The 110,396-nt window shown below is 68.7% G+C and carries 115 protein-coding genes, 1 tRNA gene and 2 other annotated features (2 of these 118 running past the window's edge); of the genes, 44 read left to right on the top strand and 72 right to left on the bottom strand.

All coding sequences use genetic code 11. The features are described 5' to 3' along the window. On the top strand, positions 1-983 hold the 3' portion of the coding sequence (locus KW076_RS03210) for an ISL3 family transposase (RefSeq protein WP_224356213.1). The gene continues 367 nt to the left of window position 1, outside the view; the window shows 983 of its 1,350 coding nt (coding positions 368-1,350); its start codon lies beyond the left edge, outside the window; its stop codon occupies positions 981-983. A 475-nt stretch (positions 984-1,458) separates the two neighbouring features. Here KW076_RS03210 and KW076_RS03215 read toward each other — a convergent pair whose 3' ends face one another. Further along, positions 1,459-2,343, bottom strand: coding sequence for a phosphotransferase family protein (locus tag KW076_RS03215; protein ID WP_224356216.1), 885 nt, complete (start codon positions 2,341-2,343; stop codon positions 1,459-1,461). 131 nt (positions 2,344-2,474) lie between these two features. Here KW076_RS03215 and KW076_RS12705 point away from each other — a divergent pair, with 131 nt between their 5' ends. After that, positions 2,475-2,855, top strand: a complete 381-nt coding sequence (locus KW076_RS12705) for an IS5 family transposase (RefSeq protein WP_434084368.1) — start codon at positions 2,475-2,477, stop codon at positions 2,853-2,855. 28 nt (positions 2,856-2,883) lie between these two features. Continuing rightward, positions 2,884-3,333 carry an IS5 family transposase gene (locus KW076_RS12710; protein WP_434084355.1) on the top strand — a complete coding sequence of 150 codons (450 nt, stop codon included), beginning with the start codon at positions 2,884-2,886 and terminating at the stop codon, positions 3,331-3,333. Positions 3,334-3,342: 9 nt separating this feature from the next. Here the strand turns inward: KW076_RS12710 and KW076_RS03225 are convergent, their stop codons facing one another. The 3 genes from KW076_RS03225 to KW076_RS03235 form a co-directional block, all read right to left on the bottom strand. After that, the gene (locus tag KW076_RS03225) at positions 3,343-4,329 is read right to left on the bottom strand and encodes an IS481 family transposase (protein ID WP_224356217.1); all 987 of its coding nucleotides are present in this window, start codon (positions 4,327-4,329) and stop codon (positions 3,343-3,345) included. A gap of 70 nt (positions 4,330-4,399) precedes the next feature. Then, positions 4,400-6,691, bottom strand: a complete 2,292-nt coding sequence (locus KW076_RS03230; RefSeq protein ID WP_224356218.1) for an ATP-binding cassette domain-containing protein — start codon at positions 6,689-6,691, stop codon at positions 4,400-4,402. A gap of 4 nt (positions 6,692-6,695) precedes the next feature. Next, a complete protein-coding gene (locus KW076_RS03235) occupies positions 6,696-8,153 on the bottom strand; it encodes an MFS transporter (protein WP_224356219.1) in 1,458 nt (485 codons plus the stop codon). 61 nt (positions 8,154-8,214) lie between these two features. Between KW076_RS03235 and KW076_RS03240 the strand changes: the two genes are divergently transcribed. Next, positions 8,215-9,234: a helix-turn-helix transcriptional regulator gene (locus KW076_RS03240; protein WP_224356220.1), complete on the top strand. Its 1,020-nt coding sequence runs from the start codon at positions 8,215-8,217 to the stop codon at positions 9,232-9,234. Positions 9,235-9,450: 216 nt separating this feature from the next. After that, on the top strand, positions 9,451-10,449 hold the full coding sequence (locus KW076_RS03245) for an IS481 family transposase (protein WP_224355908.1): 999 nt from the start codon (positions 9,451-9,453) through the stop codon (positions 10,447-10,449). Here the strand turns inward: KW076_RS03245 and KW076_RS03250 are convergent. Beyond that, positions 10,446-11,340, bottom strand: a protein-coding gene (locus KW076_RS03250; RefSeq protein ID WP_224356221.1) for an IS5 family transposase whose coding sequence is annotated in 2 segments (ribosomal slippage) — positions 10,446-10,985 and positions 10,987-11,340 — 894 coding nt in all. Because the reading frame shifts where the segments join, the coding sequence is not laid out codon by codon here. The two genes, KW076_RS03245 and KW076_RS03250, sit on opposite strands and share 4 nt — an antisense overlap. A gap of 454 nt (positions 11,341-11,794) precedes the next feature. On the opposite strand from KW076_RS03250, the gene KW076_RS03255 reads away from it, so the two are divergent. Beyond that, positions 11,795-13,059 (top strand): IS3 family transposase gene (locus KW076_RS03255; RefSeq protein ID WP_224355381.1). Its coding sequence is split into 2 segments (ribosomal slippage): positions 11,795-12,098 and positions 12,098-13,059, totalling 1,266 coding nucleotides; the frame shifts between segments, so codons are not numbered across the junction. Then, positions 12,094-12,228 (top strand) — a sequence feature (AL1L pseudoknot). (Overlaps the previous gene by 135 nt.) Before the next feature lie 333 nt (positions 13,060-13,392). On the opposite strand, the gene KW076_RS03260 is transcribed toward KW076_RS03255, so the two are convergent. Next, entirely contained in the window at positions 13,393-14,205 is an 813-nt protein-coding gene (locus KW076_RS03260; RefSeq protein ID WP_350354991.1) for an SDR family NAD(P)-dependent oxidoreductase, read from the bottom strand. Position 14,206: 1 nt separating this feature from the next. On the opposite strand from KW076_RS03260, the gene KW076_RS03265 reads away from it, so the two are divergent. Both KW076_RS03265 and KW076_RS03270 read left to right on the top strand, forming a co-directional pair. Further along, entirely contained in the window at positions 14,207-14,803 is a 597-nt protein-coding gene (locus KW076_RS03265) for a TetR/AcrR family transcriptional regulator (RefSeq protein WP_224356223.1), read from the top strand. A gap of 103 nt (positions 14,804-14,906) precedes the next feature. Next, positions 14,907-15,497: a cysteine hydrolase family protein gene (locus tag KW076_RS03270; protein ID WP_224356224.1), complete on the top strand. Its 591-nt coding sequence runs from the start codon at positions 14,907-14,909 to the stop codon at positions 15,495-15,497. Between the two features lie 298 nt (positions 15,498-15,795). On the opposite strand, the gene KW076_RS03275 is transcribed toward KW076_RS03270, so the two are convergent. The 3 genes from KW076_RS03275 to KW076_RS03285 all read right to left on the bottom strand — a co-directional run bounded on the left by KW076_RS03275 (position 15,796) and on the right by KW076_RS03285 (position 18,277). Beyond that, a complete protein-coding gene (locus KW076_RS03275; protein WP_224356225.1) occupies positions 15,796-16,782 on the bottom strand; it encodes an IS481 family transposase in 987 nt (328 codons plus the stop codon). A 62-nt stretch (positions 16,783-16,844) separates the two neighbouring features. Continuing rightward, positions 16,845-17,252 carry a nuclear transport factor 2 family protein gene (locus tag KW076_RS03280; RefSeq protein ID WP_224356226.1) on the bottom strand — a complete coding sequence of 136 codons (408 nt, stop codon included), beginning with the start codon at positions 17,250-17,252 and terminating at the stop codon, positions 16,845-16,847. Further along, positions 17,249-18,277 carry an NADP-dependent oxidoreductase gene (locus tag KW076_RS03285; protein ID WP_350354984.1) on the bottom strand — a complete coding sequence of 343 codons (1,029 nt, stop codon included), beginning with the start codon at positions 18,275-18,277 and terminating at the stop codon, positions 17,249-17,251. The genes KW076_RS03280 and KW076_RS03285 overlap by 4 nt, the downstream gene beginning before the upstream one ends. Positions 18,278-18,294: 17 nt before the next feature. On the opposite strand from KW076_RS03285, the gene KW076_RS03290 reads away from it, so the two are divergent. Further along, entirely contained in the window at positions 18,295-19,296 is a 1,002-nt protein-coding gene (locus KW076_RS03290) for a GlxA family transcriptional regulator (RefSeq protein ID WP_224356227.1), read from the top strand. Positions 19,297-19,346: 50 nt separating this feature from the next. On the opposite strand, the gene KW076_RS03295 is transcribed toward KW076_RS03290, so the two are convergent. The 7 genes from KW076_RS03295 to KW076_RS03325 form a co-directional block, all read right to left on the bottom strand. Continuing rightward, positions 19,347-20,541 (bottom strand): IS3 family transposase gene (locus KW076_RS03295; protein WP_434084369.1). Its coding sequence is split into 2 segments (ribosomal slippage): positions 19,347-20,241 and positions 20,240-20,541, totalling 1,197 coding nucleotides; the frame shifts between segments, so codons are not numbered across the junction. A gap of 79 nt (positions 20,542-20,620) precedes the next feature. Continuing rightward, positions 20,621-20,980: a DoxX family protein gene (locus KW076_RS03300; protein WP_224356229.1), complete on the bottom strand. Its 360-nt coding sequence runs from the start codon at positions 20,978-20,980 to the stop codon at positions 20,621-20,623. Positions 20,981-20,984: 4 nt separating this feature from the next. After that, positions 20,985-21,572: a TetR/AcrR family transcriptional regulator gene (locus KW076_RS03305; protein ID WP_224356230.1), complete on the bottom strand. Its 588-nt coding sequence runs from the start codon at positions 21,570-21,572 to the stop codon at positions 20,985-20,987. Positions 21,573-22,308: 736 nt separating this feature from the next. Then, positions 22,309-22,896, bottom strand: a complete 588-nt coding sequence (locus tag KW076_RS03310; RefSeq protein ID WP_224356231.1) for a GNAT family N-acetyltransferase — start codon at positions 22,894-22,896, stop codon at positions 22,309-22,311. A 180-nt stretch (positions 22,897-23,076) separates the two neighbouring features. Then, positions 23,077-23,928: an RCC1 domain-containing protein gene (locus tag KW076_RS03315; protein WP_224356232.1), complete on the bottom strand. Its 852-nt coding sequence runs from the start codon at positions 23,926-23,928 to the stop codon at positions 23,077-23,079. Then, a complete protein-coding gene (locus KW076_RS03320; RefSeq protein WP_224356233.1) occupies positions 23,925-24,647 on the bottom strand; it encodes a formylglycine-generating enzyme family protein in 723 nt (240 codons plus the stop codon). The genes KW076_RS03315 and KW076_RS03320 overlap by 4 nt, the downstream gene beginning before the upstream one ends. A gap of 25 nt (positions 24,648-24,672) precedes the next feature. Beyond that, the gene (locus KW076_RS03325; protein WP_224356234.1) at positions 24,673-25,926 is read right to left on the bottom strand and encodes an MFS transporter; all 1,254 of its coding nucleotides are present in this window, start codon (positions 25,924-25,926) and stop codon (positions 24,673-24,675) included. Between the two features lie 69 nt (positions 25,927-25,995). Here KW076_RS03325 and KW076_RS12625 point away from each other — a divergent pair, with 69 nt between their 5' ends. Beyond that, the gene (locus KW076_RS12625) at positions 25,996-26,541 is read left to right on the top strand and encodes a CGNR zinc finger domain-containing protein (protein ID WP_224356235.1); all 546 of its coding nucleotides are present in this window, start codon (positions 25,996-25,998) and stop codon (positions 26,539-26,541) included. Here the strand turns inward: KW076_RS12625 and KW076_RS12630 are convergent. From KW076_RS12630 to KW076_RS03360, 6 genes are all read right to left on the bottom strand, one after another. After that, positions 26,448-26,759 carry an IS3 family transposase gene (locus tag KW076_RS12630; RefSeq protein WP_350354985.1) on the bottom strand — a complete coding sequence of 104 codons (312 nt, stop codon included), beginning with the start codon at positions 26,757-26,759 and terminating at the stop codon, positions 26,448-26,450. The two genes, KW076_RS12625 and KW076_RS12630, sit on opposite strands and share 94 nt — an antisense overlap. A gap of 16 nt (positions 26,760-26,775) precedes the next feature. Then, positions 26,776-26,872, bottom strand: a sequence feature (AL1L pseudoknot). After that, positions 26,830-27,150, bottom strand: a complete 321-nt coding sequence (locus KW076_RS03340) for a hypothetical protein (RefSeq protein WP_224356237.1) — start codon at positions 27,148-27,150, stop codon at positions 26,830-26,832. It overlaps the preceding feature by 43 nt. Before the next feature lie 61 nt (positions 27,151-27,211). Then, positions 27,212-27,832 (bottom strand): class I SAM-dependent methyltransferase, encoded by a 621-nt coding sequence (locus KW076_RS03345; RefSeq protein WP_224356768.1) that lies wholly within the window; start codon positions 27,830-27,832, stop codon positions 27,212-27,214. 94 nt (positions 27,833-27,926) lie between these two features. After that, positions 27,927-28,496: a GNAT family N-acetyltransferase gene (locus tag KW076_RS03350; RefSeq protein ID WP_224356238.1), complete on the bottom strand. Its 570-nt coding sequence runs from the start codon at positions 28,494-28,496 to the stop codon at positions 27,927-27,929. A gap of 518 nt (positions 28,497-29,014) precedes the next feature. Continuing rightward, entirely contained in the window at positions 29,015-29,281 is a 267-nt protein-coding gene (locus KW076_RS03355; protein WP_003038478.1) for a hypothetical protein, read from the bottom strand. Positions 29,282-29,382: 101 nt separating this feature from the next. Then, positions 29,383-29,562 (bottom strand): hypothetical protein, encoded by a 180-nt coding sequence (locus KW076_RS03360; RefSeq protein WP_164971935.1) that lies wholly within the window; start codon positions 29,560-29,562, stop codon positions 29,383-29,385. A gap of 238 nt (positions 29,563-29,800) precedes the next feature. Between KW076_RS03360 and KW076_RS03365 the strand changes: the two genes are divergently transcribed. The 3 genes from KW076_RS03365 (at position 29,801) to KW076_RS03375 (ending at position 32,199) form a co-directional block, all read left to right on the top strand. Continuing rightward, positions 29,801-30,157, top strand: a complete 357-nt coding sequence (locus KW076_RS03365; RefSeq protein WP_104318905.1) for a histone-like nucleoid-structuring protein Lsr2 — start codon at positions 29,801-29,803, stop codon at positions 30,155-30,157. Positions 30,158-30,266: 109 nt separating this feature from the next. Then, the gene (locus KW076_RS03370) at positions 30,267-31,502 is read left to right on the top strand and encodes an Nramp family divalent metal transporter (protein WP_104318904.1); all 1,236 of its coding nucleotides are present in this window, start codon (positions 30,267-30,269) and stop codon (positions 31,500-31,502) included. A gap of 25 nt (positions 31,503-31,527) precedes the next feature. Beyond that, positions 31,528-32,199, top strand: a complete 672-nt coding sequence (locus tag KW076_RS03375; RefSeq protein WP_049147408.1) for a metal-dependent transcriptional regulator — start codon at positions 31,528-31,530, stop codon at positions 32,197-32,199. A 155-nt stretch (positions 32,200-32,354) separates the two neighbouring features. Here KW076_RS03375 and KW076_RS03380 read toward each other — a convergent pair whose 3' ends face one another. From KW076_RS03380 to KW076_RS03420, 9 genes are all read right to left on the bottom strand, one after another. Beyond that, the gene (locus KW076_RS03380) at positions 32,355-33,410 is read right to left on the bottom strand and encodes a DUF8453 domain-containing protein (RefSeq protein ID WP_002857206.1); all 1,056 of its coding nucleotides are present in this window, start codon (positions 33,408-33,410) and stop codon (positions 32,355-32,357) included. A gap of 136 nt (positions 33,411-33,546) precedes the next feature. Next, complete coding sequence (locus KW076_RS03385; RefSeq protein WP_020628217.1) at positions 33,547-33,876, bottom strand: DMT family transporter; 330 nt, start codon at positions 33,874-33,876, stop codon at positions 33,547-33,549. Beyond that, positions 33,876-34,220, bottom strand: a complete 345-nt coding sequence (locus KW076_RS03390) for a DMT family transporter (protein WP_031943843.1) — start codon at positions 34,218-34,220, stop codon at positions 33,876-33,878. Before KW076_RS03390 ends, KW076_RS03385 begins: the two co-directional genes overlap by 1 nt. Then, positions 34,217-34,747, bottom strand: a complete 531-nt coding sequence (locus tag KW076_RS03395) for a TetR/AcrR family transcriptional regulator (protein WP_002857203.1) — start codon at positions 34,745-34,747, stop codon at positions 34,217-34,219. The genes KW076_RS03390 and KW076_RS03395 overlap by 4 nt, the downstream gene beginning before the upstream one ends. A gap of 191 nt (positions 34,748-34,938) precedes the next feature. Next, a complete protein-coding gene (locus tag KW076_RS03400; protein WP_002857202.1) occupies positions 34,939-35,751 on the bottom strand; it encodes an AAA family ATPase in 813 nt (270 codons plus the stop codon). Continuing rightward, positions 35,748-37,142, bottom strand: coding sequence for a TnsB C-terminal domain-containing protein (locus tag KW076_RS03405; RefSeq protein WP_002857201.1), 1,395 nt, complete (start codon positions 37,140-37,142; stop codon positions 35,748-35,750). Before KW076_RS03405 ends, KW076_RS03400 begins: the two co-directional genes overlap by 4 nt. A gap of 6 nt (positions 37,143-37,148) precedes the next feature. Then, positions 37,149-37,751, bottom strand: a complete 603-nt coding sequence (locus KW076_RS03410) for a recombinase family protein (protein ID WP_002857200.1) — start codon at positions 37,749-37,751, stop codon at positions 37,149-37,151. 140 nt (positions 37,752-37,891) lie between these two features. Further along, positions 37,892-38,476: a uracil-DNA glycosylase family protein gene (locus tag KW076_RS03415; protein ID WP_002854173.1), complete on the bottom strand. Its 585-nt coding sequence runs from the start codon at positions 38,474-38,476 to the stop codon at positions 37,892-37,894. After that, a complete protein-coding gene (locus KW076_RS03420; protein ID WP_002854171.1) occupies positions 38,473-39,630 on the bottom strand; it encodes a TDT family transporter in 1,158 nt (385 codons plus the stop codon). Before KW076_RS03420 ends, KW076_RS03415 begins: the two co-directional genes overlap by 4 nt. A gap of 70 nt (positions 39,631-39,700) precedes the next feature. Here KW076_RS03420 and KW076_RS03425 point away from each other — a divergent pair, with 70 nt between their 5' ends. Further along, positions 39,701-40,627, top strand: coding sequence for a LysR family transcriptional regulator (locus tag KW076_RS03425; protein WP_002854169.1), 927 nt, complete (start codon positions 39,701-39,703; stop codon positions 40,625-40,627). On the opposite strand, the gene eno is transcribed toward KW076_RS03425, so the two are convergent. The 6 genes from eno to KW076_RS03455 all read right to left on the bottom strand — a co-directional run bounded on the left by eno (position 40,612) and on the right by KW076_RS03455 (position 44,739). After that, positions 40,612-41,946, bottom strand: a complete 1,335-nt coding sequence (gene eno / locus KW076_RS03430) for a phosphopyruvate hydratase (RefSeq protein WP_002854168.1) — start codon at positions 41,944-41,946, stop codon at positions 40,612-40,614. The genes KW076_RS03425 and eno overlap by 16 nt on opposite strands. Before the next feature lie 142 nt (positions 41,947-42,088). After that, positions 42,089-42,574 carry an inorganic diphosphatase gene (locus tag KW076_RS03435; RefSeq protein WP_002854167.1) on the bottom strand — a complete coding sequence of 162 codons (486 nt, stop codon included), beginning with the start codon at positions 42,572-42,574 and terminating at the stop codon, positions 42,089-42,091. Positions 42,575-42,621: 47 nt separating this feature from the next. After that, the gene (locus tag KW076_RS03440) at positions 42,622-42,993 is read right to left on the bottom strand and encodes a fluoride efflux transporter FluC (protein WP_002854166.1); all 372 of its coding nucleotides are present in this window, start codon (positions 42,991-42,993) and stop codon (positions 42,622-42,624) included. After that, positions 42,990-43,469, bottom strand: a complete 480-nt coding sequence (locus KW076_RS03445; protein WP_020625841.1) for a fluoride efflux transporter FluC — start codon at positions 43,467-43,469, stop codon at positions 42,990-42,992. The genes KW076_RS03440 and KW076_RS03445 overlap by 4 nt, the downstream gene beginning before the upstream one ends. Positions 43,470-43,489: 20 nt before the next feature. Further along, positions 43,490-44,227 (bottom strand): 2,3-bisphosphoglycerate-dependent phosphoglycerate mutase, encoded by a 738-nt coding sequence (locus tag KW076_RS03450; protein ID WP_063718739.1) that lies wholly within the window; start codon positions 44,225-44,227, stop codon positions 43,490-43,492. A gap of 5 nt (positions 44,228-44,232) precedes the next feature. Further along, entirely contained in the window at positions 44,233-44,739 is a 507-nt protein-coding gene (locus KW076_RS03455; RefSeq protein ID WP_002854163.1) for a universal stress protein, read from the bottom strand. Positions 44,740-45,039: 300 nt separating this feature from the next. On the opposite strand from KW076_RS03455, the gene KW076_RS03460 reads away from it, so the two are divergent. After that, positions 45,040-45,609 (top strand): recombinase family protein, encoded by a 570-nt coding sequence (locus KW076_RS03460; protein WP_031943841.1) that lies wholly within the window; start codon positions 45,040-45,042, stop codon positions 45,607-45,609. A 126-nt stretch (positions 45,610-45,735) separates the two neighbouring features. Here the strand turns inward: KW076_RS03460 and KW076_RS03465 are convergent, their stop codons facing one another. Further along, on the bottom strand, positions 45,736-46,518 hold the full coding sequence (locus tag KW076_RS03465; RefSeq protein WP_158497154.1) for a hypothetical protein: 783 nt from the start codon (positions 46,516-46,518) through the stop codon (positions 45,736-45,738). 439 nt (positions 46,519-46,957) lie between these two features. Between KW076_RS03465 and KW076_RS03470 the strand changes: the two genes are divergently transcribed. The 4 genes from KW076_RS03470 to KW076_RS03485 all read left to right on the top strand — a co-directional run bounded on the left by KW076_RS03470 (position 46,958) and on the right by KW076_RS03485 (position 48,871). Continuing rightward, the gene (locus tag KW076_RS03470) at positions 46,958-47,434 is read left to right on the top strand and encodes a TIR domain-containing protein (RefSeq protein ID WP_031943838.1); all 477 of its coding nucleotides are present in this window, start codon (positions 46,958-46,960) and stop codon (positions 47,432-47,434) included. Beyond that, complete coding sequence (locus KW076_RS03475) at positions 47,431-47,871, top strand: HIT family protein (RefSeq protein ID WP_187356490.1); 441 nt, start codon at positions 47,431-47,433, stop codon at positions 47,869-47,871. Before KW076_RS03470 ends, KW076_RS03475 begins: the two co-directional genes overlap by 4 nt. Further along, positions 47,868-48,401, top strand: a complete 534-nt coding sequence (locus tag KW076_RS03480; RefSeq protein ID WP_152744230.1) for a hypothetical protein — start codon at positions 47,868-47,870, stop codon at positions 48,399-48,401. The genes KW076_RS03475 and KW076_RS03480 overlap by 4 nt, the downstream gene beginning before the upstream one ends. Before the next feature lie 236 nt (positions 48,402-48,637). Next, positions 48,638-48,871, top strand: a complete 234-nt coding sequence (locus tag KW076_RS03485) for a recombinase family protein (RefSeq protein ID WP_224356239.1) — start codon at positions 48,638-48,640, stop codon at positions 48,869-48,871. A gap of 86 nt (positions 48,872-48,957) precedes the next feature. Here KW076_RS03485 and KW076_RS03490 read toward each other — a convergent pair whose 3' ends face one another. After that, positions 48,958-51,543: a DEAD/DEAH box helicase gene (locus KW076_RS03490; RefSeq protein WP_224356240.1), complete on the bottom strand. Its 2,586-nt coding sequence runs from the start codon at positions 51,541-51,543 to the stop codon at positions 48,958-48,960. Between the two features lie 5 nt (positions 51,544-51,548). Further along, positions 51,549-53,690, bottom strand: coding sequence for a site-specific DNA-methyltransferase (locus KW076_RS03495; protein WP_224356241.1), 2,142 nt, complete (start codon positions 53,688-53,690; stop codon positions 51,549-51,551). A 163-nt stretch (positions 53,691-53,853) separates the two neighbouring features. Here KW076_RS03495 and KW076_RS03500 point away from each other — a divergent pair, with 163 nt between their 5' ends. The 3 genes from KW076_RS03500 to KW076_RS03510 all read left to right on the top strand — a co-directional run bounded on the left by KW076_RS03500 (position 53,854) and on the right by KW076_RS03510 (position 56,250). Further along, positions 53,854-54,519: an HNH endonuclease family protein gene (locus tag KW076_RS03500; RefSeq protein WP_003038675.1), complete on the top strand. Its 666-nt coding sequence runs from the start codon at positions 53,854-53,856 to the stop codon at positions 54,517-54,519. Between the two features lie 161 nt (positions 54,520-54,680). Further along, the gene (locus KW076_RS03505; protein WP_157768697.1) at positions 54,681-55,550 is read left to right on the top strand and encodes an abortive infection family protein; all 870 of its coding nucleotides are present in this window, start codon (positions 54,681-54,683) and stop codon (positions 55,548-55,550) included. A 343-nt stretch (positions 55,551-55,893) separates the two neighbouring features. Next, positions 55,894-56,250 carry a serine/threonine protein phosphatase gene (locus tag KW076_RS03510; RefSeq protein ID WP_224356242.1) on the top strand — a complete coding sequence of 119 codons (357 nt, stop codon included), beginning with the start codon at positions 55,894-55,896 and terminating at the stop codon, positions 56,248-56,250. Positions 56,251-56,268: 18 nt separating this feature from the next. On the opposite strand, the gene KW076_RS03515 is transcribed toward KW076_RS03510, so the two are convergent. The 3 genes from KW076_RS03515 to KW076_RS03525 form a co-directional block, all read right to left on the bottom strand. Then, positions 56,269-56,997 (bottom strand): formylglycine-generating enzyme family protein, encoded by a 729-nt coding sequence (locus KW076_RS03515; protein WP_224356243.1) that lies wholly within the window; start codon positions 56,995-56,997, stop codon positions 56,269-56,271. Between the two features lie 449 nt (positions 56,998-57,446). Next, entirely contained in the window at positions 57,447-58,016 is a 570-nt protein-coding gene (locus KW076_RS03520) for a GNAT family N-acetyltransferase (RefSeq protein WP_224356244.1), read from the bottom strand. A 162-nt stretch (positions 58,017-58,178) separates the two neighbouring features. Continuing rightward, entirely contained in the window at positions 58,179-58,706 is a 528-nt protein-coding gene (locus tag KW076_RS03525; RefSeq protein ID WP_031943894.1) for a hypothetical protein, read from the bottom strand. Positions 58,707-58,818: 112 nt separating this feature from the next. Between KW076_RS03525 and KW076_RS03530 the strand changes: the two genes are divergently transcribed. Beyond that, complete coding sequence (locus tag KW076_RS03530) at positions 58,819-59,067, top strand: hypothetical protein (RefSeq protein WP_224356245.1); 249 nt, start codon at positions 58,819-58,821, stop codon at positions 59,065-59,067. 585 nt (positions 59,068-59,652) lie between these two features. Here KW076_RS03530 and KW076_RS03535 read toward each other — a convergent pair. The 19 genes from KW076_RS03535 to KW076_RS03625 form a co-directional block, all read right to left on the bottom strand. Beyond that, a complete protein-coding gene (locus KW076_RS03535) occupies positions 59,653-60,594 on the bottom strand; it encodes a cation diffusion facilitator family transporter (protein WP_088477524.1) in 942 nt (313 codons plus the stop codon). Between the two features lie 2 nt (positions 60,595-60,596). Then, positions 60,597-60,947, bottom strand: a complete 351-nt coding sequence (locus KW076_RS03540; RefSeq protein WP_224356246.1) for an ArsR/SmtB family transcription factor — start codon at positions 60,945-60,947, stop codon at positions 60,597-60,599. A gap of 175 nt (positions 60,948-61,122) precedes the next feature. Further along, positions 61,123-61,752 (bottom strand): LysR substrate-binding domain-containing protein, encoded by a 630-nt coding sequence (locus KW076_RS03545; protein ID WP_088477526.1) that lies wholly within the window; start codon positions 61,750-61,752, stop codon positions 61,123-61,125. After that, positions 61,701-62,183 carry a hypothetical protein gene (locus KW076_RS03550; protein WP_180971856.1) on the bottom strand — a complete coding sequence of 161 codons (483 nt, stop codon included), beginning with the start codon at positions 62,181-62,183 and terminating at the stop codon, positions 61,701-61,703. The genes KW076_RS03545 and KW076_RS03550 overlap by 52 nt, the downstream gene beginning before the upstream one ends. Positions 62,184-62,227: 44 nt before the next feature. Then, a tRNA-Cys gene (locus KW076_RS03555) sits at positions 62,228-62,301 on the bottom strand. Between the two features lie 15 nt (positions 62,302-62,316). Further along, a complete protein-coding gene (locus tag KW076_RS03560) occupies positions 62,317-62,835 on the bottom strand; it encodes a carboxymuconolactone decarboxylase family protein (protein WP_088477527.1) in 519 nt (172 codons plus the stop codon). Between the two features lie 13 nt (positions 62,836-62,848). Next, positions 62,849-63,214 carry an ArsR/SmtB family transcription factor gene (locus tag KW076_RS03565; RefSeq protein ID WP_088477528.1) on the bottom strand — a complete coding sequence of 122 codons (366 nt, stop codon included), beginning with the start codon at positions 63,212-63,214 and terminating at the stop codon, positions 62,849-62,851. 41 nt (positions 63,215-63,255) lie between these two features. Continuing rightward, on the bottom strand, positions 63,256-63,909 hold the full coding sequence (locus KW076_RS03570) for a DUF8185 domain-containing protein (RefSeq protein ID WP_224356247.1): 654 nt from the start codon (positions 63,907-63,909) through the stop codon (positions 63,256-63,258). A 64-nt stretch (positions 63,910-63,973) separates the two neighbouring features. After that, on the bottom strand, positions 63,974-64,279 hold the full coding sequence (locus tag KW076_RS03575; RefSeq protein WP_088477530.1) for a metal-sensitive transcriptional regulator: 306 nt from the start codon (positions 64,277-64,279) through the stop codon (positions 63,974-63,976). Positions 64,280-64,289: 10 nt separating this feature from the next. Then, positions 64,290-66,527: a heavy metal translocating P-type ATPase gene (locus KW076_RS03580; RefSeq protein ID WP_180971855.1), complete on the bottom strand. Its 2,238-nt coding sequence runs from the start codon at positions 66,525-66,527 to the stop codon at positions 64,290-64,292. Between the two features lie 70 nt (positions 66,528-66,597). Then, a complete protein-coding gene (locus KW076_RS03585) occupies positions 66,598-67,197 on the bottom strand; it encodes a YdhK family protein (RefSeq protein WP_088477531.1) in 600 nt (199 codons plus the stop codon). Between the two features lie 97 nt (positions 67,198-67,294). Next, complete coding sequence (gene fdxA / locus KW076_RS03590; protein WP_088477532.1) at positions 67,295-67,624, bottom strand: ferredoxin; 330 nt, start codon at positions 67,622-67,624, stop codon at positions 67,295-67,297. Next, complete coding sequence (locus KW076_RS03595; RefSeq protein WP_135101183.1) at positions 67,621-68,856, bottom strand: MFS transporter; 1,236 nt, start codon at positions 68,854-68,856, stop codon at positions 67,621-67,623. The genes fdxA and KW076_RS03595 overlap by 4 nt, the downstream gene beginning before the upstream one ends. A gap of 45 nt (positions 68,857-68,901) precedes the next feature. Next, positions 68,902-70,047, bottom strand: a complete 1,146-nt coding sequence (locus tag KW076_RS03600; RefSeq protein WP_088477534.1) for an FAD-dependent oxidoreductase — start codon at positions 70,045-70,047, stop codon at positions 68,902-68,904. A 46-nt stretch (positions 70,048-70,093) separates the two neighbouring features. Next, on the bottom strand, positions 70,094-70,447 hold the full coding sequence (locus KW076_RS03605; protein ID WP_006214162.1) for a metal-sensitive transcriptional regulator: 354 nt from the start codon (positions 70,445-70,447) through the stop codon (positions 70,094-70,096). 66 nt (positions 70,448-70,513) lie between these two features. Then, positions 70,514-70,678, bottom strand: a complete 165-nt coding sequence (locus KW076_RS03610) for a hypothetical protein (RefSeq protein WP_306462451.1) — start codon at positions 70,676-70,678, stop codon at positions 70,514-70,516. A gap of 140 nt (positions 70,679-70,818) precedes the next feature. Next, on the bottom strand, positions 70,819-73,089 hold the full coding sequence (locus tag KW076_RS03615; RefSeq protein WP_061873202.1) for a heavy metal translocating P-type ATPase: 2,271 nt from the start codon (positions 73,087-73,089) through the stop codon (positions 70,819-70,821). Between the two features lie 46 nt (positions 73,090-73,135). Beyond that, positions 73,136-74,077, bottom strand: coding sequence for a DUF8832 domain-containing protein (locus KW076_RS03620; protein ID WP_061873203.1), 942 nt, complete (start codon positions 74,075-74,077; stop codon positions 73,136-73,138). Next, on the bottom strand, positions 74,077-74,286 hold the full coding sequence (locus KW076_RS03625) for a heavy-metal-associated domain-containing protein (protein WP_006213359.1): 210 nt from the start codon (positions 74,284-74,286) through the stop codon (positions 74,077-74,079). The genes KW076_RS03620 and KW076_RS03625 overlap by 1 nt, the downstream gene beginning before the upstream one ends. Before the next feature lie 625 nt (positions 74,287-74,911). On the opposite strand from KW076_RS03625, the gene KW076_RS03630 reads away from it, so the two are divergent. Beyond that, on the top strand, positions 74,912-75,268 hold the full coding sequence (locus KW076_RS03630) for a serine/threonine protein phosphatase (RefSeq protein ID WP_224356248.1): 357 nt from the start codon (positions 74,912-74,914) through the stop codon (positions 75,266-75,268). Between the two features lie 18 nt (positions 75,269-75,286). Here KW076_RS03630 and KW076_RS03635 read toward each other — a convergent pair whose 3' ends face one another. Continuing rightward, complete coding sequence (locus tag KW076_RS03635) at positions 75,287-76,015, bottom strand: formylglycine-generating enzyme family protein (RefSeq protein ID WP_224356249.1); 729 nt, start codon at positions 76,013-76,015, stop codon at positions 75,287-75,289. A gap of 239 nt (positions 76,016-76,254) precedes the next feature. Between KW076_RS03635 and KW076_RS03640 the strand changes: the two genes are divergently transcribed. From KW076_RS03640 to KW076_RS03650, 3 genes are read left to right on the top strand one after another with little or no spacing between them, the layout of a single operon-like run. Beyond that, positions 76,255-76,887, top strand: coding sequence for a biotin transporter BioY (locus KW076_RS03640; RefSeq protein ID WP_224356250.1), 633 nt, complete (start codon positions 76,255-76,257; stop codon positions 76,885-76,887). Continuing rightward, complete coding sequence (locus KW076_RS03645) at positions 76,884-78,131, top strand: AMP-binding protein (protein ID WP_224356251.1); 1,248 nt, start codon at positions 76,884-76,886, stop codon at positions 78,129-78,131. The genes KW076_RS03640 and KW076_RS03645 overlap by 4 nt, the downstream gene beginning before the upstream one ends. Next, positions 78,128-79,321: a thiolase family protein gene (locus tag KW076_RS03650; protein WP_224356252.1), complete on the top strand. Its 1,194-nt coding sequence runs from the start codon at positions 78,128-78,130 to the stop codon at positions 79,319-79,321. The genes KW076_RS03645 and KW076_RS03650 overlap by 4 nt, the downstream gene beginning before the upstream one ends. A 44-nt stretch (positions 79,322-79,365) precedes the next feature. Here the strand turns inward: KW076_RS03650 and KW076_RS03655 are convergent, their stop codons facing one another. Then, positions 79,366-79,815 (bottom strand): acyl-CoA thioesterase, encoded by a 450-nt coding sequence (locus tag KW076_RS03655; RefSeq protein WP_224356253.1) that lies wholly within the window; start codon positions 79,813-79,815, stop codon positions 79,366-79,368. Positions 79,816-79,865: 50 nt separating this feature from the next. On the opposite strand from KW076_RS03655, the gene KW076_RS03660 reads away from it, so the two are divergent. Both KW076_RS03660 and KW076_RS03665 read left to right on the top strand, forming a co-directional pair. After that, positions 79,866-80,645 (top strand): energy-coupling factor ABC transporter ATP-binding protein, encoded by a 780-nt coding sequence (locus tag KW076_RS03660; RefSeq protein ID WP_224356254.1) that lies wholly within the window; start codon positions 79,866-79,868, stop codon positions 80,643-80,645. Beyond that, positions 80,645-81,280, top strand: a complete 636-nt coding sequence (locus KW076_RS03665) for an energy-coupling factor transporter transmembrane component T family protein (RefSeq protein ID WP_224356255.1) — start codon at positions 80,645-80,647, stop codon at positions 81,278-81,280. The genes KW076_RS03660 and KW076_RS03665 overlap by 1 nt, the downstream gene beginning before the upstream one ends. 15 nt (positions 81,281-81,295) lie before the next feature. On the opposite strand, the gene KW076_RS03670 is transcribed toward KW076_RS03665, so the two are convergent. Beyond that, positions 81,296-81,919 carry a TetR/AcrR family transcriptional regulator gene (locus KW076_RS03670; protein WP_224356256.1) on the bottom strand — a complete coding sequence of 208 codons (624 nt, stop codon included), beginning with the start codon at positions 81,917-81,919 and terminating at the stop codon, positions 81,296-81,298. Between the two features lie 110 nt (positions 81,920-82,029). Here KW076_RS03670 and KW076_RS03675 point away from each other — a divergent pair, with 110 nt between their 5' ends. From KW076_RS03675 to KW076_RS03720, 10 genes are all read left to right on the top strand, one after another. Beyond that, on the top strand, positions 82,030-83,727 hold the full coding sequence (locus KW076_RS03675) for a long-chain-fatty-acid--CoA ligase (protein ID WP_224356257.1): 1,698 nt from the start codon (positions 82,030-82,032) through the stop codon (positions 83,725-83,727). A 72-nt stretch (positions 83,728-83,799) separates the two neighbouring features. Beyond that, a complete protein-coding gene (locus KW076_RS03680; protein WP_224356258.1) occupies positions 83,800-85,014 on the top strand; it encodes an acetyl-CoA C-acetyltransferase in 1,215 nt (404 codons plus the stop codon). A 49-nt stretch (positions 85,015-85,063) separates the two neighbouring features. Continuing rightward, positions 85,064-87,292: a 3-hydroxyacyl-CoA dehydrogenase NAD-binding domain-containing protein gene (locus tag KW076_RS03685; protein ID WP_224356259.1), complete on the top strand. Its 2,229-nt coding sequence runs from the start codon at positions 85,064-85,066 to the stop codon at positions 87,290-87,292. Further along, positions 87,289-88,185, top strand: coding sequence for a CoA transferase (locus KW076_RS03690; protein ID WP_224356260.1), 897 nt, complete (start codon positions 87,289-87,291; stop codon positions 88,183-88,185). Before KW076_RS03685 ends, KW076_RS03690 begins: the two co-directional genes overlap by 4 nt. A 46-nt stretch (positions 88,186-88,231) precedes the next feature. Further along, positions 88,232-89,413, top strand: a complete 1,182-nt coding sequence (locus KW076_RS03695; protein WP_224356261.1) for an acyl-CoA dehydrogenase family protein — start codon at positions 88,232-88,234, stop codon at positions 89,411-89,413. A 39-nt stretch (positions 89,414-89,452) separates the two neighbouring features. After that, entirely contained in the window at positions 89,453-91,030 is a 1,578-nt protein-coding gene (locus KW076_RS03700) for a long-chain-fatty-acid--CoA ligase (RefSeq protein ID WP_224356262.1), read from the top strand. Between the two features lie 156 nt (positions 91,031-91,186). Continuing rightward, on the top strand, positions 91,187-91,579 hold the full coding sequence (locus KW076_RS03705) for a hypothetical protein (RefSeq protein WP_224356263.1): 393 nt from the start codon (positions 91,187-91,189) through the stop codon (positions 91,577-91,579). Further along, complete coding sequence (locus KW076_RS03710) at positions 91,563-92,234, top strand: AraC family transcriptional regulator (RefSeq protein WP_224356264.1); 672 nt, start codon at positions 91,563-91,565, stop codon at positions 92,232-92,234. Before KW076_RS03705 ends, KW076_RS03710 begins: the two co-directional genes overlap by 17 nt. 452 nt (positions 92,235-92,686) lie before the next feature. Beyond that, entirely contained in the window at positions 92,687-93,364 is a 678-nt protein-coding gene (locus KW076_RS03715; protein WP_224356265.1) for a hypothetical protein, read from the top strand. Then, positions 93,361-94,152: a phosphatase PAP2 family protein gene (locus KW076_RS03720; protein ID WP_224356266.1), complete on the top strand. Its 792-nt coding sequence runs from the start codon at positions 93,361-93,363 to the stop codon at positions 94,150-94,152. Before KW076_RS03715 ends, KW076_RS03720 begins: the two co-directional genes overlap by 4 nt. Positions 94,153-94,157: 5 nt before the next feature. Here the strand turns inward: KW076_RS03720 and KW076_RS03725 are convergent, their stop codons facing one another. Continuing rightward, positions 94,158-94,712: a DinB family protein gene (locus KW076_RS03725; protein WP_224356267.1), complete on the bottom strand. Its 555-nt coding sequence runs from the start codon at positions 94,710-94,712 to the stop codon at positions 94,158-94,160. Between the two features lie 84 nt (positions 94,713-94,796). On the opposite strand from KW076_RS03725, the gene KW076_RS03730 reads away from it, so the two are divergent. The 5 genes from KW076_RS03730 to KW076_RS03750 all read left to right on the top strand — a co-directional run bounded on the left by KW076_RS03730 (position 94,797) and on the right by KW076_RS03750 (position 101,470). Continuing rightward, positions 94,797-96,338, top strand: coding sequence for an AMP-binding protein (locus tag KW076_RS03730; protein ID WP_224356268.1), 1,542 nt, complete (start codon positions 94,797-94,799; stop codon positions 96,336-96,338). Between the two features lie 92 nt (positions 96,339-96,430). Then, positions 96,431-97,372, top strand: coding sequence for an HNH endonuclease (locus tag KW076_RS03735; protein WP_224356269.1), 942 nt, complete (start codon positions 96,431-96,433; stop codon positions 97,370-97,372). A gap of 60 nt (positions 97,373-97,432) precedes the next feature. Then, the gene (locus tag KW076_RS03740; RefSeq protein ID WP_224356769.1) at positions 97,433-98,200 is read left to right on the top strand and encodes a CoA transferase; all 768 of its coding nucleotides are present in this window, start codon (positions 97,433-97,435) and stop codon (positions 98,198-98,200) included. Positions 98,201-98,775: 575 nt separating this feature from the next. Further along, positions 98,776-100,251: an aldehyde dehydrogenase family protein gene (locus KW076_RS03745; protein ID WP_224356270.1), complete on the top strand. Its 1,476-nt coding sequence runs from the start codon at positions 98,776-98,778 to the stop codon at positions 100,249-100,251. A 232-nt stretch (positions 100,252-100,483) separates the two neighbouring features. Then, positions 100,484-101,470, top strand: a complete 987-nt coding sequence (locus tag KW076_RS03750; protein ID WP_224356271.1) for a hypothetical protein — start codon at positions 100,484-100,486, stop codon at positions 101,468-101,470. Positions 101,471-101,573: 103 nt separating this feature from the next. On the opposite strand, the gene KW076_RS03755 is transcribed toward KW076_RS03750, so the two are convergent. The 6 genes from KW076_RS03755 to KW076_RS03780 all read right to left on the bottom strand — a co-directional run. Beyond that, on the bottom strand, positions 101,574-103,100 hold the full coding sequence (locus tag KW076_RS03755; protein ID WP_224356272.1) for a DUF1846 domain-containing protein: 1,527 nt from the start codon (positions 103,098-103,100) through the stop codon (positions 101,574-101,576). A gap of 65 nt (positions 103,101-103,165) precedes the next feature. Continuing rightward, positions 103,166-104,179: a trimeric intracellular cation channel family protein gene (locus tag KW076_RS03760; protein ID WP_224356273.1), complete on the bottom strand. Its 1,014-nt coding sequence runs from the start codon at positions 104,177-104,179 to the stop codon at positions 103,166-103,168. 71 nt (positions 104,180-104,250) lie between these two features. Further along, positions 104,251-105,147 (bottom strand): trimeric intracellular cation channel family protein, encoded by an 897-nt coding sequence (locus tag KW076_RS03765; protein ID WP_224356274.1) that lies wholly within the window; start codon positions 105,145-105,147, stop codon positions 104,251-104,253. A 32-nt stretch (positions 105,148-105,179) separates the two neighbouring features. Next, a complete protein-coding gene (purB, locus tag KW076_RS03770; RefSeq protein WP_224356275.1) occupies positions 105,180-106,625 on the bottom strand; it encodes an adenylosuccinate lyase in 1,446 nt (481 codons plus the stop codon). Between the two features lie 93 nt (positions 106,626-106,718). After that, positions 106,719-110,306 (bottom strand): TM0106 family RecB-like putative nuclease, encoded by a 3,588-nt coding sequence (locus KW076_RS03775; RefSeq protein WP_224356276.1) that lies wholly within the window; start codon positions 110,304-110,306, stop codon positions 106,719-106,721. A gap of 9 nt (positions 110,307-110,315) precedes the next feature. Further along, positions 110,316-110,396, bottom strand: the 3' portion of a protein-coding gene (locus KW076_RS03780) for an IS481 family transposase (protein ID WP_224355033.1). The gene runs 915 nt beyond the window's last position; the window shows 81 of its 996 coding nt (coding positions 916-996); its start codon lies off the right edge, out of view; the stop codon is at positions 110,316-110,318.

The following is a 110,396-nucleotide window of genomic DNA, read 5'->3' on the forward strand; positions in this document are numbered from 1 at the left end:
CGATCGAGCAGATCCGCCGAGAGCACGCCTCCGTCAACGGGATCCGCCGTCAGCTCGGGACAGGATGGCGCACGGTGTGGGACTCGATCCAACCCCTGCTGCAGGCCGCTGACGAGGACCCATCCCGCTTCGAGGGCGTCGCGATCCTCGGGGTTGACGAGCATGTCTGGCATCACGTCTCGACCAAACCCATCCATCACGGCGGGCGCGGCCCCAAAGAGCTGACCGGGATGGTCGACCTGACCCGGGACGAGGGCGGGCGCACGAGGGCGCGGTTGCTCGATCTGGTGCCGGGCCGTTCCGGCAGGGTGTACAAGGACTGGCTCGACCAGCGCGGCGACGCCTTCCGAGCCCGGATCGAGGTGGCGACCCTGGACCCGTTCCATGGGTACAAGAACGCCATCGATGACCAGCTCGAGGACGCCCGCTCGGTCCTGGACGCCTTCCATGTGGTCAAGCTGGCCACCACTGTCGTCGATGATGTCCGCCGGCGGGTTCAGCAGCAGATCCACGGCCACCGCGGCCGCAAGAGCGATCCGCTGTACCGGGTCCGCAACGTCCTGCGCGCCGGCGCGGAGAATCTCACCGATCGGCAACGCGATCGGCTCGAGACGGCCTGGGCCGCTCACGAGCAACACATCGAGGTCGAAATCGCGTGGTTGTGCGCCCAGAAGGTTCGCTCCGCCTACCGTCAGGGCACTCATGCCGCCGGGCGAGCAGTCGCCGAGAAGATCCTCGCCACCTTCACCTCGTGTCCGATCCCCGAGGTCGCACGGCTGGGCAAGACCCTGAACAGATGGCGCCGCGAGTTCCTCGGCTACTTCGACACCAACGGCGCCAGCAACGGCGGCACTGAAGCCATCAATGGACTCATCGAACTCCACCGACGCATCGCCCGAGGCTTCCGCAACCGGGACAACTACCGCCTCCGGATGCTCCTCATCGGCGGCGGGTTAGACATGACACACCACACTCAACGGTGAAGAGCCAGATTACCGAGCACCTCCCTGACGTGAGTGAGTGGCTCACCTATGGGCCTCACCGAGACTCCGTTGACCTTCGGAACCTGGTCACTCACCTTCCGTACGCGACACACCCACTTCTCACGGGCGACGACACCTGGATCGAGATGTACCCGGATAGGGAAAGCGAAGACCGGGCGATCACGGTCTTTGGTCGGAAAGCCTTTTAGCGATTGTGGCCTGAGGTGGTGAACGAGGCGGTGTAGCTAGGTTCTGCCTGCCGTCGCTACAGGTGCGTCAAGGTCGAGGGCGTATCTCTAAAGGCGCTCCAAACGAGGGGTGTCAGTCGATCACGGTGGCTGCCGCTTCGACTTCCACGAGCTGGCGGTCGTACCCAAGTGCGGCAACTCCGATCAGCGTTCCCAGGGGCGTGAGCACCCGACCGTGCCGATGGGCGCGCGTTCGCAGACAGGTGGACTTCTACCCGTTCAGCTCATCACTCGGGGTACAGACGCCCGAGGTGGGCATGTCCGAGTGCTTCGAAGTCCTCGTCGCGCACTTTGAATGCCCAGGCGGCCGTTCCGACCGCCTCCGCGACATTCGTGCGTCGCCACATGTCGGGATCTCGCGGATCACGTCCGTAACCGGCAACGACGGCCGCCTCGAGTTCGGGATTGCGCAGGAAGTCCTGGCGACCGAGCCGTACGAAGTCCTCCTCGGGCGTCCTCAGATCGGCGCGGCCCAGGTCGATGACCCGCAGGACACCGTGATCGTCGAGCCAGTTGCGCGGCTGCCAGTCCCCATGAGTGGGGACGACCGTTGCACCCCCAACTGGCCAGCCAGCGACCTCCTGACGCACCTGCTCTGCAATCCGGGGATGGATGCGGTGCGGCATGGAGAGGAAACGCAAGGTTCGGTCGCGCAGGCGAGCATTCCACGTGGGGTCAGCCGTGGCGTACTGGTCGTGGAAAACGGCGCTCAACCGACCAGCCTGTTCGTAGATGCCGGGGTCGTCCTGGGCGGGCGTTCCCTCGACGAGTTGCCCTTCCAGATAGGTGGTGATGAGTACGCGGGCTCGTTCGTCAGCGGCGATCATGCGGGCTGCGCTTCCTGTCGCACGCCATGGGGCGGCCCATTCCCGGTGGCCGCGAATCTCGCGAGCGATGTGGCCATTCGACGGGCCGCCTGCCTTCACGATCACGCGGCACGGCCCAGCCACCACTTCCAAGACCACGGTATCAGTTTGTCCCCAGGAGTGATCGGCGACCACACGGCCGCCCTTCACGTGCGCCTCGACAAATTGCCGCTGATCAGCATCCAGCGCGTCCAGCCCTACAGCCATGTGCCCCTCCCATTCACCAGGTTGAGTCTGCCCGAACATGCCGGGGTCGCATCTCCCCGACTCACCCTCATGCCGCCTTTCTGGCGACCCATGGGAAGCCAGTGGCGCCTAGGCCGTGTTGCTAAAGGGTGCTCGTGGGCACGCGGGTGATCCTTGTGTTCGTGGCGCGTGTGGAGATCTCTGATGATGCTTGGGCTGTGATCGGCCCATTGTTTCCGGCCGTGGGCACGACTGGCCGTCCGCCGGTCGACCGTCGCGCGGTGGCCGAGGCGACGGCGTGGCGGTTCCGGACGGGATCGCCGTGGCGGGAGGTGCCCGAGCGGTTCGGGAACTGGAACACGATCTACAAGAACTTCAACCGGTGGGCCGAGCAGGGCGTCTGGACTCGGGTGCTGGAGGCGGTGCAGTCCTTCACGCATCAGCGTGGAGAGTTGGACTGGGTGACTTCGATCGACTCCACGATCGTGCGCGTGCATCAGCACGGCGCGACCCTTCCCCGAACCACAGGGGGATCCGCCGAACTACAAGAAGTACGGCGAGGAACCGCCTGATCACTCGATCGGTCGCTCTCGAGGCGGGTTGACGACCAAGATCCACCTCGTCTGCGACGGAAAGGGGAGAACCCTGGCGTTCGTCCTCACGGGAGGACAGGTCGCCGACACGAGCATGTTCCCCGACACGATCGACGAGATCCGTGTCGTCGGCGTGAAAGGACGCCCCAGGACCCGTCCGGAACGGGTTATCGCCGACAAGGGCTACCCGTCGAAGAAGAACCGAGCCTGGCTACGCCAGCGAGGAATCGCCACGACCATTCCTGAACGCGACGACCAGATCGCGCACCGTCGCAAGAAGCCCGGCCGGCCGATCGACTTCGGGCGCGATCAGAAACGACGCTACAAAGGCCGTAACGCCGTCGAGCGCTGCTTCAACAAGCTCAAGCAGTGGCGCGGAATCGCGGCCCGATCAGACAAGACCCCCCGGAACTTCCACGCCGGGCTCAGCCTCGCAGCCACCCTCCAATGGGTTTAGCAACACGGCCTAGGTGTACTGCTCGGGGACGTTGATCAATCGTGAGAACGGCGGCTGGTTGCTGCAGGCCGTGTGGGGGCGATGCTGGTTGTACTGGTGGAGCCAGCCGGAGAGGGCGCCTCGGCGTTCGGCCTCGCTGGTGTAGCAGCGGGCGTAGGCCCACCCGTCGGCCATTGTCCGGTGGAACCGCTCGACCTTCCCGTTGGTCTGCGGCCGGTACGGGCGAGTCCGCTTCGGGGTGATCGACAGGGCCTCGCAGGTGTCCCGCCACAGGTGTGAGCGGTAGGCGCCGCCGTTGTCCGACAACACACGCTCGATCGTGACACCGAGGTCGGCGAACCACTCCACAGCGCGGTGCAGGACGGCGACAGCCGTGATGGCGGTCTCGTCATCGTGGACCTCCGTGTATGCCACGCGGGAGTGGTCGTCGATGACGGTGTGGACGAACGCGTACCCGAGCTTCGGCCCGCCGTACTGATTGCGTGGCTTGTCGGGGGTGGCGGCGCGGTTGCGTCCGCCTTGGAGTCGTCCGACGTACCGCCACCCGCCACCGTCGGGGATGTTCCCGAGCTTCTTCACGTCCACGTGCACCAGCGACCCAGGGTGTGGATGTTCGTACCGTCGGATCGGTTCGCCCGTGGCCCGGTCGACGTACGACAGCCGGTTCATGCGCGCCGTCGTGAGGATGCGGTGAACCGTCGACGGGGCGATGCCGAGCCGGGCGGCGAGCTGCACTGGCCCTTCCCGCAGCCGCATTCGCAGGCTCACGCACCGCTTCGCCACCACTCGCGGGGTTCTGTTGGGGGACGACTTCGGGCGCGAAGAGCGGTCGGACATGGGCTCGCCGGATAGATAACGGTCGACCCAGCGCTTCACCGTGGGCCAGGAGACCTGGAAGCGGGCGGCGGCCTCGCTGATCGGCCACCCGTCGTCGACGACGAGGCGGGCGACCTTGAGGCGATGGCGGGGTGTCAGTGCCGCATCCGCGTGTGACATTGGATTCCTTGCTGGGGTAGGCATCGTTCGGGTGAGGGCGTCAAGCGTGAGGAGCAGTCCCCTCGGCGGGTCACAGGGCGAGTCGCGCGGCGAGGGCTCGGCCGGTGTGGGTGTCGGTCGTGGCCAAGTCGGCGGCTGGTCCTTGGTAGGTGATGTGGCCGCCACCGGGTCCTGCGTCGGGGCCGAGGTCGATGACGTGGTCGGCGGTGGCGATCAGGTTCAGGTGGTGGTCGGCGACGACGACGGTCGCGCCGGTATCGACAAGGCGGTGAAGCAGCCGGGTCAGGGTGTCGACATCGCTCATGTGCAGCCCTGTGGTGGGCTCGTCCAGGGCGTAGACGGTGGCGGACTGCGCGATGCGGGTGGCAAGACGTAGGCGTTGGCGTTCTCCTCCGGAGAGGGTGGATAGGGGTTGTCCGAGGGTGAGGTAGCCCAGGCCGACATCGACCAGTCCGGCCAGCGGCGGGCCTGCGGGAGTGTTGGTGTAGCGGGTGGCGGCGTCGGCGACCGGCAGGCCGAGGACGTCGGCGATCGTCAGGCCGTCCAGGGTGTGGGTGAGCACGTCTGCGGTGTAGCGGGCGCCGTTGCAGGTGGTGCAGGTGACGGGGACGGGGCCGCTTCCGGGGGCGTCGAGGTAGGTGACGCCCAGGCCGGTGCAGTCGGGGCATGCGCCGGCGCTGTTGGCGCTGAACATGGCGGGCTTGAGCTTGTGTCCGGGGGTGCTGCCTGCTTTGGCGAAGGCGTCTCGCAGCCAGTCCATGACGCCGGTGTATGTGGCGGGGGTCGAGCGTCGTGATCCGCGGATGGGGCGTTGGTCGATGACTGCGAGGTCGTCGCGTCGGGGCAGGTTCGTTAGCAGAGATGTCTTCCCGGCGCCGGCGACGCCGGTGATGCAGGTCAGGACGCCCAGGGGGATGTCGACGTCGAGGTGGTGCAGGTTGTGGGTGGTGGCGTCGCGGATGCGCAGGGTGCCGGTGGGGGTGCGGGGCGTGAGGTTGAGGGTGGGTCGGGCTGCGAGGGCTGCGGCGGTGGGCGTGTGCGTGTGGGTGAGTTGTGCGGGGGTGCCCTGGAAGGTGATGGTGCCACCGTCGGTGCCTGCACCCGGGCCCAGGTCGATGACGTGGTCGGCGGCGGTGATGACGTCGGGGTGGTGCTCAACGACCAGGACGGTGTTGCCCTTGTCGCGCAGTGCGTGCAGAAGCGTGACGACCTGGGCGGTGTCGTGGGCGTGGAGCCCGGCGGCGGGTTCGTCGAAGACGTAGGTCAGGTCGGTGAGGGCGGAGTCGAGATGAAGGACGGTGCGGATGCGTTGTCCCTCGCCGCCGGACAGGGTGGAGGTGGGGCGGTCCAGGGCGAGGTAGCCCAGGCCGACGCGGGTGAGGTTGGCCAGCAGGGACTGCAGCTGGGCGATGAGCGGTGCTGCGGCTGGTAGGTCGAGGTCCGCGAGCCAGCGGTGCAGGTCCGTGGCGGGCATGGTGTGGCAGGTGGTGATGGGGGTGTTGTCGATGGTGCAGGCGCGGGCGGCTGAGTTCAGGCGGGTGCCGGCACAGCCGGGGCAGGGCCCGGTGGTGGCGGCGAGCTCGAGGGCCTCGCGCAGGCGTGGTTTGAGCGCGGCGGGGTCCTTGGACAGGTACAGGCGGGTGATCTTGGTCAGCACTCCTTCGTAGGCCATGGGGTAGGTGCCGGTGTCGACGTTGGGTCCGGTGCCGGTCAGGAGGTGCTCGAGCTCGGCCGGGGTGTACGACTGCACCGGCTTGTCGTTGTCGAACGCCCCGCTGCGGGCGTACACCTTCCAGAACAGGGACCCGACGGTGAAGTTGGGGAAGGTGATCGCGCCGTCGTTCAACGACAGGGATCGGTCCAGGACGAGATCGACGTCGAGGGTGGCGGTGCGCCCGGTGCCTTCGCAGGCCGGGCACATCCCGGTGGCAGCGTTGAAGGAAAGCGCGTGGGGACCGGGCACCGGCGGGGTGCCGTGCCCGGCGTAGAGCTGGCGCAGCAGGGACCAGGCATCGGTCGCGGTCCCGACGGTGGAGCGGGGGTTGGCGCCCAGGGGGGCCTGGTCAACGACGATCGACGCGCTGAGACCTTCGAGGGTGTCGACGTCGGGGCGGGGCAGGTGGGGCATGAGGTTCTGGACGAAGGCCGGGTAGGTCGCGGCGAGGAGCCGCTGGGACTCAGCTGCGATGGTGTCGAAGGCCAGGGAGGACTTGCCTGACCCCGAGACCCCGGTCACCACGGTGAGCTGCTTCTTCGGGATGTCGACGTCGACGTCGCGCAGATTGTTCGTGCGGGCGCCGCGCACCCTGATGACGTCGCGGTTCGACACGGGCTGCTCCTGGTGGTGGGTCGTGGAGGTCATCGGTTCAGTCCTGGTGGGGCGCTGCGGTCTTGGGCAGGGCGAGCATCGCGACAGCCGCAAGCAGGTAGGTGGCGACCTGCCAGGGCATCACCTGGGCCAATGCGTCGCCGAACAGCTCGGCCGGCGCGGTCGCGGGGCCGGCGCTCGAGGCGGCGTTGAAGAAGACGGTGCCCAGGACGGCGACGCCGACTGCACCGCCGATCTGGTTGACGGTGGACAGCACGCCGCCGGCGGCGCCGGCGCGGCGGCCGGGAACCCCGGCCAGGACGACGTTGACCAGGATCGGGGCGCCAAGTCCTAGGCCGAGGCCGCCGAGGAACATAGCGCCGGCCAGGGGCCAGTAGTCGGGGGTGGTGGAACCGTCGCGGACGAGCCACCACAGCAGCGCCTGCGACGCGGCCAGGGTCAGGGACCCGGTCAAGAGCAGGGCCCGCCCGGCCCTCGCGGCCAGGGCGACACCCGCACCGGAGGTGAGCATCGACCCGATGGCGTACGGCAGGATCACCAGGCCCGTGTCCCAGGCCGAGCGACCGGTGCCGGCCTGCAGGTAGATCGACACGACGAGGAAGAACGAGGCCAGGCCACCGAAGAACAGCACCGACGCGGCCAGGCCCGCGACGAACGGGCGGACCCTGAGCAGGTCGGGGTCGAGCACCGGCTCCCCGCCGCGGCGCGCGAGGGCGTTCTCGTAGCGCAGGAACCCGGCCAGCACGAGCACCCCGGCGGCGAGCAGAGCCCATCCCCACGTGGGCCAGCCCCAGTCGCGGCCCTGGACGAGGGGCAGCAGCACCAGCAACACCCCGACGGCGGCAAGGAGCGCACCGACTCCGTCCAGGCGAGAGCGAGCGGCAGCGCGGGAGTCGGGTAGGACCCGCCAACCCAGGACCAGAGCGACCAAGGCGATGGGGATGTTGATCCAGAAGATCGTGCGCCAGCCCAGGCCCCACAGGTCGGCGTCAGCCAGCGCTCCGCCGATCAGGGGTCCGGCGACCGAGGCCAGCCCCTGGACGGCGCCGTAGGCCCCGAAGGCCTTGGCCATGGCCGCCGGCTCAAAGGAGGAGCGGATGATCCCGAAGACCTGCGGGACCATGAATCCGCCCGCGAGTCCCTGGACCGCCCGAACGGCGATGAGCGCGCCTGCGGTCGGGGCCAGGGCGCACGCTGCGGACGCGATGGCGAAGGCCGCCAAGGCGGCCAGGAACACCCGGCGTCGTCCGTAGTCGTCGCCGATGCGGCCACCGGTGATCAGGCCCGAGCCCAGCGCCAGGGTGTACGCGGCGAGCATCCACTGCAGCTGCGCTGGCGAGGCGTTCAGGTCTGCCGCGATGTGCGGGGCCGCGACCGTGACGATGGTGACGTCGAGCAGGTCCATGAACGAGGCGAACAGCACGACCAGCAGCGCGAGCGATGCCGCCCGGCCGCCGACCCGAGCATCCGCTGAGGTGTCTTGAGGAGAAGTCATGGCCTCACCGTGCCGTCGGTTCAGGACACCGAATGTCCGCAACCCGCGCCATGCTGGTGTAATGGCCGATACCTCCGCCCGCATCCTGCGGCTGCTGTCCCTGCTCGAGGCGCGCGTCGAGTGGCCCGGTGGCGACCTCGCCGAGCGGCTCGGGGTGTCGGCGAGGACGGTGCGCCGGGACATCGACACACTGCGCGAGCTCGGCTACCCCGTCGAGGCCGTGCCCGGTCCCGGTGGTGGCTACCGGCTCGGCGCCGCCGGGAAGCTCCCGCCCCTGGTGCTGGACGACGACCAGGCCATCGCCATCGCGCTGGCCCTGCAGACCGCACCAGCGACCGTGACCGGAATCGACGACGCCGTCGCCCGAGCGCTGACGACCCTGCGCCAGGTCATGCCCGCACGCCTTCGCGCCGCCAGCGAAGCCTTCGAGGTCACCGCACTGCGCAACTACTGGGAATTCTCGGCGCCACCCATCGACGTCGCGACGCTGCAGGTCGTTGGGTCCGCGATCCGCACGAGCTCGTGCCTGAGGTTCGACTACGCAGACCCCGACGGGCGCGTCCCCGGGCCGGGCGACGCCGACTTCCGCCCGCCACACGACGTCGAGCCCCACCACCTCGTCGTGTGGGCTGGCCGCTGGTACCTCGTCGCCCGCGACCGCAACCACGGCACCTGGGGCACCTACCGGGTCGATCGCATCCGCCCCAAGACCCCCGCCGGCCGCCCCTTCACCCCCACCCCCCTCGACCCCGACGACCTGAACCGGCTCGTCGTGCAGAACCCCGACCGAGGCGACACCCCCGGCCAGTGGCAGTGCGTCGGCACCGCAACCCTCCCGCTGCCCGCAGACGTCGTCGCCCGCTGGGCCCCCGGCGGATCCGCCGTCGCCCCCATCGACCGGCAGTCCTGCCGCCTGACGATCGGGGGGTGGTCCTGGGCTGGAGTCGCCGGCCTCTTTATCACCTTCGACACGGACCTCACGAATGTCGAACCGTCCGGCCTACGCGACGCCCTCGCCACCATCCGGCGACGCCTAGAACCCGCCCCGCTGGGGGGTCTACGCCCAACACTCCAACAGTAATGACCGGCACATGCTCGGCCCGCAGGGGCAGGATTCTCCACCTCCTCCCGCACGATGACCTTGCTGGCTGGCGCACAGCCGGTCGATCAACGTGTCCGGTCAGTACACCTAGGTGTGATGTCCAGGGACGTTGTTGTGTGAACAGCTGACAGGCGAAGGCCTCCTGTTGCGAGAGTGGAGTTGTCAAGAAACCGCTCACGCGAACAGAAGGCCTTCATGTCCCACGCTAACGCCGCCCTGACCCCTCGCGCCCGCCTACGCCTGGCCAAGCTCATCGTCGAGGAGCACTGGCCGGTCGCCACCGCGGCCAAGATGTTCATGGTCTCCCCACCCACCGCCCGCAAATGGGCCACACGCTTCCGGGCCGAGGGACCTGCAGGCATGGTCGACCGGTCCAGCCGGCCGTCCACGATGCCGACCAGAACACCGCCGGCGGTGGTGAAACAGATCGTGGCCGCCCGATGGCGCCGACGCCTGGGGCCGGCACAGATCGCCTCAGAACTCGGGATACCGGCCTCCACCGTCCATGCCGTGCTCGTGCGCTGCCGGATCAACCGCCTCGCCCGTCTGGACCGGGTCACCGCCGAGCCGATCCGCCGCTATGAGCACCCCCACCCCGGCTCGCTGATCCACGTCGACGTCACCAAGTTCGGACGCATCCCCGACGGGGGCGGACACCGATTCGTCGGGCGCCAGCAGGGCATGAAGCACCGCGCGGCGACCTCGGACCGCGAAGGAACCCGTGATGCCCGATACCAGCCCCGGCTCGGGGTGGGCTTTCTGCACACCGTGATCGATGATCACTCCCGCTTCGCCTATGTCGAGATGCACTCCGATGAACGCAGCCAGACCGCCATCGCGGTGTTGCGCCGCGCGGTCGCCCACTTCGCGCGCCTGGGCGTGGAGGTGGAGCGGGTGCTCTCGGACAACGGCTCGGCCTACCGCTCGCATGCCTGGCGTGATGCCTGCACCGAGCTCGGGATCAAGCCCAAGCGGACTCGGCCCTACCGGCCGCAGACGAACGGGAAGATTGAGCGCTTCCACCGCACGCTCGCCGACGGCTGGGCATACGCCCGCTTCTACGGATCCGAATCCGAACGCCGATCCGCGTTACCCGGCTGGCTCCACTTCTACAATCATCACAGGCACCACTCCGCGATCGGAGCCCCACCCATCAGCAGAATCGACAACAACCTGCCTGGACATCACACCTAGGGCGTGTCTCCTAATGCCTTGAGCCAGATGGTGATGGCGCGTAAGACCACGCCGCCGTGGTAGGTCAGGGCGAGCTTGTCGTAACGGGTAGCCAGGGCTCGCCACTGCTTGAAGACGTTGAAGGAGCGCTCCGCGACGTTGCGCCGCTTGTAGGCCTCGGGGTCGTAAGAGACCGGGCGCCCGCCCTGGGCCCCTCGGCGGGCCCGGTTCGTGATCTGGTCGGCTCTCTCCGGGATCACCGCCTGGACGCCCTTGCGTCGCAGCAGCTCCCGGATGGCCCTGGAGGAGTAGGTCTTGTCGGCCAGGGCCCGCACCGGGGTGGTCCGAGGCCGGCCCCTGCCGGTGCGCGGCACGCGCAGCGCGTTCATCACCGGGCCAAACATCGGGGCGTCCCCGCCCTGGCCCGGCCCGAGCAACATCACCAGCGGACGCATGTTCCCGTCGCACAGGTGGTGGATCTTCGTGGACAGCCCGCCGCGGGAGCGGCCGATTGCGTGATCAGCAGGCTCCTGGCGCTGTTTCATGTAGTTCGCCGAGTCCCCCTGTGGTGCGGGGCAGATTCGTGGCGTGCTGATGGGCGCGGTTGATCGTGGAGTCGATCGAGACCTCCCAGTCGATCAGCCCCTGATGGTCGGCCCGGCCCAGCAACGCCGTGAGGATGGCATCCCAGGTCCCGTCGCCGCTGAACCGGCGATGGCGTTTCCACACCGTCTGCCACGGCCCGAAGCACGATGGCAGGTCCCGCCAGGCAATCCCGGTCCGGTAGCGGTAGATGATGCCCTCGACCACCATCCGGTGGTCACGGAACGGCCGGCCCGCTTCGTCCGGCCGGGGCATCAACGACTCCACCAGCGCCCACTGCTCGTCGGTCAGCGATTCGGTCCGTGTCACCATCCCAGCGTTTCAGCCAGGGGCCGCACCCATTAGGAGACACGCCCTAAGGCCCCAGCGCCAACACCAGCTCACCGGGGCTGGCGCGAGCGGACCACGACCTCCGACTCCGGGTACGGACGATAGACAGCACCAGCAGGTGAAAGACGCTGCCGCGGATCCCTCCTACGTCGGGATCCTTGCCCTCGAAAACAAGGTCACGTTGACAGCCGTACCCCGACATCTCTGGGAGCGAAGGCAGCGAGGGCTCCGCTACCATCTCGCACCGGGATCGTGGTCCAGAACCACAGAGCACAGGAAATCATCGACGCCAGGAACATCCCCATCAGCAGGGAGACCGTCACCACCAGGTGCTGACCGTAACCACCTACCCAAAGGAACCACGACTCTCGAAGGCAAGTGAAGCGCCCTGGGTTTGTTGGAGACTCCTGACCTTGGAAACGAGGATGGAGTTATGCCGAAAGAGCAGACAGCGGGGAAGCCGACGACGCGTCGGTATTCGCCGGAGGAGAAGGCCGCGGCGGTCCGGATGGTGCGGACGCTGCGTGTCGAGCTGGGGACCGAGCATGGGACTGTGCAGCGGGTCGCGACGCAGCTCGGATACGGGGTCGAGTCCGTGCGGATGTGGGTCAAGCAAGCCGACATCGACGACGGCGTCACCTCTGGCGTGAGCAGCGCTGAGGCGCGGCGGGTGCGTGAACTGGAGCAGGAGGTCCGGGAGTTGCGGCGGGCCAACGAGGTCCTCAAGCGTGCTGCGTCTTTCTTCGGGGCGGAGCTCGACCGCCACTACCGGAAGTAGTCGCGTTCATCGACGCGAACAAGGATGACCTGGTCGACGGTCGCCGGCTCGGAGTCGAGCTCATCTGCAGGCTGCTGCAGGTGGCTCCGAGCAGCTACTACGCCGCCAAGACCCGCGCCCCCTCGGCTCGCGCGGTGCGGGACGAGGAGCTGATCCCGCAGCTGGTCGAGCTCTGGGAGACGAACTACCGCGTCTATGGAATCCGCAAGCTCTGGAAAGCCGCCGGCCGGGCGGGGATCATGATCGGCCGAGACCAGACCGCCCGGCTGATGCGCGCTGCAGGCATCGAGGGTGCGCGGCGGTCGAAGAGGGTCAAGACCACCCGGCCGGACCCGGCGTCGGCGCGGCACCCGGACCTCGTGAAGCGGGAGTTCACCGCGCCTGCCCCGAACCGGCTCTGGGTCACCGACCTGACGTTCGTGCCGACGTGGGCCGGCGTCGCGTACGTCTGCTTCATCGTCGACGCGTTCAGCAGGATGATCGTAGGGTGGCGGTGCGCGTCACACATGCGCACCGAGATGGTCCTCGACGCGATCGAGATGGCCCGCTGGTCCCGCGGCGCTCGCCACGAGGACCTGCGCTGTCACAGCGACGCGGGGTCTCAATTCACCTCCATTCGCTACGGCGAACGCCTCGCCGAGATCGGAGCGACACCGTCGATCGGGACCGTCGGGGACAGCTATGACAACGCCCTGGCCGAGACCGTGAACGGCTATTACAAGGCCGAGCTCGTCCGCGGACCCGCACGGCCAGGTCCCTGGCGAACGGTCGAGGACCTCGAGCTCGCGACCCTCGGGTGGGTGTCCTGGCACAACACGCAACGCCTCCACGGCTACCTCGGCGACGTCCCACCCGCCGAGTTCGAGGACACGTTCTATGCTGTCGAAGCCGGCCGCGAACAGCTGGTCGGAATCAAATAGCGCGAGTCTCCATCAGACCCAGGGCGCTTCAAAGGACGCTTGCGTCCGCGGCAGCACATCAAGGCCTAACCTCAGCTGACACCTGATCGCATATCAGTCCCGATCTTAATGTGAGCGTGAGGTGGTGGGTGATCATTCGGATAGACGCACAGAGTCACGCCACCGGGTAACGCCACCCCCGCCGCGGTCAGGCTGACGATGAACGGCCCGGCTCCACGAAACTGTCGGCTACCGCACCCAGCGAGCGTCGAAGCGGCCTACACTCTCCTGACGACGACCGCGCCCGCGGCCGTCTAACCACGGAATGAAACCCAGGGCGCTTCAGGGATGGCCTTAGAGTTGGGTCCCTCCCGTGGCGTCGAGGCTCTGTCCGGTCATCCATCGGCTGGAGTGACTGGCCAGGAAGGCAACGATATCGGCGACGTCGTCAGGCTGACCGACCCTTCGCAGGGCCGCGGCGGCAGCGACTGCGTCACGGGCGCCGGGCTCGTTGATCCAGTCCGCATTGATGTCGGTGTCAATGACGCCCGGACGCACGGTGTTGACCGTAATGTCGCGCTCAGCGAGTTCGGCGGCGATGGCCCGAAACGCGGCTTCTAGACCGGCCTTGGATGCGGTGTATGCCACATGAGTGGGGGCGGCGATTCGGGCGAATCCGGAGGAGATCCCGATGACCCGACCATGGTCGTTGATGTGGTCGGATAAGTGATGGACAAGCATGAGAGGCGCTACGAGGTTCACGTTGACTACACGCGCGACTGTGCCCTCGTCCAACTCGCTTAGGGATTGCGCTCCGTTGATCCCGGCGTTGCTGACAAGCACATCCGTTCCACGTGCGTCGTGCCGTCGAACCTCGTCCCGCCAACGCGTCGCCAGGTGAGCAGCGCCGGCGGCACCTTCGGCGAGGTCCGCGCGAATGAGGACGCCGGACGCGCCGGCTTCATTGACTCGCTCGACCACTGCCTCCGCGGCAGTGCTGTCGCGGGCGTAGTGGATCCCCACCAGCGTGGCGCCTCCCTGTGCCAGTGCAACGGCGACGGCGGCACCTATACCGCGCGATCCTCCCGTGATCAATGCTGTTCGATGGTGCACGTCTACCTCCGTAGCGATCGTTACGTTACATGTATGCGGTATCGTAGCATTCACTATGGAACAGCCGATCAGCAAGCCGGGACGACCACGGTCATTCGACCCCGATCACGCGCTCCATGAAGCCCTGATGACCTTCTGGAGGTACGGGTACGAGGGCGCGAGCCTGTCACGACTGCAGGCGGCTATGGGGCTGACTGCGCCCGCCTTGTATCGGGCCTTCGGCTCGAAGGACGAGTTGTTCAAACAGGCTGTCGCGCAGTACCAGCGGCAGTATGGCTTCGGCATCCAGGAGGGGGTGCCGATCCGCGATGCGATCGGTGCATATCTCCGAACTGCGGCTCAAGAGTTTGCAGCAGAGCCGGGCTTGGGCTGCCTCGTATCAACGGGTGTACTAGCCAGCGGGCCGGATGCCCAGGTGTCGGCAGCCGTGGTAAGAGCGGAGCGCGAGAAGGCCCTGGAGGATATCCGCGCTCGATTCCAAACGGGCGTACGCAGCGGCGAACTGCCCGGGCTGACAGATGTGGACGGTCTATCCCGAGCGATCGCCGCTGTGATCCAAGGCATGTCCGTACAGGCGCGCGATGGCGCGACAGAGAGAGACCTGAACCGACTAGGGGACGCCGCGCTTCGGATGCTTCCCGACTGCCGCTGACCATGAAACACCAACCGACATCCCCGGCCGGTACATCTAAGGCCGCAGACCTAATTCTTCTTTGTCGGCCCCTACTCGCAGTAGAACAAAAGGAAACTAGTAAATGAACACGCTCCAGAACCCAGCCCTGATCGTCGTCGACGTGCAGCGCGGCTTCGATGACGTCGAGTACTGGGGTTCACGAGACAACCCTGACTGCGAAACCAATATATCCAGCCTTCTCACGCATTGGCGGGATCGGTCCTGGCCGATCGTGTTCGTTCGTCACGACTCGACTAACCCAGAGTCGACCCTTGCAGTAGGCACTCCGGGAAACGAATTCAAGGAGGTCATCACCGGCGATCCTGATCTGCTGGTGAGCAAGACCGTGAACTCGAGCTTCCATGGCACCCCAGACCTTGACGACTGGCTCCGCGCAGAGGGGATCGAGCAAGTCGTCATCTGTGGGATCACCACGAACCACTGCTGCGAAACCACCGCGCGGATCGCGGGGAACCTTGGCTACGACACGTACTTCGCTATCGACGCGACCCACACGTTCGACCGTCCCGCGCTGGACGGCACCGTCCTGCCCGCGGCAACCGTCTCAGCAATGACTGCCGCGAACCTGCATGGCGAGTTCGCCACCGTGGTCTCGACGCGCACGCTCATTGACGGAAACTCGTATGCACCGCGCTATGAGCAGGAAAAGTAGCATCCTCGCCCTCAGTGGGTCGTGCCTGTCGACGAGCAACCCTCAGACCTCGTCGCTTCAAGTTCCTCACGGGGTGACCAGGGTTGGTGAGCAGACCAGGGGCCGCGCATCCAGCAACTGCCTAGACTGACGCTGTGGAGTCCCCATCCTTCTCTGGAGCTGCCGATTCTGGCTCGCCTGCGCGTTCGCCCGGGGGCGTGTCGACGCTCGGTTGGATGTCTCTGCTCGGTTCTCTGCTGGCGGGCGTCGCTCTTGACGCGACCGGTTTCCAGACCGTCCACGAGATCCTCAGCCGCTTCTAGGTGTACTGACCGGGGACGTTGGTCAATCGTGAGAAGGGCGGCTGGTCCCCGCAGGCCGTGTGGGGTCGGTGGTGGTTGTAGTAGTGCAGCCAGCCCTCCAGCTCGCCCGGGCGTTCGTCCTCGGAGGTGTAGCAGCGGGCGTAGGCCCAACCGTCGGCCAGAGTGCGGTGGAAGCGCTCGATCTTCCCGTTGGTCTGCGGCCGATACGGACGGGTGCGCTTGTGCTTGATCCCGAGCTCAACGCAGGTGTCTCGCCACAGGTGCGACTTGTAGGCGCCGCCATTGTCTGAGAGGACCCGCTCGACGGTGACGCCGCGGGCGTTGAACCACTCGACAGCCCTCACCAGGACCGCGGTGGCGGTGATCGCGGTTTCGTCGTCGTGGATCTCGGCGTAGGCAACGCGGGAGTGGTCGTCGATGACGGTGTGGACGTAGGCCTTGCCCATCAACGGGTCCCGGTACTTGTTCCTGGGCTTGCCCGGCGTGGCTGCCCGGTTCTTCTCTCCTTGCCGGCGGCCGACGTAGCGCCAGCCGCCGCCGTCGGGGATGTTGCCGAGCTTCTTCACGTCGACATGGAGCATCGCGCCGGGATGGTCGTGCTCATAGCGTCGGACGGGCTCACCGGTGGCGCGGTCGACGTGGGAAAGCCGGTTCAGGTGGGCGTCGGTCAAGATCCGGTGGACCGTCGACGGGGCGATCCCCAGCCTGCACGCGAGCTGCACGGGTCCTTCCCGCAGTCGGAGACGGAGCTGGATGCAGCGTCTGGTGGTCTTCGCGCTGGTCTTGTTGGGCGAGTGGTGTGGTCGTGAGGAGCGGTCCTGCATCGGCTGGCCGGTCCGGTAGCGGTCGGCCCAACGCTTCACGGTCGGCCAGGAGACCTGGAAGCGGGCGGCGACTTCGCTGATCGGCCAGCCGTCGTCTACGACGAGACGACCGACGAGCAGGCCATGGCGGGGTGTGAGTGCTGCGTTGGGATGAGACATCGTTCTCCGACATGGTGAGAGCCCGGCAGCTGGTAGCTGCCGGGCTCTGGGGGTCTTGGGGGTCAGTTGGTGGGGGTGAAGGCCTGATCGACCGCGTAAGTGTCCTCGTACATCTGGTACCCGGTGATCTGACCGTCCTGAACTGTGAAGTGGAGGGCGAAGTCGTTGGAGAAGCTCTTGCCGGTGGCCAGGACGGGGAACTCGTTGTGGCCGAGTGCGACGGCATGGTCGCCGTCGACGACGATCTGGTGGATCGTGTATTCGGTGGCGGGTCCGAGGGCGGCGAATGCGGGGAAGAACGTGTCGAGTTCGTCGCGGGTGTGGCGAGTGCCGGCCCACGGGACGGCGGGGCTCCCGTGCACGGTGAAGTTGATGGTGGGTGCGAACAGGTTCTTGACCGTGTCGAGGTCGCCGGCACCGAAGGCCGAGAAGAAGTCTTCGACGGTCTGCTGGGTGGTGCGGGTGCTCATGCGTTGTCTCCTTGGATGTGGATGATGGTCTTGCCTGGGGTCTTGTTGGTCTCGACGTGCAGTAGCGCGTCGCCGAGGTCACTCAGCGGGTAGCCAGCGCCGACCTGGACGGTGAGCCGCCCTCGCGCGGCCTGCTCGATGAGCAGTTCCAGGGCGTGATGGTCAGGCTCGACGAGCATCCGGCGCAGTCGTGGATCTCGTTGGGCCAAGTCGTCGTGGGCATAGGGGTGGAGTGCGACCACGACGCCATCAGGCGAGGCCATGGCCAAGGACCGTGGTGTCGTGTCACCGCCGACTGTGTCGAGGACGACGTCGAAACAACCAGCGAACCTCTGCCAGTCCACGGTCGCGCGATCAACGACATGTCGCGTCCCGAGCACCTCGACCAACGTCCTACCGCGATCACTGGTCACTGCCGTCACCTGCGCACCGAGGTTCACGGCGAGCTGACAGGCCAGGGACCCGACCCCGCCGGATGCGGCATGGACGAGGACGGTTTGCCCCGACTGCAGGTGCGCCGTGTCCACCAGTGCTTGATAGGCGGTCAGGCCGGCGAGCGGGAGTCCGGCCCAGCGCCCCCATGCGCCTGCAGACAGGTCTTCTGTGCCTGTTGGGATCCGTGCAAGGTGGCGGGCAGGGACAGCGGAGTACTGGGCGAACGCCGCGGCTGGTGCGGGGAAACGAGGCATGCCGGTCACCGCATCACCGACGTCGAGCGCCGTGACTCCGCGTCCAAGCTTCACCACGATGCCAGACATGTCGTAGCCGCCCACGAACGGGACTGTCTGCCCTGTGACGAACATGCCCCTGCGCCAAGTCATGACGTCAGTGGGGTTGACCGAGGACGCCATGACTCGGACCAGAACCTCGCCCGGTCCGGGTTCTGGAACCGGACATTGACGCAACTCAGGCCGCCCGCCGGGCGCCGGGATAATCGCGGCAAGCATGGTGCGCGGAAGTGACGGGTGCATGACCACCAGCCTGTCGGTGGACGCCCCCACAGACGAGTGGCGTGAACGACACATTGTGCAAGGATCACGTCATGCGTCATGTGGTCACGATCGCCTGCCCTGGCACCGCGCTGTTCGACGTGGGGATCCCGTCACGAGTATTCGGCGCGGCCCGCACCGCAAACGATGAGCCGGCGTACGACGTCACGATCGCGTCACCGACTGGCGCCGGACCGCTCCTGACCAAGGACGGCGTGTCGGTCGACCTGCCAGGTGTGGACCAGATCAAGGAGACTGACACTGTCGTGGTCGCCTCGAGCGACGCACTGCTCGACCCGCTGGTCCGTCGCGACATGGCATCCGCGCTGGCCCCCTTCCTGCTACAGGGGCAAGCCGTGCGACCTGGCGTCCGTGTCGCTGCGGTCTGTTCGGGAGCGTTCCTTCTGGGGGAGCTGGGCCTGCTTGACCATCGCACGGCCACGACCCACTGGCGACTGGCTGACCAGCTCGCCAAGCTGTTCCCTTCCACCCATCTGCAAACGGAGTCGCTCTACATCGAGGACGACGGAGTTTTGACCTCGGGTGGAGTGGCTGCGGGTATAGACCTGTGCCTACACATGATCCGACAGGACTACGGAGTCCGGATCGCCAACGACGTCGCCCGCAGTTGTGTGGTGGCGCCCTTCAGAGAGGGCGGGCAGGCACAGTATGTCCAAACACCAGTGCCCCGCTCTGCGGACCCCTCGATGAACGACTTGGTCCACTGGTTGCTGGAGACACTCGACCAGCGCCACACGCTGGAAGACATCGCCCACCGGGGGCACATGAGCACCCGCACCTTTGAACGGCGCTTTCGCCGAGAGCACGGCACAAGCCCCGGACAGTGGCTGACAGCTGCACGTATCCAGCGAGCCAAAGAACTGCTCGAGTCCACAGACCTGCCCGTCGAGCGCATCGCCGAGCTGGTGGGCCTCGGCACGGCCAGCAACCTACGAACCCACTTCACCCGCTGCGTCGGACGAACGCCCCAGGCTTATCGCCGCTCCTTCACCGCGGGCAGCAATTCGACCAACGTCTCCGGTCAGTACAGTTAGAGGCTCGTAAGTGCCGTCCCGGCGGGCGCCGGCACGGGGTTCTCATGATGTTAGACGTCCTCGAACTCGACCGGAGGGACCAGCCTGATCTCGCCGTGCACACGACGATGGTTGAACCAGTCGATGTACTCCGCGACCGCGATCTCCAGGTCCTCGATGGACTTGAATGGCCCCTTGTTCCGGATCAGCTCCGCCTTGAACAGCGAGTTGAACGCCTCCGCGAGGGCATTGTCATACGAGTCCCCCGTCGAGCCGACTGAGGCGACTGCGCCGGCCTGGGCGAGCCGCTGGGTGTATCGCACGGCGACGTACTGGAGTCCTTTATCGCTGTGATGCCGTAGCCCGGCCACGTCTTGGCCTGCACGCTGACGCGTCCAGAACGCCATCTCCAACGCGTCCAGGGCCAGGTCCGTGCGCAGCGACTTCGACAGCTGCCAGCCCAGCACCCGTCGGGAGAACACGTCGATGATGAACGCGGCGTACACCCATCCGCTGAAAGTGCGGCAGTAGGTGATGTCAGCGACCCACAGCTGGTTCGGAGCCGCCGCGGTGAAGTCTCGCTGGACCAGGTCTTGACGCTCATCCGGGCCGCGGCCTGGGACCGTGGTCCTCGGTCCCTTCGCGCGGCTGATCCCGCGCAGGCCTGCGGCTCGCATGAGCCGCTCCACCGTGCACCTGGCCACCTGCAGGCCCTCCCTCCGCAGTTGCGCGTGGACCTTCCGGGCCCCGTAGACCCCGTAGTTGGCCTCATGCACCCGCCGGATTTCCACGAGCACCTGCACATCGCGCAGGCTGCGCACTGAAGGAGGGCGCGTCTTGGCCGCGTAGTACGTGCTCGGTGCGATCTGTGTGCCTGCCGCGGACAGCGTGGCGCAGATCGGCTCGACACCGAACTCGTGCTTGTGTTCGTCGATGTAGTCCACGATCAGCGCTGTGGGCGTCTCGAGCATCCGCCGCGAAGAAAGCCGACGCCGAGCGCAGGATCGCGTTCGCCCGCCGTAGTTCACGGTTCTCCTTCTCCAGCTCGGCCACCCGGGCGGCTTCGCTGGTCGTGATTCCGGGGCGGTGGCCGTGGTCGATCTCGGCTTGGCGGACCCAGTTGCGCAGCGTCTCGGGATTGATCCCGAGCTGTTCTCCTACGCGGCGGAATGCTCCGGTCCTCGTGGCGGGGTTTTGACGGGCTTCCAGCGTCATCCGCGTGGCGCGTTCGCGGAGCTCGTCGGGGTACTTCCGTGGTGCGGGCATGCTCTGCATCTTTCCGTTGGATCAGAGCCTCCACCAGACCCGGAGCGATTCAGGATGCGCATCTCGGTGTATCGGTCATTCAGAGCGCGAACGAGAGAATCAGGACTGCGATGGAGAGTGCGAGCATGCCGAGGCAGTTGAGCCAAAACGCCTGCCCTGTGAAGCGGGTTCGGATATGGGCGGCGGCGGCGCTGAGGAAGTAGACGATCACGCCGGTGTTGGCGGCAAGAGCGATGCCTGGAATCCAGATCCCCGCAATGAGCCCGATCACGGCGAGCGTCTTGATGACGATGAGAGTCCACCACCATTCGCGGGGGAAGCCCACGCCGTTCAAACAGTCGCGGATGAATCTCGGTGGGCGCAGAGACATCGCCGCGTCGCTGAACAAGGCGAGGGCGAGAACGGCCGGAGGCCACCACATGTCCGGGGTCAGGGGCATTGAGTCACTCCTTACAGATGCTGATCGCCGCGAACGATGTGCGGAGGCCGTTTGTGATGGCGGACGGATCGACCAGGCCTCGTGCAGACCAGGTGAAGAGTGTGCCGACGTAGGCGGCGTACAGTGCCTGCGCCTTAGCTGGCGCGTCAGCCGCTGGGGTGCACCCCTGCTTGGTTATCGCGGTGGCGAACTCTTCGACGAGTCGGGCGTGCAGCTCGGTGAACAATGACGAGGAATGAGTTCCGGAAACCAGAATCGACGCGTACGACCGCGCCAACTCGGGGCTGCCCGTGAACATCGCCACGAACGGCTGCACTAGAACGCCCAGGCGCTTTACGCAGGTGTCAGGGGCGTCGCCGGTCGACTGAGGGGTTGCGCCGGCTCGCTGGGCATGCTCGTCCGCCACCATCGTGTCGAACACCTGCACCAGCAGCGCGTTCTTGTCACCGACGGCCATCACCGTCCCGGCACTGACGCCAGCTGCCTCAGCGATGTCTCGCACCGTTGTGGCGGCGAACCCTCGCTTCCGGAACAACCGGCTCGCCGCTTCCAGGACGCGAAGCTGCGTTGCTTGCTTGAGCTGCTGACGCACTGAGACCGTCATCCGTCGCCCTTCGATAAACGCGTTCACTGAACGTGTTCACGATAGCACGATGCTCGGCGCAGCCCAGGCGCACGACGTCACTGCGCGAGCGTCAACAACCTCCCGACCAGCAACAGATGGGCCAGGCCACCGCCCTGGAGGTGATCGAACCACGTTCGGCCACCAGCTCGGGGAGCTGTTCGATGAACATCCCGCGCGGACAGTCCGGGTCCGGGCACCGCCAGGTGCGCTGGCGCCACCGCAGAAGCATCGGAACGGCCCCGGGCACATCATGCAGCCAACGGTCACGACGGCCCCGACTCGGGGCCACGACCCCGCAGTCCGGGCAGCCCACCAGCTGCCAGGACGTGGACACGGTCCCGGTCATCAGATCCATGCCCCGTTCGACGGCCTCGACGTGGACGCTCTCCAGGCCCAACAACGCATCGTAGCGAGAACAGGCATCAGTAGTGGCGGGCGGGCTCACGCACCCCGTAGCGTTAGTCAACGTCGAGGTCCTCTGGGTGGATCAGCATGCTTGGTCGCTACTGATCTTCGGGGACCTCGACGCCTGCCCCATCAACTCACCCGGCGAGCCTCACTCCCCACCCAATGACCGAAGAGCCCGTAAACCACCTGGTGGTCAGTCGGGATGGGCACCGTCTCGAGAGTAGATACACGCCCAGGTCTTCAGAGACCAGGGCCGAGGCGGCATACCACTCCTTGGCCTGGTGAATGACCCGCGCTACTTGTCGACCACCGCGGATTCCGAACCGGAGCTTAGGACGAGCTGGGCCATGGCGTACTCGTCGACAGAGCCACCATCACGGATCAGGGACGTCCTGCGCAGGCCCTCGACGACGAACCCACACTGCAGGTACAGCTGCACCGCACGCAGGTTGTCAACCATTACGGTCAGTTCCACCCGCCGCAGTCGACGTCGCCGGCACTCGTCCAGGGCAGCTTTCAGCAAACGGCGCCCCACCCCCTGACCGGTGCAGGCGGCATCGACTCCCAGAACCAGGTGCCCGACGTGGGCGGCCCGCCGGTACGGAGCCACCTCCACCGAGACCCATCCCACTGGCCCCACATGTTGTCTGGGCAGGCTGGCTATCAGGTCAAAGCTGCCCGCCGAGCTCTGGGCGGCCAACCGCCCTCGTATCTCCTCCACGGAAGAAGGACGTTCTCCCGGTTCCAAAAGCATGAAGCTCGACTGCCGGTCCAGACGATGCTGCAACGACAGCAGGGCCGCACCGTCCTCCGGGACGGCCTGGCTGATGACGAGGTGCGCCTCTGCAGACAACGGCCCAGTGGATGGTGTGGGTTCAAGCATGGCCTAACCTACCTCGTCATATCGCAGACCAGGCCTTGACGAAGCCGTCAAGATTCGTGCGGAGCGTTCCAGGGCCCATGAGTTCTTGCACGACACTTCCGCGGTCTTGACCTGACTACCGCAGCACCGGTCTCGTGTCACGACTGTCTAATTGAATAACCATCATATCCCAGGCTGCACCTAGTTGTACTGACCGGGGGCGCTCAACGCCCAGTGACACTGCCCGTCGGCATTGTTGCCGGCGGCCAGGATGACCCCGTCGCTGCGGAGTCCGAGCGAGTGCGTCGACCCAGCCGCGATCGCCACGACATCGCGCCAGGTCTGCGTACTGCACTGCCCGTGGCCGTCGTCTCCGGCGGCCAGAACGCGTCCGTCCTGTGTCAGCCCGAGCGAGTGATAACTGCCGGCTACAACAGCCGCGACGCCCCGCCAGCGACGCGCCCCGGCCAGGCCCGCAGCGGTGTCGCCGCAGGCCAGCACGGTGCCGTCCTCCCTGACCCCCAGGGTGTGGAGGTAGCCGGCGGCGATACCCACGACATCACTCCACCCGGCTACATCGCCCTGGCCGCGCGTGTCCATCCCGGTCGCCACCACTGTCCCGTCCGACCGGAGGCCCACGGAGTGCCAGTCCCCGGCGGAGACCGCGACGATCCCGGACCAGCCCCCCACGTCACACGCCCCGTCGTCTCTGCGGCCGGCGGCCAGCACGGTGCCGTCTGCGCGCACCCCGAGGGTGCGGCGCCATCCGGCGGCGAAGCCCACCACCTGAGACCAGCCCGTGACATCGCACTGCCCGTGCGCGTTCCAGCCCACGGCCAGGACCGTCCCGTCGGCGCGTAACCCGACCGAGTGGGAGCGGCCCGTGTTCCGCGCGGCGTGGACATTGCCGGCGGCGACGGCGACGACGTCGCTCCAGCCGGTCACGGCGCACTCGCCCGCGCCCGGCGGGCCAGCTGCCAGGACGCGACCGCCATCGACGACGACCAGCGAGTGCCGCCGGCCGGCCGCGAGGGGGACCCGCTGGAGGCTCACCGTGCGATCTCCCAAAGGGGTGTCCACCCCACGGGAAGCGGCCCGCGGATGGCGGCTCGTTGCCTGTCTGCCTCATGGGACCAGCCCTGAGCTTGCCCCGGGCTGCCGACCGGACCCCGGGCAAGGCGGAGTCCCACGTCCTCCAGGACGGCGTTCGGGGCGCTGCCCCGGCGCACTGAGGCGCGCACGCTCCAGGGTTCATCCGCCCAGCCACCCCCGCGCAGACTGCGGTAATCGCCGTAGCGGGCGGGGTCGGCGTAGTCCCAGCACCATTCCCAGACGTTGCCGAGCATGTCGTGCAGGCCCCACGCGTTGGGCGCCTTGGAGCCCACGGGCTGGGGTGAGTCGACGTCGTCCAGGCTGGTCCAGGCGATGTCCTCTACCAACCCGTAGGTGGGTGAGGTCGTCCCGGCGCGGCAGGCGTACTCCCATTCCGCCTCGGTGGGCAGGCGGTATCCGTCGGCCGCGGTGTCCCAGTCGACCGTCCGGCCCTGCCACGTGTAGGCCTCCTGCAGTCCGGATGCACGGGAGAGCTCGTTGCAGTACGCGACGGCGTCGAACCACGTGAACGGCGCCCACGGCAGACCAGAGCCCTGGTCATGAACCGGGTGGACGGCGATCTCGAAGGCCTCCAGGGTTACCTCGCGGGTCTGCGAGCGACGGGCGTCCCGCAGTGTGATGACCCCCGCGGGGAGCGAGGCCATGACGGGGGTGTCCATGACGCCAGCCTAGGCGGGGGCTGAGTTACTCGGCGGCGGGTGGGGCGCCGTCGTCGAGGTCCCGCATCTGCCGCACCGGTGACAGGGCGACGGGAAGGGTGGAAGCCGCCATCGCGGCCGTGCCCAGCGCGGCGGCAAGCCATCCCCCGACAGCCGAGATCAGCCAGCCTCCCAACAGTGCACCGATTGCGAGGGCGCCCCAGGAGAGCATGCGGTAGCTGGCGTTGACCCTCCCGCGGAGTTCCTCGGGAACCGTGACCTGACGGACGGTGACGGCCTGGGAGTTCGCGATGCCGGTGCCGAACCCGGACGCGAAGAAGGCCGCGGCGAGGACCACCAGGGACGTCACGGAGGTGTCGGAGCTGAACAGCACGCCGATCAGCGGCGCCGTGTTGCCTACGAGCATGGCCGTGATGAGGGATCGGCCATAGCCGAAACGCTCAGTCAGTCGGGCGCTGATGCCCGCCCCGAGGAAGGCGCCGAGTCCGCCGGCCATGAAGATCAGCCCGAGCACGAGGGGCCCGTCGTCCCGGGCGTCAACGATCAGGACGGTGAGGGCGAGCATGAAGACCTCGTTGCCCAGGTTCCAGATCGTCGCCTCCGCGGCAAGAGCCCGGACGACACGGTGGCGAAGCAGGGCCAGGAACCCCTCCCGGGCCTGTTGTCGAGCCGAAGTGTCGGGAGCCTCCGCAGGCGGCTCGTGGGTCTGAATCCGCCGCAGCAGCACGACAGAGAGCAGCCGCCCCGCCCCGTTGATCGCGACGGCGAACGGTGCCGTGAGCCATTGGACGAGCGCACCTCCGACTCCGGAACCCCCGATGCCGATCGCCGAGTAGGTGGCTGTCATCTTCGCGTTCGCATCCGGGAGAGCTGCCCTGCTGACCACCTGGGGGGTGAAGGAGAAGTCCGCGAGCATGTGCAGCACGGACATCGCCCCCAGCACTGCGGCCGCGGCCACCAGGGCCGGCACGGTGAGCCATCCGGCCAATGCCGCACCGGCGATACCGAGCAGAGTGATCCCGCTGACCGTCTCCGCCGTGATCATCAAGGGTCGCCGCCTCCACCGGTCCACCAGCACGCCCAGCCACAGGGGCAGTACCAGGTACGGCAGGAACGTCGCGACTCGCACCCAGGACAGCTCCTCGGCCGAGGCTCCCAACCACACCAGAGCGAGAACCGGCATGGCCAGCTCGCCGATCTCGCCCCCCAAGGCTGACGCCGTTGAGGCACCCCAGAGGCGACGGAAGTCCCGACTGCGCCACGCGCTAACTCTTGTCATGTGATAGATGGTTATCCGTGGGCATGCTCTTGGCAACCGTCTTGATCAGATTGGTGGTTAGATCGGTGCATGGGATCTTCGAGTGAGCCGTACGCGCCGGGTGACCTCGAGCTGGTGCGGACGTTCGTGAACACACTGGACATCGAGAAAGGCACGGACGCCCTGGAATCGTCAGAAACGTGGGGTCGGTGGTGTGCGGAACGAGGACTCTCGGTCGAGTCGAGTGCGACCGACCGTCAGCTCCTGGGTGAGCTTCGTGAGGCACTGCGTGAGAGCCTGCTTGCTCATCACTCGCGAGGTTCAATGCCTCCGGCAGCCCGCGAGGTGCTCGATCGAATGCTGGCCTGGAGTCAGGCCGAAGCGACCTTCACCGAGGAGGGCTTGCGCCTCATCCCTCGGAGAGACGGAGCGCACTATGTCGCCGGGAGGATTCTCTCCCTCGTTGCGGCGGCAACGGTGGACGGAACGTGGTCTCGCCTCAAGGCCTGCAGGGACGACGAGTGCAAATGGGCCTTCTACGATCACTCGCGCTCCCGTACCGGCCAGTGGTGCTCGATGGCGATCTGTGGGAACCGGAACAAGCAGGCTCGTCTGAGAGAGCGGCGAGGACAGTGAATCCGACCGCTGCCACCCGGGCGCCGGACCTGGTCCCGGCCGATCTCCCACCCGGCGCGGCGCATCGCGTGGTGCATCTTCCGCACCCCGTAGACGCAGTAGTTCTCCGCATGGACCCGTCGGATCTCTTTGATGAGAATCTCGTCTCGCAGCGCCCGCGTGGAAGCCGGGCGGGTCTTCGCGGCCCGGTAGCTCACGTCGAGGTGATGAACCCACACTCCGTCGCGCTGAGCACGCGGCAGATGGCCTCGACCCCGAAACGCTCGCGGTGTTCGTCGATGAACGCGATCATCTCGTCGTGGGGCGGTCGAGTTCCGCTGCGAAAAAAGCCGAGGCCTTGCGCAGGATCTCGTTCGCGCGGCGCAGTTCGAGGTTCTCCCTGCGTAAGCGGCGCATCTCTTCAGACTCGTCGGTGCTCACCCCGGGAGCTCCGCCTCGATCGATGCGTCCCTGCCTCCACCAGTTCCGCATCGTATGAGGGGAGATCCCGCCGAGGGCTTCGCCTACGGCTACGCAGGCCCCCCAGCCGGAGCACTGCTCGGCACGGATGCGTTCCTCGATGAGCTCCAGGGCTCGGGCCTTGAACTCGGGGGTGTACTTCTGGGGCATGATCCGATCCTCCTTGAGGAAGTAGATCGGAGCGAAACCCAGGGCGCTTCAGACGGACGAATCACTCACGGTCGGCCTCGATCCATCCGTGGAGACGCGCACCGGGATCTTGACGAGTCCCGCGATCGACCACGGTGAATTCTGCCGTGGTCAGTAGGCGTGAGAGCGCGTCGACAGGCCAGTGCCAGGTGGTGGTGACGGCATGGTCGAAGGGTTCGACCTCGTCTCCCGCGAAGAAGCCCAGCAGCATCGATCCGCCCGGACGCAACGACCGGTGTGCGTGCTCGAAGAGATGGGGCATCTCCGCCGGTGGCGTGTGGATGATGGAGTACCAGGCGAGGATCCCGTCGACGGCGGCCGTCGGCAGAGTCTCGAAGGAGCCCCGCTCGACGCGCACCTCGGGGTGGGCGCGGCGCGCGTGGGCCACAAACTCCTCGACCGGCTCGATGCCTCTCACGTCATGGCCCAGGGAGTGCAGGTACGCGGTCCAGTGGGCCGGCCCGCAGCCGACATCTGCCAGAACCCCGCCCGTCCTCTGGGCCCATGCCTCGACCAGCCTCTTGTCGGCGTCGGCCACGGCGTCCATGCGCCCGAGCAGGTCCGCATACTCGACGGCGCGGGCGGCGTAGGCCTCTTGGGCGGACGGGGAATGCGGCCGCATTCCGTCGGGTTCTGCGGACATCACTGGCACCTGCCGGCAGTCCACTTCTCTTGAGCAAGCCTCAACACTGCGGCGCCGCGGCAAGGCAAGGGAACGAGGGAAGACCGCTCCCCCGTCACCACGGCCGCCCCTGGAGGTCGATCTCCCCGGCCGACCAGGGCTGCTTGGCGTTGCGCAACGGCATAACCAGCAGAGGGTCCCCCTGAGCGCTCTCTGATGGTTGTCCGTTGAGCCCAATGTAGCGTTCAGCGGCGACGATGCGCCGCCATCCACACGAGACGTAGAACGGCACCACGGACTCGTGGCAACCGAGATAACCGAACTCCGCGTCGGAGTGGGCGCGCATGGAATCCACCGCTGCCCGCATCAGCCGCTGGCCCAGATGGTGGCCGCGCCCGCTCGGGGTGACCAGCACGCCGCCCACGCCGGCGATCGTTACATGATGATCACCCACAGTGATCGAGCGGCGGGCCCATCCGATGTGCCCAACGGTCTGCGCGTCGAGGGTGGCGATGACGTGCATGTCATGGGGCGCATACCCGTACGGCTGGTCGGGATCCCATTCTCCGAAGTCCTCGAGGTATTCAGCAGCGAAGAGGCGGTTCAGGTCATCCAGCTGGCCAGGCGTCAGGTCGGCGTGCCAGCTCAGCTCGATCGTGGGCGAGGAGGAAGGAGCCAGATCCATACGCCAATTCTCGCAGAGGGCTTGGACCCACGGCCCCTGAATGCGGCGGGGCAGGATCTGCCCCGGCGTCAAGGGTTCAAGTGCTCACCCGGATATGAAACATATTCATGCGTTTCTGAAATCTTCGCTGCATCTCGACATGGACCCACGGCCCCTGAATGCGGCGGGGCAGGATCTGCCCCGGCGTCAAGGGTTCAAGTGCTCACCCGGATATGAAACATATTCATGCGTTTCTGAAATCTTCGCTGCATCTCGACATTCGTCTCGTTGTCGAGATGCAGCGAAGAGTTCACACGACGCGCGGTGAACTCTTCGCATATCAGGCGGGATCCGGTCGGCGTGAAATCTGGGTGTCCCGGTGGGCGCTCCCGCGCGCCCCAGGGCCCGCCAGAAACGTACGGGCGGCTGCCGCTCTGGCGGGTCGGTTGTGGCGAGTCATGTGGCGGGCGGACAGGGTCGGATGTGGCGCGCACGGCGCATGGCGGGGTCCCTCGCCACAAACGACCGTTTGGGCGGGCTCAACGCGAGCAAGTCGTCCGCACGGCACATATGAGCTGCTCGGTCTGACTGAGGTCGTCGACGACCACGACAGAGCGCAGCCCCTCAGTGGTGCTCATGTCGATGTGGGCCTGGCCTCCGTTGTTGATCCGCAGCCCGTCTGGGGAGGTGGCCAGCCCGGTGACGAACCAGTTGAGCAGGCCATGGTTCATGCCGTCGTCGGGTCCGCAGGTGATCGTGGCGATCTGATGGACAGGGATGGCGCGAGAGTAGAACGGCGCGTGCACGTGCAGCTCGGGGTTGGCCCCCTCAGTGAGCTCGAGAGTGATTCTCGCTCCGAGACTGGCCAGGCGGTTGCCGTACGAAGCTGCCTCCGCCCCCAGCTCTTTCAGGCCGGGCCGCGCGATGTGAGGACGGCATCGACGGCGTCGGCCTCCTTTCCCGTGGACTGGTCCACGATGCGCAGGGATTCTGCGATGCCCGGTGACTGAAAGAGGTGGTGGGAGATCTTCGTCTCCACCGCCTCGAGCTTCTGGCGGAGGTCTTGGTGTGAGTCTCTGCGGGGCATGGGGATCCCTTCGTCTGGAAGGCGGAGATTCCCGGTGTCGGAGGCGGACTTCTTGGGGACAGGATCCCACGAGGTGAACAGCGCCGGGTAAGGCCCGGGCTGGTGTCGCCTATCACGGCGTCTTCCGATCCGCCCAGGAATTACGGTGAGCGTTCTCGGGGGTGGGGTGGAATTTGACGTCCACTTTATAAGGGAATACGTTCATCAGGAAAGAATCCATTTCGTGAAAGGAAAGACAATGGCGATCATCTCCACCGTGGCCGATGACTTCGACGGCTCGACCCCTGCTGAGGCGGTGCGTTTCTCCGTGGCGGGGCGTGATTACGAGATCGACCTGTCCAAGGAGCACCGGGCCGAGCTGGACGCGATCATGGCCGAGTTCCAGGACCGGCTGAAGAAGTTCACCGACGTCGCCCGGCCGGCCGGCCGCGCCGCGTCCACCGGGCGGACCCCGGCTCGCCGTTCCTCGGGTTCCGGCGTGGATGCCTCTACCGTGCGGCTGTGGGCCGTGGAGAACGGGTTCGACGTCAAGGACCGCGGACGCATCCCGGTCGAGGTCATGGACGCCTACCGCAACCGCGGCAAGAAGGGTTGAGCCCGCAACTCGCTTGGACGCCGGTCCGCGTCCTGTGTGAGCGTAGGGCCGGCGCCCCAAGAGTTCAGCTATATTAAATCTTATGCCTGCATCGTCACGCGAGCTCCGGATGGCCGTCGGATCGGATCGGCCAAGTCGTCAGGGAGTGCGGCTGTTGGGACCAGCCTTCGTGGCGGCGGTGGCCTATGTGGACCCCGGCAATGTCGCGGCGAACCTGACGGCCGGGGCCCAGTACGGATATCTGCTGGTCTGGGTGCTGGTCGCAGCGAACCTGATGGCCATGCTTGTGCAGTACCTCTCAGCGAAGCTCGGGCTCGTCACCGGCCGCTCGCTGCCCGAGCTGCTGGGACACCGGATGCCGCGCGGGCGGCGTCTGGCGTACTGGGTGCAGGCGGAGATCGTGGCCGCCGCCACGGATCTGGCCGAGGTGATCGGAGGGGCCATCGCTCTGCACATCCTCTTCGGCATCCCCCTGCTGGCCGGCGGGGTGATCGTCGGGGTGGTCTCGATGATCCTGCTGGGTGTGCAGTCCCGGCGCGGGCAGCGGCCCTTCGAGTTCGTCGTCGTGGGCCTGCTGGCCGTGATCACCCTCGGGTTCGTCTCGGGACTGTTCTACGGGCCCATCTCCTGGGGTGAGGCCGTGGCGGGCATGGCCCCCCGGTTCGAGGGAACCCAGACCGTGCTCTTGGCGGCCGGCATGTTGGGGGCCACAGTGATGCCCCACGCGATCTATGTGCACTCAGCTCTGGCGCGCGACCGCCACCAGGGAGCCCACACCAATCCGGCCACGCTTGGCGGGCTGCTGCGGGCCACCCGGTGGGATGTGGGACTGTCCCTTCTGGTGGCAGGGTCGGTGAACATCGCGATGCTGTTGCTGGCGGCGGCCAACCTCTCCGGGGTCTCCGGGACGGACAGCATCGAAGGTGCCCATGCGGCGATTACGGCCGCGCTGGGCCCCACGGTGGGTGTCCTTTTCGGCGTCGGCCTGCTGGCCTCCGGGCTGGCCTCCACCGCGGTGGGCTCCTATGCGGGGTCGGAGATCATGGGCGGGCTGCTGCACTGGCGCATCCCTCAGATGGTGCGACGGGTGCTCACGCTGATCCCCGCGCTGTTGGTCATCGCCTCCGGGGTGGATCCCACCTGGGCGCTCGTCCTCTCCCAGGTGCTGCTCAGTGTCGGCATCCCCTTCGCCATGATCCCCCTAGTCCGCCTGACCGGCGCCCGGGCCGTGATGGGCCGACACGTGAACTCCGCGCCCCTGCAGACGGCGGCATGGGTGGTCGTGGCTCTGATCGTGGCCCTGAACGCCGTGCTGCTGTGGCTGACGTTGACCGGGCAGGAGTGAAGGAGGCCCCGCTATCGTGCAGGCCATGAGCCTTGACGAGATCACTCCGGTGGCCCAGGACTACCTCAAGGCAATCTGGTCTGCCACGGAGTGGGGAGACGCGCCGCTGAGCACGAATAGCCTGGCCGCACGAATGGGCACCACCGCGCCCAACGTCACCGAGACGGTCAAGCGCCTGGCAGCTCAGGGCCTGGTCGAGTACCAGCCCTACAAGCCCGTGACCCTCACCGGGAAGGGACGCGAGCACGCGATCGCGATGGTGCGCCGACACCGGCTGCTGGAAAGCTTCCTCGCCGCGACCCTGGGCTACTCCTGGGACGAAGTCCACGCGGAAGCCGAACGACTCGAGCACGCCGCCTCCGACGAGCTGATCGAGCGGATCGACCAGATGCTGGGCCGCCCCACGCGCGATCCCCACGGCGACCCCATTCCCACTCCCGAAGGGCAGCGGGCACAGCCAGCCCACGCGGTCCGCCTGGACGTGGCCGAGCCGGGGTTCTACCGGGTCCTACGCATCTCCGACGCCGACCCGCAGCGTCTGGTCCGCTTCCAGCAGGCCGGACTCGTTCCCGGCACTGTCGTCGAGGTGACCGAGGCGGGCCACTCCCGACTGCGCGTGGTCGCAGTCGGGCCCGTGGAACTCATCGAGACGGATGCGGCTGCCATCTGGCTGGTGCCGAGCGCGACTCGAGGATGAATCGTCCTCACCTTCATTGCGCATCGGTGCCGCCCCCGTCGAGAAGCAGGCTGTCCAAGGGGGTATACCCCTTTACACACCCCGTCCGCCAACGAGAGCATCACGTGTGAGCAGCTTCGCTCTGTGTCGCGGTTTTCGCTGCGTTCCGTGTCGGGTTAGGTGGTGCCGATGACGAGGGTGCTGCGGGCGGCTTCGACGACGTCGTTGGTGATGACGTCGAGCTCGTTGATCTTCAGGACACGTTGAATCTGTGGGAGGAGACGTTCGAGGAGACGGAAGTTGCCGCGGGTGATGCGTTCGACGGCGGCGATGGCTTGCGCGTCAGTGAAGTCGTCGGGGTCGAGGGTCTTGCCGAGCTTGCGCCATTGACGTTCGAGGACGAACAGCAGCTCGTCGTGGCCGAGGGGGCGGTACTGGTGGGCGAACCCGAGTCGGCTGTAGAGCTGTGGGTAGTGAGTGAACTGCTTCTCGATGCCGGGCATGCCGATCAGGATCATCGCGATGCCTGTTCGGTCGTACTGGTCGCGGAGCCACTCGATGGCGTTGCCGGTGAGGCGTTCGGACTCATCGATGATGATCAGCTCGAGCAGTGACGGGTTGGGGCCGTGCGCGTGGTCGACGTGGCCGCCGTGGAGGACGAGGTGTTCCTCGATGCAGCGTTCGGTGCGGATCATGTCGTGCCGGAGGTCCTCTTGCAGGGCGCGCATCGTCGCGGAGACCTCGGGCGTGTAGAAGACGGTCCGGGCGCGGTGGGCCGCGGCATAGATCTTGGTGACGTTCACCTCGTCGGGCGTCGGTTCGTGGTTTGTGAGCTCGTTCCCGGTGCCGGCGCGGCCGGCCCACCAGGTGTTCGAGAGAATCTGGCCCGGGTTAAGAACCGGGATGGGGCGTTCGTAGCGCTTGACGAGGTAGGGCGCGAGGAGCCGGTCGGAGTCGTCGGGGATGACTATGGGCGGATTAAAGGTGACGGTGATGTCTCGCGCGGGGGTCGGTCCGAGGTTGGTGATGATGAAGTCGATGGAGGAGTCGCTATCGACCGCGGGGCGGAACTCGGCGGCGATCATCGGCTGGGATCGGGCTTTGCTGTCCAGGGCGGCGGAGATGAGCGCGATGATCGCGACGAGCGCGGCGACAACGCCGGCGACGGCGCCGATCGCGCTGCCGTACTCGTTGATCCAGGTCCAGGCCTCGAGCACGCTCATCCGGGTCATGAGGTGAGCGTAGCTGCGAGGCGGAACTGGCTAGAGAGACGGGGCGCGTCGTCTGGACATCGTGCCGCCGCAGGCTCTGAGGCGCCGGCGGCCGCGGATCGCGCCTGAGATGGATCGGCGGCCACCGGCGCGGGGGTCAGTGCGCGGCTCCGAGCTCGATCATGAGCACCCCGACGATGATCAGGCCGATACCGGCCGCCATCACCTTGGTCAGCGGTTCCTTGAAGAGGATGCGGCTGAGGACCGCGGTGAGCGCGACACCGGACGCGGCCCAGATGCCGTAGGCGACTCCGAGGGCCAGGCCCTCCACGAGGGCCATGGTGATGCCGAAGAACGCGATGCCGTAGCCGCCGAGGACGGCGAGCAGCCACAGGCCCTTCTTCTTGGAGCCGGAGGTCGCCATGCGCAGCGAGAGGGCGCCGGCGACCTCGAAGATGATCGCGATGATGAGGAACAGGTAGGCCATCAGACGGTCCCTTCACGCTTCTTCGTCGCGGCCTGCGAGCCGAGCTCGACGCACAGGACCCCGCCGATGACGACGGCGATGCCGAGGGTCATCAGCGCGGTCAGCGGCTCTCCGAAGATGACTGCGGAGAGGATCGCGGTCAGGGCCACTCCGGCGGCTCCCCAGATGCCGTACCCGACGCCGAGGGGCATGCCCTGCTTGAGCGCGCCGGCCAGGAGCGTGAACGCTCCGATGTAGCCGACCGCGACGAGCGCGAAGAATCCGGGGGCGTCGACGGCAGCTTTCAGTGACAGGGAGCCTGTCACCTCGAGCGCGATCGCCCCGGCGAGGAACACCCACTTCATTTCTGTACTCCTTCATCGATCAGTCGTTGGGCGATGCCGCGCACGAGTGCACGCTGCTCACCGGTCATGCTCAGAAGTCCGAGCGCCTGGTCGGTCCAGGCGCCGTCAGCGATCAGACGCGCCGACTGCAACGCGGCTTTCTGGCCAGCGTCGCCGGGTGCGTCCTCCCCGAACCAGGGCCGCAGGCGCTCCCGCCACTGGGCGGCGAGAGTGTCGCGCAGCTTCACATCCGCGAGCAGCGCGAGATCGCCCCCGTCGAAATCGGAGAGCACCTCGAAGTCCACATACGCGCGCAGCCGCTCGACCGGATCGGTGACCTCCCCGATCGTCGCGGCGAGCTGTCCCTCCCAGAGGTCCATCACCCGATTGACGACGCCGACCATCAGCGCCTCCTTCGAGGAGAAGTGATGCACCACCCCCGCCTTACTCATGCCTGCTTCGGAGGCGACGGAATCGATCGTCACCACGCCACCGCGCCGCAGCACGGCGATCGCATCATCGAGCAGCTGCTCGGTCGTCTTTGCCATGCCCCGAGAGTACCGACCAAACGTTTGGTCGGTCAAGTGACATAGCGCTATGGGTAGCAGGCGTCCCGTAAGGGGATCGCTTACCGGCACACACAGATACGACGCCGAGCGCCGCGAAAATCCGCGGCGCCGAGTGTCCCGTGTGAGCAGCTTCGCTCTGTGTCGCGGTTTTCGCTGCGTTCCGTGTCGGGTTAGGTGGTGCCGATGACGAGGGTGCTGCGGGCGGCTTCGACGACGTCGTTGGTGATGACGTCGAGCTCGTTGATCTTCAGGACACGTTGAATCTGTGGGAGGAGACGTTCGAGGAGACGGAAGTTGCCGCGGGTGATGCGTTCGACGGCGGCGATGGCTTGCGCGTCAGTGAAGTCGTCGGGGTCGAGGGTCTTGCCGAGCTTGCGCCATTGACGTTCGAGGACGAACAGCAGCTCGTCGTGGCCGAGGGGGCGGTACTGGTGGGCGAACCCGAGTCGGCTGTAGAGCTGTGGGTAGTGAGTGAACTGCTTCTCGATGCCGGGCATGCCGATCAGGATCATCGCGATGCCTGTTCGGTCGTACTGGTCGCGGAGCCACTCGATGGCGTTGCCGGTGAGGCGTTCGGACTCATCGATGATGATCAGCTCGAGCAGTGACGGGTTGGGGCCGTGCGCGTGGTCGACGTGGCCGCCGTGGAGGACGAGGTGTTCCTCGATGCAGCGTTCGGTGCGGATCATGTCGTGCCGGAGGTCCTCTTGCAGGGCGCGCATCGTCGCGGAGACCTCGGGCGTGTAGAAGACGGTCCGGGCGCGGTGGGCCGCGGCATAGATCTTGGTGTCGTCTTCACTGCGTGCGGCCCACCTGGCGATGAACGGGCCGATGCTGTCCCAGTGCGCGTAGCGGCGCGCTGAGAGGGTCTTGCCGACGCCGGCGGGCCCGAAGCAGACGCCGATGGTGTTCTGCTTCCGGACCGCGTCGGCAAACTCTGCGAACCGGCGGTGCTCCTTGGTGACGATGAACTGGCTCGTCATGACCGGTCCTCCTCGTAGGTCTTCAGTCGCGGCCGATCCGTCTCGACGGCTGCCGGTGTGGTGGTGTCGTCGAGTTTGGGATTGACGATCGCGATGCGTTCGTGGATCTGCCCGCGTAAAGCCCGGCGGTGAGCGTTCCTGGCGGCTTGGATCTGCTTGAGGCTGATCGTCTCGGTCTGGTGCTCGGTGCTGATCGCGGTGCAGAGGAACACGTCGCGGTGGAAGACGCGGATCTCGGTGACGTCGCGTGGGTCGTACCGGACACTCACGGTGCTACCGACGAACGGCGCGAGAGTGGCCGCGGTGTAGCGGAGGCCCTCGAAGTGGATGCCATCGCGCTGCACGACCCGCGTCGTGGGGACGGTGAGCAGGAACCCGTCGAGCTGTTCAAGGGACTCCGGGAGCCGTGGCAGCCACCCGTCTGCAATCCACGCGTGCAGTGGGCTCGTCCGGAGCTCGCGGTGGGTGCGGGCGTTGTAGCTGCGGATGAACGTGCTGATGGCACTGTCGACGCCGCCGAGATCCAGCGCCGGCGTCGGCGCCGAGGATCCGGCTGCGAAATGGCCGGGGAGCGTTGGGAGCAGTTCGGTGTTGATCGTGCCGAAGAACCGCTCGATCTTCCCGCGCCCCTGGGGCCGGGCGACCTGCGAGTGGATGATGCGGAGGTGCAGCACAGCGGCGGTGTCGCCGAGACGATGGCTGGTGAAGTCGGACCCGTGGTCCGTGTAGAGCACGTCCGGGATCCCGCAGACGGGCCAGTCCGGTTCCGGCTTGTGCCAGATCGCTTGGCGCAGCGCGAGCGCGGTGTTCGCCGCTGACGGGGCACCGAGGAACACCATGTACCCGCAGATCGCGCGGGAGTAGTCGTCGAGGATCACCGTCAACCACGGCCGTGCGGGCTTGCCGTTGGGCCCGACGATGAGCAGGTCAAGCATCGTGTGGTCCGCCTGCCAGATCGCGTTCGGGCGGTCCGCGCGACGTCGGAGCAGCAGCTCGTGTTTGTCACGGTATGACGCTGGCCCCTCGAGTGCGAGCGTCACCATTCCGGGATCGAGCCCGTTCACGATCGACCGCACGGCGGAGTACGACGGCGACGGCAGTCCCCGTTCAGCGCAGTGGACGCCAACCTGACGGTGAATGGTGGCGATCGACGGCCGCGGCTTGGTGAGCGCAAGCCCTTCGACCAGGCGGACGAGTTCCGGTGCTGTGCGTCGGACGCCATGGTCGGCGCGAGCGTCGTCGGCGAGGGCGGCGTATCCGCCTGTCCGGTAGCGGGCGAGCCAGCGTTGCAGGGTGCGCTCGGTGACGCCCGTGCTGCGGGCCAGAGTGGCAAGCGGGATTGCGTCCTCGACGTGCAGTCGAAGGATTCGCCACCGCTCGCTCGCGTCCATGACCGGCTACATCGTCGGTGAGGGCTTTGCGCGTCGGCGGGCGACGGGTTCGGCGTGCTTCGCGAGCGTCCGGTAGATGGTGGTGCGGCTGACGCCGAGGACATCGCCGATCTGCGCGACGGTCATGTCCTGCTGTTCGTAGAGCCGGCGTGCGGTGCGCACCTGGTCCGCGGAGAGCCGAGATGGTCGGCCGCCGGTTCTGCCGCGGGCTCGGGCGGCGGCGAGGCCGGCGTTGGTGCGTTCCTTGATGAGGTCCCGTTCGAACTCCGCCAGCGCAGCGAAGACGTGGAACACAAGCCGGCCACCGGGTGAGGTGGTGTCAATGGTCTCCTGCAGCGACCGGAACCCGATGCCGCGTTCGGCGAGTGCGTGCAGCTGGTCGATGAGGTGCCGGATGGATCGACCGAGCCGGTCGAGTCGCCAGACGACGAGAGTGTCGCCGGGGCGGAGCTGGTCGAGGAGCTTGTCGAGCTCGGGCCGGTGTTGCAGCGACCCGGACATGGTGTCGACGAACACGCGGTAGCAGCCGGCGGCGCCCAGCGCGTCGATCTGTAGCGACGCGTCCTGGTCGGTGGTGGACACGCGCGCGTACCCGAGGAGGTGACCCATGGAGAGAACGTAGCGAAACTCGACCAGGAGGGGTAGTGGCGGCACGTAGATTCCGGGATTGGGTTCCGTTACAAGACACGCCGCCTCACACGCTGCCGAACCGTCGGCACGGGCAGTTGTAGCGGAGTCGTTCGTATTTGCTACAGCCGGTGAGTCAGCGCCGCGAGCCGGAGCGCTTGGACGGAACGTCGTTGTTGTTCCGCGCGATGGCGGCCGTTGGCCGGAGAGGGGTGTGGTGCCGCGATGACGGGTACGAGTCGGGGGTGCTCGTCCAGGGTGAGGTGCCGCATGACTCCGTTGAGGGCGGCGGTACCGTACGTGACGATGGCATCGAGCACGGGGAGCACCTTGAGCAGAGTTTCGAGGGCGTGTCGCCCCTCGTCGATGTCCACAGGTCGGACGCGGCCGAGAATCTCCCACGGGATGAGGTTCCAGCGGAGGTAGTCGTTGCGTGCGAGTCCGGACTCGATGCGGGCTGCGCGGAACGCGGCCGCGGTCGGGCCCGGGTTGTCCTCGCTGCAGATCGCCGTGTGCGCTGCGGCGATCGTCTGGGGGCCGGGCGACTGCATGAGGACCAGGACGCGGCTGGATGTGCCGCCGGATCTCGGGTCGAAGTTCGGGACGAACCGCCGTGAACCGTCGGGTGCGGTGCGCCATGCCTCGGCGAGGGCGTTCAGGGATCGAACGTCCGCGACCTCGTCCGCGAGTTCGTCGGGGGTGCTCATGCCGGCTGTGGTGGTGCGAGGAGTGTGCCGCGGATGACGGAGCCGTGGAAGGTGCGGACGGCAACGGTGATCCACGCGGCGACGAGGCCCACGTAGTAGACGACTGCGAGGACGGCGACGACGGTGAGTCCGGAGTGCAGGGCCAGGCCGTTCAGGCCGGTGACGCAGGTGCCGACGGGGAACGTGAATGACCACCAGGTCAGGCTGAACAGCAGGTGTTCGCGGGCGGTGCGGATGGTGATGGCGAGGGCGATGACGGTCCACAGCAGCGCGAAGCCGAGCATCGCGAACCCGTACACCAGCGCCACGACCAGCAGTGCGTGGGCGGTCGACGCGTCGACGACGGCGGGGGCGTTCGATGCGAGGAGGTTTACCGCGGTGATGGACTGTCCGACCGGTCCGAGGACGATCCACAGGGTCGGCACCATACCGGCGGCACCGACCTTGTGTTGCGCGAGACGGTTCCAGATCAGCGTAATGACGACCAGGGACGTGATGAGGCTGAGGCCGAAGAAGCCGTAGCAGGACCACAGCAGGGTCTCCCGTGCCTGCCCGGCGGGGGCATACGGCAGGAGGAGCGCACCGGTCGAGGCGGACACCATCGGCGGGACGATCGGCATCAGCCAGCCGCCGAACGCGGATTCGGGCGTGTTCTCGTGGCGGGTGAACGCCAGGTACGGCACCAGGACCGCGGTGAGCAGGCCGCCGATGGTGCCGATGGTCCAGAGGACCCAGTCGACGGTGACGGCGGCGGGGAGGCCGATCCAGTCCTTGCCGAGGAGGATCGTGCCGGCGCCGACGGTGAGGAACGCCATGGGCGGTGCGCCGTAGAAGTGGGAAATCACCGGGTTGAGGTGGTGCTTCGCTGCGGTGCTCCGGTAGCGGACCCAGTGCAGGACCGTCGCGATGGTGAGGGCGACGAGCAGGACCGCCGCGATCGCCCAGACGACCGTCGCCGCCGTGCGCAGACCGGGGAACTGCAGCGGTAACGACGCGGCCGCGACGGCGACGATCCCGGTCCCCATGATCGACGCGAACCAGTTCGGGGTCAGGTTCGACACGATCAGGCCGGGCCGCTCCAGCTCCCGGAACAGCCGCCGGTCGCGCACACCGTGCTCAGAGGCTGCGGGTGCGTGGGCGAGGTGAGCGGACATGCACCCATCGTGCGCGTGTGCCCCGTGGTTCGGGAACGGCGGACTCGTTGGCAGGGCACAATGGTTGCTTGTGGCACTGCGGCGGTTGACGGACCGGATCCTGGACCTCGACACCCTCGAGGTCCTCGTCCGCGTCGCGGAGACCGGGTCGTTGACCCGCGCGGCCGAGGTGTTGGGGGTGACACAGCAGGCGGTGTCTGCGCGCTTGCGTGCCGCGGAGCAGGCGACCGGTCAGCCGCTGGCGCACCGGACGGCATCCGGGACCGCGCTGACCGACGCCGGCCGGGTGGTGCTCGGTCTCGCCGTCCCGGTGTTGGAGGCCTCCCGGCGGCTTGAAGCAGGCGTCGCCGCGCTGCGGGAACCGGCGGGATCCCTCGTGATCGCAGCGTCGCAGACGATCGCCGAACTCCTGCTGCCCGGATGGCTGCTCACCCACCGTGCTGCCACGCCGGATGCGTCGGTGCGTTTGATCGCGGGGAACTCCGCCGACGTGACCGACCTCGTCCGTTCCGGCGCTGCCGACGTCGGGTTCACGGAGACTCCTGCTGCGCCGATTGGCCTCTCATCGTTGGTGGTCGATGAGGACGAACTCGTGGTCGTCGTCGCCCCGCACCATCCTTGGGCAAGCGCTTCGGCCATCACCTCGGATGACCTCGCGGAGACACCCCTGCTGCTCCGTGAGGAAGGGTCCGGCACCCGCTCCACGGTCGAAGCGTGGCTCGACGACGCGGGTCTGACCCTGGTCCCGCCGGCTGCAGTGCTGGAAACGACTGGCATCATCCGCGCCAACGCTCGAGCGGGCATCGCGCCCGCGGTGATGAGTCTCCGCACCGTCGACACTGACCTCGAAGACGGTGCCCTCGTCCGGGCGCTACTGCTCGGCCCGCCACTGATCCGGCCGCTGCGAGCGATCTGGTCAGGCCGCCCGGGGCCCGCTGTGACGGCGTTCCTGGACACTGCTCGCAGCTCGAGTACCGGTGGTCAGATCAGTCCGTAGGGCAGCTCCGGGTGCTGCTCGGCGATCTCGGTGAGCCGGTTGTACTTCGCGACGCGTTCCCCGCGGCCGGGTGCGCCGGACTTGATCTGCCCGGTGCCGGTCCCGACAACGAGGTCCGCGATGAACGTGTCCGTGGTCTCCCCAGAACGGTGGGAGACCATGCTGGCCATCCCGATGCTCTTGGCGGTGGCGATCGCGCCGAGGGTCTGGGAGACGGTCCCGATCTGGTTCGGCTTGATCAGTGCCGCGTTCGTCAGCTGCTGCTCGCCGCCGTCGCGGATCCGCTGTGGGTCGGTGACGTAGAGGTCGTCGCCGACGATCTGGATCCGGTCGCCGAGCGCCGCTTGCATGCGGCGGAACCCCTCATGGTCGTCTTCCGCGAACGCGTCTTCGATGCTCCGGATCGGATACGTGTCGATGAGGTGCCGGTAGTAGTCGACCAGCCCGTCCCGGTCGAGGCTGTCGTTGAGCACCCGGTAGGAGCCGTCGCCCTGGGAGAACTCGTTCGCGGCCGGATCGAGCGCGATCGCCACCTGATCGACGCCCGGCTCGTAGCCGGCGGTACGGATCGCGTCGACGAGCAGGTCGAGCGCTTCCTCGGGCGCAGCGATCGACGGTGCGAAACCGCCCTCGTCGCCGAGGCCGAGGCTGCCGAACCGGTCCCGAACCAGCGCCGCGAGAGCGTGGTACACGTCTGCGCCGATTCGGACGGCGTCTGCCATCGAGCCTGCGTTGACGGGAGCGATCATGAACTCCTGGAAGTCCAGCTCGTTCGCTGCGTGCGCGCCGCCGTTGAGGACGTTGAAGTGCGGGACCGGCATCCGCGGCGTCGAGCCGGTGATCTCAGCGATCCACTGCCAGAGCGGGAGGTCCGCGGCATGGGCGAGGGCCCTGGATGCGGCGATCGAGGTGGCGACAACGCTGTTCGCGCCGAGCCGGCGGTACCCGGTGGTGCCGTCGAGTTCGGCAAGGGCGGCGTCGATCTGCCCGATCGCCGACCACGACCGGCCGGTGAGGAGCCCTGAGATGTCGGTGTCGATCAGGTGGAGCGCCTGGGTGACGTCGCGGCCGCCGAACGCGGAACCGCCGTCGCGGAGCTCGACGGCTTCGTGGGCGCCGGTGGATGCGCCCGCGGGGGCGTCCCCGGTGACGGTGCGGCCGTCGTCGAGCTCGAGGGACACGCGGACGGTCGGGTAGCCGCGGGAGTCGAGGATGCGGGCGCCGTGGACGGCGTCGATGGTGACGGGGTGGTCGTGGTGGGTGACGTACTCACCCTGATGGGCTCCGTGGTGGTGGATGCCGCTGATGTAGTCGTTCATGGTGACGCTCCTTCGGTTCGGTTCGGGTCATGCGTCGAGCTGGTCTGTGGTTGGAAGGGGAAGCCGCGGGGAGGCGGAGGGACGACCTGCTGGCGATCACTCAGCGCCAGTGCCTCCCCGCGGCAGTCTGTGGACCCGTGGGTCACGGGTGTCGGGTGTGGGCGTTCTGTGCGGTGCGGATGACGGCTTCGGCAGCAGCACGGTCGGCCCACCCGTTGGTGGTGACGTGCTTGCCGTGCTCGATCTCCTTGTAGTGGGCGAAGAAGTGCTCGATCTCCGCCAGCGTGTGTTCCGGCACATCGGTGATGTCCCGCAGCTGCGCGAAGCGGTCGTCGCCAGCGGGAACGGTGAGGATCTTGTCGTCGCCGCCGTTCTCGTCGACCATGCGCAGCATCCCGACCGGCCGGACCGTGATGACGACGCCGGGGAACGTGGGACGGGGCAGGAGCACCAGGGCGTCGAGGGGGTCGCCGTCATCGCCGAGGGTGTTGTCGATGGAGCCGTAGTCCTGGGGGAACACCATGCTGGTGAACACCGCCCGGTCGAGCCGGATCCGGCCGGTGGTGTGGTCGACCTCGTACTTGTTGCCGCTGCCGCGGGGAATCTCGATCGTGACGTCGAACAGCATGGGTACCTCCGGTGCTGGAGCGGGTGGGTGGTCAGTGAGTGGGGTGGTCACAGGGTGCCGCCGAGGAGGATGCCGGCGGTCGCGGCGGCGACGGAGACGACGAGCATTCCGAGACCGTTGATCGCGGCGGCGGTGATCCGTCCGCTGCGGGCGAGGCGGACGGTTTCGAAGCTGGCGGTGCTGAACGTGGTGTAGCCGCCCATCACCCCGGTGCCGAGGACCGCGACCGGCACCGCGCCGAGGTGCGTGGCGGCGCCGACGATGATCCCCAGCAGCAGCGACCCGGTGATGTTGATCGTCAGCGTGCCGACGGGGAGCCGGAACTCCCGGCCGGTGTTGATCAGCCCGTCGAGGAGGAACCGACCGGCAGCGCCGGCACCGCCACCGAGGGCGACGACGACGATGAGGGCGGCGTTCATGCTTCCTCCGTTCGGGGACGGAACCAGCCGGCGACGACGAGACCGCAGGCGGTCGCGATCGCGCCGGATAGGACAGTGAGGAGCGCGTAGCCGGTGCCAGCGAGGCCGTGGCCGTCGAGGAACAGGGCGGCGGTGGACTCGGCGAGGGTGCTGTAGGTGGTGAACCCGCCGAGGACCCCTGTCCCGAGGAGCAGCCGCAGCACCCTCCGGCGACCGGCATCGGGCCCACGGTGCGCGAGCGCTTCCAACAGCACACCGAGGGCCAGCGCCCCGGTGATGTTGATCCAGAAGATCGACCAACTCACCCCGCCATCGGCAGGGAGCACGCTACTGATGACGTCGCGGAGGGCAGTACCGCCGGCCCCACCGACGGCGACGAGGCCGACGTACCGCCACCGCAGATGCACCGGCCGCATGGTCGTTGCCGGGTCGGAGACGTCGACGTCCGGGTCGGGAGGGAGCTGGTCGTCGGGCATCGGGGTGTCCGTTCGGGTGGTCATGTTCCGCCTTCTGCCGCGACCAGCGCCGCGGCGTGCTGTGCTGCTACCGGATCCAGGAACGCCCCACCCCGCGGGACGAGAGCACCCGTCGGGGCGAGGTGGTACTGCACGGGTTGCCCGGTCGGCAGGTTGAGCTGCTCGAGCTCCGGGTCGGTGAGGTCGTCGATGCATGCGCAGAGTGCGCGGAGCGAGTTCCCGTGCGCGACGACGAGGACGCTCCGCCCTGACCGCACCATCGGCAGGAGCCGGTCGTGCAAGACGGGGCGGACCCGCTTGATGACGTCCGAGAGTGCCTCGGTGCGTCGGAGGGCGCCGTCGGGCAGGCCGCGCAGCGCGGAGCTCGACCGCAGTTCCTCCCACAGGTGCAGCGACATCGGTGGCGGTGTGCCGGTACGGGACCTGCGGAGCCGCACGTACTCGTCGTCACCGAGCATCCGACGGGCGTCGGTCTTCGTCATCCCGGTCAGGGCACCGTAGTTGCGTTCGTTGAGCTGCCACACCGCTTCCGTGGGCAGCTGTGTCCCGAGGGCGTCGCAGACCAGTTCGGCGGTGCGGACGGCACGGCGCAATGTGGAGGTGACCACGACGTCCGGCGTGATGTGGTTCGACCGGAGGAGCTGTCCGGCTGCGGATGCTTGCCGTTCGCCGCGGTGCGTGAGCGGGACGTCGAGGAGCCCGGTGAAGGTGCCGGCTTCGTTCGCGGTGCTCTCCCCATGCCGCAGGAGCGTCAGCATGCCCGTCACGGGGCTTCCGACGGGAGGAGGACGGTGGCGCCGACCGGGTCGTGCGGGACGACCAGTATCGGCCGGTGCTGCTGATGCGTCAGGTGCGCGGCGACGGACCCGGTGAGCAGTTCCGCTATCCGGCGTCGGCCAGCCTGGGATCCGACGACGATCATCACCGCGTCACGTTCCTCAGCCACCGCAGCGAGTGCGTGACTCGGGTCCCCGACGCGGGAGACGAAGTCCACGTCGACCGATCGCGCCGCAGCAAGATCTCTGATGACCCGCATGTCTTCGTCGGGGAGCTGCTGCGGGTCGCTGTCCGCCGTGTCCGGGTCGATCGGTTCGATGATCTCCGACCCGTCCGCACGCACCCCCGCTGACAGCAGCGCCGGATCGACGACCACACACACCAGGCGGGCGCTGAAGCGTTCAGCGACGGCAGCCGCGACACCGACGACGTCGTGCCCCTGCCCGGACTGCACACCGACCACGACAACACCGGCAGTGTTCGACTCGACCATGACATCTCCCTACCTCAGGCGCACAGAAGCGCAACCAGCTGAGATAGGGACTGTTGTCGACGAGTGTCGAGGTTGGGTCCGGCAAGCCCCACTGCCGGGTCCGAAGACACCACCAGTATGCACCCACCACCCCATGCCCGCACCGACGATCTTCCGCACCTCGAGAACCGGTCCGCTTCGTGACGCGGGACGACAGGGAGAGAAGCTTGAAGGACGACACAGAGCGAAGCTGTTCACAGCATCACGTCAGAGACGGTCCCAAACCGGGGCGTTGGACATAACTGACGGAGGGTCTTAAACGTGGTTGGACAGACTGTGGGGTACGTGCGAGTCAGCTCGGTTGAGCAGAACCTGGACCGCCAACTCGAGGCGGTGGGGGAGTGCGACCGGATCTTCGAGGACAAGATCTCGGGCAGCTCGAGGGCCAAGCGCACCGGGTTGGCTGAGCTGATGCGGTACGTCCGCGAGGGGGATCTGGTGAAGGTTGCCTCGATGGATCGGCTGGGACGGGACACCCGGGACCTTTACGCGATCGTGGATGAGCTCACCGGCAAGGGGTGTGCGGTGCAGTTCGTGTCCGAGCGGATCACCGTGGACAAGTCTGGCACCTCCCCGGTGGATGGGCTGATGTTGGGCATCCTGGCGGGGTTCGCGGAGTTCGAGCGCCGGCGGATCAAGGAGCGCCAGGCTGAGGGCATCGCGTTGGCCAAGGCGAGGGGCAAGTATGTGCAGGCCCCGAAGATGTCGGACCTCGACGTGGAGCAGGCGCGCGTGATGATCTCCATAGGGATCCCAAAGGCGGAGGTGGCGCGCACGTTCGGGGTGAGCCGGCAGACGCTGTATGCCTCGCTGCGCCGCGTCGCTCCGTAGTCACTCCACGCGCGGCTCAAATGACCGATTTAACCCGATAGATGGGCCTGCTCTTTACGAGCGCGCGGCAAGGAAAGCTCGCATACCGGGGATCTTCGGCACGAAGTGATGGGTCGAATGCTGTGATCAGCTGGCGATATTGGTCCAGTTGGTTGTTCCGCCACCGGACCAGATGGCCCCAACGACGCGCACGCCGTTGTCCCAGAGGTTGCGGACTTCAAGGCGGAGGACGACGGGAACGGTGCGGTCGCCTCTGAGGTCGCCAAAAGCGGGCGCGTGAATGCCCCAGAGTTTGCCAATAACATCGTCTCCTACCCGGACGCCGATTGCCTCGTTCTGCCCGAACTCGTGAGGTCTCCGCTCGATGACGGCGGGTATCTCGACGGTTTCCCCCTCGGTGAGCTCTAGCCGCTTCACGACCTTGAGCATGGAGTCCGCGCGTGATGTGTTTGTGCCGGCGACGGGGAACGCGCCTTTAACCTTTGACGCCTCCACGGTGGCCGGGGCAAACTTCTTCCCGCTGCGCTTCTCGGGATGAGTGGCGGAATCGTCGGTATAGATCCACGCGGGCTCATCCTTGCCGATCCACGCGTAAGCGGGTCCGATGGTTAGGACGTCCCCCTCTCGCACCACCATTACCTGATAGCGGGCAGGGTGCCGGAAGCGCGGGTCCGGCTCCAGGTAGCCCCGGGTGGAGCTGTCGAGGTAGCCCACGAGCTCACCAGCCACGCGAACGGCGAACTCCCCATACATAGGGCTGTCTTCGTGCCGGATTGTTACGGTGGCAGCGTGCTCGAGGAGGTTGATGCCCTCGTGAAGGATTGCGGTGCGGGCAAGGTCGCTTACGGCGGGCCTCTGGTAGGTCAATCCTCCTGTAACCGCGTAGGGGCGGAGCTTTCGTAGGCTCATAGGGTTACCTTAGGGGGAAGAATCTAGGACGCGTCTGAGAATGCTTCGAGGGTCTGACGAGGACCCTGGCAGACCGCGTGGACCGGGACTGGTGCACGCATGGGTGACAGTCGTAGTCACGCCGCCGTGCTCCGCGCCGAGGCCGACCAACTCCGTAACCTCCCAGTGGACGATGCCGCACGCCTGGTCGGGGCCAAACGTGCCGATCTAGACCAACAGCGACGGCAAGTGGCGGAGCGGGAGCGGCAGATCAGCGAGCCGTTCGAGCACGACCAGCACCGCAGTAGTCCGCGCCGCGACGGGCCGACACAGGGCCTGTAGACCGGCGCAGCTCGACAGCAGGCACGCGCCCAGAATCGAGGGTGTGGGCCCTGGGGCTCGGGTATGCTCAACAGAGGAGAGCCACGTCTCTCCGAGAACGAGTTCAAAGGAGAAAGACATGGCCGTTTTTTACTCTTTCCACTACGACCGAGATGTTCATCGCGTGCAACTCATCGAACAGATGGGGGCACTCGAAGGGCAGCCCATCCTCAATCATCAAGAATGGGAGACTGTCAAGAGCGGTGGCGACACAGCCATCAAAGAGTGGATCTCTGACAAGATGAAGTGGAAGTCAGCTGTCATCGTCCTTATTGGCAAAGAAACTGCCTCTCGTGAATGGGTCCATTATGAGATCCAGAAGGCCTGGGATGATAAGAAGCCGCTTCTCGGTATTCGGATCCATGGCCTGTCCTCAATGGGGAGCGTCGATTCATCAGGACCCAACCCCTTTGACAAAATCTCAAGCGTCTCAGGAGTGCCGATCTTTGATCCGACACAGACCGACTGGACAGGAAAGATCGATTCCAAAGCCACCTACAACCACCTGAAGGATCACCTGACGACATGGGCAACGCAGGGCAAGACTCGGCTGTGACTGCTGAACCCAGTTGCCCGTTTTGCACAATTGTGCAACGGAACGATCCTGATGTGCGCGAGGTGTATCGGGACGATCAGGCTGTCGCCTTCTTTCCCACGGAACCAGCCGTACTGGGCCACACCATGATCGTCCCGCGCGCGCATGTCCCACTTATTTGGGAGTTGCGCGACGACGATGCCGAGCACATCGGTCTACTAATCTCGCGCATGTCGCGGGTAATCGTGGAAACCATCGGGGCCGAAGGGCTTAACGTTATTCAGTCGAACGGCGAAGTCGCCACGCAGAGTGTCAACCACGTTCACGTCCACCTCGTCCCGAGATGGAAGGGCGACGCCATCGGACGCATCTGGCCTCCGGAGACTCACTACTCCGAACACGCGAAAGACGAAACTTGGGACGCGCTCCGCGACGCTTGCAGAGGGGTTCGGCTATGACGGAGCGGGACGGACCGAAGGCTAGGGCCACGAGTGAAACCGTTAGGCTAAAGCACCTCGACTACGTTCAAAGCGTCGTGTCCCGAATGGCCCACTCCTCGACGCAGGCGAAAAGCTGGCTCCTACCTGTAGTCACCGCGACGTTCGGATACGCGCTTACCCAACGGTCGGGAACTGTGGCAATGCTAGGAATCGCAGCCGTTCTGCTCTTCGGCTACATGGATGCGAGTTACCTGCGGCAAGAGAGGGCGTACAGGCGGCTTTACAATGCCGTCGTTGCGGGAAAAAAGGTTCCCGAACTCTCGCTCGACCCGCATAATATCGACCGAAATATCCCAGACGCGGATGGCGATCCATCACCGCAGGACAAAGACGACAAAGAGCCAGGATTCTGGAAGAATTTGTGGACAGCCTTCCGTGGCTGGTTCTTCTTTGATCCTAGAGTCTGGTTCTCGTGGTCGATCTTCCCCTTCTACGGCGGGTTCCTCGCCGTTGGAATCGCGGTTCTTTGGTATGCAGCCACCCACTGAGCTAGACGGCCCGCACTGAACAACGCGTCAACGTGACCTAACCAGCTGCTCACCGACTCGGCGGAACGCTCCAGACCTCGTGGCGGGGTCTTGGCGGGCTTCGAGGGTCATCCTCGCAGCACGTTCGCGGAGCTCGCCGGGGTACTTCCGTGGTGCTGGCATGCTCTGCATCCTTCCGTTGGATCAGAGCCTCCATCAGACCCGGGGCGATTCAGTTCATCTCCGAACGGATCACCGTGGACAAGTCCGGCACCTTCCCGGTGGACGGGCTCATGCTGGGCATCCTGGCGGCGTTCGCTGAGTTCGAGCGCCGGCGGATCAAGGAGCGTCAGGCCGAGGGCATCGAGTTGGCCAAGGCCCGCGGCAAGTACGTGCAGGCCCCGAAGCTCTCGGACACCGACGTGGAGCAGGCGCGCGTGATGATTCAGATGGGGATCCCGAGGCCGAAGTGGCGCGCACGTTCGGGGTGAGCCGGCAGACCCTGTACACCTCGTTGTGCCGGCAAGCCTCAGACTGAACCCCATCCTCGGCCGCCGGCACCACCTGGGTTTCTGCTTCAGTAAGCGGGCGCGGCCTTGTACAGGGATTCAGCGTCCTGGGCTGCGTGGACGCCGGCCTGGACGACGTCGTTCTTCATGTCCAGCACACGCAGCTGCCCCTCGATCTCAGCGACGGCTTCGATCCGGCCGAAGGCATCCCCGTGGGCCTGGGCGTACTCGGCCAGGCCCCGCAGCTTGGGCAAGGCGTCGGCCAGGTGCGTGCCGTGGGGATCCACGATGTCCGCGCGGATCGTGCCGTCCTGGTTGGCATGGAAGAAGAGGAAGTCCGGTCGCAGCGCCTGCCACTGGCCGGCGCCGTCCTGGAACGGGATCGCCAAAGACTGCTTGGATGCCCGGGAGGGGTTGCGGTACCAGCCCCGGAAGGAGGGCTCGGCGGCTTCGGAGTCCAGTACCTGCCGCTCCCAGGTGTTCAGGTCCACAGGCATGGTGCCGTCCTCGGCGGCCATCAAATGCAGAGTGCGGGTCGGCAGAGGACGCTCGCTGCCATCAGGGAGGCGCTCCTGCTGGTCGGCCTGGGTCAACTTCGGGCGGGTCAGGGCCACACGTTCAGGCTGACGGGCCATCTCCCGCACCCGGTCGTACACTGCCTGGCGCTCATCGGTCAGGCCGTTGATCTGCACGCGGTACTGGCTCAGCCAGTCCTGCACGAGCTTGTCGGCCTTGGCCTCCAGATCGGCGACGACCTCGGAGGTGCGGGCGAGGGAGGCGATGATGATGTCTCCTTCGCGCAGGTCGAGATCCTCTTCGTCCTCGGGGACGATGTGATCGATGTAGGCCCCGGCGATCCAGCCGGTGAGGGTGCGGGCCGCCGCGGCAGCAGCCTCCTCGATGGCCCGGTCATCGGCCAGCAGCTCCAGGCTGGTGGTGCTCAGGGTTGTGGTTCCCAGCCGTCCGGTCAGCCGCTGGGCCGACAGGGTGAGCACATCCTGGCGGGCCGCGGCGATCTGCTCGGAGTACTGGACCCTGCATCCGTCCAGGAGCTTGCACATTGTGTGTGCGGCGGTCTTGACCGCCCCGGGCAGCAGCTCGTCGTGGGAGAGGGCGTTGGCCAGGATGTCCAGGCGCTTGAGCGGTTTGGTGGCGCCCTGGGGGATGTTCATGGAGGGCAGGGCGTCGAACACCGCCCACACGTCTTCTCCCACCGCCGGGTTCGGTGTCAGGGTGACCGGGTCGAACAGCACCCGCCGGGCGGCCTGCTTGCCGGGGTCGGAAGTGGTGTCGTCCATGTCGGACTGTCCGCGCATCAAGGTCTGGGCGATGGCGGTGGAGGTGGTCTTGTCGAAGTGGGGCAGGAAGCAGTCGATGGAGTTGAGCACTTCGTTGCCCGGGATGCGTCGGGCCAGGGGGGTGCGGACCATCCGGCCCAGCAGCTGGTGGACGTAGGTGGCGTCCTTGTAGGTGCGGAAGGACATCAGCACTTCCGCCCTGGGGCAGTCCCAGCCGGTGGAGATCGCCTCCATGGCCAGCAGCACCCGGATGTGCGTGGTTTCCTGCACTCGCTGTGGGGCGATGTAGTTGACGATCTGGCCGGGCAGGTGCCGGTCGGTGTGGGTGCCGAAGACGTGGGCGATGTCCTGGGGCCGTAGCTCGGGCCACTCCTGGTGGATGACATCCAGGATTCGCGAGAGGTGCTCGTCGCTGGGTTTGTCTGCGACCTGCACGACCAGTAGCGGCACCACCGGGTTCGGTTCGCCCTGCTCGGCGGCGTAGGCGGCCCAGGCCCTGGTGGAAGCCTTCGTGCGGGCCACGGCCTCGCGCAACAGCGTGGTGTCGAAGGCGCCGGCTTCCTCGGGGATGGTGAGGACAACATCGTCCTTGAGCAGCCCGGAGGCCTGCACGAGCGCGGGATCGACCTGCACGGGGGAGAGCGCGTCCCGGTCGGTGGCATGGGCCATGGCCTGGGTAAAGCGTTCCACGGTGGCGGAGATCCCGAGCACGATCGGCATAGTCGGGGCCAGGGCGGTGCCGTTGATCAGGCGCTGGACGATGGTGGCCCGTTCCTGGTCGTTCTTCTTGGTGGTCTTCATGCCCCGGTGGGCCTCGTCCAGGATGAAGTACAGGGTTCGTCCGGGGGTGGCCACGGTGTTGGCGATGACGTCGTAGATGGTCCGCTGGGCCATATCGGGGGCAGCCATCACCGGGGTAGCAGCGTTGGTGGGGTCCTGGGCCCCGCGCACCAGGCGGGCGCCTTCACGCAGTTTCTGGGCGTTGAGGAAGTACACCTGGCCCGGGGCGAAGGTGGTCTCGGCGAAGGAGTTCTCCACGGTGCGCAGCCGACCGTCTAGCTCGGAGGATGCGGCATGGATCCGGGCGCGGGACTGATCATTCAGGTCCGGGTCGTCGGAGAACCAGAGCACGGTGGCCCCGGGGTCGGGGGCGATGTCCTCGGTGTACTGGTCGGAACCGAAGAACAGGGCCTCGATGATGGCCGCGGCCATCACCGTCTTGCCGGCCCCGGTCGCCGCGGCCAGGGAAAACTGGGACAGGACCCCGTCGTCCTGGTAGTTCTTCCTGGCCCGATGCAGCCGGTTCAGGACCTGCTCGACAGCCTGGGCCTGGTAGTCCTTGAGGGTGTAACGCATGGGGGTCAGGCCCTCCGGTTGATCTGGAAGTTGTGCAGGTAGGACTCGTACAGGCGCACCGCGGTGGCGTGTTCGGGCAGCTGTCGGGCCACGGACTGGAAGGCCACCTCGGAGTCGGTCACGATGAACGCCATCCCTACCTGGGGGTCAGCCTCCAGGGCGGCCAAGAACTCGGGGGCGTGGTCCATGTCCTCGAGCACACCGTAGGCCTGAGCCACATCCCAGCCCCGTTCCGGAAGGCTAGAGATGATGCGACCGCGTGAGCCGGCCTTGAACCAGAGCATCGGCGCGACCCGGGCGAAGGCACGGTTGCGACGCACCTGCCGGGGCGCCTCATAGGTCAGGGTGAAGAACGCCGCGTTCTCCTCGAACCCGTCCGCCATGGGGAACTCGTCAGTGAACTTGTAGTTCCCCTTGATCGGGTCCCCGGCCGGGGTCTTGCCCGTGATGGCGGCAGTGATACGCGGCTTGGTGATGTAGTCGCAGATGCCCCACCGCTCCCACTCCGGGTCACCCGGTCGCAGACCCTTCTTCCGCAGGCCCTTCTGCTCTTCCGCGGAGACCTCGTTGTTCGTCACCGAGATGCACTGTCGACGGCCGCCATCCTGCCGGTTCAGGCGCATTACCGCGTGAGCAGTTGTACCTGACCCCGAGAAGAAGTCGAGTACGACAGCATCCGGCTTCCCGTGAACGAAAAATCTCACAGCATCTTCAACCGCATAGAGGCTCTTCGGGAAGGGGAACTTGCGATCGGGAAGTATTGCATTCAGAAGCGTGCTTCCATGCTCGCTCGCACTGTGGGCCGGACGATGCCAGGCAGTACCCGGCATGGCAGTCTGACCGCCTTCGGCGAACTCAACCTGAAGCGAGCCATCTGAGTCGCGACCAGTGACGACGAGCGCCCCTTCCTCGATGGCCTTTATCTGCCCAGATTGCAAGTGGGTAAATCCACACCTCTCCGATCCTGGCGTAAATCGGCCTATCTTCACATACCCCGCAGAGAGCGCCTTTCGGAGGCTTTCTGGGTCGCGACCCCAGGTCGATTCGCCCCCAGCCTTAGACAGAGGCCAGATCGCGGTCGTACCAGGCGGAGGTGAGACCTCTGATCTTGGGACATCCAGGGGGAGGGAATCGCCCACCGAGTGGACGCGACCTGTCTCATTCGCGACGAAGATGGGATAAAAAAGGTTTGGCCGAGCCGAGCGCCGCCCATTCGCCCCTTGGCGCATAAGCCCTGCCCAGCGAACCTTTTCCTTTGACCTCGCCTGTCGCATTGTCATATCGCCAGCAACTGCGGCCGGGCGCGCCGAACCATTCATCACAAAGAAGATATATTCATCAAACCGAGAAAACTGGTCACGTCGAGAGGAGCCCTTGGGGTTGATAATCGCGCTTATCATCTGAATACGTGCCTCGGGGAAAGTCTGCTCGAGAAGCATCCCCAGCCGCAAATACTCTTTCTCGTCGATAGTGGCGATCAAGACGGAGTCATCGGGATTGAGAAGTTCGCGGGCGACCTGGAGGCGACGCTCCATGAAGGACAACCACTTCGAGTGGCGGTAGTCGTCGTCGGCCTCGACGTAGTCGTTGTTGTACTTCCAGTCCTTGGCGCCGGTGTTGTAGGGCGGGTCGATGTAGATGCAGTCCACCTTGTGGCGGTGGGTGTAGGTGAGCATCTCGAGGGCGTGGAAGTTCTCGGCGTTGATGACCGTGTGGAACGGCTTGTCCGGCCCGCCGTTCTCGACGCGGCCTGTCTCGACCAGGCCCGGGTAGATCGGGTCCTCGAAGCGGGCGACGACCACCAGGTCCTCGAGTGCTGCTGTTGAGGTGGCCGGCTCGCGGACCTCGGGGTCGACGTCTGCTTCGGTCAGGTGGGCTTGTTTGCCGTCTGGGGTGCGTTCGAGGTCGGTGACGACCCAGTGTCGGGTGTCCCCGATGGTGAGGGTCCCGCGCGGGGGCAGCACGCGGACGGTGTCTCCGCGGCGCACGGGGCGGCCGGGCAGCTCCACAGCTTCGGGCTGGTGACGCTCAAACACAAGACCGAACTGGCTGCGCTGGGTGAGCTGGCGGAACTCAGCTTCCAGGTCTGCGGCCAGCTGTGGGTCGGTCTTGCGGGCCTGGGCGAGCAGGTCAGTCAGTCGAGACACGGGTGTTCTTTCTCTGGGCCGAGTGGCATGGGGCGCTGTCCGCGCTAATCCTGCCCATCCTAGGGACCGGGGATCTCGTGCCGAGCAGGGGCTTCCCGCGAGTTTAGGATCAGCTGCGATGCGACTTCGCATCGCGTCCTCCACTCGAGCAAGGAACTCGCCCATGTCACGACGCTCCCTGGCTTCTCTGGCCACTGCTGCTGCTTTCGTCGTCACCGCTGTCCTCGGGGGTGCGGGCCCGGCGGCAGCCGGCACCACGTACTCAGCCCCGCTGCGCACGGCTGTGGCGTCGTTGCCGGTCGCGGCGGAGAACAATGCCGGCTATGACCGGGCCGCCCAGTTCGGGGACTGGAAGGATGCGAACAGGGACTGCCAGAACACGCGGGCAGAGGTGTTGATCGCAGAGTCCAAGACCACCCCGAAGTTCACGACGGCCCGTAAGTGCACGGTGGCCACGGGCAAGTGGGTGAGCAGCTGGGATCTGCGTACGCACACGTCTGCTTCAACGGTGCAGATCGATCACATGGTGCCCGTGCATGAGGCGTGGGGCTCGGGAGCCCGGTACTGGACCAAGGCCAAGCGGGTGGCGTTCTACAACGACTTGGGGGATGCCCGGTCGCTGAACGCGCAGACCTCGGCGTTGAACTCGGCCAAGCAGGCCCGCGGCCCGGAGCAGTGGCTGCCGCCGAAGAACCAGTGCCAGTACATCGCTGACTGGACCGCGGTGAAGATCCGCTGGGGGTTGAAGGCTGACGCCACGGAGAAGGCGTTTCTGGTGAAGAAGGCCGCCTCCTGCGCGAACACCACCCTGAAGGTGACCCGGTACTGAGGCTGTCGGCCGCAATGGTGCCCATCCCCTAGATGTACTGACCGGAGACATTGGTCGAACCGGCGGAGCGTGCGGGGGTGTCACCAGCGGCGCTATGCCGAGGGGCCATCCGGGCAATGAGCGTGCTTCACCCTCGCGAGTGCTGGATACGCTATACAGCCATGGCGATCAACTGGCGGCGCGCCCAATACCTCCTGGCTGAGGACCTTACTGATTTTCCGGTGCGCTACATCGACGAATTGTTCGATGGCAACGGCATCGCCTTGGGCCCGGAGAACCCGCAGGACGTTGACACCTCGGTGAGACGCGCGCGGATGCGCCGCTACCTGACCACGCTCGACCTGGATATCAACCGGGCTGACCAGCAACGCTTCGCGGACGTCCTGGCCGAGCGCTACCGGGAGATCGCGCTCGTGCATCAGCATGGGAACACCGGCGAGACCCAGTGGAATCTCGACCGCTGGACGACCACTCTGCAGGCCGCCGGATTTCGGGTGGACACCACGGCCCTCTCCGTGACGTGGCCTCCAGACCCGCAGATGGGGACGCTCGCGCCTGACGTGCTGGCCCACCTGAACGACCCCTCCGCGATTGAGGATCACCTCGAACGGATCCACACCACCATCGACTCCGACCCCCGGCTGGCCGTCGCTACCGCCCGTTCCCTGATGGAATCCACCGCCAAGATCGTGCTGACAAGCAGGGGCGAGACCTACACGGCTACCGAGTCACTCACCAAGCTCGTCTCGCGCGCCCAGACCAGTCTGGGCATGTCTCCGAAAGGCCTCGGTGGTGAGCAGCCCGAGGTCCGCCAGCTCCTGCAGTCGCTGCAGGGCATCGCCGTCCCGATCAGTACCCTGCGCAATGACACCAACGTGCATCACGGCGCTGAGGTGGTGCCACAGTGGGTGCGTCCTCGTCACGCCCGCTTGGTTGTAGGCGCAGCGCAGCTATGGTGCCAAACGGTTCTCGAGACCCTGTCCGACCCCACCGCCCCGTGGCGTGTTGTCGATGCCGCAGCACAGCGCTGACACTAAAGACGTCCCCGACCAGTACATCTAGACCCGTCAGTGGGTGGGGTCAACGCTCGGGAAGCGCGGTGCCAGAGACCCATGGCAGGGGTCGCTGACGGTGACCCTGGTGAAGGCGCGCGGGCGTAGCAGCACGGGGACAGTCAGTGGCCGGAGTCGATCCCGTGTAGGGCGTCGTCACCCTCGGGGTTGTCGAGATGCGGCAAAGACTGCACGCGACTCGCCGTGAATCGTTCGGAGAGGGGGCGGGATCCGGTGTGTGAGGGAGCCTGGCCGGACGCCCCTGCCGTGCTGGGGCGGGGAGCAGGCTGGGGTATCGAGTCGACAACTCTAGGCTGTCACCGTGACCACTATTTTCGATCACCTCCGCGCTGATGACCGCGAGCACGTCGGGTACATCGAGATGACCGACGACGGCCTCTTCATCCCCTACGACCTCCTGCGTCGGCGGTGCGGTGAGCCCATGGAGCTGGCCGAGGCCGAAGAACTGCTTGACACCGTCGGTTTGCAGGCGTTGGGCGAGCAGTGGCTGCTTCGCACCGAGGGTGACGCATGGGTGCCCGTGGACATCCGGGAGTTCTCACGAGAGTCCGTCACAGTGGCGCCGCGGCTCGATGACAGGGCGGTGGCCAAGGCGCTGGATCTCACCGCGACGGTGATGTTGTCGTTGCCGACGGATCGGCTCCGTTCCGCCGAATGAGGCTGGGCGGTTCCCTTCTCAGGCGAAGATCTCCCGCAAGGGTGTCCACCCCACGGGAAGCGGCCCGCGGATGGCGGCTCGTTGCCTGTCTGCCTCATGGGACCAGCCCTGAGCTTGTCCCGGGCTGCCGACCGGACCCCGGGCAAGGCGGAGTCCCACGTCCTCCAGGACGGCGTCCGGGGCGTTGCCCCGGCGCACTGAGGCGCGCACGCTCCAGGGTTCATCCGCCCAGCCACCCCCGCGCAGACTGCGGTAGTCGCCGTAGCGGGCGGGATCGGCGTAGTCCCAGCACCATTCCCAGATGTTGCCGAGCATGTCGTGCAGACCGTACGGGTTGGCTTTCTTCATGCCGACGGGCTGGGGGCCCTCGAGGTGGTCGAGGCTGATCCAGGCGATGTCTTCAAGCGGCCCGTAGGTGGGCGAGGTCGTTCCGGCGCGGCAGGCGTACTCCCACTCGGCCTCGGTGGGCAATCGGTACCCGTCAGCGCTCGTGTTCCAGGTGACGGAGCGTCCGCCCCCAGCGCGCGTGTAGGCCGGCTGCAGCTCTTCAGCTTTGGATAGCTCGTTGCAGAGGTTGATGGTCTCGAACCATGTCAGAGGCGTGAGCGGGCGTCCGGTGCTCCGGTCGTGTAGGGGGTGCACTGCCATCTCGAAGGGCTCCAGTTCCACATCCCGTGTGGTCCTGCGGCGGGCGTCGCGCAGGGTGATTTTTCCCGAAGACAGGGTGGCCATGGAGGGCTGGTTCATGGTGTCAGCGTCGCACACGGGCTGACTGGAGAACCACGAGCTGCACCCGGACAGGGTTCAACTGTCAAGGCCTAAGTGACTCGTGGTCGTATGAAACATATTCGCGCGTTTGTGAAATCTTCGCTGCATCTCGACACCAACAGTCGTCGCCGTCAAGTCTCTAGAGGCGTGTCGCGGTATGAAACATATTCGTGCGTTTGTGAAATCTTCGCTGCAACTCGACAGGTGTCCATGTGTCGAGAGGCGATGAACATTTCACAGGACACGCAGTGAACTCCTCGCAGAGCCGGATGATTAGCGGGGTCAGCGAAAAGTAGTCCTCGACCACTGGCGGGGGTGCCAACGTCACCGGTCAGTACAGCTCACCCCTGTTAGCGCTTCGCTCGCATTCAGCACGTCCAGACACCTTCCAGTCCAAGGCATGCGCACAAGGGAAGACCGCTCCCCGCTCACCACGGCCGCCCTCGGAGGTCGATCTCCCCGGCCGGCCAGAGCTGCTCAGTTCCGCGTAACGGCATGACCAGCAGAGGCTCCCCTTGAGTGCTCTGTGTTGGCTGCCCGCCGCGTCCGATGCTGCGTTCAGCAGCGACGATGCGCTGCCATCCGCACGAGACGTAGAAGGGCACCACGGACTCGTCGCAGCCGAGATAACCGAACTCTGCGTCGGAGTGGACGCGCATGGAATCGACCGCGGACCGCATCAGTCGCTGGCCCACGTGGTGGCCACGCCCGCTCGGGGCGACCAGCACGCCGCCCACGCCGGCGATCGTCACAGGGCGTGCCCCTACAGCGATCGACCTTCGTGCCCATCCGATGTGTCCAACTGTCTGCGCGTCCAGGGTGGCGATGACATGCATGTCATGGGGTGCATACCCGTAGGGCTGGTCGGGATCCCACTCCCCGTAGTCCTCGCGGTATTCAGCAGCGAAGAGGCGGTTCAGGTCATCAAGCTGCCCGGGCGTCAGGTCGGTGTGCCACGTCAGCTCGATCTTGAGCGAGGAGGAAGGAACCAGATCCATGCGCCGATTCTGGCAGGCGCGTTCGACCCGCGGCTCCCAAATGTCGCGGGGTGAGGATCCGCCTTGGTGCCGAGATACAGCGGAGACCGCACAGGCATGCGCTCTTTCCGGCGCAGCTGCTCCGACCCCCGCCCCACTGTGCCCAGTGACCGGGGCCTCCGATCAGGGGGCCGACGTGGGAGCGCTCAGAACCCACCTGTCGTCCGCCCCCATCACGTGCAGGTCATCGCACATGAATCCCCGCAGCCAGGGGGCCTCATCCACCACACGCAGGTAGAAGCCACGGTGCACGCGGGGATCCTCACCCAACGAGGGGGAGAGCACATGCACGGATCCCTCCGGCGCCCGACCATGCCGGAGCACGGAATCCGGGGCGTTGACCTGATCCAGGGTGCGCAGACGCAGCAAGGGGGCGACAGCCGGCGGACAGGGAGCGAGGCCGGCGGCCAGCGCTGCCCGGCGCAGCTGCGGCAGGGTGCCTCCATTGGGCAGGCCCAGGTCGGTGAGGGAGCGCTCGACGACGCGGACCGGGCGGGAGGTCTGCAGGTCTCGGGCGAGGGCGGGGCGGAAGAGCAGGGTGCGCGCTGAATCGTTGAACCGCACTCCGGCCGCCTGCAACTGCGTCAGCAGTTCATGCGGGTCACCGGCAAGGGTCAGCTCTATTCCGGCGCGGTCGATGAGGTCAGCCATAGACCTGATTGTCATCCGCGATGCTGCGGGTTCCTGTCAAAGTAGACAACGCGGACTTCCCGTAGCGGCGCCAACAGTCGTCGCCGTCAAGTCTCTAGAGGCGTGTCGCGGTATGAAACATATTCGTGCGTTTGTGAAATCTTCGCTGCAACTCGACAATGATCATGCGCAAACCCTAAACAACCACCACGTCAAGGTTGTAGGCACCAGTTCCGGTATGCAGCATATTCGCGCCTTTGTGCAATCTTCGCTGCATCTCGACACCATGCCAGAACCGGCGCCAGTTGTAGAGATGCAGCGAAGATTTCACACGACACGCGGTGAACCCTTCTCGGAGCAAAACCTTCAGCGGGGTCTGTGAAATGTACCCCTCGGCCGCCGAGAGAGTCATCAACGCCCAGGGTCAGTACATCTAGCCGACCACCCTGACCGCTGCGTCGCGGACATGTCCCAGGCGCGCGCCTGACAGTGCGCTCATGCCGGGAAGGCGATTCTGAGGCCGTGCCACCTGCCGCTCGACTTCCGCCTCAGGCACCGGGTGCAGAGGAGTCACCTCTCGTGGTCGACGGCGGGCTATCAGTCGGGGATGCTCTCGCGTGCAGCCTTGCGAATCTGTGCTGAAGCGTGCTGCGAGGCAAAGGTCAGCAGTTGAGAAACAGCTGGCGGGCGTGAAGCAGGAACTGGTGACAGCTGATCGTTAGTGCCGGGAGGCTGAGGATGAGTCGTTGGCGGCCGTGCATCCGGTGAGCAGGAAAGCACCGACCACGACGGTGATTGCAGCGGTTTTCGTTCCGCCGTACTTCGGGAATGGCCTGAAGTTTTTCATGGGATTCCTTCCCGTGTCTGCCCGTGGTGCCAATTGGCCTTACTACCCCATAGGGGTAGTGCCTACCTGCGTGACGCGGAAGCGCCCCCGCCCGGAACGAGCCCGGGAGGGGCACTGCGTTCAGTCGTGCTTGCTGATTTCCGGTTCATGTTCGGCAATGTGCTCGGTCTCGATCTGGAAGGTCGAGTGATGGATGGAGACCTCGAAGTGTCCTGCGACGCAATCTTTGATCTCGTGGAGCGTCTGCGCGGCACGACCGTCGGTGAAACACTCGTCCTCGACGACGACGTGGGCGGTCAGGATCGGCAGGCCGGTCGCCACAGTGGAGGCGTGCAGGTCATGGACATCTTTGACATGGTCAAGTTCGAGGATGTGCGAACGCACCTTGTCGAGGTCGAGGCCCTTGGGAGTGAACTCCATAAGGACGCCAGTGGTCTCGCGCATGAGCTTGAACGCGCGAGGCACGATCAATGCGGCGATAAGCAGTCCGGCGATGGCATCGGCCTGCATGAACCCGGTCGTGGCGATGACGATCGCCGCGATGATCACTCCGAGCGACCCGAGGGCATCATTGAGAACTTCGAGGAACGCGGCACGCATGTTGAAGTTCGAGCCGCGGCTGGAGGCGAGGATGGTGATGGCGATGATGTTCGCGACCAGGCCGATGATGCCGAATATCAGCAGTTCGCTTGCGGGCACCTCCGGCGGCTCGAACAGTCGCCGGATGCCTTCGATGGCGGCGTAGGTGCCCACCGCCAGCAGCAGTGCCGACTGTCCGAGGGCTGCGATCACTTCAATACGCCGGAACCCCCAGGTGCGCTTGGAGTTGGCGGGCTTGAGCATCAGCGTCGCGGCGATCAGTGCGACCAGCAGGCCGGACGCATCGGTAATGGCATGGGCGGTGTCGGTCAGCAATGCGAGGCTGCCGGTGATGACCGAGCCCATGGCCTGGGCAACGACGATCGTCGCGGTGATCGAGAATGCGATCCAGAGTTTCTTGCGGAAATCTCCGGGGTGACCGGTCTCGCTGGCGGCGGGGCCGTGATTGTGTCCTGCGCCCATGTCTACTTCTTGTCCGTATCTGACGCGTGGTGGGTATGTGGGAGTCGCAGGTGCGTGCAGAGCAGGGCCTGCGTGCCGGTGGCATCGAGGAGGCGTTCGGCAGCGGCGATGAGGGTACGCAGGAGCTCGGACTGTGCCAGCGAGTACCAGGTGGAGCGCCCTTCCGGGCGCATCGTCGCCAGGCCGCACTCGACGAGGAAGCCGACATGCTTGCTCACCGTGGACTGGGCCAGGCCCATGTGCTCGACCAGGTCCCGGACCCGGTGCTCCCCGGAGGCGAGGTGCTGCACGATCGCTAACCTCGTCGGCTCCGCAAATGCCTGGAACAGGTGGGCGTACGCTACCGTCGCCACTTCGTCGAGGGTTGCCCCCTTCTCTTGAATCATCGCCATAAGCCGATCATATCGCTCTAGAGCGATATTGTCGAGTGTGATATGTCGCTCCGACGCGGAATGAAGCTCAGGGGTCCCGTCGCACCCGAGGATGGGCTACCTGGGGGATGGTCGGTCGCATAGCTGCAGTGGGAAGCTACGCCAGCTGACCATCGGCCCCGGTGGAGAGCAGGCGGGGTGGGGAGCCGATGTCGATGAGTCGGGTGAAGTAGTCCTGTGCGCAGGTGGCGACGACCCCCACCTGCGGGTGGCTCCTCCTCTGCCCTGGCCAGGTCAGCGCCACGGTCACCGGTGGGGCATCCTCGATGGGCAGATAGACCACCTCCGGCGCGCGGTGATTGTGCGTTGTCGCCTCTGCAGTGATGCCGATGGCGTCGCCGACAGCGATGCGGGTTAACCACTCGCCCGTGTTCGCCACCGAGATCGTGCGCGGCATGTGAGCAGTCGTACTCCACAGCTCCCCGGTGGCCGTCGGAGCGGTCGCGCAGACCGCCACCGGCCCGTCAGCGAGATCGGCTAGGGTCACCGACTCCTGCCGGGCACGGGAGTCGCTGCTCGTCACCGATACAACCAGGCGTTCGGTGAACAGCGGTAACCGCTCCAAACCCGGACCAATGGCACGTTTGGGTGGAGAAGAGCGGATGAGTGCGGCATCGATCGCCCCCGTCGCGCAGCGCCCAGATCGGGTCCGTCGGGCGACTGTATTCGATGAGCTCAGCGTGCCCGCGCTTCCATTCCTGGAACAGAGGCAAGGTGTGACGGCCAAAGCCGGCCCAGGCGCAACGGCACCAGGATGCGCAGTGAGGCCGTGGTGCGATCTTCCAGGTGAAAAGGCAGGTTTGAATCCGGTTCCGAGAAGGGCACATGGGCCTGGGTCCGACGATCAGACTCTGTTGTGAGCCGCGGCCCGCCCTCGCCCTCGCAACGTTCAAGTGAGTAGATCCTGGAACGGCCGAACTTCAGACGGATGCCGTAGCCGCCGTTGGGTCCGTCAGGCAGAAACTCTGCCCCCAATTCTTCGAGGGCGGCCCGCACACGCTCCTGCTTCTTCTCCGACAAGTCGTGTCGCCCCTTCTCGAAGTCGCGCAACTCTTCCTTGGTCACGTTGGCTTCGCGGGCGATATATTGGGCGCTCACCTTCACGAGGATGCGCGCGGCGCGTGTCATGTCCCCGTTGGAGATGTGCTGGCTCTCCATCACTCGCCTCCTGCGACGTGTGTCCTATTGGGCTCAGCGGGAAGTGGAGGTGCCTACGGGATTCGAACCCGTGTAAACGGTTTTGCAGGCCGCTGCCTATCCTCTCGGCCAAGGCACCAAGTCGCCGGCGAAGTCAGTCGCCCGGCGTGAGGCCAGCAACCAGGTTGAAGGCGCCGGTGAGAATGTTCAGCGACACGACCCCGACGACATCAGAGATCTCACGGTCGCTGTACCCGTATCCCCGAAGCTCGTCAATCTGCTCGTCGGTGATCGACGTAGGCTCACGGTAGACCTGGAGGCCGAGCGCGATCATCGCCGCGACCGGGCTGGTCATCGCCGTACCCTGCTGGGCGAGTGCGATCTCGTCATCGCTGACCCCGAGCGATCGTGCCGCGCTGATGTGCGAGGCCAGGCACATTCCGCATCCCTGCTTCGACTGCACGGCGATCGAAACGAGCTCGCTGACTTTACGGTCGAGCTTGGCGCGACGCATGGCTTTGCTCAGGTCGAGATAACCGCCGAGCACCGCCGGGGAGTGCGCCATCGTCGAGACCATGTCTCCGACCTGGCCGTGCCGCTCGACGAGATCGCCGAGCAAGTCTCGTGAGGCCCCCACTGCGGTCTCAGGGGTTAATCGGGAAAAACGGGGCATGATGCCTCCTCTGTCAGTTCGGTCGCAAGTTCGAGGTGGGAGAACCTGCACGAGTGCGTTCCTGCTGCTGATGTTCGGCATGGAAGATCGCAGCCTCAGCCAGCGCCCCGGCATGCACACCGTTCAATAGGTAGAAGTCGCGGGACTCGCGTCGCTGCCGACTCACGATCCCGGCCGACTCCAGGCGGTGAAGCTCGTGGGAGGTCTGGTCGACGGGAAGGTCGACGATGTCCGCCAGATGATTGGCAGAGACCTCGATGTCGCGAATGGCGAGGATCATCTTCACACTCACCAGATTCGCCAGCAACGCGAAGACTCCGACCGCCGCATTCAGATGCGGTGTGTCATACGTGGCGTGCGCGTGCTCAACCTCTTTCATAGTCATTAATACTACCCTATACCCCTATAGGGTATCAAGGGTTATTCAATCGATGTGACGGACTTGGAGACGCGTGGCCGGGTGCGGCGGATCGGGGTGAGGCCAGAGGCGACGGGTCCGCGCAGGAGCACGTGTCCAGTCGGGAGGGTCAACCGCGTCCAACGGCCGGCGGTTGAGATCGTGGCCCCGTTTCCTCGGCTGAGGAACCCGAAGACGTAGGCGGCGAACGCAACGCCTTGTGGCAGCGATGCGAGTGCCGTGTCCGGGGTGCCCCAGACCGTGCCCCGGATCTTGCGGACGACATCGTCGCCGGGTTTGTCGGGAAGTGCTTGGGCGACGGCCTCGATGCCGGCACGGGCGCTGCGCATCAGCGTCAGGCTGGTCACATCGGCAATAAGTCTCCACCCGTGTTGCGGGGGTTCGACGCTGGTCCAGGCGGGTGCCAGCGCGGTCTCCGGCAGCGCCAGGGTCAGGGGGTCGGCGGTCGCGGTCAGGGTGTCGACGGTGACGTCGCACTGCAGCTCGGGGTCGGAGCGGAGCGTGCGAAGGACGAGGATCGTAGGAGTGCGGTCGAGCGGGCCACGGGGCGTTAGCGCGGCTGCGGCCTGCAAGCGCACGCCATGGGCACCGGCCTGCGCGGCCCGCTGAGCGAAGGTGAGCGCGTCGCGGGCGGGCGGCGCGTCGGCGAGGATCAAGCGCGCTGGCATCCTGAGGGTTTGTGCCCGCCGTGTCCTGGAACGCGGTGGTCAGGGGCCGGGTTCAGGAGCGAACGAGCCGGTTGATGGCGTCGGTGGCTTCCTGGATCTTCTCGACGGCCGCCTCGTCGCTGAGCTTGGCGGCATCAAGCACGCAGTGCTTGAGATGGTCGTCGAGCAGACCAGTCGCGACCCCCTGGAGGGCACGGGTCAGGGCGGAGACCTGGGTGAGGATGTCGATGCAGTACTTCTCCTCATCGATCATCTTCGCGATCCCACGCGCCTGTCCTTCGATGCGCTTCATGCGGCCGAGATAGCGCTCCTTGTCGCTGATGTAGCCGTGCTGGTGGGAATCGTTATCGACAGACATGGGCATGTCCTTACTTCTGGCGCTCCAGGACGGAACGCGTGCTAGCTTCGGGTGTAAGGTCGATGCGCCGCAGCAGCTGGGCGTTGAGCGCGACAACCACGGTGGAGGCTGACATCAGGATCGCGCCGATCGACATTGGCAGGACGAGTCCCACCGGTGCGAGGATACCGGCCGCCAACGGCACCGAAAGAAGGTTGTAGCCGGCGGCCCACCACAGGTTCTGCTTCATCTTGCCGTATGCGCGTCGCGACAGCTGGATGATCGAGAGCACGCTGCGTGGGTCGGAACTGGCCAGGATCACCCCGGCCGAGGCGATGGCGACATCGGTGCCAGCGCCGATCGCGATGCCGACATCGGCCTGCGCCAGAGCCGGGGCGTCGTTGACGCCGTCGCCGACCATCGCGACCCTCTTGCCCTCTTCCTGCAGCTGGGAGACCTTCGCGGACTTGTCCTCCGGGCGCACGCCGGCGAAGACGCGGTCGATGCCGAGCTCCTTGCCGACCTCGTTCGCGACCGCCTCGGCATCGCCGGTGATCATGACGACCTCGACGCCGAGGGCGTGGAGGGCGTCGACGGCGTAGCGGGATTCTGGCCGGACCTCGTCGGCGAGCCTCAGCCCGCCGACCACCTGGCCGCCGCGGAGAACGTGCAGAATGATCGCGCCCTCGGAGCGCCATGCCTCGGCCGTGCCGACCTCGTGCTGACCGGTCTCCTCGAGCAGCCGGGGCCCGCCGACGCGGACCTCCTGGCCGGAGACGGTCGCAGTGACGCCGACGGCGGGCGAGGATGAGAAGCCGCTGGCCTGCTGGAGGGCAAAACCCTTGTCCTTGGCGGCGGTGACGATGGCCTTGGCGAGCGGGTGCTCGCTGTCGGCCTCGGCCGAGGCAGCGAGGGCGAGGACCTGGTCGGCGTCGAGTTCGCCGGTCGGCTCGACGCCGGTGACGGTGGGCTCGCCCTTGGTCAGCGTGCCGGTCTTGTCGAACAGGACCGCGTCGACCTGCCGCATGGACTCCAGCGCCAGGCGGTCCTTCACTAGGACGCCGCCGCGGGCGGCTCGCTCGGTGGCGATGGAGACGACCAGCGGGATCGCCAGGCCGAGGGCGTGGGGGCAGGCGATGACGAGCACGGTGATGGTGCGCACGACGGCCTCGTCGGGCATGCCGATGAGCGTCCAGACGACCGCAGTGACCAGCGCCGCGCCAAGAGCGAACCAGAACAGCCAGGCCGCGGCCTTGTCGGCGATCCGCTGGGCGCGGGAGGATGAGTTCTGCGCCTCGGCGACGAGCCGGTTGATGCCGGCCAGGGCGGTGTCGTCACCGGTGGCGGTGATCTCCACCCGCAGGCCGGAGTCGGTGGCGACGGTGCCGGCGGTGACGGTCTGGCCCTCGCCGCGAGAGACCGGGCGGGACTCGCCGGTGATCATGGACTCGTCCATCTCGGCGCGGCCGTCGACGATGGTTCCGTCAGCCGGGACGCTGCCGCCGGGGCGCACGAGGACCACGTCGCCCACGTCGAGGTCGGCTGGGGCCACCTTGACGACGTTCTCGCCCTCGACGCGCTCGGCCTCGTCTGGCAGCAGTGCCGCCAACGAGTCGAGCGCCGAGGTGGTCTGGGCCAGGGAGCGCATCTCGATCCAATGGCCCAGCAGCATGATTACGATCAGCAGCGCCAGTTCCCACCAGAATTCGAGCTCATGATGGACGAGCCCGAGCGTGGCGGCCCAGGAAGCGAAGAAGGCCACCGTGATCGCCAGAGCGATGAGCAGCATCATCCCGGGCTTGCGGGACTTCAACTCGCTGACGGCACCGGTGAGGAAGGGCCTGCCGCCCCAGACGTACATGACGGTGCCCAGTGCCGCGGCGACCCAGCCCGCCCAGCCGGGGACCTCGTAGCCCAGCAGCATGGCGAACATCGGTGAGAGGGCGACCGCGGGGATGGCGATGACGAGGTTGATCCAAAACAGTCGGCGGAACTGGCCAACGTGGTCCCCGTGCCCGCCATGGCCGCTGTGATCTCCGTACCCACCGTGCTGGGCATGCTCATCGTGGCCGCCGTGCTCGTCGAGGCCCGTGTGGCCTGAGTGCTGCCCGTGGTCCATGGCGTGGCCCTGATGCCCGGTGTGCTGACCCTCGCGCGTGCCGTGCGCATCCGCCGAGGCGTGCGCGGACACAGACCCGTGGTGATGCTCGCCGTGGGCGGGTGTATCGGTTTCGTGACCGTGATGCTGTTGTGAGTTCGGGTCCGTCATGATTCCTCTCCTCCGTCATCGAGCCAGGCCGATTGCCGCTCACCCGGTGGCCGGGCAAGCGAACGTCGGCTCAGGACGCTGGTTGGATCTCGCTCTCGACGACCCACTTGTGGTTCGTCATCTTCATGCCGTCCGTCTCGTAGTCGACCATGTAGACCGTCTCATCGGTGGACGAAGCAATGATGGCCTTTACGCCTTCCATGCCTTCCATGTGCTCGGCGAGCAGAGTCACCTCTGTGCCGTCGGCCAGGCGCGCGTCGCCGGCATCCTCAATTTCTTCCTGCACGACCCACTTGTGATCAGTGACGGGGTCGCCGCCACCTGCGGGCGTGTAGTTCACGGAGTACGTGTACGTGTCGAATGCGCCGGAAATCGTTGCTGTAGCCCCTTCCATGCCTTCCATGTGGTCGGCCGTGAGCTGCACCTCGGTACCGACAGGGTAGGTGGGCTCACTGGCTTCGGCGATACCCTCGGGTGCCGGTCCGCCGTCCATCGGGTGCTCCATCTCTTCATCACCGCTTTCTGCGTTGTTGCCGCCGTGGCCCTGATGCTCCTCAGTAGCCGAGGGGTCGGTCTGCTGGTTGTCGTCTGCTCCGCTGGCGCAACCGGCGAGCACGAGCGCCACTCCGAGGGCTCCCGCTGCCAGTCCTGTTCGCAGTCTCCTCTGCATGTCATTTCCTTTCATCAATATGCCTACCCTATACCCCTAGGGGGTACTAGTCAAGACTTGTGTGTTGTGTCGGTATGGATCAATCGGAAACCCCTTCTCAGAGGGTCTGCTCGTGTTGGATGGGCAATGCGGCGATGAGGGGATGGTCGAAGCCCGTCGGTCCGGTCTTCGCGGCTCCTCCGGGAGAACCCAACTCGTCGAAGAACTCGACGTTGGCCTTGGAGTAGTCAGACCATTCGTCGGGCAGGTCGTCTTCGTAGTAGATGGCCTCGACGGGGCAGACCGGTTCGCAGGCTCCGCAGTCGACGCATTCGTCGGGGTGGATGTAGAGCGAGCGTTCGCCCTCGTAGATGCAGTCGACAGGACATTCGTCGATGCAGGCGCGGTCCTTGACGTCCACGCAGGGAAGCGCGATCACGTAGGTCATGGCTGCTCCTCTCGGTCGGGTGCGGATCGGCGGTGAGAGCCGGTGGGAGGCTCGGGGAAGTCGTCAGCCTCTGCCGGGCCTGCGGCCGGGTGCGGGATGCGCAGGCGCAGGACGGTGGCGACGAGGCTGAGGGCGATGATGATCGCACCGAGGATCGTCATCGTCCCCGACAGGGTGAGCACCGGCACGAGCAATCCGGCGACGATGGTGGGCACGCCGAATGCCAGGTAGGCAACTGTGTAGATCACAGCCATCACGGCGGCGCGTTCCGACGATGCCGTGTGGGGCATGAGTGTGCGCAGTACCCCGAGGAACGCTGTGCCGAACCCGGAACCGACGATCGCGACCGAGGCGACATAGGCTGGGTAGGAACCGAGTGCGAGGGCGCCGATGCTCACTGCGGTGCCGAACGCCAGGGCACTGGTCGCATACAGGCTGATGGTGCGGGCGGAACGCCGCTGTAGGACGGAGGAGGCGGTGACTCCGGAGATCGCCAGTGCGAAGAGGACGATCCCAGCTTGGGTGTGCGTGGAGCCCCCAAGCTCACTGCCGACGAGGTCGGCTCCGAGCGCAAGGAAGAGTCCGTTGGTCGCCCACCCGGCGATGATCACGGGCACTCCGACGGTGAACATGCGGCGTAGGTGCGGTGGCACGGTGAACCGCGGACGGAGGTCGCCACGTCGTATCTGGGTCTTCGGGACCAGTTCCGGTGTGCTCCACACGACCGTTGCCACGATGAGGAAGGCAAGCACGAGCGACCCGAAGACGGCAGTTGTCGGTTCGGAGGTGAGATCGAGGAGAAGTGCAGCACCGAGAGCCCCGGCCCCAAGGCCAATCATCGGGCCGATCGTGTTCCACAGGGCTGCGATGTTCCGATGTGACGGGGACTCGAAGTCGATCATCATCGCCGACAGCGCCGGGATCAGCAGACCCGCTGCGAGCCCTTGCAAGGCTCGGGCGACCAGGAGCGCCGCGAGGCTACCGGCGAACCAGAACATGGCCACGCTCAGCGCCAGCGCCAAAGAACCGGCGGCCACGACCGGACGTCGGCCGACGTGGTCGGAGAGTGGTCCGAGGTAGAGCAGCGCGGCCAGGAGGGTGAAGGTGTAGACCGCGAACACGAGTGTGGTGGCGACGGGGATGAGTCCGAGCCGTTCGGCGATCTGGGGATAGAACAAGGACGGCGCGCTGGCAGCGGCCATCATGAGAATGGTCGCTGCCAGCGAGAGCACGAAGCCCCACCGTGGGATCTGCCTAATACAGTCTCCCGCCATTGCCTATGCCCGCACGCCGTGGAGCTGCTGCCCCCACTGGTAGACGGTGCCGACTGCGTCGATGCCAGTGACGCCGACGACGATGCCGTCGATCTCGTGGCGGACGATGAACTCCTCACCCGCTTCCAGGTGGGCGTCTGCGCCGGCTGTGTACCCGACTCCGGAGATCATCTGACCGTAGACCATTGCCATGTAAGGGCTGCGTGGCAGGTAGGCGCCCGGATCGTCGCTAACGCCGAGGTCGTGCAATGCGGCCCGCGCGGCATGCGCACCCTGTGCGGCGGCGTCTTCCCAATGGTCGATGCGCCAGGCGTCCAGTGCTTCGTCGTGGTGCGTGGCCACGCCTCCGGCTGCGTAGACGTGGTCTGCCGCGGCGCGGAGGTGATCGTCGACGTCGATACCGTTCGTCCACGGTGACGGGGCTGCGGGCGTCGTGCCGAGCGCGAGGAGAAGGAAGTCAGCCACGACGGGATTTCCGTCGTTGAGGGTGATGGTGACACCGGATTCTGTTTCGTCGACATGCTGGAGAGTGCGACCGAATCGGGCCTGCACCTTGGCGGCATGGTCGGCGGCGAGGCGCTCAGCCACGGGCGCCCCAAACGCTCCGACGCCGGGAACTGAACTGCGGGAGACCAGCGTGACCATGTGTCCGTCGGCTTGCAGAGACGAGGCCGTCTCGGCTGCGATGATTCCACCGCCGTAGATCGCTACCCGCGCGGGTCGCCCCAGTCCGGTCAGCAGCTTTCGGATGCCCAGGGCATCCCCCACGGAGTGAAGAGCGGTGACCCGCCCTTGTCCGGCGTCGTCGCCGCCGAACACGTCAGCGGGCAGGGAGCGGGGCATGCTCCCGGTCGCGACGATGAGCGCGTCGTAGGAGACTTGTGCGCCGGAGGTCAACTGGGCCTGCTTCGCCGAGGTATCGACTTTAAGCACGGTGTCGGCGATGACCTCGATCTGAGGCAGCGGGAGCTTGATCATCTCCGGCGGTGTCTGACCGAACGCGATTCCCTTGATGAGCATCCGCGTATAGGGCGTCTCCCCGGTGCGGGTCACCAGCGTCACCCGGACATCGTCGCGTGAGGCGAGAGTGCGGGCGGCTGCGGCCCCGGCTGCTCCCGATCCGAGGATGAGGACGTGCTGTGGGGTCATAGAAGAACTCCTGGATGCTGGTCGTGATCGAACTGATGCGCCGGCGTCAGGAGCGCACGAGGCGGGCGATGGCCTCGGACGCCTCGCCGAGCCTCTGCTCGCTGACTGGTCCGCCGGCGAGTGCGGCGTCGAGGACGCAATGCTTGAGGTGATCGTCGAGCAGGCCGAGGGCGACGTTTTCGAGTGCCCTGGTGACTGCGGAGATCTGGGTGAGGATGTCGATGCAGTAGCGGTCCTCGTCGACCATCCGATCGATGCCGCGGATTTGGCCTTCCAGGCGGCGCAGGCGATTGCGGTACTTCGTCTTATCGCTGATGTATCCGTGGACGGACGCGTCGCCGTCGCCTCCTGCGGGGCAGGTGTCGAGATGGGTTTCGGTGGTGGGAGTCGTAGTGGTCATGTCGGCTCGCTCCGATCAGGTGGCGGGGTGCCGCAGCGGTGCCGCGGCACCCCGCACGCTGGTGGATTACGCCATGTTGGCGGCGTACTTGGCTGGGTCCGAATCGAACGCGGGCCCACAGCCAGCGCAGCAGAAGTAGTAGCGCTCATCCTCGAAGTCGCGGTAGAGGCCGGCGGCCTCGGCGGTCTTCTTGCTGACCGGGGTGCCGACCATGACCGGGCAGGTAGTCATGTCATCGGCGCCCCCGCCAAGAAGGTTCTCGCGTCCACCGTTCTCCACGGCCGGGTTGGTCTCGTTCGTGCTGCAGCAGCTGCTCATTCTCTGGTGTTCCTTCGTTATTGGATTCGTGTGGATGGGTGGGTTCTCGTACGTCACTTCGAGGCGACGCTCGTGAACCCGCGCAGGCGGAGGCTGTTGCCGACGACGAAGACGCTGGAGAACGCCATCGCCGCACCTGCGAGCATGGGGTTGAGCATGCCGAGCGCAGCGACCGGGATCGCGGCGGTGTTGTAAGCGAATGCCCAGAACAGGTTGGTCTTGATCGTCGACAGGGTCTTCCTGGACAGGCGGATCGCGTCGACGGCGGCCCGCAGGTCACCGCGCACGAGCGTGATGTCGGAGGCCTCGATCGCGACGTCCGTGCCGGTGCCCATCGCGAGGCCCAGGTCGGCCTGCGCGAGCGCGGGGGCGTCGTTGACGCCGTCGCCGACCATCGCGACGATCTTGCCCTCTTCCTGGAGGCGGGTGACGACGTCGACCTTGTCCTTGGGTAGCACTTCGGCGATGACCTCGTCGATGCCGACCTCGGACGCGATCTGGCGGGCCACGGCCTCGTTGTCACCGGTGAGCAGCACCGGGGTCAGGCCGATCTCCTTGAGCCCGCGGATCGCCTCGGCGCTCGTGGGCTTGACGGTGTCGGCGACGACCAGGATGCCACGCGCAGCACCGTCCCAGCCGATCGCGACGACCGTCTTGCCCTCGCCCTCGGCCTGGGCCTTCGCCTGTGCGACCTCCGGAGAGAGCTTCTGCGACCAGTCCGCCAGCAGAGACTCGCGGCCGACGACGACCGGGGTCCCCTCGACGATGCCCTGCACGCCCTTGCCCTCGACATTGGCGAAGTCCTCTGGAGTAGGCAGCTGGCCGACTTCCTGGGTCGCGCCCTTGGCGATCGCCTGCGCAATCGGATGCTCGGAAGAGTCTTCCAGTGCACCGGCGAAACGCAGCAGCTCCGCACGATCCACACCGGGCTCAGTGATCACGTCGGTCAGAGTCATCTTGCCGCTGGTGACGGTGCCGGTCTTATCGAGCACGACGGTGTCGACCTTGCGAGTGGACTCCAGCACCTCCGGACCCTTGATGAGGACGCCCATCTGCGCACCGCGCCCGGTGCCGACGAGCAGCGCGGTCGGGGTTGCCAGACCCAGCGCGCAGGGGCAGGCGATGACGAGCACGGCGACCGCTGCGGTGAACGCGGCGGCGACGGGGAACCCGCCTCCCAGCCAGGCGCCGAGGGTGATGAACGCGACGACGATGACGATCGGCACGAAGATGCCGGAGATGCGATCGGCCAGACGCTGCACCTCGGCCTTGCCGGTCTGCGCGTCCTCGACGAGCTTCGCCATCTGTGCGAGCTGTGTGTCCGAACCCACACGAGTCGCCCGCACGACCAGGCGGCCGCCGGCGTTGACGGTGGCACCGGTGACCGAGTCGCCCTCGCGGACCTCGACCGGCACGGACTCGCCGGTGAGCATCGAGGCGTCCACCGCGGAGGAGCCGGAGGTCACGAGACCGTCGGTGGCGATCTTCTCGCCTGGACGGACGATGAACTCGTCGCCGACCGCCAGCTCAGAGGTGGGGATCTTCACCTCTACGCCGTCGCGGAGTACGGCGACTTCCTTCGCGCCCAGCTCCAGGAGGGCGCGCAGCGCGGCCCCGGCCTGGCGCTTGGATCGCTTCTCGAAGTAGCGGCCGGCGAGGATGAACATCGTCACGCCCGCGCCGACTTCGAGGTAGATGTTCGCCGCGCCATCCGACGGAGCGATCGTGAACTCGAAGGGGTGCGTCATGCCGGGAGTGCCGGCAGTGCCGAGGAAGAGCGCGTAGAGCGACCAGAGCAGTGCGACGGAGGTGCCCATCGAGATGAGCGTGTCCATCGTCGCCGCACCGTGCTTGAGGTTTGTCCACGCCGCCTTGTGGAACGGCCAAGCTCCCCAGATGATCACCGGTGCGGCCAGGGCGAGTGAGGCCCACTGCCAATACGTGAACTGCAGCGCGGGGATCATCGCCATCGCGATTACGGGAACAGTGAGCACGATCGCGCCGATCAGCCGATGCCGCAGCGAGGTGAGCTCACTGTCTTCCTCCTCCCCGGCCTCGGTCTCCGACGTGTTCGCCGTAGTGTCCTTGGGCTTGGGCAGTGCGGCCGTGTACCCGGTCTTCTCGACCTCGGCGACCAGCAGTGACGGATCGTAGCCGGCAGGCACGGTGACCTTAGCCTTCTCAGTGGCGTAGTTGACGGTGGCCGCGACGCCATCGAGCTTGTTCAGCTTCTTCTCGATCCGGTTCGCGCAGGAGGCGCAGGTCATCCCGCCGATCTCCAACTCGATGTCCGGCCCACCCGTTGGGGGCGCTGATGTGCTCATCCTCTTCCTTCTTTCTCAGCTCTCGTGCGACGCCGGGCCCTGCGGGTCAGTGGCCGTCGGAATGCGAATCGTCTGTCTTCGTGCCGTCACCATGCTCGGCGTCGATCACGAACTCGGCGGTGTGCACCTGCCCGTCGACCTGGAAGTCCAGGTAGAGCAGGTAACGGTCGGCGGTCGGGGCCTCCGCTGCGAATCCGATGTCGGGTCCGGCCGTGTCCCCGGCCTGGGGCTGGTCGCCCTCGGCGTGGACGTGCAGGTAGGCGAGGTCACCCTCGCGCAGCGCCACTAAGTGGCCGAACGCGCCCAGGTAAGGCTCCAGCGTGGTCACCGGCTGACCGTCACGCTCGACCGAGATGGTGAGCTCGCTTGAGGTGCCCGCAGTGAGGTCGCCGTTGAGGGAGACGGTGTATCCGTCGACCTCGTCGGTGGGCTGCGCCTCGGTCTCGACAGGGGTGAAGTCGCCCGCGACCTCGATTGCGCGGGTGAGAGTGATGCCTTCGGCTTCCTCGCCCGCGGGTGTGAAGTCGGCGTACACGCGGTAGGTGCCCGCCTCGTCCCAGGTCCACGGCACCGACCAGGTGCCTGTGCTCGTGTCGAGTTCGGGGTGCACGTGCTGGAAGCCGGCGCCGTCGGTGCGCACGGCGATCAGGTGCAGGTCCTTCTCGTGCGCGGTGGTGTATTCGGTCACCGGTTCGCCGGACTCGTCGAGGATCTGGAAGCTCAGGTCTCCATCCTCGCCTGCGGCCGTGGGGGCCTGGACCGGAGAGAGCACGAAGCCGTCCGCGCTTGCGGAGACCCCGTTCAGAGCGGGCTCCGCGGTTTCCTGCGCAGCGTCGCCGTGCCCTTCACCGTGTGCGTTCACGCCGCTTCCTTCTGCCCATGCTGCTGCGAAGCTATCGGGAATGACGGCGCCGGCGAGGCCGAAGGCCCCGCCGAACGCCACCACCAACCCGGCCCCGTAGAGCGCGAGCCGTCCTCCGGCCTTCATCAGACGCGCACCGCCGAGTAGCCGGCCTCCTCGACCGCCGCGAGGACCTTGGCGTCGTCGATCTCGCCCTCGGCGGTGACGTTGAGCTTGCCGGTCTGCGCGCTGACTTGGATGTCCTGGACGCCGGGGATCTCGCTGACCTCCTCGCGGATCGACATCTCGCAGTGGCCGCAGGTCATGCCCGTCACCTGGTAATCGTTCGAAGCCATCAGGTGTCCTCCTTGTATGTCGGGTTGTACGTCGGGAGTACCCCTACCGGGTACGTGTACTAGTCAAACGTATACCCATGTCAGGTATTCCGCAAGGAGGGAGGCGATCGTGTGAGCTGCATTGCGCAAGTGCTGCAAACAATGGTTGGAGCGTCCGAGGTGTGCCTTGTGGTGCACCGATGCTGCGGGGCGATCCGCTGGGTTCTGGCGCTGCGCGTCGGAGAGTAGTGACCCCTCGGCTCATCAGAACCGTGGACTGCCTTGCCGCATCGACGAAGGCAGCGAAGACTGGTACGAAACCGACTCGCGCCCAGACCCGTCAGTGAGTGGGGTCAACGCTCGGGAAGCGCGGTGCCGGAGACCCCAGGCAGGGGTCTCTGACGGTGACCCTGGTGAAGGCGCGCGGGCGCAGCAGCACGGGGACAGTCAGTGGCCGGGCCGATCCCGTGGAGGACGTCGTCACCCTCGGGGTTGTCGAGATGCAGCAAAGACTGCACGCGACTCGCCGTGAACCGTTCGGAGAGGGGGCGGGATCCGGTGTGTGAGGGAGCCTGGCCGGACGCCCCTGCCGTGCTGGGGCGGGGAGCAGGCTGGGGTATCGAGTCGACAACTCTAGGCTGTCACCGTGACCACTGTTTTAGATCACCTCCGCGCTGATGACCGCGAGCACGTCGGGTACATCGAGATGACCGACGACGGCCTCTTCATCCCCTACGACCTCCTGCGTCGGCGGTGCGGTGAGCCCATGGAGCTGGCCGAGGCCGAAGAACTGCTTGACACCGTCGGTTTGCAGGCGTTGGGCGAGCAGTGGCTGCTTCGCACCGAGGGTGACGCATGGGTGCCCGTGGGCATCCAGGAGTTCTCACGAGAGTCCGTCACAGTGGCGCCGCGGCTCGATGACAGGGCGGTGGCCAAGGCGCTGGATCTCACCGCGACGGTGATGTTGTCGTTGCCGACGGATCGGCTCCGTTCCGCCGAATGAGGCTGGGCGGTTCCCTTCTCAGGCGAAGATCTCCCGCAAGGGTGTCCACCCCACGGGAAGCGGCCCGCAGATGGCGGCTCGTTGCCTGTCTGCCTCATGGGACCAGCCCTGAGCTTGTCCCGGGCTGCCGACCGGACCCCGGGCAAGGCGGAGTCCCACGTCCTCCAGGACGGCGTCCGGGGCGTTGCCCCGGCGCACTGAGGCGCGCACGCTCCAGGGTTCATCCGCCCAGCCACCCCCGCGCAGACTGCGGTAGTCGCCGTAGCGGGCGGGATCGGCGTAGTCCCAGCACCATTCCCAGATGTTGCCGAGCATGTCGTGCAGACCGTGCGGGTTGGCTTTCTTCATGCCGACGGGCTGGGGGCCCTCAAGGTGGTCGAGGCTGGTCCAGGCGATGTCTTCAAGCGGCCCGTAGGTGGGCGAGGTCGTTCCGGCGCGGCAGGCGTACTCCCACTCGGCCTCGGTGGGCAATCGGTACCCGTCAGCGCTCGTGTTCCAGGTGACGGAGCGTCCGTCCCCAGCATGCGTGTAGGCCGGCTGCAGCTCTTCAGCTTTGGATAGCTCGTTGCAGAGGTTGATGGTCTCGAACCATGTCAGAGGCGTGAGCGGGCGTCCGGTGCTCCGGTCACGGAGGGGGTGCACGGCCATCTCGAAGGGCTCCAGTTCCACATCCCGTGTGGTCCCGCGACGGGCGTCACGCAGGGTGATTTTTCCCGAAGACAGGGTGGCCATGGAGGGCTGGTTCATGGCGTCAGCGTCGCACACGGGCTGACTGGAGAACCACGAGCTGCACCCGGACAGGGTTCAACTGTCAATACCTAAGTGGCTCGTGGTCGTATGAAACATATTTGCGCGTTTGTGAAATCTTCGCTGCATCTCGACACTCGTGCGCGAAGACGGGGAGGGCGGGGCGCGCGTGTAGTCTGCTGACACTCTCCTGAACGGTGTTCAGGAGCCCTCGCACCCGCATCGCACCCAGGAGCACCATGACCTCCCCCTCCGCGCCGCAGACCGCCGTCGTCGACGCGCCGGCCACCCACCGCCCGCGCCGTTCCCCCGGGGCCGACCTGGCCCGCATCGCCGTGATGGCCGCGCTCATCGCCGTCCTCGGCGCCATGCCCGGCATCCCCGTGCCCGGCATCCCCACGCCCATCACCCTGCAGACGCTCGGCGTCATGCTCGCCGGCCTGGTGCTCGGGGCCTGGCGGGGCGCGGCGTCCGTCGCCCTGTTCCACCTGCTGGTCGCCCTGGGCCTGCCGCTGCTGGCCGGCGGCCGCGGCGGCGCCGCCGTGTTCGTGGGCCCCTCCGCGGGCTTCCTCTGGGGCTGGATCCCGGGCGCGTTCGTCGTCGGCCTGCTGTTCCACCTCTACCTCCGCGGCCGCCGCGACGGCCGGAACACCGGCGGGCTGGTCGCCGCGGCCCTCACGGCCTGCGTGGTCGGCGGCATCGCCGTCATCTACCTGTTCGGCATCCCCGGCATGAACCTCTTCGGCGGCGTCCCGCTGGACAAGGCCGCGATCGGCTCCCTCGCGTTCATCCCCGGCGACCTGCTCAAGGCCGTGGTCGCGGCGCTGCTGGCCGCCGGACTCTGGAAGGCGTACCCGCGAGCCTTCGCGTGAGCCCCCTCGCCCCCGTCCCCGACCCCGCCGCCCGCCTGGCCTTCCTGGCGGATGCGGACCACGCCGCGGTGCTCGCCGAGGCGGTGGCCGTCCGCGCCCGCGGCGGGGTCCCGGTGGTGGGGGACGAGCGCTGGCCCGCCGACCTCCGGGCGGCCCAGCGGGAGCACGCCGTCGTCCAGCTGCGCCGGCTCGCCGCGCGGGACCCGGACCTGGCCGCCCGCGTCGGCTGGGCGGCCTTCACCTCGGGGTCCACGTCCCGCCCCCGCGTGGTGCTGCGCACGGACGACTCCTGGCGGGCCGGCCACCCCCACGTCGCCGCGTGGCTGGGCCTGGCCCCCGGCGAGGCCATGCTGACGGCCGTCCACCCCGTCTCCTCCATGGCCCTGCACGCCGCCGCCTGGTGCGCGGCCACGGGGCATCGCCTGGCGGTGTCCCCGCACGCGCGCCTGACCGCGGCGGACCTCACCGGACCGGCCGCCCTCACCGCGACCCCCTCCCAGCTCACGGACGCCCTGGACCTGCTCGACGACGGCGCCCCCTCCACCCTGCGCGTGGCCCTCGTCGGCGGGGACCGGCTCCCGGCCGGCGCCCGCGAGCGCGCCGCCGCCCACGGGCTGCGGACGGTCCACTACTACGGCGCGGCCGAGGCCAGCTTCGTGGCCGTGGACCTGGACGGGTCCGGGCTGCGCCCCCTGCCCGGGGTGGAGCTGGAGGTGGCGGAGCCGGACGTCCTCGCCGACGCCGACGGTCCGCGCACCGGCGTCCTGCGCGTGGCCTCCCCGCAGCTGGCGGTCCCGGACGACTCGCGCCTCGCCTCCGGCGCCCCGCGCTGGGACGCGGAGGGACGGCTCACCACGGGCGACCGCGTCACCTGGGATCCCGCCGCCGGGATCCTCACCGTGCACGGCCGCGCCGACGAGGTCGTCCTCACCGCCGGCGCGACCGTCTCCGCCGCGGACGTGGAAGCCGAGCTGGCCGCCGTCGCCGGCCCCGACGGCCGCCCCGTGGCCGCCGGGGTGCTGGTGCTCGGGGTGCCGGACCCGCGGCTGGGCCAGCGGGTCGCCGCCGCCGTCGAGCCCGCGCCCGGGGTGGCCCCGGAGGACGCCCTGGCCGCGCTGCAGGGGGTCGCCCGCGCCCGGCTCTCCCCGGCCGCCCGGCCCCGCCGTTGGGTGGCCGTGGGCCGGCTGGAGCGCACCGGCAGCGGCAAGATCCGCCGCGTCACGCCCCCGGAGCTGCGCCCATGAGCGCCGTCGGCCTGGATGCCGCGCCCGTGTGGATCACGGCCGTCTCCCGCACGCCCGTCACGGCCCGCTCCCGCGCGCAGGCGCACCTGGGCGCCGGCGAGCTGGCCGCCGGCCCCGTGGGCGAGGTCGCCGCCGGGACGCACCCGGCCGCCGTCGTGCTCGGCAACGGGGCGGGCCCCGGGGGCAACGTGGCGCGGATCGCCGCGCTGGCCGCGGGGCTGGGCGTGGCCACGCCCGGCTGGACCGTGGACGCGCAGTGCGGGGCGGGGCTGGTGGCGGTCGCGCAGGCGGCCGGGCACGCCGTCGCGACGGGCCGGGCGTGTGTGGGCGGCGGCGTCGAGTCGCCGAGCACGGCTCCCGAGCGCTCGATCGACGGCGTCTCCTACGCGCAGGCGCCCATGGTCCCGGCCGGCTGGGACGACCCCGGGATGACGGCCGCCGCCGATGCCCTCGCCGCTGCGCGGGGCATCGGCCGGGCCCGCCAGGAGTCGTTCGCGGCCCGCTCGCACGTGCTCGCCCTGGCCGGGGGCCTCCGCCTGCCCGACGACGACGGCCCCCGCCGCCTCGACGCCGCCGCCCTCGCCCGGTTCCGGGCCGTGACGCCCGGCGCGGACCCGGCCACGGCGGTCACCGGGGCGACGGCCGCGCGCATCGCCGACGGCGCTGCCGCCGTGCTCGTCACCCCCCACAGCGCTGTCGTGCGTGAAACGGACGGCGTGTCGACCGCTTCCGTGCGCGGTGTGGACGTCCTCCGCCCCTGCCGGGTCCTCTCCTGGTCCCTCACCGGGGTGGACCCGGCCCTGCCCGGGCTCGGGCCCGTGAGCGCCGTCCGCGACGCGCTGGACGCTGCAGGCCGCACGCTGGAGGGGGTGGCCGTCGTCGAGCTGGTGGAGGCCTACGCCGCCCAGGTCCTGGCCGCCCTGGACGACCTCGGCCTCACCGGTGCCTCCGGCACCTCAGCCCCGGGCGCCTCGGGCCCCGCCACCGCACACGACCCCTGGGGCGTCGACCCGCGCGTCAACGCGGCCGGCGGCGCGCTCGCGCTCGGGCACCCGTGGGGCGCGTCGGGTGCCGTCGCCGTGGTCCACGCGGTGCGGCGCCTGCAGGCCGAGCCGCCGGGCGCCGTCGGACTGGCCGCGTGCGCCGTGGGCGGCGGCATGGGCGCGGCGATGGTCCTGGAGGTCGCCTGATGCCCGCCCTGGTGGCCCGTCCCGCTCTGCCGACGCCGCCCGCCTCAGCGGGAGGTGTCGAGGGGGAGGCGGTCCCGGTCGTAGGTGATGTCCGTGTACCCGTGGGGCTGTGGCCTGCCCTCCTCGTCGAGGGAGACGAACACGATCTTGTCGATCGTCAGGATGACCTCCCCCGTGACGATGTTGCGGACCTTGGCGCGCATGGTCAGGGAGGTGCGGCCGAACTTCACGGCGCGCAGGCCCATCTCGATCATGTCGCCCTGCCGGGCGGACGCGCTGAACTCGATCTCGGAGATCAGCTTGGTCACCGAGCGCGGGTTGCCGAGCTGGATGATCGAGTAGATCGCCGCCTCCTCGTCGATCCAGCGCAGCAGCGAGCCGCCGAACAGCGTCCCGTTGGCGTTGAGGTCCTCGGGCTTGACCCACTTGCGGGTGCGGTAGGAGACGTCGTCGTCCTCGTGCGCGGTCAGGTTCGGGGCGTGGTGCGTGGCCATGGTCACACCGTATCCCCGTCCGTCCCCGCCGGATCCGGAAGGATGGTCGTATGACAGGCCGCACCCCTCCCACCCGCGCTCCGCACGACGACGACGCGGCCGTGCGCCTGGCCGGCGTGCAGGTCGCGGCCCCCGGGGGCCCCGTCCTCCTGGACGGTGTGGACCTGCACCTGACGGCCCCGCGCGTCGCGGTGGTCGGGGAGAACGGCTCCGGCAAGTCCACGCTGGCGCGCGCCGTGGCGGGGCTCGCGGAGGTCACCGCCGGCGAGGTCGCGGTGCACGGCGTGGACGCGGTGCGGGACGTGAAGGCGCTGCGCCGCACGGTGGGCATGGTGTTCGCCAATCCGGCCGCGCAGATGGTCATGCCCACCGTCCGGGAGGACGTGGAGCTCACCGTGAAGGCCCTGACGGACGACGCCGGCCGCCGCCTGTCCCGGGCCGAGGTCGCCGCGCGCGTGGACGCGGCGCTGGCCGAGCACCGGCTCACGGACCTGGCGGAGCGCCCCTGCCTCTCCCTCTCCTCCGGGCAGGCACAGCGCCTGGCGATGTGCTCCGTGCTGGTCGGCGCCCCGCGACTCGTGATCGCGGACGAGCCCACCTCCCTCCTGGACGGCCGCCACCGCCGGATCGTGGCCGACCGCCTGCTCGGCGGGGCGGAGCGAGGGGAGTTCCAGCTGCTGCTCGTCACCCACGACCTCGACCTCGCCCGCGCCTGCGACGCCGCCGTGTGGGTGCACTCCGGCCGGGTCGAGCGCCACGGCCCGGCCGCCGAGACGGTGGCCGCCTACGAGGCCTTCCTCGACGACGCCGTGGCCCGGGAGCTCGCCTGATGCTCTCTCTGCACGTCCCCGGGGACTCGCCCCTGCACCGCTGCCCCGCCGGGGCGAAGGTCGCCGCGCTGGCGGTCTGGGCCCTGGTGGTGACCCTCGCACCGGTGAGCGCGCTGACGGCGGGGGCGTCCGTCGTCGTCGGCGTGGGGGCGTACCTGCTGGGCTTCGGCCTGCGGCGAGGCGTGCGACTGCTGGCCGCCGACCTGCGCGGGCTCTGGGTGTTCTACGCGGTGCTGTTCGCGGCGCAGTGGCTGTTCACCGACCTCCCGACGGCGGCGCTCACCACCGCACGGGTGCTCGGCCTGGTGCTCGCGGCGCAGGTGCTCACCCGCACGACGCGGATCGCGGAGATGGCCGGCGTCGCCGAGGCCGTGCTGGGGCCGGTCACGCGGATCCCGTGGCTCGGGCCGCGGCTGGCCCGGGCGGGCGTGCGGCCGGACCGGGTGGGGCTGGCCATGGGCCTGGTGCTGGCCTCAGTCGGGCACCTGCGGGGGCTCGCGGAGCAGATCCGCGCGGCGCAGGCGGCCCGCGGGGTGCGCATGGCCCCGTGGGCGTGGGTGCTGCCGCTGCTGGTGCTGTCCCTCAAGCACGCGGACGACGTCGGCGACGCGCTCGCGGCCCGCGGGATCGACTAGGGGGCGGCGCCCGCCTCAGCGGCGGTCCTCCTCCGGGGCGGGGCCGACGACCACCCGCACGGGCGGCATGGGGGCGACGTCCGACGCCCCCTCGAGCGTGTGGCCGAGGCGGTTCCACGCGCGCTCGGCCACGGGCGCCACCAGGAACACCGCCACCTGCCGGACCACGGTGGTGAACACGGAGGTGCGCAGGCCGCGGCGGGGGTCCAGGCCGCGGTCGATCAGCTGGCGGGTCTGCTCAGCCGAGAGGTCCACCAGCCGGTCCAGGACGCTCTCCCCCGAGGCGCGCGACGCCGTGAGGGCCTGGGCCAGGTAGCCGCCGATCAGGGGGCGTTCCTGCAGCAGCTCCTGGAACGCCGCGTCGCGGGCGGCGGAGATCTCCAGCGGAGTGCCCTCGAGGGGGACCGCCTCCAGTGTCGCGCGGACGAGGTCGATGATGTCGTCGTCCACGGCGCGCGTCAGGCCGTCCTTGCTGCCGAAGTGGTGCCGGACCAGCCCGGGCGCCACGCCGGCGTGCCGCCCGACGTCGCGGATGCTGGCCGCGTGCTCGCCGCGTTCGGCGTACAGCTCGAGCGCGCTGAGACGGAGGCGGGCGGCGGAGGAGAGGTCCTCGCGGGTCAGGGGTCGGGCTGTGTTCACCGCCTCAGACTAACCGACGGAGAAAGGAGTTGTGCGATCGTGCAATGAATGATTCACTCGTTCGCAGCGTGTGATCTCCACCACAAGCGTCCGCGATCGTGAGGATAGCCATGAACTCCGCCACCGCACCCGTCCTGGGGACGCCCTCCACCATGGGCGATGACGAACAGCTCACCACCTCGCGCCTGTTCCGGGACGCGGCCCGGACCTACCCCGACCAGTCGATCACCCACCGCACCATCGACGGCGAGTGGAAGGTCACCGACTACGCGGCGACCTGGGAGCGGATGCAGCGCGTGGCCGCCGGCCTGGCCTCGCTCGGCGTGGGGCCGAGGGACCGTGTGGGCCTGCTCCTCTGGAACGACCTGCGCCACTTCGAGTGCTACTTCGCGGTGCCGCTCACCGGCGCCACCATGGTCCAGCTCAACCTCCGGCTCGCGCCGCAGGACCTGGCCTACGTCATCGGTCACAGTGGGGCCCGCACGATCGTCGTGGACGCCACCCTCCTGCCGCTGGCCGAGGCGTTGGGGCCGCACCTGCCGGAGGACACCCGCTGGATCGTGGCCACGGACGGTGCGCTGCCCGACTCCTGGGCCGGGCGGGCGGACACGATGTCCTACGAGGACCTGATCGAGCGGAGCGCACCGATCGAGGACGCCCCGGACATGGACGAGAGGTCCGCCTCCGGTGCGTGCTACACCACGGGCACCACGGGCCGGCCCAAGGGTGTCTTCTACTCGCACCGGGCCACCTGGCTGCACGCGTTCGCGATCGCCGCGAACACCGGCATGACCATGGACGACACGGTCATGCTCCTGACGCCCATGTTCCACGCCCAGTGCTGGGGCCTGCCCTACGCCTCCGTGGCGGTCGGCGCCCGAGTGGTCCTGCCGGGCCGCTTCACCATGCAGGACACCGCCCTGCTGACGGAGTCCCTCGTGGAGCACGGCGTCACCGTGGCCCCGGCCGCACCCGCCATCCTCCTGCCGATGCTCCACTACCTGGAGGGGATGGAGGAGACGCCGCACCTGCCCGGCCTGCGGTTCCTGTGCGGCGCCACCGAGCCGCCCGTCGCGCTGATGCAGGGCTTCGACCGCCTCATGGGCGCCGAGATCATCCACGCCTACGGGGCCACCGAGACCTCGCCGGTCGTGTCCGTGAACCGACTGCGTCCCGCCCTCGCCGAGCGGCTCTCCGAGGACGAGCAGTGGGACCTCAAGCGGTACCAGGGCCTCGTGGTCACCGGCGTGGATGTGAAGGTCGTCGACCCGATGGGCCAGCCGCTGCCGCCCGGCGAGCGCAACGTCGGCGAGGTCATGATCCGAGGCCCCTGGATCACCCGCTCCTACTTCGAGAACCCCGAGGCCACCGAGAAGGGGTTCGACGACGAGGGGTACTGGCGCTCCGGTGACGTGGGCCACCTCTCGGAGGAGGGCTACCTGAAGATCGCGGACCGGATGAAGGACGTGGTCAAGTCCGGCGGCGAGTGGATCTCGAGCATCGACCTCGAGAACCACCTCCTCACGGTCCCGGGCGTGTCCGAGGCCGCCGTGGTGGGCGTGCCGCACCCGACGTGGCAGGAGCGCCCGATCGCCCTCGTGGTGCGCACCGCCGGCGCGGACCTGAGCGAGGAGCAGGTCAAGGCCGCCCTCGGCGCCCGGTTCGCCTCCTGGCAGGTCCCGGACCGCGTGCTCTTCGTCGACGAACTGGACCGCACCTCGGTCGGCAAGCTCGACAAGAAGCGCCTGCGCCAGGTGTACGCCGACGCCCTCGCCCAGGGCGATGGCCCCGGCGCGCCCTCCGCCTGACCCCCTGATCCGACCACCGGGCCGACGCCCGGTCCGAACCCCAGACCCCGAACCCCTCTGAAGGAGATCCCCGTGACCCGGGACGCCTACCTCTTCGACGCCGTCCGCACCCCCCGCGGGCTCGGCAAGCCCACCGGTTCCCTCCACGAGGTCAAGCCGGTCGGCCTGCTCGGCGGCCTCTTCGACGCGCTGCGTGAGCGCCACCCCGAGTGGGACCCCGCCGGGGTCGACGACGTCGTGCTCGGCGTGGTCACGCCGGTCGGCGACCAGGGCGGGGACATCGCCCGCGTCGCCGCCCTCAAGGCGGGCATGCCGGAGTCCGTGGCCGGCGTGCAGCTGAACCGGTTCTGCGGCTCCGGGCTGGAGGCCGTCAACCAGGTCGCGGCCCGCATCCGCTCCGGCTGGGAGGACATGCTGATCGCCGGCGGAGTCGAGGCCATGTCCCGCGTGCCCATGGGCTCCGACGGCAGTGCGTGGGCTATGGACCCCGCCACCGCGCTGGACCTGCACTTCGTGCCGCAGGGGATCTCGGCGGACCTCATCGCCACCCGCCAGGGGTTCTCCCGCGAGGACCTGGACCGCTTCGCGGTGCAGAGCCACCACCGCGCCGCGCAGGCCTGGTCCGAGGGCCGCTTCGAGGGCTCCGTCATCCCCGTGACGGACATGAACGGGCTGACCGTCCTGGACCGGGACGAGACCATCCGTCCGGACGCCTCCCTCGAGACCCTCGCCGGGCTGCGCCCCTCGTTCGCCGCGATGGGCGAGCAGGCCGGCTTCGACGCCGTCGCCCTGAACCGCTACACGGACGTGGACGAGATCCACCACGTCCACCACGCGGGCAACTCCTCCGGCATCGTGGACGGGGCGGCGCTCACCCTGATCGGCGGGGAGGAGGCGGGACGGCGGGCCGGCCTGACCCCCCGCGCGCGCATCGTCTCGGCCGCCGTCGTCGGCTCGGAGCCCACCATCATGCTCACCGGCCCGACGCCGGCCTGCCGCAAGGCCCTCGACGTCGCCGGCATGACGGCCTCGGACATCGACCTCGTGGAGATCAACGAGGCGTTCGCGGCCGTGCCCCTGCAGCTGATGCGGGACCTGGGCTGGAACGAGGAGCAGACCAACGTCAACGGCGGCGCGATCGCGATGGGCCACCCCCTCGGCGCCACCGGCGCCATGATCCTCGGCACCCTCGTGGACGAGCTCGAGCGACGCGACCTCCAGACCGGCATCGCGACCCTGTGCATCGGCGCCGGCATGGGCGTCGCCACCATCGTCGAGCGCGTCTGAGCGCCACCCCCCCCGACGCCCGCCCCCACGGCAGAGAGACACGACAGACATGACCGAGAACACGATCACCTGGGACCAGGACGCCGAGGGCGTCGTCACCCTGACCATGGACGACCCGACCGCCAAGGTCAACACCATGAACGGCCACTGGCAGGAGTCCATGAGGGCCGCCGTGGAGCGGCTCGAGCAGGAGCGCGAGTCGATCACCGGCGTCATCCTGACCAGCGCCAAGAAGACGTTCTTCGCCGGAGGCGACCTCGACCAGCTCGGGCCGTCCGGGCCCGAGGACGCCGAGGACGTGTTCGCGATGACCGAGCACGTCAAGTCCCTCCTGCGTCGCCTGGAGAAGCTCGGCCGCCCCGTGGTGGCCGCGATCAACGGCGCCGCCCTCGGCGGCGGCCTGGAGATCGCCCTCGCGTGCCACCGCCGGGTGGCCGTGGACGATCCCCGCATCAAGGTGGGCCTGCCCGAGGTCACCCTCGGGCTGCTCCCCGGCGGCGGCGGCATCACCCGCCTCGTGCGGATGCTGGGCCTGGAGAAGGCCCTGATGGACTGGCTGCTCCAGGGCACCCAGTACCGTCCCGCGCAGGCGAAGGAGAAGGGCGTCATCGACGAGCTCGTCTCCTCCCCGGAGGAGCTGCTGCCGGCTGCCCGCCGTTGGATCCTGGAGCAGGGCGCCGCGGCGGCGAAGGCCCGCGAGGGCGGCCCCGAGGAGACCGACGAGGCGCTCGGCGCCCCCTCCTACGCCGTCAAGCCGTGGGACCGGAAGGGCTTCCGGCTGCCCGGCGGCACCCCGCAGCAGCCGCAGCTGGCCTCCCGCCTGCCCGCGTTCGCCGCCACCCTGGTCAAGACCCTGCACGGTGCGGACCTGCCGGCGCCGCGGGCGATCCTGTCCGCGGCCGTCGAGGGCGCGCAGGTGGACTTCGACACCGCCTCCCGGATCGAGACGCGGTACTTCACGAGCCTGGTGACCGGCCGGGTCTCCACCGCGATGGTGCAGGCCTTCCACACGGAGATGGGCGCCATCCGCGCCGGCGCCGGCCTGGGCGAGCGCGTCTCGGAACGCCACACCATCGCCACCGCGGCCGTGCTCGGCGCCGGCATGATGGGCGCCGGCATCGCCCACGCCCTCGCCACGAGCGGCATCGACGTGGTGCTCAAGGACGTCTCGAAGGAGAACGCCGAGCGCGGCAAGGCCCACTGCGCGGACCTCGTGGGCAAGGCCGTGGCCCGCGGCCGGATGGACCAGTCCGCCGCCGACGAGGTGCTGGGCCGCATCCGCACCACGGACGACTACGCGGACATCGCCGGGGTGGACGCCGTGATCGAGGCCGTGTTCGAGGACTTCGACCTCAAGTCAGAGGTGTTCGCGGAGGTGGAGAAGGTGGTGGGCCGGCAGACGCTGCTCTGCAGCAACACCTCCACCCTCCCCATCACCCAGCTCCAGGGCCCGCGGGAGCGCGCCGCGGACTTCGTGGGCCTGCACTTCTTCTCCCCGGTGGACCGCATGAAGCTCGTCGAGATCATCCGGGGCGAGCAGACCTCGCAGGAGACCGTGGAGCGCGCCTACGACCTGGTCCAGCAGATCCGCAAGGTCCCGATCCTCGTGAACGACGGCCGGGGCTTCTACACGTCCCGCGTGTTCGGCACCCTGGTGCTCGAGGCCGCCGCCATGGTGGAGGAGGGCGTGGACCCGCAGCGCGTCGAGCGCACCGCGCGCCAGGCCGGCTTCCCGGGCGCCCCCCTCGCCATGCTGGACGAGGTCTCGCTCACCCTCACCCAGCACGTCCGCCGCGAGGCGGAGAAGGCCGCCGAGGCGGCCGGCACCGAGCGCGCCGAGCAGCCGGGCGAGCGGGTCGTGGACCGCATGGTCGAGGAGTTCGACCGCCCGGGCCGCGCCCGCGGCGCCGGGTTCTACGAGTACCCGGCGGAGGGCCCCAAGCACCTCTGGCCCGGGCTGCGCGAGCACTTCGCCGCGGAGGTGGACGTGTCCGACGAGGACCTGAAGGACCGCTTCCTGTACCGCATGGCCCTGGAGACCGCCGCGTGCTTCGAGGCCGGCGTCCTGACGGACACCGCGTCCGCCGACATCGGCGGCATCCTGGGCATCGGCTACCCGCCCCACACCGGCGGCCCCGCCACGTTCGCCACCAACCGCCCCGGCGGGCTGGCCGACTTCGTCTCGCGCGCCGACGCGCTTGCGGACGCCTACGGCGAGCGCTTCCGCCCGTCGGACTGGCTGCGTGAGCGGGCCGCCGCGGGTCAGGGGCTGGCATGAGCGCCGGGGACGGCGCCTCCCGCGTCCCGGCGGGCGACGCCGTCGTGCCCGGCCCCCTGGCCGACGTCGCGGTGGTGACGATCGCGCTGAACCTGCCGGGTCCGCTGGCCGCCTTCCGGCTGGCCGAGCTGGGCGCGCAGGTGACCACGGTCCTGCCGCCCGCGGGCGATCCCGTGGCCACGCTGGTCCCGGCCCTGTACACGGAGCTGCACGCCGGCATGGCCGAGCTCACGCTCGACCTCAAGCAAGACGGCGACCGGGCACGCATGGAGGAGCTCCTGGCCGGGGCGGACGTGCTGCTCACGTCCCACCGGTCCGGCGCGCTGACGCGGCTGGGCCTCGACGCCGCCGCGACGGCCCGCCGCCACCCCCGCCTGGTCCAGGTGGACATCACGGGGTTCCCCGGAGAGCGCGCCGACGTGCCGGGCCACGACCTGAACTACCAGGCCGAGGCCGGCCTCCTCGAGCCGGGGCACCCACCCCGGGGGCTGCTGGCGGACGTGCATGGTGCGGAGCGGGCGGTCAGCGCCGCCCTCGCGGGCCTGCACGCCCGGGACCGGGACGGCCGGGGCGGCGGCGTCGTCGTCGCCCTGAGCGACGCGGCCCACGCCATGGCCCTGCCCACGCGGCACGGCATGACGGACCCGGGCTCGCCGCTTGGCGGCGCCAACCCGTTCTACGGCGTCTACCCGGCCCGGTCCGGGCACGTCGCCCTCGGCGCCCTCGAGCCGCACTTCGCCCACGCGATGGTCGAGGCGCTGCAGCTCGATCCCGACGGCGACGTCCGTGCGCAGCTCACCGCCGCGTTCGCGGAGCGCGACGCCGACGCATGGCAGTCCTGGGGCGAGGAGTGGGGCCACCCGATCACCGCCCTGGCCGGCCCCACCGCCTGACCCCCACGACTCAGCACCCCCCTCGAACGACCTCCAGGAGCCCCTCATGACCACCACGGATTCCCGCACCCGCTCGCTGATCGACGTCGACGTCCTCGAGTATCACCGCCTCCTGACGCCCGAACAGCAGGAGAAGCTCACGGAGATCCGCGCCGCCCTGGCCGAGATCGTCACCCCGCACGTGGCCGAGGCCTGGAGCCGGGACGAGTTCCCGCACGAGATCGCCCGCCGCGTCGGCGAGCTGGGCTACAACCACGTCAGCGGCATGACCGAGGACCCGCTGTTCCGCGGGCACCTGATGGCTGAGCTGGCCCGCGCGGACATCTCACTCAGTGTGTACTTCGCCCTGCACAACGACCTCGTTGGGGCCACCCTGGAGGCCCTGGGCTCGGAGGAGCAGAAGCAGACGTGGCTGCCGGGCCTGTACGCGATGGAGTACACCGGCTGCTTCGCGCTGACCGAGCCGGAGCACGGCTCCGACGTCGCCGGCGGCATGGCCACCACGGCGCGCCGGGAGGGGGACGAGTGGGTGATCAACGGGGCCAAGCGATGGATCGGCAACGGCACCATGTCCCGCATCGCGATCGTGTGGGCCCGGGACGAGGAGGACGACCAGGTCAAGGGCTTCATCGTGGAGACCGACACCCCCGGCTACGAGGCCACCAAGATCGAGCACAAGACCGCGGTGAAGATCGTCCAGAACGCGGACATCACCTTCACGGACGTGCGCATCCCGGCGGAGAACAAGCTGGAGAAGGCCGACACCTTCGCGGACACCAACGTGATCCTGCTGGGCTCCCGCAACGGCCTGGGCTGGCAGGCCGTGGGCGCGCAGCAGGGCATCCTCGATGCCGCCCGCCGCTACGCGCTGGAGCGCACCCAGTTCGGCCGCCCGATCGCCGGGCATCAGCTGGTGCAGTCCCTGCTCGTGCAGATCGCGGCCAACCTGGCGGCCACCCTGGGCATGGCGCACCGGGCGGTGCAGCTGGAGGCCGCCGGGGAGGTGTCCATGACACAGGCCTCCCTGGTGAAGCTGAAGACCTCCCAGATGTGCCGCGAGTCGGCCGCGCTGGGCCGGCAGATGATGGGCGGCAACGGCATCCTCGCCGACACCGGGCTCGGCCGGTTCTTCTGCGACGTCGAGGCGATCTTCACGTACGAGGGCACCTACGAGGTGAACTCGCTGATCGTGGGCCGCGGCCTCACCGGTCACTCCGCCTTCCTCTGAACCCCCTCCGACGACCGCCCCACCAGACCAGGAGCCACCGTGACCACCTCCGAGACCCCCGACACCTCCACGACCACCCACGGCCGGCCCACCGAGCGCCGGGGCCATGTGGCCGAGCTGCTCTCGGCCACCGTGGCCCGGCAGCCGGATGCCGTGGCCCTGCGGATCGGCGAGGCCCGCATGACCTACCGCGAACTGGACCAGGTCACGGCCGCGACGGCCGGCTGGCTGCGCCACCGCGGGGTGGGTCCGGGGGACCGGGTGGCCGTGCTGCTGCCCAACGTCCCGGCCTTCGTGGCGGTCTACGAGGCGCTCATGCGTCTGGGTGCGGTGATGGTGCCGCTCAACCCGCTGTTCACGGCCCGTGAGCTGGGGTACTTCCTCGCGGACTCCGGGGCGCGCATGCTCTGGGCCATGCCCGGGCTGCAGGCCGTGGACGAGGTGGCCGGGAACGTCGACGTCGAGGTGGTCACCCTGGACCTCGAGGCGGTCGGGCGGGAGTGCGCCGCCGAGGGCATCGCCCCGGTCACGGAGATCACCCCGCGCGACCCCGACGACGACGCCGTCCTGCTCTACACCTCGGGCACCACGGGCCGGCCCAAGGGCGCCCGGCTGACGCACACGAACCTGCGTTCCAACGCCATGGCGACGGCGACCGGCCTGGGTCGGCTCGGCCCGGACGACGTCGTGTTCGCGGCGCTGCCGATGTTCCACGTGTTCGGGCTCTCGGTGGTGCTCAACGGCGCGGTGTTCTCCGGGTCCACGCTGTCCCTGATGCCGCGGTTCGAGCCGGAGGCCGCCTACGACCAGCTGCAGGACCACGGCGTCACGTTCCTGCCCGGCGTGCCCACCATGCACGGGGCGTTCCTCACCGTGGCCCGGGCCCGCCGTGAGGCCGGGGCCGAGCCGGCGGACTTCTCCCGGCTGCGCATGCCCCTCTCCGGCGGTGCGAGCCTGCCGGTGGACACGCTGCACGCCGCCGAGAAGCTGTACGGCGTGCCCGTATTCGAGGGCTACGGGCTGTCCGAGAACGCGGGCGCGTGCTTCTTCAACCCCGTGGACGCGCCGACGCGCCCAGGCACCGTGGGCCGGCCGGTGGACGGCTTCGAGTTCCGGATCGTGGCGATGGACGGCACCGAGGTGCCCGAGGAGGACCTCGAGACCTCCGGTGAGCTGCGCATCCGGGGCGAGGGCATCATGGCCGGCTACTGGGGCCACCCGGAGGACACGGTGGCGGCGTTCGACGCGGACGGCTGGTTCCGCACCGGGGACATCGCCCGCCGGGACGAGGCCGGGTACGTGCTGATCGTGGACCGGCTCAAGGACGTGATCATCCGCGGCGGCATGAACGTGTACCCGCGCGAGGTGGAGGAGGTCCTCTACGAGCACCCGGACGTGGTCGAGGCCGCCGTGGTGGGTGTGCCGGACGAGCGGCTGGGCGAGGAGATCGCCGCCTTCGTCTCGCTGGCCCCGGGCAGCACCGTCACGGGGGAGGAGCTCCAGGCGTTCGCGGCCGAGCGGCTGGCCCGCTACAAGCAGCCGCGGGAGGTGACCGTCCTGGACGGGCTGCCGAAGAACGCCACGGGCAAGATCCTGCGCCGCGAGCTGCGGGGCTGACCCGCGGCCTCCGCTCGCGCCGCCCCACGCGGCCCCGGCTGCCGCTCGCACCGCCCCGGGTCACTCCCCGGTCCGGCCGGCGCTCTACCCTGCCTGCCAGCCCCCGATTGTCAGCACGGTGTTGACAGACATGCTCCTTGCCTCCACGCTGGACCCATGACCAAGTCCTTGATCTCCTCCGCGGTCGTCGTCCTCCTGATCCTCCTCGTCACCGTGCTGACGGACGCCAGCACCTGGCTCGTGGGCCTCCTCTCCGGGCTCGCCTGCCTCGCGGGCGCGTGGTGCGCCCCCCTGTTCCAGTCCGGCAGCCCCTACGGCGGCACCTTCTTCGGCGGTTGGCAGTCCCGGTGGGACGGGCCGAAGGCGGTGCAGCTCCTCGCGGCGGGGGCGGCGGTCGCCGTGAGCGTCGTGCTGAACCTGTTCGGCGGCGGAGTGCCCGCGGTCGTCGGCATCATCGTGGCGCTCCTCGTCGGCGCCCTCATCCCGGTGCCGGGTGACCCGGCCGGTGGCGGCCATGGGGCAGACCCGGAGGATGCCCGACCCGCATGAACTGATCGCCGCGGCCCTGCGTGAACAGGCCGCGGCGGAGCGCCGCCTGCACGGCGCCGTCCAAGCCGCGCGCGACGCGGGGTGGAGTTGGACCCAGGTGGCCGAGGTGCTCGGCGTGACGCGCCAGGCCGCCCATCGCCGCTTCCACGTAGCACCGGCGGTGGCCCTGGACGACGGCGGCGCTCGCGGCGACGGCGTGCCGGCCGACGTCGCTGCTGAGAACGGCCCGGGTGGCGCATCGGATCCCTGGGCTGAGGCGCGGGCCGCCGCGGAGGCCACTGTGGAGGCCTGGCTGCGCGGCGACGTCGCGGCCGTCCATGCCCGCATGACGAGCGCTGCGCGCGCCGGCCTGCCGCAGTCGGCGCTGCGCGGGGTGCTGCTCGAGATCGAGGACCTCTCGGGGGGCCTGCGAGCCGTGCGGGTCACCGGGGTGCACGACCTCGACGGGGAACTGCTGAGCGGGGAGCCCGCGTCGGGCGGCCCGTCTCCGGCCGGCGGCGCGGGCCGGGCGGGACGACGCCGCGCCGTCGTCGTCCGCTGCGTGGTCGCCGGTGAGGACGCGGACCCCGTGGTGCATGTGCTGATCGGTCCGGGCGGGCGGGTGTCCGGGCTGAGCGTCCGGATCTCCGACGAGCTCGAGCAGTGGCCGCTGTGATGCACGAGCATCAGATGCATGCGCACCACGCTGAGCATCGACGACGACGTCGTGAAACAGCTGCGGGAGGACGAGGGCCTGTGAGCGCCGGGTTCCTGGACGTGAACGTGCTGACCGCCCTGGCCCGCCAGGTGACGGACGCCCACCTCCTCGCGCCGGCCAGTCTTCCCGAGCGAACGCCAGCGACTCCTCCACTGTGAACACGCGCGCCACCAACTCGCCCCACAGAGCCGGCGAGGCGCGCGGGTCGAGCCGGCGGTGGGGGCCGTCGTGGGAGGTGGCGGGGCGAGTGCCCGGGCGTGGGGCGCGCCTGCCGACCGCCGACTCGGCCGAAACCGACTCTCCCCTCGTCCACTCGGCCGAAAGCGACCCTACGGCCCCCTCAACGGGGTGCGGTGCGTCGGTTTCGGACGAGTGAGTGCGCGCGGGGGACCGGCCGATAGCCTGGGCGCATGCGCATGACCCCCGCCCGCGTGGCCTCCGCCGCCGTCCTCGCCGTCCTGACCCTCGTGTGCCTGCTGCTCATGCTGGACACCTGGTCCTTCATGGGCGCGCTGCTGGTGTCCCTGATCGGCGCGGTGCTGTTCGTGGCCGGCGCGTGGTTCGCGCCGCTCGCTCGCTCCGGCGACGCCCTGGGGGGCACGCCGCTGCGCCCGTGGCAGGCGGGGTTCGACGGCCCCAAGACCACGCAGGTGGCCGGCGGCGGCCTGGTCGCGCTGCTGGTCGCCCTCGTGACGGGCGGGGCGCCGCTCGTGGGCCCGATCCTCGGCGTGGTGGCCGCGGTGATCGGTGGGCGCTTCCTGCGGATCCCGTCCCACGCGCAGGTCGTGGCGGCGGTGGGCCCGGAGGTGGCCGAGGCCTCGGAGCACCTGCCCGGCGAGCACCACGACGCCGCCCCCGCGGACTCCGTCGCGGACCCGGACACCGATCCGGTCCCCGTCCCCGCGACGGAGGCGGCCGATTCGGAGAAGCCCCGGCACGAGCACGCGGCGGACGTCTCCCCGGAGACGGCCCCGGTGCCCGTGATCCACCCCGCCGACGCCGAGCACCCGCACGGCTCCCACGCCGCGATGGCCCACCCGGACCCCGTGGACGACGTCCCCGGAGACGGCGAGCCGACCACCCGGTGAGGCGCCCCTCGGCTCCCGCGTCGCGCCCCTCGCCCGCGCCGGAGGGATCGTGGCTGTCCCGGCTGTGGGCGGCGCACGCCGCGTTCCTGGTCACCGGGGGCGTGCTCCTGGCGGTGGTCGTCGCGTTCACGTCCCTGGCGGAGGAGGTCTACGACTCCGTCACCGAGGGCGACGGCGTGCCCGCCGTGGACCACCCCGCCCTGCAGGCGGCGATCTCCCTGCGCGGGCCGGTGCTCACAGGCCTGGCGCAGTTCCTGGCCTACGCGGGGGACACCCCGGGGGCGGTCGCCGTCGGGCTGGTGCTGCTGGGGCTGCTCACCCTGGCCCGCCGGGAGGCGACGCCCGCGGTGGTGCTCCTGGGCGGCATGGCGGGGGCGGTGCTGATCACGGTGGTCGGCAAGTCCCACGTGGGGCGGCTGCGCCCGCCCGTGGACGTGGCGCTGCCGCCGATCGTCACCTCGCCCTCGTTCCCGTCCGGGCACACCCTCAACGCGACCGTGCTCATGGCGCTGACGGTGTACCTGGTGGCCATCACCCCGCGCCTGAGCCTGTGCGGCACGCACCGGCGCGCGGTGACGGCGGCCGCCGTCGTCGCCGGCTGCTACGCCGTGCTCATGGGGCTGAGCCGCGTGTACCTGGCGGCGCACTGGCTCACGGATGTGGCCGCCGGGTGGACGGTGGGCCTGGCATGGGCGGCGGCGGTGGTGCTGGCGCACCGGGTGTGGCTCACGGTCCAGGACGTCAGGCGGTCCCGCGCGGGCACGCCGGCCGCACCCGCGGCCGGCTGACCGGGTCACTCCCCGGTCTGGCCGTCGATCTGCTCCCGCAGCAGGTCCGCGTGCCCGTTGTGCCGGGCGTACTCCTCGATCATGTGCGTGAGGATCCAGCGCAGGGACACGTCCGCGCGCCCGCCCCACGCCGGGTGCGTGGTGTCCAGGGCGGCGGGGCCGTCCGCGAGCAGGCGCACGACGACGGCGCGCGAGCGCTCCACCGACTCGCGCCAGAGGTCGCGCAGCTCCTCGGCCGCGTCCTCGGCGGCGGAGTGCCAGTCCCAGTCGGCGTCGGCGTCCCAGTCCACGGACACCCACGGCTCGGAGGTCGGCTTCCCGTGGGCGGTGACCTCGAACCAGAAGAACTCCACGAAGGCCAGGTGCTTGAGCATCCCGCCGAGGGTCATCTCGGAGGGGTGACCGTCGAGGCGGCGGCGGAGGGCGGCGTCGTCGAGTCCGGAGGTGCGCCACGCGAAGGTGGCGCGCTGGAAGTCGAGGAAGGCCAGCAGGGTGGCGGCCTCGTCCGCGGCGTGGGGCGGCTCGGGGCGGCCCTGCTCGTCGTAGAACACGGTGGTCATGGGTCGAGCGTACGGGGCGTCCGTCCCCGTCCCCGCCCCCGTAGGGTGGACCCCACTGTCCGCGCCCGTCAGAAGAGGAACCCGATGAACTCCGCCCTCCCCGCCACCGACCCCCACCGCGGGGACGTGTGCGCCCTGCTGGAGGCCGGGCACGACCGCGACCCCCGGGCCGTGGCCTGGCGCGAGGACGGCGTGGACACCACCTACGCCGAGCTGCTCGAGCTGGTCCAGGCCACCGCCGGCGTGCTGCGCAGGCAGGGCGTCGGCCCGGGGGACCGGGTGGCGCTGCTGATGCCCAACACGCTGGCCTTCCCGGCGGTGTACTACGGCGCGCTGTGGCTGGGAGCCGTGGTCGTGCCCCTGAACCCGCTGTCCACGGACCGGGAGCTGGAGTACTTCCTCACGGACTCGCAGGCGGTGCTGCTGTGGAGCATGCGCGGCACGTCGGCCGCTGCGGAGGCGGCCCAGGCCGTGGGCGTGCCGCACCTGCAGTCCTCCCCGGCGGACCTGCGGGACGTCGTGGCCGGCGCCGAGCCCGTGCGCGAGCGGACGCCGCGGACGTCCGAGGAGGCCGACGCCGTCGTCATCTACACCTCCGGGACCACCGGGCAGTCGAAGGGGGCACGGCTGTCCCACCGGACGGTGGCGTCCAGCGCGGTGCTGACGTCCGAGGCGCTGGACTGGCTGCAGGCCGGGCACACGGTGCTGGGCGTGTTGCCGTTCTTCCACGTGTTCGGGATGTCCGCGGCGCTGAACATGCCGCTGTACACGGGGTGCCGGAACTCCGTGGTGACCCGGTTCGCGCCGCACACGGCGCTGGAGCAGGTCGTGCGGGACGAGGTGCGGGCACTGCCCGCCGTGCCGACGATGATCGGCGCCCTGCTGCGGGCGCTCCGGTCCGCCCGCGCCAAGGGAGACGACGTGGACCTGTCCGCGCTGCGCTACATCCTCTCCGGCGGCGCCCCGCTGCCGGTGGAGACGCTGCACGAGGCGGAGGAGGAGTTCGGGGTGCCGGTGCGCGAGGGCTACGGGCTCACCGAGTCCTGCGGGCCGGTGTCCTTCAATCCGATGCTGCGCCCCAGCCGGGCGGGCACCGTGGGCCAGCCCCTGCCGGGCGTGGAGTTCCGGCTGGTGACGACGGACGGCGTCGAGGTGCCCGCCGGGGACACCGAGACCCCGGGCGAGCTCCGCATCCACGGGCCGGTGCTCATGACCGGCTACCTGGGCGAGCCGCAGGCGGACGCGGCCTCCTTCGACGACGAGGGCTGGCTGCGCACCGGCGATGTCGCGACCCGGGACGAGGAGGACTACTACCGGATCGTGGGCCGACTGAAGGACATCATCATCCACGGCGGCTACAACGTGTACCCCCGCGAGGTGGAGGAGGCGTTCTACGAGCACCCCGCCGTGTCCGAGGCGGCCGTGCTCGGCGTGCCCGACGAGCGGTTCGGCGAGAAGGTCGTGGCCTACGTGGCCCTGCAGGACGGGCCGGAGGTCGAGGTGGCCGAGCTCAACGCGTTCGTGCGGGAGCGCCTGGCGTCCTACAAGTGGCCGTCCCAGGTGACCGTGATGGACGCGCTGCCGAAGAACACGACCGGGAAGATCGTGAAGGACCTGCTGAGGTAGGGGTGGGGTGGTCAGCTGAGGCTGGGCGCGGCTGAACTAGGCTGGCGCAGAGGTGGGTGCAACGAGGCAGCCGGGGGGTGAGGGAGTGACGCGTGGTGGAGCCGGACGGGCTGCGGGAAACGGCCATTCAGTGGTTGATCGAGCGGACGCTGGACCGGCAGGTAAGCCTCACTCGCGAAGACATCGCGGACTTCCGGTTCCAGGGTGAGCCGTTCCGCCTCATCCCCTCGTATCAGGGCATTTGGAAGCCGGCTCGGTTTGAGGCCACGTTGTCCATCGTGACGACGTACCGGGCCCCCGGCCAGGAACGCCCCTACAACGACGCTCTGGGCGAGGATGGGCTGCACCGCTACAAGTGGCGTGGTGACAACCCCAACCATCCTGAGAATGTGGGCCTGCGACGTGCCATGGAGCGGCAGCTGCCCATCATGTGGTTCACGGGTGTGGGTGGAAAGCCGCCGCAGTATCAGGTGACGGCGCCGGTCTACATCGTGAATGAAGAGCGTGACCGTCAGCAGTTTGTTCTCGCCCCGTTAGAGGATGCCAGCGAGATTCCCGAGCGCGGCGAGGGCTCGGAAATGGTCACGGCCCTGCGGCGCTACATGAAGCGCGAAACCGTGGTGCGACTGCATCAGCCGGTTTTCCGCTCCACCGTTCTCGTGGCCTATGAGGACCACTGCGCGGTCTGCAATTTCGCCCATTCCGAGCTGCTCGATGCCGCACACATCGTCCCTGACTCCGAGGAGGAGGGCGTCCCCGACGTCACCAACGGCATGGCGCTGTGCAAGATCCACCATGCTGCGTTTGATCGGCGGTTCCTCGGGATCCGGCCAACCAAGGACGTGCCCGTCGTCGAAATCCGCCAGGACCTGCTGGACGAGGTGGATGGACCGATGCTGCGCCACGGGCTGCAGGAGCTGCACGGCAAGCCGTTGATGAAGGTGCCGAGTCGGCGGGCGGATCGCCCCGGCACCGACAAGCTCGTCTGGGCGTACGAGCGGTTCCTGAACGCCACTGCAGCCGACGTCGCCTGACCGCCTGTCACATTCGCCCCGCCCCTGGCCTTCGCGCGCCCCTCATAACCACCATGAGTGATGCGCGTCACTCCGCCCCTCGCCAGCCTCGCCGCGCTCACGATCGCCCTGAACCTGCCCCGGCCCCGGCCCGGCTGCAGGAGCTGGGGGCCGACGTCGCCACGTGCTCCCGCCCGCCGGCGGCCCCATGGCGCAGATGAGCCCGTCCCACTACGCGGACCTGCACGAGGGGCAGCGCGTGGCCACCCTGGACCTCAAGACCGACGCCCGCGCGTCTACCAGGTGGACGTCGTCGGGTTCGCGGGGGAGCGCGCCGGCGTCCCCGGCCACGACCTCACCTACCAGGCCGAGACCGGCCTGCTCCTCTCCGGGGAGAGCCAGACCCCCACCCTGCCGCGCGCCCTCGTCGCGGACATGCACGGTGCCGAGCAGGCCGTCAGCACCGCCCCCGCCCTGCTCCTCGCCCGGGACCGCGCCGGCCGCGACGCCCCCGGAGGCCACGCCCGCGTGTCCCTCGCGGAGGCCGCGGCCGCCGTCGGGATCCCCTCCCGCCACGGACTGCTCGCCCCCGACGCCCTCCTCGGCGGCGGTACCCCCTACTACGCCGTGTACCGGGCGGCCGAGGGCCACGTGGCCGTCGGCGCCCTCGAGCCCCACTTCTCCGACGCCCTGCGCGCCGAGCTGGACCTGCCCGCCGGCGCTGGCGACGACCTCGCGGCCGCCCTGTCCGCCGCCCTCACCGCGCGCCCGGCCCGGGACTGGCAGGAGTGGGGCGAGGAGCGCGGCATCCCCACTGGCCGAGGTGCGGTGAACGGCCAGCCCCGCTGAACGGCCAGCCGCACTGAACGGACGAGCCCCGCAGAGCAGACGATTCAGGCGGTGGAGACCGTTCCGTCTGCGGGGCTCGTCGCCAGGGGAGGGGACGCGGGAGCCTCAACGGCGCGGCCCGGCCCGACACCGAACGGAGCACCGGAACGAAAGTGCACCACCGTGAAGACCGTCGGGTCCCTCGCCACCGCCCCCCCCAGACCGGCCTGACCATCACGGAGGTGGAGCTCCACGACGTCCGCGCCGAGGCGAGCTTCGACATCGGCTCCACCCTGCCCAAGGGCAACACGATCACGACGACCGTGGAGGGCGAGCCCATCCCCCGTGTGTTCATCCCGCGCCTCACGGACCTGCCCCGTCGACCAGATCAACCAGGCGTTCGCGGGCTCCGCGACGGGCGGGACCGTCAAGCCCGTTGTGGTCGTCGACCAGGCATGCCCCCCCCGCACCGTCCCGACGGCTGGGCCCCGGAACCCTCCCCGAGAACTCCCAGCCCCGCGCCCTTCGGCAAGCCCCCTCTGGGAGGTGTGGGCTGTGGAACAGACATCCCGCACGTCTCGCAAAGGAGCATCATCATGACCCCCACCACCCACGCCTCCGGCACGTTCCTCGGCAACGACGTCGGCAAGCAGTTCATCGCCGGCCAGTGGCGCGACGGCGCTGCCGGCAGCACGAAGCAGGACGTGAACCCGTACGACGACTCCGTGGTCGCCGAGTTCGCCCTTGCCTCCGAAGCGGACCTCGACGAGGCCTACCGCTCCGCCGCCGAGGCTCAGAAGGGGTGGGCGGAGACCGGGCCGAAGGAGCGTGCCGCCGTCATGCGCCGCGCCGCCGAGCTGCTCGAGGAGCACCGCGACGAGGTCGTGGACTGGCTCGTGCAGGAGGCCGGCTCCACGGTGATCAAGGCGAACATCGAGGTCTCGCTGGCCATCGCCATCACCGAGGAGGCCGCCACGTTCCCCACGCGCGTGCACGGCAAGATCTTCGACTCCAACACCTCGAACCGCGAGTCCCGCGTCTACCGCTCGCCCATCGGCGTCGTCGGCGTGATCTCCCCCTGGAACTTCCCGCTGCACCTGTCCCAGCGCTCCGTCGCACCCGCGCTGGCGCTGGGCAACGCCGTCGTCATCAAGCCCGCCTCGGACACCCCGGTGACCGGGGGCACCCTGATCGCGCGCCTCTTCGAGCAGGCCGGTCTGCCCGCGGGCGTGCTGTCCGTGGTGGTGGGCGCCGGCTCCGAGATCGGCGACGCGTTCGTGAAGCACCCCGTGCCGCGCCTCATCTCCTTCACCGGGTCCACCCCGGTGGGCAAGCAGGTGGCCGCCAACGCCGTGCTGGGCGAGAACATCAAGAAGGTCGCGCTCGAGCTCGGCGGCAACGCCCCGCTGGTGGTGCTCGACGACGCCGACCTGGACACCGCCGTGGAGCAGGCTGTCACGGGCGGCTACCTGCACTCGGGGCAGATCTGCATGTCCACGCAGCGCGTGATCGTCGACGCGAAGGTCTACGACGAGTTCCTGCCGAAGTACGAGCAGGCCGTGAAGGCGCTCAAGGTGGGCGATCCGCGGGGTGAGGGCGTGCTGGTGGGCCCGATCATCAACGACTCCCAAGTGGAGGGCCTGCAGAAGAAGATCGCCTCGGCCGAGGCCGACGGCGCGCGGGCGCTGGTCGGCGGCGAGGTCGAGGGCCGCGTGGTCCCGCCCTTCGTGTGGGTGGACGTGGACCCGGACATGGAGATCGCCAAGGAGGAGATCTTCGGTCCCATGACCGTGGTCCTGAAGGCCCGGGACGAGGAGCACGCCCTCGAGCTGGCCAACCACCACGAGTTCGGCCTGTCCTCGTCCGTGTTCACGCAGGACACGGGCCGCGGCGTGCGATTCGCCCAGCGGGTGGCCGCCGGCATGACGTTCGTGAACGAGATGACCGTGCAGGACGAGGCTCACGTGGCCTTCGGCGGCGCGAGGAACTCCGGCCTGGGCCGCTTCAACGGCGAGTGGGCCGTCGAGGAGTTCACCACCGACCACACGATCGGCGTGACGACCGTGGGCTGAGCAAGGAGAAGGCTCCGGCGTCGGGCTGACTGCCCCCGCGGCGCCCGGCACCTCCCTGCCCCGACGAGCCCCGCGTACGCGACGGATTCCGGACATGGAACCGTCGCGTACGCGGGGCTCGTCCTGTGGGGAGGGGGGTGAGGGTCCTGCACAGGTCGATCCACCCCTGCGGCTGCCCCCAGATCGCACCGGCGCACGACTGTGTCGGCCGCAGCCCCGCCACGCTGGGTCCATGGCAGACCCCTCCCGCGCGACCCCGCCGCGCCTCGTCACCACCGCGACGCTCCGGAGCCGGGGCGTCGCCCCGTGGGAGCTGCGCCGACGGGAGTACACGGGCCGTGGGCGCTCGCTGTGGGGCGCCGCGGGCGTCGAGTTCACCCTCCTGGACCACGTGCGGGCCCTGCAGGAACTCCACCCGACGGGGGTCTTCTCGCACGCCACCGCCGCGAGGCTGTGGGGGATGTGGCTGCCGCGGGACCTGCTGCAGGAGCCGTCCGTGGACATCGCCAAGGTGAAGGGCCGCGGCGGGTGGCCGAGCAGGGAGGGCATCCGGGGGCACCACCTCGATCCGGCTGCTCAGGTGGTGCGGCTCCACGGGGTCCGCGTCACCTCCCCTGCATGGACGTGGGTCGACCTCGCGGCGCGTCTCAGCGTGGAGGACCTCGTCGTGGCGGGGGACAGCCTGCTGCCGGACGAGCACGGCGCCACCGCGCGATCCCTCGGGCGACTCCCCTGCCGCGCCTCGACCGTGGCCGAGCTGCGCCGCACGGCCGCCACCCGGAAGAACGTGCGCGGCGTGGTGAGGGCCCGCCACGTCGTCGGCCTGCTGCGCGAGGGGGCCGACTCGCCTGCCGAGTCGCGACTGCGGCACCGGATCGTGGAGGCCGGATTCCCGGAGCCGGAGGTGAACCCGGCGCTCCGTCTGCACGACGGCCGGATCGTCCGTCCGGACCTCTGCTGGAGGGCGCTGCGGATGTGCCTCGAGTTCGACGGAGACCACCACCGCACGGAGAGGGCGCAGTGGCAGGAGGACCGGGCCCGCCGCCGGGGCCTCGAGGCCGACGGCTGGAGTGTGACATGGGTGGCGGGGGAGGTGTTCACGCGCGCGGGGTGGGGCCGCTTCCGCGGCGACCTCGCCGCCACCATGCGGCGTCAGGCCCACCAGGAGGGGGTGGTCCTGCCGCCGTCGCTGCCGGGGGAGGAGGCGTCGTTGTGGTGATCCGGCCCGGAACGCGGACGAGCCCCGCGTACGGGACGGTTTCCGGTCACGGAACCGTCCCGTACGCGGGGCTCGTCGCTCGCGGGGGGCAGGGGGCGCAGGGTCACCGCTTCCGGTACAGCCCCTTCTTCTGGAACACGGGCTCGCTGGTCACCAGCATCCCGAGGCTCCGGAAGATCCCCTCGTCCACGGAGCCGAGGATGGTGGTGGTGTGCACGTCGCAGCCCTCGAGGCTGGCCAGCTGCTCGACGGCTGCCTTCGCGTTCTCGTCGGTCGCCGCGGACACGGACAGCGCGATCAGCACCTCGTCCGTGTGCAGGCGCGGGTTCTTCGAGCCGAGGTGCTGCGTCTTGAGCGTCTGGATCGGCTCGATGGACGCGGGGGAGAGCAGGTGCGCGTCGTCGTCGATGCCGGCCAGGACCTTGAGCGCGTTGAGCACCATCGCGGCGGAGCAGCCCAGGAGCTCGGAGGTCTTGCCGGTCACGATCGTGCCGTCGGCCAGCTCCAGGGCGGCGCCCGGCTCCCCGGTGCGCTCGGCCACCAGCTGCGCGGCACCCACCACCGGGCGGTCCTCCGAGCTCAGACCCAGCTTGGACATCACCAGGGCTGCGCGCTCGGACTCGGTGTCGTCGGCGCCCTCGAGGGCTTCGTTCACCTGCGCCTTGTAGTAGCGGCGGATGATCTCCTGCTCCGCGGCGGCCCGGCACACGGCGTCGTCCACGATCGCGGCGCCGGCCATGTTCACGCCCATGTCCGTGGGGGACTTGTACGGGGTGGTGCCGGTGACCTTCTCCAGCAGCGCGGAGAGCAGCGGGAACACCTCGACGTCGCGGTTGTAGGACGTCACCTTCTCGCCGTACTCGGCCAGGTGGAACGGGTCGATCAGGTTGATGTCGTCCAGGTCCACGGTCGCGGCCTCGTAGGCGGCGTTCACGGGGTGCTCGAGCGGCAGGTTCCAGATCGGGAACGTCTCGAACTTGGCGTAGCCGGCGGGGATGCCGCGCTGGCGGTCGTTGTACACCTGGCTCAGGCACGTCGCGAGCTTGCCGGAGCCCGGGCCCGGGGCGGTCACGACGACGAGGTCTCGCGTGGTCTCCGACCACTCGTTGGCGCCAAAGCCCTGCTCCGAGACGATCGTGGCCATCGCGTGCGGGTAGCCGGGGATCACGCGGTGGCGGGCGACCTTCAGACCGAGGCGCCCGAGCTTCTCGATGAACGCCAGGGCCAGGTGGTTGGAGTCCTCCAGCTGCGTCACGACGACGTGCTCCACCAGGAAGCCGCGCTCGCGGAACACGTCCACGAGGCGCAGGACGTCCTCCTCGTAGGTGATGCCGAGGTCGGCGCGGACCTTGTTGCGCTCGAGGTCCTTGGCGTTGAAGCAGACGAGGATCTCGGTCTCGTCCTTGATGCGGTCCAGCATCGCGATCTTGTTGTCCGGGGTGAAGCCGGGCAGGACGCGGGAGGCGTGGAGGTCGTCGAAGAGCTTGCCGCCCATCTCCAGGTAGAGCTTCCCGCCGAGCTGGCGGCGGCGCTCCTGGATGTGCTGGGACTGGAGGGCGATGTACTGCTCGCGGTCGAACCCGAGGGGGCGCGAGATCTTCTGGGGGGCCATGTCAGCGGTGCCGGTCATGGACCTCCAGCATAGACCTGTTCGCGGGGTGCGCGTGCGCGGCCCGGCATCGGGCCCCGCGTCCCTCAGTCCCTCGAGTCCTCGGGGTCGTCCGCGATCCAGTCGTGTTCGGGGTCGTCGAAGCTGCGTGTGCGCCCGGTGCGCAGGTCGGTGACGTCCATGACGCCGGTGCCGCGGTCCAGGCGCACCTGCTGGTGCGAGGCGGGGTCGACGACGGTGATCGTCTGGGTCTGCGGGTCGTAGTCGTCCACCCGCACCTGGTCCTCGTACTCCTGCCGCGGTCCGTAGGACCCGTGCGTGTCGTCGTCGGGGAAGGCGGGGGCGCCGGGGGCGCGCAGCCGGCGCTCGAGGGTGCGCTCCACCCGGCGGGCGGCCGCCTCCTGCGCCTGCGTGGCCAGGCGCCGCAGACGTTCGAGGGACTCCTTGTCCTGGGAGATCTCCGCGCCGAAGAACCGCCACTGGTAGCGGTAGGCGATCATCCGCACCGCGAAGATCAGGAACGCGATGAGGAAGCCCGTGAACGCGTTGAGCGCGCCGTTCATCGCCACCACGGTCGCCAGCACCGCGCCCAGGAACGTGGGGAGCACGTAGACGCCGCGGGGGTCGAAGATGGACGGGACCTCGTTGGCGACGATGTCCCGCAGCACGCCGCCGCCGAGCGCCGTGACCATCGCGATCACCACCGTGGACACCGGGTGCACGCCCATCGAGTGCGCCAGCAGGACGCCGGACACCGTGAAAAGGGCGAGCCCGGCGGCGTCGAACAGGGTGATGGTCAGGTTCAGTCGGTTCGGGTGGATCAGCTTGACGTACACGAGCAGGGAGACGAGCACCGGCGGGGCCAGGTAGACCGGGTTCTCCAGGGACGCGGGCAGACCGCGGTCCAGCAGGATGTCGCGGGTGAAGCCGCCGCCCAGCCCGGCCAGCAGGGACAGCGCCATCGAGCCCACCAGGTCGAACTGCTTGCGGGCCGCCAGCAGCGCACCCGAGGTGGCGAAGAAGAAGATCCCGATCAGGTCCAGGGTCGTGAGCAGCCACGGGACGTCGGTGAGGGTGGCGAAGAACTGCTGCACGTCCACGGCGGCTCCTTCCGTCGGGTCCGGGGTTCACCGGCCATTGTCCCGTGCGGCCCGCACGGTGCCTCGTTTGTTCACCCGGGTGTCCCCGGGGGGACGCCCTCGTCGGCGCCGGGCGTCTCCTCGGTCGCTGGGGGGCCGTCCTCGCCGGGGTCGGCGGGCGGCCCGTCCTTGCCCTTGCGGTCGCGGATGTCCGGCACGGGCGGCTCGTCGTGCGGATCCAGGCGCTGGCGCTGGGTCTCCCCCGAGATCTCGGCCCCCGGGGCGAGCCACTCCCTGCGCAGCGACACCACGCGCAGCACGAGCACGAGCACCATCACCGCCGCCGAGGTCAGCGGGCCGAGGAGCTCCGCCTGGCCGAGGGCCGCCGTCGTGCCCGCGCCGAGGATGGCCGGCAGCGCGTACCAGCCACGCCCGCCGAACACGGCGGGCGGTTCCCCGGCGACGACGTCGCGCAGGATGCCGCCGCCGACGGCGGTCACCAGGCCCAGCACCGCGGCGGCGACCGGGCTCAGGCCGGCGAGCAGGGCGATGCGCGTTCCCACCACGCAGTACACGGCCAGGCCGACGGCGTCGAAGGCCATGACGGCGTGGTGGCCGCGCTCGCCGTCGAAGATCCGGAGGAACACCGCCAGCGACGCGACCGCCGGCAGGATCAGGTACCAGGGGTTGTCGAAGGCGGCGGGCACGTCCCGGCCGACCACGAGGTCACGGACGACGCCGCCGCCCGTGCCCACCATGAGGGCCAGCAGCAGGGAGCCGACGATGTCGTAGCCCTTGCGCACGGCAAGGACGGCGCCCGAGATCGCGAAGAAGAACACGCCCACGAGGTCCACGGCGGTGATCGCCGCGGTGATCGCGTCGGCGAGCTCGCCGTGCGCGTCGATCGGCTCGGGCACGTCCCGTTCGAGCTCGGCGGGGTCCTTGGGGGCGGCGGACAGCAGCCACACGGGGAGAAGCGGAAGCAGCACCCGCCCATCGTCCCCCGTCAGGCGGCCCCGGGTCAGCCCTGGGCCGAGGCCGGCCCGAACTCCTTGGCCAGCTCCGACGCCACGCCGGTGTACCCGGCCGGGGTCAGCTCCAGCAGGCGCGCCTGGGCGCCCTCGGACAGGCCGAGGCCCTGCACGAACTCGCGCATGCGCGCCCCGTCCACGCGATGGCCGCGGGTCAGCTCCTTGAGGCGCTCGTAGGGGTTGTCCATGCCCTCGACGCCGGCGATCGCCTCGGCGCGCATCACGGTCTGGACGGCCTCGCCGAGCACCTCCCAGTTCGTGTCGAGGTCCTCGGCCAGCACGGGCTCGGCCACCTGGAGCTGGCCCATGCCCTTGGTGACGTTGGTCAGGGCGAGCACCGAGTGGCCGAGGGCCACGCCGATGTTGCGCTGCGACGTCGAGTCCGTGAGGTCGCGCTGCCAGCGGGACTCCACGAGGGTGGCGCCCAGCGAGTCGAGCAGGGCGCAGGAGAGCTCGAGGTTGGCCTCCGCATTCTCGAAGCGGATCGGGTTCACCTTGTGCGGCATGGTGGAGGATCCGGTCGCGCCGGCCACGGGGATCTGCGCGAAGTAGCCGATGGAGATGTAGCTCCACACGTCCACGCAGAAGCCGTGGAGGATCCGGTTGAAGCGCGCGACGTCGGCGTACAGCTCCGCCTGCCAGTCGTGGGACTCGATCTGGGTGGTCAGCGGGTTCCAGGTGAGGCCCAGGTGCTCCACGAAGGACCGGGACAGGGCCGGCCAGTCCGCGTCCGGGGCGGCGGCGAGGTGGGCGGCGTAGGTGCCGGTGGCGCCGTTGATCTTGCCCAGGTACTCCTGGCCGGCGATGCGCCGGGTCTGACGGGTCAGACGGTGCACGAACACGGCCATCTCCTTGCCCAGCGTGGTGGGCGTGGCCGGCTGCCCGTGCGTGCGGGAGAGCATGGGGGTCTCGGCGGCCTCGGCGGCCATCGCGGAGACGGTGGCCACGGCGGCGCGGGCGGCCGGCAGCCAGACCTGCTCGACGGCGTCGCGCACACCCACCGCGTAGGCGAGGTTGTTGATGTCCTCCGAGGTGCACGCGAAGTGCACGAGCGGCTTCAGCCGGCCCAGGCCCAGCCCCTCGAGGCGGTCGGCGATGAAGTACTCGACGGCCTTCACGTCGTGCACCGTGACCTTCTCCGTGGCCGCCAACTCGGACACGGACTCCGCGTCGAAGTCCGTGACGATCGCCCGCAGGCCCGCCTGCTGCTCAGCCGTGAGCGGCTCGAGACCCGGCAGCACGCGGTGCTCGGCCAGGTGGATGAACCACTCGACCTCCACGTGGATGCGGTTGCGGTTCAGCGCCGCCTCGGACAGGTGCTCCACGAGCGGCTCCACCGCCGCACGGTAGCGGCCGTCCAGGGGGCCGAGGGCGATGCCGGCCTCGGCGAGGGAACGGCGGTGGGCGGTGGACGCGGGCGCGGGCTGCGAGGTCATGGCCCCCATTCTGGCATCGGCGGCGGCCGCCCCGGGCTGTGCACGGGTGCGCGACGCGCGGCCGCCCGGCGATCCGTCAGGCCCCGGGGAGGGTCACGGCTGCAGCAGCCGGAGGAACGCGCCGATCAGGGGCAGGTCCGCCGGCGTCGTGGGCAGGGCGTCCGCCAGGGCGGGGGAGTGCACCAGGTAGGCGGCCCACTGCCCGCGGGAGAGGGACACGTTCAACCGGTTCCGGTTGAGCAGGAAGTCGAGCCCGCGCGGGACGTCCTGGGCGCTGGATGCCGCCATGGTCAGGATCGCCACCGCGGCCTCCCGCCCCTGGAACCTGTCCACCGTGCCGACGGTGGTGCCCTGCAGCCCGGCGTCGTCCAGGGCCGCGCGCACGGTGGCCACCTGCGCGTTGTAGGGCGCGACGACGATCACGTCCTCCGGCGTGAGCGGCCGCGGCTCCTCCCCGGAGCCGGGGGTCCAGGCGCGTCCCACGAGGTCCTCGATGATCTCGACGACCCGCCTCGCCTCCTCCGTGGACGACACCGCGTTGCCGGTGTGCTCCACGGGCACCGGGTGCAGCCCCGGGACGATGCCCTCCAGATGGCGGGCGTCTGTGGCCTCCGACCTCGAGCGCAGCTGGCCGTCGTAGGAGAGCCGCGAGACCGGCGCGGTCAGGGCCGAGTGCATGCGCCACGTGGTGTCCAGGAAGAAGCCGCGCTCGGGCGGGAGCACCTCTTCGCCCGGCTCCATGAGCCAGCCCAGGGCGGCGTCCCCGATCGGCTGGGGGTGCGTGCCCTGGGAGACCTGCGGCAGCTGCTGCGGGTCTCCCAGCAGCAGGACCGTGCGGGCGGTGGCAGCGGCGGCCAGGGTCATGGCCAGGGAGAACTGTCCGGCCTCGTCGATCACCAGCAGGTCCAGGTCCGGGGCCTTCGGGTGGGCGAACGTCCAGGCGGTGCCGCCGAGCACGTGGCCCGGCTGGGACAGGTGCTCGAAGGCGTCCCCCCGGTCGTCCAGGACGGTCCAGGGGCGCTCGCGGTCCTCGCCGCCGCGCGGCTTCTCCTTGCCCACGTGCCCGGCGGGCACGCCCACGGCCACGAGCTTGGCCAGGAAGTTCTCCACCACGGCGTGCGACTGCCCCGTCACCCCGATGCGCCAGCCGCGGGAGGCCAGCTCCTTCACGGCGTGGCTGCCCACGTGGGTCTTGCCGGTGCCGGGCGGGCCCTGCACGGCCACGTAGGAGCCCCGCGCGGAGACGAGGGCCTCCACGAGGGCGTCGGCGCCCTCGAGCCGCCCGGCGCGGGCATCGGCCGTGATCTGCGCGAGCGGCCGGCCGGCGGTCTCGGGGACGCGCCGGGCGAGGATGTCGAACGCCGCCGTGGGGGCGGCGCCCTCCTCCGGCCGGGGCAGCGCGCCGAGCGCCCGGGCGCGGAGGCCGTCCTCGCGGATGCGCTCCTGCAGGGTGGCCGAGGGGATCACGGTGTGCGCGAACGCGGCCATCGGGAGTTCGGGGTGGGGCTCGGCGTCGAGCGCGACCTTCTCCCGCAGCCGCAGCGTGGAGGTGCCGTCCGGATGGTCCTCCACGTCCTCGACGACCGCGGCCGCGCCCACCCAGCGCACGGCGTTGGGCTGCAGGCCCTCCACCCGTCCGGCGGGCACGTCCTCGTAGACGGTCTTGGCCTCGGCGCCCGGCGTGAGCTGGGTGCCGGCCTCCAGCCGGCCGGTCACGCGGAGGACGCGCTGCCGGGTGCGCGCCCGCGACGACGGCCGGTGCCAGTCCTCCGCGACGTCCACGCGGTCCGCCACGACGTTCGCACGGGGGTCCTGCCACTCGTCCACGGGGGAGATCCCCCGGTCGAAGAACGCCCACCACATCGGCTTGGCCTCGCGCCGGAAGAAGCCCAGGCCGGCGGCGAGCATGGCCAGGCCCAGAGTCTCGTCGTCGCCGTCCGCGGGGTCCGCGGGGACCAGGTCGAGGAGGGCCTGTTCGAGGGCGGCGTCCTCGTCCGTGGCGGCCGGTGCGTCCTCGCCCGCCTCGGCCGGCTCCCCGGCATCCACCGCGACCCCGGTCGACGCCCCGCCGACCTGGCCGAGCAGCCAGTCCCGCAGGCGCGCGGTCGAGACGCAGTCGTACCGGTTGTAGTCCTCGATGCCCGCGCGCAGCCGGGCGGCCTCCGCCGCGGCGTCGGCGTCCCCCTCCCCGGCCCGCTCGGCCTGCTCGGCGTAGGCGTGGTACTCCGTCACCGAGTCGGCGGCGGTGGTCACGCCGTCCTCGGCCCGGTGGTCGGCGCCCATGTAGAGCGGCTCGAGCTTCTTGATCGAGTAGCTGGGCACGCCCGCACGCAGGCTCGCCCGCACGGTGGCGTAGAGGTCCACGAACAGGCCGGCGCGCAGCCAGTCGTCCAGCTCCGCCTCGCCGACGCCGTGGCGCACCGTCAGGCGCTTGAGCGCCGTGACCTCGTACGCGGCGTAGTGGTAGATGCGCATGCCCGGGTGCACCGCGCGGCGCGCCTCCACGAATCGCACGAACTCCTCGAGCGCCGCCTTCTCCTCGGCCCGGGTGTCCGCCCACAGACCCGTGAAGCGGAACTGGTCGAACCCCGTGCCCTCGGTGGTCCGGCCGGGCGCGGCCTCCACCCAGCCCCACAGGTACTCCAGGCCCTCCATGTCCCCGCGCGGGGAGACCCAGAGCGGGTCCCCCTCGAAGTCGAAGAACAGGTCGCCGGCGTCGGGGGCGGGCAGGGCGCGTACGGGCGCCGGGTCCACGATCCGGTGCGGCGGCACCCCGTCCGCGCCCGCCGGCTCCAGCTGCGCGGCGGCCTGGTCCCGCAGCGCCTCCCACGTCCGCCGGGACATGCCCTCCGGAGGCGCCGTGGACGCCGCCAGCTCCTCCACCGTGCGCACCCCGGCCGCGCGGAGCCGGGTCCGCTGCACGCGGGTGGCGCCGGCGGTGAGCAGCACGTCCCGGTGCTCGGCGATCGCCTCCTCGCACCACCGGCACTGCCCGCACACCGCGTGCCGCTCGTCCCCCCATGCGACCGGCGTCCCCTCCGTCACGTGCGTGCGCAGCACGCGCTCCAGGCGGGCGCGCTGGTGCCGGTACACGGGGATGACCTCGGCCAGGTCCACGGTGTGCCTGGCGCCGTCGCCCAGCCACAGGGAGCCGTGCCGGGTGCGCGGCACGCCCATCCCGTCCAGCAGGTCCGCGTAGGCCGCGATCTGCAGCAGTGCCGTGACCCGCGCGTGCCGGGCCAGCTTGGTGTCCACCACCTGGTAGGCGCCCTCGGGGTGCTCGGCCGTGGGCTCGCGCACCAGGAAGTCCGCCAGGCCGCCGAAGGAGCCGTCGTGCAGCATCGCCTGGAACACCACCGCCGCTCCGGACGCCAGCGCCTGCCGCGTGCGCTCGGCCGCCGCCGCGATCCCCTCCGGCGTGTACGGGCTGGGCCGCTCCAGCACGACGACGCCGCCCGCTCCGTGCTCGGCGACCAGCGCGTCCAGCGTGCGCGCCTCGTGCGCGTCCCCGAGGGCGGACACGCGCGCCAGGAACGCGTCGTCCTCCGGGGCCCCGTCGGCGCGCCCCAGCTTCGGGTCCACGGCCCCGCGCAGCCAGCCGTACTCACACGTGGCGGCGGCCGTGATGTCGGAGGGGCTGAGGAGGAAGGACGCGGGATCCACGGGGGAGAAGCTCGCCATGGGCACAGCCTAGGTGTGATGTCCAGGGAGGTTGTTGAGCCTGCTGGCAGGTGCGGCTCCGATCGCGGAGTGGACTCGGTGATGATTGTA

The sequence above is a fragment of the Micrococcus porci genome (assembly GCF_020097155.1).
Lineage (GTDB): Bacteria > Actinomycetota > Actinomycetes > Actinomycetales > Micrococcaceae > Micrococcus > Micrococcus porci.

Excerpts from the sequence above, each read along its gene's own strand:
- KW076_RS03215 (WP_224356216.1), bottom strand. The coding sequence starts at position 2,343 with ATGTTCGGGCAGACTCAACCTGGTGAATGGGAGGGGCACATGGCTGTA.
- KW076_RS03225 (WP_224356217.1), bottom strand. The coding sequence starts at position 4,329 with ATGTCACACGCGGATGCGGCACTGACACCCCGCCATCGCCTCAAGGTC.
- KW076_RS03230 (WP_224356218.1), bottom strand. The coding sequence starts at position 6,691 with ATGACCTCCACGACCCACCACCAGGAGCAGCCCGTGTCGAACCGCGAC.
- KW076_RS03235 (WP_224356219.1), bottom strand. The coding sequence starts at position 8,153 with ATGACTTCTCCTCAAGACACCTCAGCGGATGCTCGGGTCGGCGGCCGG.
- KW076_RS03240 (WP_224356220.1), top strand. The coding sequence starts at position 8,215 with ATGGCCGATACCTCCGCCCGCATCCTGCGGCTGCTGTCCCTGCTCGAG.
- KW076_RS03245 (WP_224355908.1), top strand. The coding sequence starts at position 9,451 with ATGTCCCACGCTAACGCCGCCCTGACCCCTCGCGCCCGCCTACGCCTG.
- KW076_RS03265 (WP_224356223.1), top strand. The coding sequence starts at position 14,207 with ATGGAACAGCCGATCAGCAAGCCGGGACGACCACGGTCATTCGACCCC.
- KW076_RS03270 (WP_224356224.1), top strand. The coding sequence starts at position 14,907 with ATGAACACGCTCCAGAACCCAGCCCTGATCGTCGTCGACGTGCAGCGC.
- KW076_RS03275 (WP_224356225.1), bottom strand. The coding sequence starts at position 16,782 with ATGTCTCATCCCAACGCAGCACTCACACCCCGCCATGGCCTGCTCGTC.
- KW076_RS03280 (WP_224356226.1), bottom strand. The coding sequence starts at position 17,252 with ATGAGCACCCGCACCACCCAGCAGACCGTCGAAGACTTCTTCTCGGCC.
- KW076_RS03285 (WP_350354984.1), bottom strand. The coding sequence starts at position 18,277 with ATGTGTCGTTCACGCCACTCGTCTGTGGGGGCGTCCACCGACAGGCTG.
- KW076_RS03290 (WP_224356227.1), top strand. The coding sequence starts at position 18,295 with ATGCGTCATGTGGTCACGATCGCCTGCCCTGGCACCGCGCTGTTCGAC.
- KW076_RS03300 (WP_224356229.1), bottom strand. The coding sequence starts at position 20,980 with ATGCCCCTGACCCCGGACATGTGGTGGCCTCCGGCCGTTCTCGCCCTC.
- KW076_RS03310 (WP_224356231.1), bottom strand. The coding sequence starts at position 22,896 with ATGCTTGAACCCACACCATCCACTGGGCCGTTGTCTGCAGAGGCGCAC.
- KW076_RS03320 (WP_224356233.1), bottom strand. The coding sequence starts at position 24,647 with ATGGACACCCCCGTCATGGCCTCGCTCCCCGCGGGGGTCATCACACTG.
- KW076_RS03325 (WP_224356234.1), bottom strand. The coding sequence starts at position 25,926 with ATGACAAGAGTTAGCGCGTGGCGCAGTCGGGACTTCCGTCGCCTCTGG.
- KW076_RS12625 (WP_224356235.1), top strand. The coding sequence starts at position 25,996 with ATGGGATCTTCGAGTGAGCCGTACGCGCCGGGTGACCTCGAGCTGGTG.
- KW076_RS03340 (WP_224356237.1), bottom strand. The coding sequence starts at position 27,150 with ATGCCCCAGAAGTACACCCCCGAGTTCAAGGCCCGAGCCCTGGAGCTC.
- KW076_RS03345 (WP_224356768.1), bottom strand. The coding sequence starts at position 27,832 with ATGTCCGCAGAACCCGACGGAATGCGGCCGCATTCCCCGTCCGCCCAA.
- KW076_RS03350 (WP_224356238.1), bottom strand. The coding sequence starts at position 28,496 with ATGGATCTGGCTCCTTCCTCCTCGCCCACGATCGAGCTGAGCTGGCAC.
- KW076_RS03360 (WP_164971935.1), bottom strand. The coding sequence starts at position 29,562 with ATGCCCCGCAGAGACTCACACCAAGACCTCCGCCAGAAGCTCGAGGCG.
- KW076_RS03365 (WP_104318905.1), top strand. The coding sequence starts at position 29,801 with ATGGCGATCATCTCCACCGTGGCCGATGACTTCGACGGCTCGACCCCT.
- KW076_RS03370 (WP_104318904.1), top strand. The coding sequence starts at position 30,267 with ATGGCCGTCGGATCGGATCGGCCAAGTCGTCAGGGAGTGCGGCTGTTG.
- KW076_RS03375 (WP_049147408.1), top strand. The coding sequence starts at position 31,528 with ATGAGCCTTGACGAGATCACTCCGGTGGCCCAGGACTACCTCAAGGCA.
- KW076_RS03380 (WP_002857206.1), bottom strand. The coding sequence starts at position 33,410 with ATGACCCGGATGAGCGTGCTCGAGGCCTGGACCTGGATCAACGAGTAC.
- KW076_RS03385 (WP_020628217.1), bottom strand. The coding sequence starts at position 33,876 with ATGGCCTACCTGTTCCTCATCATCGCGATCATCTTCGAGGTCGCCGGC.
- KW076_RS03390 (WP_031943843.1), bottom strand. The coding sequence starts at position 34,220 with ATGAAGTGGGTGTTCCTCGCCGGGGCGATCGCGCTCGAGGTGACAGGC.
- KW076_RS03395 (WP_002857203.1), bottom strand. The coding sequence starts at position 34,747 with ATGGCAAAGACGACCGAGCAGCTGCTCGATGATGCGATCGCCGTGCTG.
- KW076_RS03400 (WP_002857202.1), bottom strand. The coding sequence starts at position 35,751 with ATGACGAGCCAGTTCATCGTCACCAAGGAGCACCGCCGGTTCGCAGAG.
- KW076_RS03405 (WP_002857201.1), bottom strand. The coding sequence starts at position 37,142 with ATGGACGCGAGCGAGCGGTGGCGAATCCTTCGACTGCACGTCGAGGAC.
- KW076_RS03410 (WP_002857200.1), bottom strand. The coding sequence starts at position 37,751 with ATGGGTCACCTCCTCGGGTACGCGCGCGTGTCCACCACCGACCAGGAC.
- KW076_RS03415 (WP_002854173.1), bottom strand. The coding sequence starts at position 38,476 with ATGAGCACCCCCGACGAACTCGCGGACGAGGTCGCGGACGTTCGATCC.
- KW076_RS03420 (WP_002854171.1), bottom strand. The coding sequence starts at position 39,630 with ATGTCCGCTCACCTCGCCCACGCACCCGCAGCCTCTGAGCACGGTGTG.
- eno (WP_002854168.1), bottom strand. The coding sequence starts at position 41,946 with ATGAACGACTACATCAGCGGCATCCACCACCACGGAGCCCATCAGGGT.
- KW076_RS03435 (WP_002854167.1), bottom strand. The coding sequence starts at position 42,574 with ATGCTGTTCGACGTCACGATCGAGATTCCCCGCGGCAGCGGCAACAAG.
- KW076_RS03440 (WP_002854166.1), bottom strand. The coding sequence starts at position 42,993 with ATGAACGCCGCCCTCATCGTCGTCGTCGCCCTCGGTGGCGGTGCCGGC.
- KW076_RS03445 (WP_020625841.1), bottom strand. The coding sequence starts at position 43,469 with ATGCCCGACGACCAGCTCCCTCCCGACCCGGACGTCGACGTCTCCGAC.
- KW076_RS03450 (WP_063718739.1), bottom strand. The coding sequence starts at position 44,227 with ATGCTGACGCTCCTGCGGCATGGGGAGAGCACCGCGAACGAAGCCGGC.
- KW076_RS03455 (WP_002854163.1), bottom strand. The coding sequence starts at position 44,739 with ATGGTCGAGTCGAACACTGCCGGTGTTGTCGTGGTCGGTGTGCAGTCC.
- KW076_RS03465 (WP_158497154.1), bottom strand. The coding sequence starts at position 46,518 with ATGAGCCTACGAAAGCTCCGCCCCTACGCGGTTACAGGAGGATTGACC.
- KW076_RS03470 (WP_031943838.1), top strand. The coding sequence starts at position 46,958 with ATGGCCGTTTTTTACTCTTTCCACTACGACCGAGATGTTCATCGCGTG.
- KW076_RS03480 (WP_152744230.1), top strand. The coding sequence starts at position 47,868 with ATGACGGAGCGGGACGGACCGAAGGCTAGGGCCACGAGTGAAACCGTT.
- KW076_RS03490 (WP_224356240.1), bottom strand. The coding sequence starts at position 51,543 with ATGCGTTACACCCTCAAGGACTACCAGGCCCAGGCTGTCGAGCAGGTC.
- KW076_RS03500 (WP_003038675.1), top strand. The coding sequence starts at position 53,854 with ATGTCACGACGCTCCCTGGCTTCTCTGGCCACTGCTGCTGCTTTCGTC.
- KW076_RS03505 (WP_157768697.1), top strand. The coding sequence starts at position 54,681 with ATGGCGATCAACTGGCGGCGCGCCCAATACCTCCTGGCTGAGGACCTT.
- KW076_RS03515 (WP_224356243.1), bottom strand. The coding sequence starts at position 56,997 with ATGAACCAGCCCTCCATGGCCACCCTGTCTTCGGGAAAAATCACCCTG.
- KW076_RS03520 (WP_224356244.1), bottom strand. The coding sequence starts at position 58,016 with ATGGATCTGGTTCCTTCCTCCTCGCTCAAGATCGAGCTGACGTGGCAC.
- KW076_RS03525 (WP_031943894.1), bottom strand. The coding sequence starts at position 58,706 with ATGGCTGACCTCATCGACCGCGCCGGAATAGAGCTGACCCTTGCCGGT.
- KW076_RS03530 (WP_224356245.1), top strand. The coding sequence starts at position 58,819 with ATGAAACATATTCGTGCGTTTGTGAAATCTTCGCTGCAACTCGACAAT.
- KW076_RS03535 (WP_088477524.1), bottom strand. The coding sequence starts at position 60,594 with ATGGGCGCAGGACACAATCACGGCCCCGCCGCCAGCGAGACCGGTCAC.
- KW076_RS03550 (WP_180971856.1), bottom strand. The coding sequence starts at position 62,183 with ATGGAGAGCCAGCACATCTCCAACGGGGACATGACACGCGCCGCGCGC.
- KW076_RS03560 (WP_088477527.1), bottom strand. The coding sequence starts at position 62,835 with ATGCCCCGTTTTTCCCGATTAACCCCTGAGACCGCAGTGGGGGCCTCA.
- KW076_RS03565 (WP_088477528.1), bottom strand. The coding sequence starts at position 63,214 with ATGAAAGAGGTTGAGCACGCGCACGCCACGTATGACACACCGCATCTG.
- KW076_RS03575 (WP_088477530.1), bottom strand. The coding sequence starts at position 64,279 with ATGTCTGTCGATAACGATTCCCACCAGCACGGCTACATCAGCGACAAG.
- KW076_RS03580 (WP_180971855.1), bottom strand. The coding sequence starts at position 66,527 with ATGACGGACCCGAACTCACAACAGCATCACGGTCACGAAACCGATACA.
- KW076_RS03585 (WP_088477531.1), bottom strand. The coding sequence starts at position 67,197 with ATGCAGAGGAGACTGCGAACAGGACTGGCAGCGGGAGCCCTCGGAGTG.
- fdxA (WP_088477532.1), bottom strand. The coding sequence starts at position 67,624 with ATGACCTACGTGATCGCGCTTCCCTGCGTGGACGTCAAGGACCGCGCC.
- KW076_RS03600 (WP_088477534.1), bottom strand. The coding sequence starts at position 70,047 with ATGACCCCACAGCACGTCCTCATCCTCGGATCGGGAGCAGCCGGGGCC.
- KW076_RS03605 (WP_006214162.1), bottom strand. The coding sequence starts at position 70,447 with ATGACCACTACGACTCCCACCACCGAAACCCATCTCGACACCTGCCCC.
- KW076_RS03610 (WP_306462451.1), bottom strand. The coding sequence starts at position 70,678 with ATGACTACCTGCCCGGTCATGGTCGGCACCCCGGTCAGCAAGAAGACC.
- KW076_RS03615 (WP_061873202.1), bottom strand. The coding sequence starts at position 73,089 with ATGAGCACATCAGCGCCCCCAACGGGTGGGCCGGACATCGAGTTGGAG.
- KW076_RS03620 (WP_061873203.1), bottom strand. The coding sequence starts at position 74,077 with ATGAAGGCCGGAGGACGGCTCGCGCTCTACGGGGCCGGGTTGGTGGTG.
- KW076_RS03625 (WP_006213359.1), bottom strand. The coding sequence starts at position 74,286 with ATGGCTTCGAACGATTACCAGGTGACGGGCATGACCTGCGGCCACTGC.
- KW076_RS03635 (WP_224356249.1), bottom strand. The coding sequence starts at position 76,015 with ATGAACCAGCCCTCCATGGCCACCCTGTCTTCGGGAAAAATCACCCTG.
- KW076_RS03640 (WP_224356250.1), top strand. The coding sequence starts at position 76,255 with ATGACCTCCCCCTCCGCGCCGCAGACCGCCGTCGTCGACGCGCCGGCC.
- KW076_RS03650 (WP_224356252.1), top strand. The coding sequence starts at position 78,128 with ATGAGCGCCGTCGGCCTGGATGCCGCGCCCGTGTGGATCACGGCCGTC.
- KW076_RS03655 (WP_224356253.1), bottom strand. The coding sequence starts at position 79,815 with ATGGCCACGCACCACGCCCCGAACCTGACCGCGCACGAGGACGACGAC.
- KW076_RS03660 (WP_224356254.1), top strand. The coding sequence starts at position 79,866 with ATGACAGGCCGCACCCCTCCCACCCGCGCTCCGCACGACGACGACGCG.
- KW076_RS03665 (WP_224356255.1), top strand. The coding sequence starts at position 80,645 with ATGCTCTCTCTGCACGTCCCCGGGGACTCGCCCCTGCACCGCTGCCCC.
- KW076_RS03675 (WP_224356257.1), top strand. The coding sequence starts at position 82,030 with ATGAACTCCGCCACCGCACCCGTCCTGGGGACGCCCTCCACCATGGGC.
- KW076_RS03685 (WP_224356259.1), top strand. The coding sequence starts at position 85,064 with ATGACCGAGAACACGATCACCTGGGACCAGGACGCCGAGGGCGTCGTC.
- KW076_RS03690 (WP_224356260.1), top strand. The coding sequence starts at position 87,289 with ATGAGCGCCGGGGACGGCGCCTCCCGCGTCCCGGCGGGCGACGCCGTC.
- KW076_RS03695 (WP_224356261.1), top strand. The coding sequence starts at position 88,232 with ATGACCACCACGGATTCCCGCACCCGCTCGCTGATCGACGTCGACGTC.
- KW076_RS03705 (WP_224356263.1), top strand. The coding sequence starts at position 91,187 with ATGACCAAGTCCTTGATCTCCTCCGCGGTCGTCGTCCTCCTGATCCTC.
- KW076_RS03710 (WP_224356264.1), top strand. The coding sequence starts at position 91,563 with ATGCCCGACCCGCATGAACTGATCGCCGCGGCCCTGCGTGAACAGGCC.
- KW076_RS03715 (WP_224356265.1), top strand. The coding sequence starts at position 92,687 with ATGCGCATGACCCCCGCCCGCGTGGCCTCCGCCGCCGTCCTCGCCGTC.
- KW076_RS03725 (WP_224356267.1), bottom strand. The coding sequence starts at position 94,712 with ATGACCACCGTGTTCTACGACGAGCAGGGCCGCCCCGAGCCGCCCCAC.
- KW076_RS03730 (WP_224356268.1), top strand. The coding sequence starts at position 94,797 with ATGAACTCCGCCCTCCCCGCCACCGACCCCCACCGCGGGGACGTGTGC.
- KW076_RS03740 (WP_224356769.1), top strand. The coding sequence starts at position 97,433 with ATGCGCGTCACTCCGCCCCTCGCCAGCCTCGCCGCGCTCACGATCGCC.
- KW076_RS03745 (WP_224356270.1), top strand. The coding sequence starts at position 98,776 with ATGACCCCCACCACCCACGCCTCCGGCACGTTCCTCGGCAACGACGTC.
- KW076_RS03750 (WP_224356271.1), top strand. The coding sequence starts at position 100,484 with ATGGCAGACCCCTCCCGCGCGACCCCGCCGCGCCTCGTCACCACCGCG.
- KW076_RS03755 (WP_224356272.1), bottom strand. The coding sequence starts at position 103,100 with ATGACCGGCACCGCTGACATGGCCCCCCAGAAGATCTCGCGCCCCCTC.
- purB (WP_224356275.1), bottom strand. The coding sequence starts at position 106,625 with ATGACCTCGCAGCCCGCGCCCGCGTCCACCGCCCACCGCCGTTCCCTC.
- KW076_RS03775 (WP_224356276.1), bottom strand. The coding sequence starts at position 110,306 with ATGGCGAGCTTCTCCCCCGTGGATCCCGCGTCCTTCCTCCTCAGCCCC.